Origin of the sequence: Acidovorax temperans, assembly GCF_028596105.1 — a bacterium.
Classification (GTDB): Bacteria; Pseudomonadota; Gammaproteobacteria; order Burkholderiales; family Burkholderiaceae_C; genus Acidovorax; species Acidovorax temperans.
The window spans coordinates 2,433,022-2,544,376 of the sequence record NZ_CP117193.1 but is presented as its reverse complement, the minus strand read 5'-3'; the positions used below and the strand labels follow the sequence as shown (position 1 = coordinate 2,544,376).

Below are 111,355 nucleotides of genomic sequence, written 5' to 3'. Positions count from 1 at the left end.
TGGAAACCAGTTTGGTGGCGGAAGATGGCGTCAGCGCCGCGAGCCTGGCGCTTGCGTTCGAAGAATTGCTGGGCGGCGGCTCCGCGCTGCTCCCTTTGCTGCAACCCCATGCCCAGCGTTTGGCCAGCTTGATCAAAGGGCTGACTCTGCACCCTGTAGCCCAGCTTTTGCTCACCGCCGCGCAGACCGCGCGGCCTGAACACTACGCTCATGCTGTGGCCGCAATGGCTCTGAACGGGGCTCTGATGGCTGCAGGAGGTGGAGACGACGCCGCGGTGCGCCTGGCGTTGCTCTGCGGTCTGTTGCACGATGTGGGCGAGATGTACATCGGCCCGGAGCACGGCGAAGCCGAGGCCGACCGGGATCTGGACTTTGCCAGTTACCAGCAGCTGGTGGTGCATCCGCATGTGGGGTCGCTGCTCTTGGCGCAGTTGACCAACTATCCCGCCGACGTGGCCAGGGCTGTGGCAGAGCATCACGAGCGGCTGGACCAGTCGGGCTACCCCAATGCGTTGGCTGGGGGGCAGATGTCCACGCAGGGCCGTCTGTTGGCGGTGACGGAGGCCACCCTCCACGCGCTGCGCAGCCCCTACAGCCACCTGCTGCACGCCAGTGTGGCGTTGCGTGCGGTTCCCGGAGAATTCGATTTGGTCTGGGTCGGAAAAATCACCCAGGCGGCCAGCGCACAGCCACCCCAATCGGCAGTGATGGAGCCTGAAGACATTCAGCAGCGACTGGCTGCCTTGAGTGAGGTGCTGGCGTCAGCAGAAAGCCGGGTGAGTGCTTTGGCAGCGCAGGCCCAGTTGCCTGCGTTGCAGCAGGCGCTGGAGCTTGCAGAATTTTTGTTGGGACGACTGCGCACCGGCTGGAACGAGAGCGGTTTGTGGAACCCATCGGCCCTGCTCAGCGCAGATGCGGCGGAGGTGGAGGCACTGGAAGACGAGCTCTACTTTCGCTTGCGAGGCGTGCAGCGCGCCGCTTTGCTGCGTGCGGGCACGCTTCCAGCACCGCAGGCGCAGCAGTTGCAAGACCTGTGCGACTCGCTGGCCATGGGGGGCTAGCTACCACGCAGCGCAGACCAGCGAAATCACCGAGCTGCGCTGGCTGGTGCAACAAGTGATGGATGAGCTGGCCTTGCGCCATGGGGCTGCGCCGCAGGTGCACCTGAAGTGTTGTCGCCAAAAGGGTGGGGCGGACGAGGGACAAAGCCTGCCGCTGCTCACGCTGGATCGTTCGCGCACCAGGCTACTGCGCAACTTGCTGGACAACGCTTCGCGCCAGAGCGACCCTGCTGGCCAACCCTTGCAGCTGCGCTGCACATCGCCAATGCTGGCCGGGGCCTGCTGGTCGAGGCGGTGTTGCCTGGCACCGCTTTCTGACGGGCGCAGCGGGCGGTGTGCCGCAGTGATGCGTAGGCGGCCCATTTTCTGCAGGCCCAGGTTGCACTTATATGGTGCAAGTTGATATCTACGTTTGTTAGAGATTTACGTAAAAAGTGCCGCTAACGCACGCTGAATAAGCGCTGCAAGCTATCAAATAAATAGCATTGCTGATTCGTGGTCTGGGGGCATGGCCCTCTGTTTGGGCTGGCCTCGTTCTTGCTGTTCTGTTCGCTCCCACTTGGCCGTGGTTCGTTGGTGATTACCCTGTATAGACAGGTGTTTCCGCAATGTCATCATGGCGCGGTGTTGCTGGGGTGTCCTGGCCACGCGTGGGCGACGACGAATTCTTTTTTCGAACAGGAGCAGATGATGACTGGATCGGTTGTAAAGATGGCAACGCTGGCTGCGGCCGCTGCTTGTGTCCTGGCTGTGGCCACGCCCGCGCAGGCGCAAAACACCAAGATCGTGTTGGGCATGTCCGGCTGGACAGGTTTCGCACCGCTCACGCTGGCCGACAAGGCGGGCATCTTCAAGAAGAACGGCCTGGATGTGGAGATCAAGATGATCCCGCAGAAGGACCGCCACCTGGCCCTTGCCTCCAAGTCCATCCAGTGCGCTGCCACCACCGTGGAGACCCATGTGGCCTGGAATGCCAATGGCGTGCCCATCGTGCAGATCTTCCAGATGGACAAGTCCTACGGCGCCGACGGCATCGCGGTGCGCGGCAACATCAACAGCTTTGCAGACCTCAATGGCAAGACCATCGGCGTGGATGCGCCCGGCACCGCCCCTTATTTCGGCCTGGCCTGGATGCTGAGCAAGAACGGCATGAGCCTCAAGGATGTGAAGACCACCACGCTGTCGCCCCAGGCGGCCGCGCAGGCCTTTGTGGCTGGGCAGAACGACGCTGCCATGACGTACGAGCCGTATCTCTCCACCGTGCGCGACAACCCTGCGTCGGGCAAGATTTTGGCCACCACTCTCGACTACCCCATGGTGATGGACACCGTGGGTTGCGACCCCACCTGGCTCAAGGCCAATGGCAAGGCCGCGCAGGCGCTCACCAACTCGTACTTTCAGGCGCTCGACATGATCAAGGCCGACCCGGCCAAGTCCAACGAGATCATGGGCGCTGCGGTCAAGCAGACGGGCGAGCAGTTCGCCAAGTCCTCGTCCTTCCTGCGCTGGCAGGACAAGGCCGCCAACCAGAAGTTCTTTGCGGGCGAGTTGCAGGCCTTTATGAAAGACGCCACAGCCATCCTGCTGGAGGCCGGCATCATCCGCAAGGCCCCTGAAGACCTGAACGTCACCTTCGACGCCAGCTTCATCAAGTGAATAGACGGAAGAAGAGCGCTCCATGTCCGCCGTGCAACCCCTGTCCGTTACCGAGCCAAAAAAACAGCCAAAGGCCACCGTGCGCCGCCGCTCACTCGCCCCGCTGGAGCCTGTGAGCAGCCGATCCCGCTGGATGCTGGGGCTGGCCTTTTTCGCCCTGTTTGTGGCGGTGTGGGCGTTCTTCACCCTGAGCGGCTTCGTGTCGCCCACCTTCCTGGCCAGCCCCGTCACCATGGTGAAAGAAGGCTGGCTGCTGTTCACCGAGTACGGCTTCATCAAAGACATCGGCATGACCATCTGGCGCGTGGTCGGCGGCTTCGTCCTGGCTGCGGTCATTGCTGTGCCGCTGGGCATTGCGATGGGCGCGTACAAAGGCATCGAGGCGTTCTTCGAGCCCTTCATCTCGTTCTGCCGCTACCTGCCTGCGTCGGCATTCATTCCACTGCTGATCCTGTGGGCGGGTATTGGCGAGGCGCAGAAAATCCTCGTCATCTTCATCGGCTCGGTCTTCCAGATCACGCTGATGGTGGCCGTCACCGTGGGCGGTGCGCGGCGCGACTTGGTGGAAGCTGCATACACATTGGGTGCGGGCCACAAGGGCATCGTCACACGGGTGCTGATCCCCGGCGCAGCGCCCGAGATCGCCGAGACCCTGCGCCTGGTGCTGGGCTGGGCCTGGACCTATGTGATCGTGGCCGAGCTGATCGGCTCGTCCAGCGGCATCGGCCACATGATCACCGACAGCCAGTCGCTGCTCAACACCGGCCAGATCATCTTCGGCATCATCATCATCGGCCTCATCGGGCTGGTGTCCGACTTCGCCTTCAAGGCGCTCAACCACCGTCTGTTTGCCTGGAGTTTTGTACGATGAGCAGCGTATCCATTCAAGCCGTCTCGCGCATCTTTGAAGGGCACAAGGGCCAGCGCACGCAGGCCCTGCTGCCCGTCGATTTTGAAGTGCGTGACAACGACTTTGTCACCATCCTTGGCCCCTCGGGCTGCGGCAAGTCCACGCTGCTGCGCATCGTCGCGGGCCTGGACCACGCCACCAGCGGCCGGGTGCTGCTGGACGGCGTGCCAGTGGAAGGCCCGGGCGCAGACCGGGGCATGGTGTTCCAGAGCTACACGCTGTTCCCCTGGCTCACCATCGAGCAGAACATTCGCTTTGGCCTGCGCGAGCGGGGTATGCCCGAGGCGCAGCAAAAAGAGCGCGCCGCGTACTTCATCGCCAAGGTAGGCCTGCGCGGCTTCGAGCAGCACTTTCCCAAGCAGCTGTCGGGTGGCATGCAGCAGCGCACCGCCATCGCGCGCGCCCTGGCCAACGACCCCAAGATTTTGCTGATGGACGAGCCCTTTGGCGCGCTGGACAACCAGACCCGCGTGCTCATGCAAGAGCTGCTGCTGGGCATCTGGGAGGCCGAGCGCAAGACGGTGCTGTTCGTGACCCACGACATCGACGAAGCCATCTTCATGGCCAACCGCGTGGCCGTGTTCAGCGCCCGGCCCGGCCGCATCAAGACCGAGCTGGCGGTGGACTTGCCGCACCCGCGCCACTACACGATCAAGACCAGCCCCGAGTTCATGGACCTCAAAGCGCGCCTCACCGAAGAGATCCGCGCCGAATCCATGGCGGCGGACCTGCACTGATCTGAACCTGAACCCACCCGGCATCCACCCATGAGCGCACGTCCATCCCGCCGCACCACCGCCGCTGCACCGCGCAGCGCCACGCCTGCCAAGGCCGTGGCCGTGGCCGTGGCCTCTGCGGCTGCGCCCGCGCAGGCCATGGCGCTGTACGAGCAGGTCAAGGACCACATTGCGCGCAAGATCCAGGAAGGCATCTGGCGCGCGGGCGACCGCCTGCCGTCCGAGAGCGAACTGGTCACCCAGTTCGGCATCTCGCGCATGACGGTGAACCGCGCACTGCGCGAGCTGGTGGAGCAGGGGCGCATCGTGCGCGTGGCCGGTGTGGGCAGCTTCGTGGCCGAAGACAAGCCCCAATCCACGCTGCTGCAGATTGCCAACCTGGCGAGCGAGATCCGCCAGCGCGGGCACGACTATCGCTGCGATGTGCTGACGGTGGAGCGCACCTCTGCCACGCTGGAGGTGGCCGCCGCTCTGGACCTGCGCACGGGCGAGTCGGTGTTCCACTCGCTGTGCATCCACCGCGAAGACGGCCTGCCCGTGCAACTGGAAGACCGCCACGTCAACCCACGCCAGGTGCCCCAGTTCGCCGCGCAGGACTTCACGCAACTGCAGCCCTCCGAATACCTGGTGCGCAACGTGCCCTTCGACCAGATCGAGCATGTGGTCGATGCCGTCATGCCCACCGCCGAGCAGGCCGCGCTGCTGGAGATGTCTCCGCAGGAGCCCTGCCTGTTGCTCACCCGCCGTACCTGGTCGCGCGGCGTGCCGATCACCGTGGTGCGCTGCCTGCACCCCGCCACCCGCTACCGCCTGGGCAGCCGTTTCCGCGCCGACGGCAACCCCGTCGCTGGTTAAAAGTTTTTGCCAAAAGCACAGAATTTTTTTGCTTGTACCTACTTGTATATACAGGACCAACGCCATGACACACAACGCATCGCCCATCACCCTGCACCCCGGCCGCGTCACGCTGGCCGAGCTGCGCCGCATCCACGCCGGCCCCGTGCAGCTGGTGCTGGATGCTTCGGCCCGCGCGGGTTTGCAAAAGTCCCTGGCCACGGTGCAGCGCATCGTTGATGAAGACCAGGTGGTCTATGGCATCAACACCGGCTTTGGCAAGCTGGCCAGCACCAAGATTGCGCACGACCGCCTGGCTGAACTGCAGCGCAACCTGGTGCTGTCGCACAGCGTGGGCACGGGCGACCCGCTGCCTGATGACGTGGTGCGCCTCATCCTCGCGACCAAGTCCGTGAGCCTGGCGCGCGGCCACTCGGGCGTGCGGCCCGAGCTGGTGGATGCGCTGCTGGCCCTGGCCAACGCCAACGTGCTGCCGGTGATCCCGGCCAAGGGCTCGGTGGGGGCATCCGGCGACTTGGCGCCGCTGGCGCACATGGCCTGCGTGCTGATTGGGGAAGGTCAGGCCAAGGTAGATGGCAAGGTGGTGCCCGGTGCCGAGGCCATGCGTTCCATCGGCATGCAACCGTTTGTGCTGGGCCCCAAGGAAGGGCTGGCGCTGCTCAACGGCACGCAGGTGTCCACCTCGCTGGCGCTGGCCGGGTTGTTCGGCGCCGAGAGCGTGTTTGCTGCCGCGCTGGTCGCAGGCTGCCTGTCGCTCGAAGCCATCAAGGGCTCGGTCAAGCCGTTTGACGCGCGCATCCATGAGGCACGCGGCCAGGCCGGGCAGATCGCAGTGGCCGCCGCTGTGCGCGCGCTGCTGGACGGCAGCGCCATCGACCCCTCGCACCCCAACTGTGGCCGCGTGCAAGACCCTTATTCGATCCGCTGCGTGCCGCAGGTGATGGGTGCGTGCCTGGATAACCTGCACCACGCGGCGCGCGTGTTGACCATCGAGGCCAATGCCGCGTCGGACAACCCTCTGGTGTTCGACAACGGCGATGTGATTTCCGGCGGCAACTTCCACGCCGAGCCCGTGGCCTTTGTGGCCGACATCATCGCGCTGGCCGTGGCCGAGATCGGTGCCATTTCCGAGCGCCGCCTGTCGCTGCTGCTGGACCCAGGCCTCTCGGGCTTGCCCGCGTTCCTGATCCGCGACAGCGGCGTCAACTCTGGCTTCATGATCGCCCAGGTCACCGCCGCCGCATTGGCGGCCGAGAACCAGTGCCTCGCCAACCCCAGCAGCGTGACCAGCCTGCCCACATCGGCCAACCAGGAGGACCATGTCTCCATGGCCACTTACGGTGCACGCCGCCTGGGCGACATGGTGCGCAATGCGGCGGTGATGGTCGGCATCGAAGCCATGGCCGCCGCACAAGGCATGGAGTTCGACCGCTCGCTCAAGAGTTCACCCCTCATCGAAGCGCAATTCGCCGCCATCCGCGAGCGCGTGGCCTACCTGGAGCAGGACCGTTACCTCGCTCCCGACATCGAAGCCATGCGCGCCTGGGCCCAGCAGTCCACATGGCCCGCAGCGCTCACGCAATGCCTGCCCAGCTTCGCCTGATTTTTTCCACGCACACCCACTGATTCACAGGAGCCCACCATGAATGCCAACGACGCCATCATCGCCGCCGCCTCCAACACTGACCCCCGCCACGACGCCAGCCGCGTGATCCGCGCGCCGCGCGGCAGCCAGCTGACCTGCAAGAGCTGGCTCACCGAAGCGGCCTACCGCATGATCCAGAACAATCTCGACCCCGAGGTGGCCGAGCGCCCGCAAGACCTGGTGGTGTACGGCGGCATCGGCCGCGCCGCGCGCAATTGGGAATGCTTTGACCAGATCCTCGCCTCGCTCAAGGACTTGAACGACGACGAAACCCTGCTCATCCAGTCCGGTAAGCCCGTGGGCGTGTTTAAGACCCACGCCAACGCGCCTCGCGTGCTGCTGGCCAACTCCAACCTGGTGCCCAAATGGGCCAACTGGGAGCACTTCAGCGAGCTGGACCAGAAGGGCCTGTTCATGTACGGCCAGATGACGGCGGGCAGCTGGATCTACATCGGCACGCAGGGCATCGTCCAGGGCACGTACGAAACCTTTGCCGAGGCAGGCCGCAAGCACTTTGGCGGATCGCTCGAAGGGCGCTGGATCTTGACCGCAGGCCTGGGCGGAATGGGCGGCGCGCAGCCGCTGGCCGCTACCTTTGCGGGCGCGGTGTCGCTCAACATTGAGTGCCAGCAAAGCAGCATCGACTTCCGCCTGCGCACGCGCTACGTGGACAAGCAGGCGCGTGACATTGACCACGCGTTGGAGCTGATCCAGCAGCACACGGCGGCCAAAGAGGCCGTATCGATTGCACTGCTGGGCAATGCTGCCGAAATCCTGCCCGAGCTGGTGCGCCGCGCCAAGGCCGGTGGCTTGAAGCCCGACCTGGTCACCGACCAGACCTCGGCCCACGACCTCGTCAACGGCTACCTGCCCGCAGGCTGGACGGTGGCCCAGTGGCGCGCCGCGCAGCAGGACGTGACGCAGCACGAGGTGCTGAAGAAAGCTGCCGCCCAATCGTGCGCCGTGCATGTGCAGGCCATGCTTGACTTCCAATCGATGGGTATCCCCACGGTGGACTACGGCAACAACATCCGCCAGGTGGCGTTTGACGAAGGCGTGAAGAACGCCTTCGATTTCCCCGGCTTCGTGCCTGCGTACATTCGTCCGCTGTTTTGCGAAGGCAAGGGCCCGTTCCGCTGGGTGGCCCTGTCGGGCGACCCGGAGGACATCCGCAAGACCGACGCCAAGATCAAGGAACTGTTCCCCGAAAACAAGCACGTGCACCGCTGGCTCGACATGGCGGGCGAACGCATCGCGTTCCAGGGCCTGCCCGCGCGCATCTGCTGGCTGGGCCTGGGCGAGCGCCACATCGCGGGCCTGGCCTTCAACGAGATGGTGAAGAACGGCGAACTGAAGGCCCCCATCGTGATCGGCCGAGACCACCTGGACACCGGCAGCGTGGCCAGCCCCAACCGCGAGACCGAAGGCATGAAGGACGGCACCGACGCCGTGAGCGACTGGCCGCTGCTCAACGCGCTGCTCAACACCGCAGGCGGCGCCACCTGGGTCAGCCTGCACCACGGCGGGGGCGTCGGCATGGGTTACTCGCAGCACTCGGGCATGGTCATCGTGGCGGACGGCACGGATGCGGCAGCTGCACGCCTGGCCAATGTGCTGGTCAACGACTGCGGCAGCGGCGTGATGCGCCATGCCGATGCAGGCTACGAATTGGCCGTGGAAACGGCCAAGAAGCAAGGCCTGAAGCTGCCGATGATCAAGTAAGCCCGCCAATACTCGCGGGGTCTATCTATCTGTCTCTACGGTTGATCTGGAGGTGAGGTGTCATGCCCGATGTTTCGTCTGGGATTTCGCAGCAACGGTGGCAGGCACGCCTGCGCGGGAGGTTGAGTGACCAACAGGTCGCCGACTTCGTCCGTGACGGCGCCATCTGCATCAAGCAGCTGCTCACGCCCGATGAAGTCGCTCTGCTGCGCGATGGCATCGACGCCAACTTGGCCGCGCCCAGCCCGCGCGCCAAGGTGGCCAGCCGGCCGGATGACCCAGGCCGGTTCTTCGAGGACTTCTGCAACTGGCAGGACATTCCGCAGTTTGGCCGCTTTGTGCGCGACACGCCGCTGGCCCTGGCCGCGCAGCGCCTGATGCAGTCGCGCACCGTGCGGCTGTACCACGACCATGTGCTGGTCAAAGAGCCGGGCACGCGCCAGAAGACGCCTTGGCACCAGGACCAGCCGTACTACAACATCGAAGGCATGCAGAACGTGAGCATGTGGATACCGGTGGACCCGGTGTCCCGCGCTGCGACGCTCGAATTTGTGGCCGGCTCGCACAAGGGCCCCTGGCTCATGCCGCGCACCTTCATGGACAACCAGGCCAAGTGGTTCCCCGAAGGCAGCCTGCAGGACCTGCCCAACGTTGAGGCCGACCGTGCTGCATTCCCCATCGTGGGCTGGGAGATCGAGCCCGGCGACGTGGTGTGCTTTCACATGCTCACGCTGCATGCGGCGGGTGGAGTAGAGGGCACTAACCGCCGCCGGGTGTTCTCGGTGCGCTTTCTGGGCGACGACACGCGCCATGCGCCCCGGCCATGGAAGACATCGCCCGAGTTTCCCGGCCTGGCCGATGAGCTGCCCGCCGGGGCTGAGATGGATCACCCGCTGTTCCCTCTGCTGGTGGATGGCAACGATGCGCCGCAGGGTGAACGCGCATGAAGCAGTTTCTGGACCTGGCCTCCACGCCCCCGGTGCCTTGGAAAAACGGCGGCGGCAGCACGCGCGAGCTGGCTTGCTGGCCACCCGGCGCGGGCATGGACAGCTTTGCCTGGCGCGTGAGCGTGGCCACCATCGCCCGCCCGGGGCCGTTCTCAGCCTTTCCGGGCGTGGACCGGCAGATCATGCTGCTGGAGGGCGACGGCGTACAGCTGCAAGCCGCAGCAGGACAATGGCAGCACGCGCTGACGCAGCGGTGGGAGCCGTTTGCGTTCTCCGGCGAGGAGCCGGTGGACTGCCGCATGCTCGGCGGTGTTTCCACCGACTTCAACCTGATGCTGCGCCGGGGAGAGTGGAGCGGGAGCCTGCAGGTGCTGCGCGATGTATCGCCGCCCGCTGAGGGGGCTGCAGCGGGCCTGTGCATGGTGCTGCAGGGCGCCTGGCGATATGAGGACAGCGATGGCCGCCCAGCGCGGATGTTGGCAGCGGGGCAGGGCCTGTGGTGGGTGAACGAAGGGGGCGAAGCTGCGCCGTCAATCACCCCCGTGCGCCGCGCCGAAGGCGCCATGTCTGCCGATGACGCACCGGTGCTGGCCTGGGTGGCCTTGCACAGGGGCTCCACACCATAATTTCAATCAGATGGGCTGCAAGCGATAGTGGAATATGCGCAAGTAGCTATATAAAAGATAGCAAATTGATCCATGAACACAGCAGCAGGTAGCAACCCTCAGAGCGCGGTCCCGCCAACATCTTCCGCGCCCAGTGCCGATGGCGTGTGGACCCACCTGCGGCCCGTGGCCGCGTTGTGGTCGGCGGACGTGCCGGTGCCCGAAGGCGCGCTGGCGTGTGTGGTGGTGCAGGGCGGCGCTGTGCAGTGGGTGGGCCCGCAGGCCCAGGTGCCCGCAGCGTTTGCCGGCTTGCCCCGCTTTGATGGCAAGGGCGCCGTCACCACACCCGGCCTGGTCGATTGCCATACCCACCTGGTGTACGGCGGGCAGCGTGCCAACGAGTTTGCGATGCGGCTCGCAGGCGCCACGTATGAAGAGGTGGCCAAGGCGGGCGGGGGCATTGTGTCGTCGGTGCGCGCCACACGCGAGGCCAGCGAAGACGAGCTTTTTGCCCAGGCCGTGCCGCGCCTGCAGGCCCTGCTGGCCGAGGGCGTATGTGCCGTCGAGATCAAATCGGGCTACGGCCTGTCGCTGGAACATGAGCGCAAACAGCTGCGCGTGGCCCGCCGTCTGGGCGAGGCGTTTGGCGTGACGGTGCGCGCCACCTTTTTGGGCGCGCACGCGTTGCCGCCCGAGTACGCAGGCCGCAGCCAAGCCTATGTCGATCTAGTCTGCAAGGAGATGCTGCCCGCGCTTGCCGCCGAGGGCCTGGTGGATGCGGTGGATGTGTTCTGCGAACGAATCGCCTTCACGCTGGCCGAGACAAGCCAAGTCTTCCAGGCCGCGCAAAAGCTGGGCATTCCCGTCAAGCTGCATGCCGAGCAGCTGTCGGACATGGGCGGAGCGGCGCTAGCCGCGCGCTACGGTGCGCTGTCGTGCGACCACATCGAGCACCTGTCGGCCGAAGGCATCGCTGCGATGAAGGCTGCTGGCACCGTGGCCGTCCTGCTGCCCGGCGCCTACTACACGCTGCGTGACACGCACCTGCCACCCATCGCGCAGTTGCGCGCGGCCGGTGTGCCTATGGCAGTCTCTACCGACCACAACCCTGGCACCTCGCCCGCGCTCAGCCTGCTGCTCATGGCCAACATGGCCTGCACGCTGTTCCGCCTGACGGTGCCCGAGGCGCTGGCCGGCATCACCACCCACGCCGCGCGCGCGCTGGGACTGCAAGAAACGCACGGCCTGATCGCATCCGGCAGGCCCGCCAACTTCGTGCTGTGGCCCGTGGGCGAGGCGGCCGAGCTGGCCTACTGGCTGGGCCAGAAGCCCACCTGCACCATCGTGCGGCAAGGGCGCATTCACGGAGTCATGCCATGACGCAACAACTGTTCGCCGCCGATGCACTGCTGCCCACGGGCTGGGCGCGCAATGTGCTGATCACCTGGGATCGGGCAGGGCGCATCACCGCCGTCACGCCCGGTGCGCAGCGGCCTGAGGGCGCAGCCATGGCGGCGGGCCCGGTGATCCCCGGCATGCCCAACCTGCACTCGCACGCCTTCCAGCGCGCGTTTGCGGGCCTGACCGAGTACCGGGGTGAAAGCCAGGACAGCTTTTGGAGCTGGCGCAACCTGATGTACCGCTTTGCGGCGCGTATCACGCCCGAGTCACTCGAAGCCATTGCCACCTGGCTGTATCTAGAGATGCTGGAGGCGGGCTACACCAGCGTGTGCGAGTTCCACTACGTGCACCACGACCAGGGCGGCACGCCCTATGCCGACGACGCCACGCTCTCGCTCGCGCTGCTGCGTGCGGCGCAGCGTGCGGGCATCGCCATCACGCTACTGCCCGTGCTGTACCAAACTAGCGGCTTTGGCGCCAAGCCACCCCGGGCGGACCAGGCCCGCTTTATCCGCAGCGCCGACAGCATGCTCTCATTATTGGAGCGCCTTGCGCCCGCTGCACAAGCGCAAGGGGCTGTTTTGGGCTTGGCCCCGCACTCGCTGCGTGCCGTGCCGCCGGACAGCCTCACCGCTGCGGTGCAGGGCCTCACAGCGCTGAACCCCCAGGCGCCCATCCACATCCACATTGCCGAGCAGACGCAGGAGGTGGATGACTGCATCGCCTGGAGCGGCCAGCGCCCCGTGCAGTGGCTGCTGAACCACGCCCCCGTGGATGAACGCTGGTGCCTGGTGCACGCCACGCACATGACGGCGGATGAGTACGCTGGCGCGGCGCGCACGGGCGCTGTGGCTGGCATTTGCCCCACCACCGAAGCCAACCTGGGCGATGGCATTTTCGACATGCCGCTGTGGCTGCAACATGGCGGGCGCTGGGGCGTGGGCTCGGACAGCCATGCCTGCGTGAACGCGGCAGAAGAGCTACTGATGCTGGAATACGGCCAGCGCCTGTCGCGCCGCCAGCGCAATGTGCTGGCAAGCAGCGGTCAGCCGGAGGTGGCCACGGCCATGACCCTGCAAGCCGTGCAGGGCGGGGCGCAGGCATCGGGGCGCTTGGTGCCCGGTGCCGCAGCGGGCATCGCTGTGGGCCAGTCGGCGGATTGGGTCGTGCTCGATACCCAGCATGTGGCCCTGCGCGGCCTACCCGCGCCCGCCACGCTGTCGGCCCATGTGTTTGCCAGCCACCGCACCTCGGCCATCGACAGTGTGTGGGTGGGCGGTGCATGCCGTGTGGCGCAAGGCCGCCATGCGCTGCATGACTCCGCCGCCAGCGCTTTTGCTGCAGCGCGTGCGAGCACCATTGCTACCGACTGACGCCGAACCTTTCTGATCCGATCTCCATGACTGCCATGTCCGCCATGACTGCCACTGCCCCCCCACCGTTCGTGTTCCACCAGGGCACGCAGCCCCTGTTGGTGTCCATGCCCCACGCGGGCACCTATGTGCCGCCGGCACTGGCCGCACGCTTCACTCCCGAGGCCCGCCAGGTACCAGACACCGACTGGCACATGGAGCGCCTGTACGCCTTTGCCAAAGAGATGGGGGCAGCCCTCCTCGTGGCCACTCATTCGCGCTATGTGGTCGATTTGAATCGCCCGCCCGATGGCGCCAGCCTCTACCCCGGCCAGAGTGTCACGGGCCTGTGCCCGGTCGATACGTTTGACGACACGCCTATTTACACGGCGGGTGATGTGCCCGATCACGCAGAAGTGGCTGCGCGCCGCGACGCCATCTGGGCGCCGTACCACGCGCAGCTGCGCGCCGAGCTGGACCGCATCCGCGCCCAGCATGGCGTGGCCGTGCTGTGGGACGCGCACTCCATCCGTTCGGTGTTGCCGCGTTTTTTTGAGGGCAAGCTGCCCGACCTGAATCTGGGCACGGCCGATGGCGCAAGCTGTGACCCGGCGCTGGCGCAAGAACTGCTGCAGATTGCCAAGGCCGCAGAGGGCTACACCGCCGTACTCAATGGCCGCTTCAAGGGCGGCCACATCACCCGCCATTACGGTCAGCCGGGGCTGGGCGTGCATGCGGTGCAACTGGAGATGACGCAATGCAGCTACATGCAGGAATACCCACCGTTTGACTACCTGCCAGACCGTGCCGCGCAAGTGCAACCACATCTGCAGCGCATGCTGGCGGCCGCCCTGGACTTTGCGCGGGCAAACTGCACTTGAGTGGGTGAGCCAAGAAGTGAGCCTGCGGCCGAAGAGGTGGTCGCCTGGCCTGCTTGACTTGCGTCAGTTTTCGGATGGGCGTGTGACTGAGATTGTGTCCGAGGTGTTACCATTGACTCATCAACCCCTTCGCCCCGAAGGGAGCGGTGGTTGCACCACCCATGCGGAGGGAGCCGCACACCATGCAAGATGCGGCTTATTACTACATGCCTTTATTCAGCCCCGGCGCCTCTGTCCTGATGGGAACGAAGCGCGAAACAGTCAGCTACGTCTTGATCCGACGTTGTGCCCTGATGGTGTACCTGCAAGGGCACGACAATCCGGTGCGTCCCGAGTCTCTCCAACTCGAACCCACCGCGTTTCACCTCACGCGTAGACCAGAAAAAGAGTGACGCAGTCACTAAAACAAAACAGGCGCCTCGGCGCCTGTTTTGCTTGGGAAGGGCTTCTAGCTACGGTGCGCCATGGCTTCGCCTAGCCTAATCGGGCGTGCTGGAGCCCACGCAGGGTTGAAACGCATGGGGCCCTTGGGGAAGAGCATCACCACGGTGGAGCCCAGCAAGAAGCGCCCCATTTCCTGTCCTTGCTGCAGACTGACCTGGCCCGGGGCGTAGTCCCATTGGCGCAGTTGGCCGGTGCGCGGCGGGTTCACCAAACCGTGCCATACCGTGGCCATGCTGCCTACGATGGTTGCGCCCACCAGCACCATCACAAAGGGGCCTTGGTCAGATTCGAAGAAACACACTACACGTTCGTTGCGAGCGAACAGCCCAGGCACGCCCCGCGCCGTAGTGGGGTTGACCGAGAACAGATCGCCCGGTGCGTGCACCATGTGCGTGAGCTTGCCTGCGCAGGGCATGTGGATGCGGTGGTAATCGCGGGGGCTGAGGTACAGGGTGGCGAAGTAGCCATCGTCAAAAACTGCGGCCCTGGCTGCATCGCCACCCACCAATGCGGTGGTTGAATACGAATGTCCCTTGGCCTGAAAGACTTGGTCCCGCTCTATGCGGCCAAACTGACTGATGGCGCCATCCACGGGGCAGATCCAGTCGGCGTCCGCCAACGGGCGCGCTCCCGGTTTGAGTGCGCGTGTGAAGAAATCATTGAACGTGGCGTAAGCCGCCGGGTCGGGATTTTCCGCCTCGGCCATGTTCACCTGATAACGGGCAATGAAGCGCTCAATGGCTGCGGTGGTCCAGCGCCCGGCCCGCGCCCGTGCGAAACGACCTGCGGTAGAGGTCAAAGCCTGTTTGGGCAAAAGGTACTGAGGCAGGACGGCAAGGCGGTCAGACAAGGGCGCTTCCTTCATTGGGGGCAGTGCGACGCATTCTAAGCGGGTGGTTTCAGCACAAAAAATTGGGCGCATTACTCGCCGCCTGCGCCACTGCTTTTGGCCCTCATGCTTGCGATCAAGCGCATCCTGCGACCTTTGGGGTGTTGGCTGAGTTGTGGAGGCAGTGGCTTGCACGGGTGGGTGCTCTTGTGGGGAAGATGTGGCACGTAGGCAAAAAACATTGGTCGCGCTACAATCAACGGGCTCATGCACAGCGCCAAGCCTGTTCATCGAAGCCGTCTCATCCAGGCCACTTTTCTTTCTGATCTGCGCCCCGGGTGCAGCGACTCCCCCAGCCCGCAAAGCACCGTGCTCAGCGTTTCTCGGTCACCACCGAGGAACTGCCAAGCAAACATCTTGTGTGCCGGGCGCACGTACAAAATTTGTTTTTGAGATCATTAGATAGAAACACATGGCTAAAGAAGAACTCATTGAAATGCAAGGCTCCGTTACCGAAGTTTTGCCGGACTCGCGCTTTCGCGTAACCCTGGACAATGGGCACCAACTGATTGCTTACACCGGTGGCAAGATGCGCAAGCACCATATCCGCATCTTGGCGGGCGACAAGGTTTCTTTGGAGATGTCTCCCTACGACCTGACCAAGGGCCGCATCACCTTCCGCCATTTGGCAGGCCGTGGCCCCGGCCCCGCAGGCGGTTCCCGCTGATCTGTAGGTTTTTGGGTAAAAATTTCAAGCTATAATTTTTAGTTCTTTCAAAGCTTCATCTCTGAAACTTTGAACTGGCTTCTCGTAGTGGGCAGGTTTTGAAAAGTTCAAAAATCTGCCTTTAAAGCCAGAACCCGTTAAAAAACAGGTTAGAATACGAGCTGTCGGAGCGTAGCGCAGCCTGGTAGCGCATCTGCTTTGGGAGCAGAGGGTCGCGAGTTCGAATCCCGCCGCTCCGACCATTGTTCAAGGCCCTGCAACTGTGTTGCAGGGCCTTTTTACATTGGGCTTTTGGGGTTATGTGCTTCAGCACCTACCGTCGTTCGATAAGCATGTGGCTTCGCTCACTCGCTTTTTGTTGAATGCAGCTACGCTTGCGTTTTCAGCCAATGCCGTTGGTGCGCACTGAACGCGTCCGCCCTTGTTTGTCGCATGTTCCCACACTCGTCTATCCTGTCCCCAGGTTCACCCCGTTACGCCGCCATTGATGCCCTGCGCGGTGCAGCCATGGTGTGGATGACGGCGTTCCACTTTGGTTTTGATCTGGCCCATTTTGGGCTGTGGAACCAAAACTTTCGTCTGGACCCTTTCTGGACGCTTCAGCGTACGGCCATCGTGAGCCTCTTCCTGTTTTGCGCAGGCTTTTCACAAGCCGCTTCTGTGCAACATGGGCAAGACTGGACGCGTTTTTGGAAGCGGTGGGCGCAAATCGCTGGTTGTGCGGTGCTGGTCAGTGGCGGCTCATACGCCATGTTCCCAAACAGCTTCATTTACTTTGGTGTGCTGCATGGCATGGCGGTGATGTTGATCGTGGCCCGCCTGACCGCCGGATGGGGCCCCTGGCTGTGGTTGGCTGGTGGGTTTGCCCTGGGTCTGCCCACGCTAGCTGCGTATGCGTTGAGCCACGGCTGGGAGGCTTGGGCCCCTTGGCTGAACGGCCGTCCTTTGAACTGGCTGGGTTTGGTCAGTCGCAAGCCATTCACCCAGGACTACGTGCCAGTGTTCCCTTGGCTGGGCGTCATGTGGTGGGGCTTGGCTTGCGGGCAATGGGTGCTGGCCCGGCACCTGCATTGGATGCAGCGGCCTATGGTGGGGCTGTTCGCGCCTTTGGCCGTGTTGGGGCGGTGGAGCCTGAGCTACTACATGCTGCACCAACCCGTGTTGATCGGGGGGCTGATGGCGTGGTTGTGGTTTGCTGGGCGTTGAGCACGCCATGCACCGTCTTGGATGAATCGCTTTGTTTGTCCCAATGACGAAGCGAAACGATGCGGAGCTATCGGAAGATCCACACGGCGAATCTTGATGTCTTGAAATCTCGTGTACGAGCGGCGTGCCCATAAAAAAAACGCGGCCTTGGCCGCGTTTTTGAGCAAAGCGCTCCTTTGGGGAGCAGTGCTTTTTACTCTACCTTTGCCTTGGCGCGCAGGTCTTCCTGGAACTTCACCAGCTTTTGCTGTTGCAATTGCTGAGCCACTTGGGGCTTCACGTCTTCCAGCTTGGGCAACTCTGCTTGGCGCACATCCACCAGGCGGATCACGTGCCAGCCAAATTGGCTCTTCACGGGCGTTTCAGTGGTCTTGCCCTTTTCGAGCTTCAACAGGGCTTCGGTGAACTCGTTCACGTAGCTGGCTGGATTGGCCCAGTCCAGGTCACCACCCTTGGCGGCAGAGCCGGGGTCCTTGGATTGTTTCTTGGCCAGGTCTTCAAACTTGGCACCCTTCTTCAGCGAAGCGATGATGGCCTTGGCGTCAGCTTCTTTTTCGACCAGGATGTGGCTGGCCTTGTATTCCTTGCCACCGTTGGCTGCCACGAATTTGTCGTATTCAGCCTGGATTTCAGCGTCGGTCACGGGGTTGTTCTTTTGGTAGTCATTGAACAACTCGCGGATCAGGATGGTCTGGCGCGCCAGTTCCATTTGCACCTTGAAGTCTGCCGAGCCTTCCAGGCCACGCTTTTGCGCTTCCTGCATGAAGATTTCGCGGGCAATCACTTCTTCCTTGATCTGGCCTTCGACGTCGGGGGTCACAGGGCGACCGGAGCGTTCCACTTGCTGGCGCAGCACTTCAGCGCGTTCCTTGGGAACGGCCTTACCGTTGACGATGGCGATGTTCTGAGCGGAAGCGGGCAGGGCCATCGTGCCCAGCACGGCAGCGGCCACGAGGCCGGACAGGAGCTGTTTCTTCATGCGAAATCCAAAAATGAGAAGTTGTTTGCGGCTGAGCGCCGGTCATCACCAAAAACTGCAGACCGCCTCAGAGAATTTCAATGGCGAGTGCGTGGACGCCCTGGTCAATAAATTCCTGCAGCGCATCATACACAAGGCGGTGCTGGGCCACGCGCGACCTGCCTGTAAAGAAAGGTGACGCGATGCGCACCCGAAAGTGGGTGCCAAAGTCGGTTCCGTTGGAGCCCGCGTGGCCTGCATGCGCGGCGCTTTCGTCGATCACCTCCAGTGCGGTGGTGGACAGGGTCTGCGCCAGCTGGCGGTGCATTTGTTCTGCAATCGAGGACATGGTGGGAATCGGTAGGGGGGATTCTCAACGGGCGGGTTCGTCGCCCTTGATATGGGGCGCGATGTAAAGACCTTGACCCACCAGGAACACGAGCGGGAAGGCATAGCCCCACAGCTTGAAATCGACCCAGAATTCGGTGCTGAAGTTCATCACCACATAGGCGTTGACCGCCGACATGAAGGCGCAATAGGCAATCCATGCCTGGTTCAGGCGCATCCAAACACCGTCGGGCAGGGTCAGCTGGCTGCCCAGCAGCATTTGCAGGATGTTTTTCTTCATGCCCCAAACAGCGATGGCCAGGGCCAGGGCCATGGCGCCGTACAGCACCGTGGGCTTCCATTTGATGAAGCGGTCGTCTTGCAACACCAGGGTGAGCGTGCCAAACAGCAGGATCAGCACCAGCGTGATCTTGTGCATGGCCTGCAGCTTGCGGTCAATGGCGTAGATCAGCCCCATCTGCAGCACGGTGGCGGCCATCAGCACGCCTGTGGCGGTGTAGATGTTGAACATCTTGTACGCGCCAAAAAACAGCAGGATGGGGAAAAAGTCGATCAATATTTTCATGGGGGCGAGGCCGCACGCAGGTGCGGCTTGTCAGGAAGCGTCGGGTTCAAAGTCCAGTGACGCGGAGTTCATGCAATAGCGCAGCCCAGTGGGCGCGGGGCCGTCTTCGAAAACATGGCCCAGGTGAGCCCCGCATTGTGCACACACTGTCTCGGTGCGCACCATGCCGTGGCTGCGGTCCACCACTTCGTGAATGGCGCCAGGAAGGGCCTGTGCAAAGCTGGGCCAGCCGCAGCCCGCGTCAAACTTGGTGTCAGAGTCAAACAGCTTGGAGCCGCAGCAAATGCAGTGGTAGCTGCCATCAGCCCAGTGGGCCTCGTATTTGCCGGTGAAGGGGCGTTCGGTGGCCGCGTGGCGCGTGACTTGCAGAGCCACGGGCTCTGCGCCTTTGCTGCGCAGGATTTCTTGCCATTCGGCTTCAGATTTTTGGATCGGAAAGTTCATGATGAGCAACTGATGGAGATGGAGGATGCCCAGTCGGGCGGAAAGTCGGCATACGCCTCATGGCCAGGGTGCTCGTCAAAAGGGCGCTCCAGCAGGCGCTGCAGGGTGGCGAGTTCCGAGAAATCACCACCTTTGGCTGCGCGTATGGCTTGTTCACCCAGGTGATTGCGCAGCACGAACTTGGGATTGCTATTGAGCATCAAATCGGCTGCTAGCGCTTTATCCTCAAGCGCAAGCAGCTCTGAATATGATAGCAGCCAGGCGTCGAAAGCCGCTCGGTCGGCAAACAGGTCACGAACGGGTTCAAACTGCCCCTCGGCCACGGCATGGGACAGGCGGCGCCAAAAAATGGTGTAGTCCACGGCGTTTTGAGCCAGCAACTGCAGCAGTGGTTCCACCAGCGCTTCGCTGGAATCCTGTGCCTGCGTCAACCCCAGTTTTTTGTGCATCCGCGCCATGAAGGCGTCGGGGAATACCGTCTTGTACGACTCCAGCGCGGCCAGTGCGGTGTCTTGGTCTTCGATCAGCGGCAGCAGCGCCTGCGCCAGGCAAAACAGGTTCCAGTACGCAATGTTGGGCTGACGGTTGTAGGCGTAGCGGCCATGGTGGTCGCTGTGGTTGCAGATGTGGCCGGGCACGAACGCATCGAGAAACTGAAACGGCCCATAGTCCAGCGTGAGGCCCAGGATGCTCATGTTGTCGGTGTTCATCACCCCGTGGCAAAAACCTACGGCCTGCCACTGGGCCATGAGCTGTGCGGTGCGCTCACTCACGCTGTGCAGCAGTGCTGCGTAGGGGTTGCCGCCCCAGGGGCTGGTGGCCTCGGGGCTGCGGCATTCGGGGTAATAGCGGCCGATGACGTAGTTGGCCAGGGTGCGCAGCTGCTCTTCCTGGTCGTTGGCCGCAAAGTGCTCAAAGTGGCCAAAGCGCACAAAGCTCGGGGCCACGCGGGTGACGACGGCGGCGGTTTCCAGCTCCTCACGCCGCACCAGCCCAGGCGAGCCCGTGATGCACAGAGCCCGCGATGTGGGAATGCCCAAGCCGTGCATGGCCTCGCTGCACAAGAATTCGCGGATGCTGGAGCGCAGAACAGCCCGCCCATCGCCCATGCGGGAATAGGGCGTGCGGCCAGCGCCCTTGAGTTGGATTTCGTGCCCGCCAGCCAATTCGCCCAGCAAAATGGCCCTGCCGTCGCCCAGCTGACCCGCCCATACGCCGAACTGGTGGCCGCTGTACACGCTGGCCAGCGGGGTAGAGCCTGCCAGCACCTGGTTGCCTGTGAGCGCCTGCAGGGCTTCTTCACTTTGATGCCACCCCTCGGGCAGCCCCAGCAGCTGCGCCACCGAATGGCTGGTTCCCACCCAGTGGGGGGATGGCAGGGGAGTGGGGCGCAGCTCGGTGTAGAAGTCGCTTCCCAGCGCGGCAAAGCCTTTTTGCCATGGCAAAGACAGAGAAGGCGCAAAGGGGCTGGGGGTGGAAAAACGCATGCGGCATTGTCTCGCAGCCGTCAAATTCCCCCATTTTCCGGGGCCATGCCAAGGGTGATGGCTGGGCGTACAGCAAGGGATTTCACGAGCCCCTTTGCGACACAACGGAGGGTCTGCGCGCAGTACGATGGCTGCTTTATCCACCACAACATCTTAGGAGCATCCCTTTCAAGGTCTTGTCCCCGCAGCCTGTTTGAGGACACGAGCGGTGGACAGCTGCTTGCGAGCCACAGCGCCAGCCACGTATCCCCCAGGCTTTCCCTTCTTGGGGCCGCGCTTGGCCGTGGCAACACTGCGCGGGTTGACCGTCCTTGCCAGGCGCAGCAGATGCTGCGCAACCTCCCCGCCTGACGCCTCGCACCACGATTGCCACACCTCAGATGGCAGCGCGATGAGCATGCCCTGGTAGTCGCTGGCCACATGCACGCCCAGGTGATAGGTCGAGACATCCAGACCAGGCGCTCGCTCGCAGTGCGCCCGCTCCACGCAGCGCTTGAGTAGCGCCAACACGTTGAACGCCAGCACTGCTGCAGCAAACCCCAACAGCGCCGCACGCGGGTGGCCCAAGGTCCGGATCTCGCTGTGCAGCACCGATTCGAGCCGTCCGAACAAGCCCTCGATGCGCCAGCGCTTGCGGTACAACTGCGCAATGGTGGCCGCGTCGATGCTCGCCGGCAGGTTGCTCCACAAGGCAATGCTTTGGTCACCCGCTTCGGTGGGCGCCTGCAACTGGATCTCGATGCGGCGCCAGGACGGCGGGGCGAGCACCGTCTCCTGGGTGGCCGCCAGCTCAATGGCTTGCTCACGCACCTGCCCTGTCTCTGTTGGCACGGCTTCGCTCCAGGGGCCGGTATTGTCCAACTTCGGGTGCCTGGCGTGCTCACGCACGATAAAGCCCGCTTGGCGCTGTTGCCAGCCCTGCAGCAGGGTGCGGGTGCAGAAGTGGCGGTCGGCAATCCACACCTGGCCCTGCTGGGCCTGCTGCAGCAAGGTGGCCGCGCCTACGCGCTCGCTCTCGTGCGCGTCCTCGCAGGCCAGGATGTCCGTGACCAGGGCGCTGTCGGGGTCGTAGACCACCAGCGTGTGGCCCGGCATGGCCGCTCCCCGGTGCGAGCGCAGTGGCGCCAGGCGTTTGTCACTGGCTGGCAAATGGTTGCCATCGAGAATGCGCAGTTGCCAGCCCTGTAGGCTGGGCTGGCTGCCTACCGCAGCAACCACCGGCTGCAGGCGCGCCGCGCTGCCTTGCACCAGTGCCCGCAGCACCTGGGGCTCTGTGCGCTTGACCTTGTCGTACAGCGCCGCCAGCGTGACGGGCAACTGCGCCATCTTCTTGGCCGCCGCGTGCAGCGAGGGGCGCAGCCCCAGGCTCACCAGCATCATCAGCTCCACCACGCTGGAGAACAGCAACTCGCGTGGATATTGGCGTTGGCGGCTGGTCTGGAACACTTCATCCACCCAGCACGCCGGCAAGGCATGCTCCAACGCCACCCGGGTCATCACGCTCACCGGCGCATGGCTCTCAAACCTCTCCAAGACTTCTTTCCACATCCGCAGTTCTCCCTCTGTGGGGCGAAGGTTACTGCTGCGGGAGCAGGGACAACACCTTGAAAGGGATGCATCTTAGGAGCCAACATGCTGGGTTTGATGCAGAGCCAACCGCTGCTTATTTCGTCGATGATCGAGTTTGCCGAGCGCCACCACGGTGATGCAGAAATCGTCTCTCGCCGGGTGGAAGGCGATATCCACCGTTACACCTACCGCGACCTGGCGGCCCGCGCCCGCCGGCTGGCCAACGCACTGGATGCCCAGCAGTTGCAATTCAGCGACCGTGTGGCGACCCTGGCCTGGAATGGCTACCGCCACATGGAGATGTACTTTGGCGTGAGTGGCTCGGGCCGCGTGCTGCACACCATCAACCCCCGCTTGCACCCTGACCAGATTGCCTGGATCGTCAACCACGCCGAAGACCAGGTGCTGTGCTTTGACATGACCTTCCTGCCGCTGGTGCAGGCGGTGCACGCCAAGTGTCCCACCGTGAAGCAATGGGTGGCACTGTGCGATGCCGACAAGCTGCCTGCTGATTCGGGCATTCCAGGGTTGCTGAGCTACGAGGCCTGGATTGGCGCGCAATCGGCGGATTACAGCTGGCCCGAGTTTGATGAAAACTCTGCATCGAGCATGTGCTACACCAGCGGCACCACAGGCAACCCCAAGGCCGCGCTGTACAGCCACCGCTCCACCACGCTGCACGCCTACGCTGCGGCGCTGCCCGATGTGATGTGCCTGTCGGCGCGCGACTCGGTGCTGCCCGTGGTGCCCATGTTCCACGTCAACGCATGGGGGATTCCTTACTCTGCGGCCCTGACGGGGTGCAAGGTTGTTTTCCCCGGCCCCGCCCTCGATGGCAAGTCGGTCTACGAACTGATCGAAGCCGAGCAGGTGACCTACGCAGCAGGCGTGCCCACCGTGTGGCAGATGTTGCTGGGCCACATGAAGCCCGCCGGGCTGACGTTCTCGTCGCTCAAGCGCACGGTGATTGGTGGCTCGGCCTGCCCGCCGGCCATGATCACGGCCTTCCAGGAAGGCTATGGCGTCACGGTGCTGCACGCCTGGGGCATGACCGAGATGAGCCCTCTGGGCACGCTGTGCACCCTGAAGAACAAGCACCTTTCCCTGCCCAAGGAAGAGCAGATGAAGATCGTGCAAAAGCAGGGCCGCGCCATTTATGGCGTGGACATGAAGATCGTGGGCGGCGATGGGGAAGAACTGCCTTGGGATGGCAAGACCTACGGCGATTTGCTGGTCAAGGGCCCGTGGATTGTGGGCAGCTATTTCAAGGGCGAGGGCGGTGACCCGCTTATCAAGGATTCGCGTGGCCGGGGTTGGTTCCCCACGGGTGACGTGGCCACGATTGATGCCGATGGCTTCATGCAGATCACTGATCGCAGCAAGGACGTGATCAAGTCTGGCGGCGAGTGGATCAGCTCCATCGACATTGAAAACATCGCCATGGCGCACCCCTCCATCCAGATGGCAGCCTGCGTGGGCATGCCCCACCCCAAGTGGGACGAGCGCCCCATCGTGGCGGTGGTCAAGCGCCCCGGCACCGAGGTGACCCGAGAGGAACTGCTCGCGTTCTACGAAGGCAAGACAGCCAAGTGGCAGATCCCCGATGACGTAGTGTTTGTGGATGCCATCCCGATCGGTGCCACCGGCAAGATGCTCAAGACCAAGCTGCGCGAGCTGCTCAAGGACTACCGTCTGCCAGGACTTTGAAGCTTGCGTGACATGGGGTTTTTCCTTGGTCAGTCGCGTGCGCGATAGCTGCTAGGGGCAATCCCTGAGGGATCAGGGATTGCAACAAGGTACGCTGAGCCTTGTCCGATTCACAAGGAGACAAAACCATGAAATTTGCTATCAAGACCGTAGCGGCTTCCGTCCTTTTGATGAGCGCTAGCGCAGTTTTTGCCCAACAGGGGCAGACCGTCAAAATTGCCTGGCTTGACCCTCTCTCGGGCTTGATGGCAGCCGTGGGAACCAACCAGCTCAAGAGCTTCCAGTTCCTTGCAGAAGAGTTCAACAAAAAGAACCCTGCCGGCGTCAAATTTGAAATCATTGGCATCGACAACAAGCTCAGTCCCCAAGAGACCACGAGCGCCTTGCGCTCGGCCATGGACCAGGGTGCACGCTATGTGGTGCAAGGCAACGGCTCCGGCCCGGCTCTTGCCATCATGGATGCGCTGGAAAAGCACAACGCCCGCAACCCCGGCAAGGAAGTGCTGTTTCTGAACTACGCTGCGGTGGACCCAGATCTCACCAACAGCAAGTGCAGTTACTGGCACTTCCGCCTGGATGCCGACACTTCCATGAAGATGGAAGCCCTCACGACCTACATGAAGGACCTGCCCGAGGTTAAAAAGGTCTACCTGATCAACCAGAACTATTCGCACGGTCAGCAGGTGTCCAAGTACGCCAAAGAGATGATGGCCCGCAAGCGCCCTGATGTGCAGTTCGTGGGTGATGACCTGCACCCGCTGGCACAGGTGCGCGACTTTGCCCCCTACATCGCCAAGATCAAGGCTTCTGGCGCAGACAGTGTGATCACCGGCAACTGGGGCTCTGACCTGGCCCTGCTGATCAAGGCCGCCAACGATGCTGGCCTGAACAACGTCAACTTCTACACCTACTACGGCTCCGTCACGGGTAGCCCCACCGCCATGGGTGCCGCTGCTGCAGGCCGCGTGTACATGGTGGCCTATGCTCACATGAACTTGCCTGGCCCGCTGAACAAGATCGTGGTGGACTACAAGAAAAAGTTCAACGACGACATGTATACCGGCTCCATCTACCACGCGTACACCATGCTTTCCGAAGCGTTTGTGAAGGCCAAGTCCACCGACCCCGTCAAGGTGGCGGCTGTGATGGAAGGTATGAAGTTCAACAGCTTCAACGGTGAAGTGGAAATGCGCAAGACGGACCACCAGCTGCAGCAAGGCCTGTTCATCTCCAAGTGGGAAAAGGCCGGCGGCAAGTACCCCATCGACTCGGAGAACACCGGCCACACCTTCGTGCCCGTGAAGTACTACGAACCCTATGTGGCCAGCACGCCCACGTCGTGCCAGATGAAGCGCCCTTGAGTTCGGCCGCTTAGCTTCGAGGCCCGACGTACTCGGGCCTTTTTTTTACCCAGCATTGAAAAATTCCCATGAATCTTGAGTTTTTCGTGATCTCTTTGCTGAACGGCGTCAGCTACGGGCTGCTGCTGTTCATGCTGAGCTCAGGCCTCACGCTGATCTTCAGCATGATGGGTGTGCTCAACTTTGCGCACACCAGCTTCTACATGCTAGGTGCCTACTTTGCGTACACCATCTCAGGGGTCGTGGGTTTCTGGCCAGCGCTTGTCTTGGCCCCGCTGGTCGTGTTTGCGCTGGGTGCCGGGTTTGAGCGCTACTGCCTGCGCAGGGTGCACAAGTTCGGCCACGTGCCAGAGTTGCTGGTCACCTTTGGCCTGTCGTACCTGATTCTAGAAGTGGTACAGCTGGTATGGGGCCGCTCTACGGTGCCTTATGGCCTGCCTGAGCAACTGCAGGGCCCGCTGTTCACGCTGTATGGCACGCAGTTCCCCAAGTCGCGCTCGTTCGTGATGCTGGTGGCGCTGTTGATGCTGCTGTCGGTGTGGCTGCTGCTCACCCGCACACGCATTGGGCTGGTGATTCAGGCCGCGCTGAAATACCCCGAGATGGTAGAAGCCCTGGGCCACAACGTGCCGCGGGTGTTCATGCTGGTGTTTGGCGGCGGTGCGGCGCTGGCCGGGTTGGCGGGCGTGATTGGCGGCAACACCTATGTCACAGAACCGGCCATGGCGGCTTCTGTAGGCTCCATCATCTTCGTGGTGGTGGTGGTGGGCGGCATGGGTTCGCTGGCCGGGGCGTTTCTCGCTTCGCTGCTCATCGGCATCGTGCAGACCTTTGCTGTGGCGCTGGACTACTCGCTGATCCACGCGTTCAAGATGATCGGCGTGGCCGTCACCGAGCAGACTTTTGGCTACCCCCTGCTCAGGCTCACCATCTCGCAGGTCGCGCCCATCTTGCCGTACCTGTTCCTGGTTCTGATCCTGATCTTCCGCCCCAAGGGCCTGCTGGGTACCCGGGAGGACTGACCCCATGACTTCATCCACCACATCATCGGCAGCTGGCCCTGTGTCGTATTACCGGTTCAAGCCCTGGAACATCGGGCGCATCGTGATCTGGTCGCTGTTCGCGATTGCGCTGATCGTCGCGCCCATGCTGTTTCGCAGCAGCCTGGCGCTGACCATGCTCTCGCAAATCGGCTACCTCATCATCATCTGCCTGTCCTACAACATGCTGCTGGGGCAGGGGGGCATGCTCAGCTTTGGGCATGCGGTTTATACCGGGCTGGGCTCCTTCATCGCCATCCACGCCATGAACATGGCCACCAAGGGCTCGGCGGGCATTCCGCTGGTGCTCATTCCACTGGTGGGCGGCCTGGCTGGGGCGTTCTTTGCCATCCTTCTGGGCTTTGTGACCACCAAGAAGTCTGGCACCACCTTCGCCATGATCACGCTGGGCGTGGGCGAGCTGGTGGCCGCCATGGCGCTGATGTTCCCTGAGTTCTTCGGGGGCGAGGGCGGCATCACCACCGACCGTGTGTACGGCACGCCCTTCTTCGGCATCACCTTCGGCCCGGCCATCCAGGTGTATTACCTGATCGCTGCGTACTGCTTTGTGTGCACTGCAGCCATGTTTGCGTTCACCGGCACCCCGCTGGGCCGCATCTTGAATGCGGTGCGCGACAACCCCGAGCGTGTGGAGTTCATCGGCTACAACACCCAGCGCGTGCGCTACTTTGCGTTCATCATCGCGGGCTTTTTTGCGGGCATTGGCGGCGGCTTGGCCACCATCAACTTTGAAATCATCACCGGGGCTGACAGCCTGAGCGTGTTGCGTTCCGGGGGCTACCTGCTGTTCACCTTCCTGGGCGGGGCCACGTTCTTCTTTGGGCCCATCATTGGTGCGGTGCTGCTGGTGCTGGCTTCGGTGCTGCTGTCCGAGCTGTCCAAGGCCTGGCTCTTGTACCTGGGGCTGGTGTTCCTGTTCATGGTGATGTACGCGCCTGGCGGCATCGCCAGCCTGATCATGATGAACCTGCGCCTGGCCAAGTACGGCAAGCTGCGGCCCTTGTGGGTTTCGTACCTGGGCTTGGCTGGCACGGGCCTGGTGGGTGTGCTGGGTGCAGCCTGCATGGTGGAGATGACCTACCACCTGCAACTCAACGCAGCTGTGGGGCCCGAGATGAACTTCCTGGGTGCCACCATCAACGCCAAGAGCCTGACCAGCTGGTTTGGCGCGGGCTTTGTGCTGCTGACAGGAGGCGGGTTGTTTGAGCTGTGCCGGCGGCAGTTTGCCAGGCAGTGGAGTTCCATACAGGAAGAGATCGAGCATGAAATCAAGCGCGGGGAGGCTTTGTAACCATGGCGGCTGACAACGCAACCTACGCGCTGGAACTGCGCGACTTGCGCAAGAGTTTTGGCAAGACAGAAATCATCCGCGGCGCCAATCTGGCCGTGGCTCCTGGAGAGCGGGTGGCCATCATTGGCCCCAATGGCGCGGGCAAGTCCACGCTGTTCAACCTCATCAGCGGGCGCTTCGCACCCACCAGCGGCGATGTGATCTTGAACGGCCAGCGCATCAACGGCATGGCCCCGTACGAGATCAACCGCAGGGGCCTGTCGCGCAGCTTCCAGATCACCAACATCTTCCCCAAGCTGTCGGTGTTTGAGAACCTGCGCTGCAGCGTGCTGTGGAGCATGGGCTACAAGTACACCTTCCTGCGCTTTCTCTCGAACCTGGACGATGCCAACGAGCGCGCCAAAGAGCTGATGGAGATGATCAAGCTCGACAAGAAGCGTGACACCCTGGCCATGAATTTGACCTATGCCGAACAGCGTGCGCTGGAAATCGGTATCACCATCGCAGGTGGTGCCAACGTGATCTTGCTGGACGAGCCCACCGCTGGCATGAGCAAGAGCGAAACCACGCGCTTCATTCACCTCATCAAGGAAGTGACCGTGGGCCGCACACTGCTGACCGTGGAGCACGACATGGGCGTGGTGTTTGGCCTGGCCGACAAGATCGCCGTGGTGGTGTACGGCGAGGTGATTGCATTCGATACGCCTGCCAACGTGCGCGCCAACCAGCGCGTGCAAGAGGCCTACCTCGGCTCCTCCGTAGCGGATGCGCAGGGAGCGGGACACTGACCTATGCTGAAAATTGACAACCTCCACGCCTACTACGGCAAAAGCCATGTGCTCCATGGCGTGAGCTTTGATGTGCAACCCGGTGAAATCGTGGCGCTGCTCGGGCGCAACGGTTCAGGCCGGTCCACCACCGCCAAGGCCATCATGGGGATGGTGGATTGGGAAGGCTCCATCAACTGGAAAGGGCAGGAGCTCCGCGGCAAGAAGGCCTATGAGATCGCCCATCTGGGCCTGGGCTACGTGCCCGAAAGCCGCGATGTGTTCCCCAACCTGACGGTGCACCAAAACCTGATGCTGGGGCAAAAGGGCAACGGCAAAAATAGCCGCTGGTCGTTTGACGACATGTACCAGATGTTCCCGCGCCTCAAGGAACGCCAGCACACGGAAGCGGGCGTGATGTCGGGGGGCGAGCAGCAGATGCTCACGCTGTGCCGCACCCTGATGGGAGACCCCGACCTCATCATCATTGACGAGCCGACGGAGGGCCTCGCGCCCAAGATCGTTGAGCTGGTGGGCGAGTATCTGCAGGCCCTCAAGGCCCGGGGAATCTCGGTGCTGCTCATCGAGCAAAAGCTCACCATCGCCATGACCATTTCAGACCGCGCCCTGGTGATGGGCCATGGCGCCATCGTGTTCCAGGGCACGCCCGACAGCCTGCGGGCCGACAACTACATCCGCAAGGAGTGGCTGGAAGTTTGATGCCAGGATTTCAAGTGTGATTGCGAGTGACTCCAAGCCCTGTTTCCACAACGGGGTTTTTTTTTGGATGGGGGCGCCGCAGTGCGGTGTTTCCCTTGTTTTGTCCCAAGCGGGACAAACAGACACGCTCTGTCACTGGCAAAGTCACCCTCAGCCACTACAATAAAATCGCACGACCGTTCTTTTTTACTTTGCAAGGGACAACAGCATGACCGCTGAATACAAAGTCCACGGCTCCATCGCCGTGATCACCATGTCGAACCCGCCCGTCAACGGGCTTGGTCTTGCCACCCGGCAAGGCATTGTGGACGGTTTGCAGCGGGCCAATGCCGATGCTGCCGTCAAGGCCATCGTCATCACGGGCGCTGGCGGTGCCTTCTCCGGCGGGGCTGACATCAAGGAATTCGGTACCGACAAGTCGATGCAGGAACCCAACCTGCACTCCGTCATCAACGCGGTGGAGAACTCTGGCAAGCCCGTGGTGGCTGCCATTCACACGGTGTGCATGGGCGGGGGGCTGGAGCTGGCCCTGGGCTGCCACTACCGCGTGGGCGCCCCTGGTTGCCAGGTGGCCCTGCCCGAAGTGAAGCTGGGCATCCTGCCCGGTGCCGGCGGCACGCAACGCCTGCCCCGCGTGGTGGGTGTGGAAGCCGCGCTCAACATGATCGTGAGCGGCGAGCCCGTGAAGAGCGAAATGATCGGCGCGGTGCCCGGCCAGAAGCTGTTCGACAAGATGGCTGCATCGCCCGAAGCCCTGGCTGAAGAAGCCCTTGCTTTTGCGGCCAGCATTGCCGATGTGCGCCCACTGCCCCTGGTGCGCAACCTGCCTTGCAAGCACCCCGAAGGCGACGCGTACTTCCAGTTTGCGCGCAACATGGTCAAAGGCATGGCCAAGAATTTCCCTGCGCCCGCCAAGTGCGTGGACGCCGTGGAAGCTGCCACCAAGCGCAAGTTTGCCGATGGCCTGGCGTACGAGCGCGAGCTGTTCATCAACCTGATGTGGACGCCTGAATCGCGCGCACTGCGCCACCTGTTCTTTGCAGAGCGTGCTGCCAGCAAGATTCCAGACGTGCCTTCTGACACCCCCAAGCGCGACATTCAAAAAGTGGGCGTGATCGGTGCAGGCACCATGGGTGGCGGCATCAGCATGAACTTCCTGAACGCAGGCATTCCCGTCACCATTCTGGAAACCAAGCAGGAAGCCCTGGACCGTGGCGTTGCCACGATCAAGAAGAACTATGAAGCCCAGGTCAAGAAGGGCAAGCTCAAGGAAGACAAGTACGCACAGCGCATGGCGTTGCTGAGCACCACGCTGAGCTATGACGACCTGAAAGACTGCGACCTCATCATCGAAGCCGTGTTTGAAGAGATGGGCGTGAAGGAAGCTGTGTTCAAGCAGCTCGACGCTGTGGCCAAGCCCGGCGCCATCCTGGCTTCCAACACGTCCACACTCGATGTGGACAAGATCGCTGCGTTCACCAAGCGTCCGCAGGACGTGGTGGGCATGCACTTCTTCAGCCCCGCCAACGTGATGAAGCTGCTGGAAGTGGTGCGTGGCAAGGAAACTGCCAAGGATGTGCTGGCCACCGTGATGGCTGTGGCCAAGAAGATCAAGAAGACCGCCGTGGTTTCGGGCGTGTGCGATGGCTTCATCGGCAACCGCATGATCGAGCGCTACAGCCAGCAAGCCGGCTTCCTGCTCGACGAAGGCTGCACGCCCCAGCAGGTGGACAAGGCCATCGAGAAGTTCGGCTTTGCCATGGGCCCCTTCCGCATGGGCGACCTGGCAGGCAACGACATTGGCTGGGCGATTCGCAAGCGCCGTGCGGTAGAGCAGCCCGACATGAAGTACAGCAAGACGGCAGACCTGCTGTGCGAGATGGGCCGCTTCGGCCAGAAGACTGGCGCAGGCTGGTACGACTACCAGGCCGGCAAGCGCGATGCGATTCCGAGCGATGTGGTCAACAAGATGATCGAAGAGCACCGCAAGACGCTGAGCGTTCCTCCGCGCAAGGTGTCCGACGAGGAAATCGTGCAGCGCCTGGTGTTCGCGCTGGTGAACGAAGGCGCCAAGATTCTGGAGGAGGGCATTGCCAGCAAGTCCGGCGACATCGACATGGTGTACGTGACGGGCTACGGCTTCCCCATCCACCGTGGTGGCCCCATGCACTACGCCAGCGAAGTCGGCCTGTTCAACGTGGTGCTAGCCATGAACCGCTTTGCCCAGAACCCCATGGACGACGCCAGCGCCTGGGCGCCCGCACCGCTCCTGGTCAAGCTGGCCGCTGAAGGCAAGGCCTTCCAGTAAGCAGCCGCTTGCACCGCATTACCGAATAAAGGAATTCACATGACATCCGCAGTGATTGTTTCCACCGCCCGCACGCCGCTTGCCAAAAGCTGGAAGGGCTCTTTCAACATGACCCACGGCGCCACGCTGGGTGGCCACGCCGTGCAGCACGCTGTGCTGCGTGCAGGCATCGACGGCGCCGACGTGGACGACGTCATCATGGGTTGCGCCACGCCTGAGGGGGCCACGGGCAGCAACATCGCGCGCCAGATTGCGCTGAAAGCGGGCCTGCCCATCACGGCATCGGGCGTTACCGTCAACCGCTTTTGCTCGTCGGGCCTGCAGACCATTGCCATGGCAGCGCAACGCATCATCGCTGGCGAGGCCGATGTGTTCGTGGCCGGTGGCGTCGAAAGCATCTCCTGCGTGCAGCAAGAGATGAACCTGCACATGATCCAGGACCTGGCCTTGGCCAAGCAAAAGCCCGAGATCTACTGGAGCATGCTGCAGACCGCCGAGCAAGTGGCCAAGCGCTACAACATCGGCCGCGAAGCCATGGACGAATATGGCGCCGCCAGCCAGCAAAAGGCTTGCGCAGCCCAGGCCGCTGGCCTGTTCGATGCCGAAATCGCCCCCATCACCGTGACGGCCGGTGTGGCCGACAAGACGCTGGGCCTGATCACCAAGCAAGTCACGGTGAGCAAGGATGAAGGCACGCGCGAAGGCACGACGGTGGAGGCCATCAGCGGCCTGCGCTCGGCGCTGCCCGGTGGCCTGATTTCGGCCGGCAATGCCAGCCAGTTCTCTGATGGCGCCGGTGCCTGCGTGGTCACCAGCGAAGAGTACGCCAGCAAGAAGGGCCTGAAGCCTCTGGGCCGTTTCCTCGGCTTTGCGGTGGCCGGCTGCGAGCCTGACGAAATGGGCATTGGCCCCGTGTTCGCCGTGCCCAAGGTGCTCAAGAAGCTGGGCCTGACGGTGCAGGACATCGACCTGTGGGAGCTGAACGAGGCTTTTGCCGTGCAGGTGCTGTACTGCCGCGACAAGCTGGGCATCCCGGCGGACCGCCTGAACGTGAACGGCGGCGCCATCGCCCTGGGCCACCCCTATGGTGTGTCGGGCCAGCGCCTCACGGGCCATGCGCTGATCGAAGGCAAGCGCCGCGGGGCAAAGAAAGTCTGCGTGACCATGTGCATTGGCGGCGGCATGGGCGCGGCGGGCGTGTTTGAAGTGTTGTAGTTGCTGACGACGGGTTGAAGCGAACACGCCCTGCGCAGGCCGGACGCCAGCCTTCCACAGTCGGGGGTGGAACGGCCTGCCAACGGGCGGCTTCAAGTTGACAACGCAGCTTCGTCGCGCTGTGTCGCGCAGAGGAGATGCCAAGGGTGCGCGCCGCTCGACCGCATGAAGGCCACGTCCAATCTTGCTCGTTCTCAGAGCGCAGTCCGCAAATGGGGTTAACCCCGATGTAGGCGCCGGTTGCTTTGATGAAAATCAAACCTTTGGCCTGCATATGGGCCTGCCGGAGTTGCTGTTTATGAGTCAACTTGTTGCGCCTGATGAAGTTCCCCGCTGGATACCCGGCCAGCTGACGCTTGACAGCGTGCCGGTCGGTTGGGATCAGGTGACGCTCAAGGGCTATCAGTACACGTCCCTTGACGTTGAAATTCCCTCCATGCGCGACTACATGCTCGTGCGTTACAAGTGCGATGACGCGGTCATGAGCCGGCGCGCAGGTGGCGCTTGGCGCAGCGAGCGGGTGGGGCGGGGCGTGTGTTCGCTGCTGACGCGCGGCGAGTCGTCTCAGTGGAAGTGGGACCGCCCGATTGACGTCACGCACATCTACCTGGCGCACACCGAGCTGTGCCGTGTCGCCGAAGAAGTTTTTGAGCGAAGCGTGAGTGATGTGGGCATGGAAGACTGCGTGCGTGCCCAGGACGACATCCTGCCCGGCCTAATGTCCGCCTTCGAGTCCGAGTTGGAAAGCGGCGGGCTTGGCGGCGGGCTGTACCGGTCGTCGCTGGTGAATCAGCTTTGCGTTCATCTGCTTCGCCGCTATGCCAAGGCCGGCGTGCGCGAGGTGCCGCTGGCCGGCCGCATGGCAGATTGGCAGCGGCGGCGCCTTGTGCAGTATGTCGAGGACAACCTGGATCGCAACCTCAAGCTCGATGAGATGGCGCGCGAGGCGGGCGTGAGTGTGTCCGGGCTGATCCGCAAGTTCCATGCAGAGTTTGGCTGCGCACCGCACGCCTATGTTTTGCGCCAGCGCCTGGAGCGCGCCCGGCGCCTGCTCAGCCGTCCGGTGGCTGTGCCGCTGAAGTGCATTGCCATGGACTGCGGCTTCTCCGACCAGAGCCATCTGGTGCGCCACTTCAAGCGGGCTTTCAAGCAAGCGCCCGTGGAGTACCGCAGCACGGTGAACGCGGCGGCGCTGCGCGCGACCGAAAATTTCATCAACTGAGCGGCCTGCTGGTCAAACCCGACGATGGACGAGGTCAGGGTCCTCATCCATGTGGCACGCGCCAAGCGGGGCCTGGGGGCGATCTGTTGATCCGGCGGGATTTATTCGCCAACCCCGTTCGGGCTGAGCCCTTCGACAAGCACAGGTTGAACGGGGTTATGTCTCAGCAATAAACCGTGCAATATCAATAATTGACGAGTACCAATGTCAGCTGCCCGTTCGCGACACGCCCGCGCCGCCATGGGGTGCTGCTGGCGGGCAATGGCAGCCTGCGCTTCAGTGAGACTGCCCATTTTTGTGGATTGGCAGTCTTTGCGCCTTAATTGAGTTGCGACACGAACTTGGTGGTCAGGTAGCCGTCGAAGGTTTCACTGCCGCCCTCGCTGCCATAGCCGCTTTCCTTGATGCCGCCAAACGGTGTCTCGGCCAGCGCAAGCCCGATGTGGTTGATGGACACCATGCCGGCTTCCAGCCCGCGCGAGATCTGGTGCGCGTTCTTCAGTGACGTGGTGAAGGCATACGACGCCAGGCCAAAGGGCAGGCTGTTGGCGCGCGAAAGCACTTCTTCCACGGTCTTGAATCGCACCATGCCGGCCATCGGGCCGAAGGGCTCTTCGGTCATGAAGCGCGAGTCGTCGGGCAGGTCGGCCAGCACCGTGGGGGCGAAGAAGTTGCCGTCGCCTTGCAGCCGATGGCCGCCCGTTACGATCTTGGCGCCGCGCTGGCGGGCGTCTTCCACGAAACCCTCCATGGCAGCGACGCGGCGCGGTTGCGCCAACGGCCCCATGCGGTTGGTTTCAACCAGCCCGTCTCCGACCGCCAGTGCCTGTGCCCGCTGCGCAAATCGTTCGACGAAACGGTCATACACGCCGTCCTGCACATAAAAGCGCGTGGGGGAGATGCACACCTGTCCCGCGTTGCGGAACTTGAAGCCCGACAGCACGTCTGCCGCGCGGTCGATGTCCGCATCGTCACACACGATCACGGGCGCGTGGCCGCCCAGCTCCATGGTGCTGCGCTTCATGTTCGCACCGGCCAGCGCTGCCAGCTGCTGCCCCACAGGTGTGGAGCCCGTGAAGGAAATCTTACGCACGATGGGAGAGCGGATCAGGTAGTCCGAGATCATTCCGGAATCGCCCGACACCACATTCAGCACGCCCGGCGGCAAGCCGGCGTCATGAAACAGCTGGGCAATTGCCAGCACCGAGGCCGGTGTGTCGCTGGAACCTTTGAGGATGACAGTGCACCCCGCGCCAATGGCCGCGACCACCTTGCGAAAGGCTTGGCTGAACGGGAAGTTCCAGGGCGAGAAGGCCACGCACACGCCGATGGGTTCACGCAGCACCGTCTGCTGCACGCTGGCATCGCGGGGTGGAATGAGGCGGCCATAGATGCGCCGGCATTCCTCGGCATGCCACTCGGCGTGCTCGGCGCAGACCGCCACTTCGCCCACGCCCTCGGCCAGGGGCTTGCCCTGCTCCAGGGTGAGATTGCGGCCGATTTGCGGCGCACGTTCGCGAATCAATCCTGCGACGGCTTTCAGCACCTGCGCGCGCTGCATCGCCGTGCTGCTGCGCCACGACGCGAAGGCGCGCTGTGCCGCTGCCAGCGCCATGTCCAGGTCGGCCTGGGTGGCATGCGGCAGCTGGCCGATCACCTGGTTGTTGGCGGGGTTCAGTACATCCTGCTCGCGGCGGCCTTCGCCGCGCAGCATTTGTCCGTCAATGTAGAGGCTGAGTTGGGGATACATGGTGTGCTCTTTCAGAAACTCATGGGATCAGTCATGGGATCAGTACGGCACGCCCGATCACCTTGCCGTGGTGCAGGTCGTCAATGGCCTGGTTCACCTGGGCCATCGGGCGGCGCGACACCGGAATCGACTTCATGCCGCTGCGCTTGACCAGTTCCACCAGCTCTCGCAGTTCGGACAGGGTGCCGACGTAGCTGCCCTCGATGCACAGCGGGCGCAGCGGGATGGTCGCCAGCGAGATGGTCAGGTCACCACCCATAAGCCCGCAGATGACGATGTGTCCGCCGCGGCGGGCACTTTGCATCGCCAGCGAGACAGTCGGGGCCGAGCCCACCAGGTCCAGAATCTGGCCGGCACCGCCTTCGGTCGCCGCGATGATCTGGCTGGCCGCATCGGCCGCCTTGCCGTCGATCACCGACAGCGCGCCAGCGGCCAATGCGGCTTCGCGCTTGGCAGGGTCGATGTCCACCACGATGGCGCCTTTGCCTCCCAGGGCCTTGAGCACCTCGATGGCCATCAGGCCCAGGCCGCCGGCACCGATGATGACGACGGGCTCATGGTGGATGCCGTCGCCCAGCTTCTTGATGGCGCTGTAGGTCGTCACGCCCGCGCAGGCCAGAGGCGCTGCCTCGGCCTCGTCCAGGCCGTCGATGTTGACCAGGTAGCGCGGGTGGGGAACGATCACGTAGTCGGCAAAACCACCGGGGCGTGCCACGCCAAGGGCGCGGCCCTTCAGGCAGAGATTCTCGTCGCCGCGCAGGCAGGTGGGGCATTCACCGCAACCGATCCAGGGATGGATCAGGAAGCGGCCACCCACCTTGACCTCACCAGCGTCCGCACCGGCCGATACCACCTCGCCACAGATTTCGTGGCTGAGGATGATGGGCGGCTTGATGCCCCGGTCCGCCAGGTTCAGCCGCTTGCCGCCTCCCAGGTCGTAAAAGCCCTCCCAGATGTGCAGGTCCGTGTGGCAAAGGCCAGCGGCCTTCACCCGCACAAGCACCTCGGTTTCCACGGGCTGCGGAGTCTCACGCTCGACGAGTTCAAGCGGCTTTGAATGGTGCATCACGCAATAACAGCGCATGGTGTGTGTTTCCTTGAGTATCTGGATTTCAAAAAATGGCAGACGCTACATCGCAGCGGCCATCGCCTAATGGCAGCTTGCTATAACTGAGCCATCCAATTCTTCAGGCGGCCGTCGGTGCCCGGCGGCCGCCTGCGCGATCAATACAGCTTCAGCAGGCGCAGGTTGATCTGGTTGTTGGCCTTGAAGCCTTCGCGCACATGGATGTCGCGGCCATAGGTGGCGATCAACTGCAGGTCGGGCTGCATGAACCACGCGGTGCCCACGTTGAACTTGGTGGTGGACTGGCGGTTGTTCTGGTCCACGCCGCCCACCTTGGTCTCGCCACCGAAGGTGTGGAACAGGGCAGCGCGCAGGTCCAGCGTCGGGCTGAGCTGGTAGCGCAAATGGGTCTGCAGCTGGTACAGCGGCTTTTGCTTCATCTCGGTTCTGCCGCCCGCGCCGTTGTTGAAGTCGTCGTTCTTGCCAAAGAGCGTCACGTCACCGGCGTAGTCCCAGTGGATGCCGGGCGCCAGTTGCACGATGCCGCCAGCCTGCAGCGCAAACTTGTAGCGGTTTTCGCCCAGGCCCAAAGACTGGTTGCGGTCATACGAGCCGGTCGGCAGCCACAGGTAAGGCGTGATGGCGAAGTGGTTCTTGTCACCGGGTTTGGTGAACCAGATTGCGGACGCGAGGATCAGGTCGCCCACGCTGCTTTTCGAGCCCAGGCCCGCAATGTCGTCCTTGGCGCTGAGCCGGCCAAAGGGCAGCAGAAACTGCGGGTCGATGATGAGGCCGCCCACTTCCATGAAGCGCACACCGCGCAAGATGCCCACGGTGGAGTCCAGCTGCGGGTTGATCGCCTGCCGGTTGCCCTGGCTGTATAGCTTGTCGCGCGTGGTGTGCTGGCCATAGACCACCAGCGCGGTGGTGCCGGCCGGCAGCGGTGTGTAGTCACCGGCGTCAAGTTCGATGGCGCTGGCCGTGCCGGCCTGCGCGAGGGCAGCCAGTGCGGTGGCCAGGGGTGCCAGTCGCTTGAAAAATTGCTTCATTGGTTTGTCTCCTGATGGGGGTCTTGTGCTTGCAGCGACGCCCCGGACTACCCGCTCGCGGCTTGAGTCCGGCGCGTTGCGGTTGACGATCAATTGGCCGTGTAGCCGCCGTCAACGACCAGTTCTGCGCCATGCACGAACGATGATTCGTCCGAGGCCAGGAACAGCACGGCCTGTGACACCTCGATCGGTTGCGCGGGGCGCTTGAGCAGCGTGGGGCCGAGCAGTGCCGGGCGGATGACCGGGTCGTCCAGCATGGCCTTGGTCATCTGGGTCTCAATCACGCCGGGGTGCACCGAGTTGACGCGGATATTGAACGGTGCCAGATCCACGGCGCAAGACTTGGTGAACAGGCGGACCGCGCCCTTGGAGGCTTCATAGGCGCTGGCACCGGGGGCACCGACCAGGCCGTAAATCGACGACACGTTGACGATGGTGCCGCCGCCGGCCTTTTGCATCAGCGGCACCGCCGCACGGGTGCCGATGAACAGGCCGCGCACGTTCACATCGAAGACGCGATCCCACTCGTCGTTGGTCGTGTCTTGCATGGGCTTGAGGATCAGAATGCCGGCGTTGTTCACCAGCACATCCAGACGGCCTGCACGCTCTGTGATTTGCGCCAGCGCGGCGTTCCATTGGGCTTCTTGTGTCACATCCAGCTGCAAAAAGTCGGCCTTGCCACCGTTTTTGCGGATGCTGTCCACGGTGGCTTGCCCTTCGGCTGCGTTCACGTCGGCCACGAACACCCAGGCGCCTTGCGCTGCCAGCAGCTCGCTGTGCGAGCGGCCCATGCCCATGGCACCGCCGGTCACCAAAATCACTTTGTTTTCTACGCGTTTCATGTTGTCTCCTTGGTTGGTTTTTTAAAAAATGCGCATTTACTGGAATACGAAACCCTCGTAGCCCTTGTTTTGCACTGCAGACAGCTCTTGCCGGTAAGCGCCGAGGCCGGCCATGTAGAAATACACGGTGTTGGTTTTGCCCGGGATGTTGGCGCCAAAAATCCAGGAGTCGGCCTTGGGGAACAGCGTCATGTGGGCGATGTCGTGGCAGGTTTTGGTCCAACCGGCTTCGGCCTCGGTGGTGGCTTCCACGGTTTTCAGATCCTTGGCGTTCACATCCTTGATCAGCGCGGCAATCCACTCGACCTGGCTCTCAATCGCCGGCGGCAGGTTGGTGAACGGGCCGTTGGGGCCCAGCACCATGAACATGTTGGGGAAGTTGGCATTGGCCACGCCCATGTAGCTGCTGGGGCCCGATTTCCATTGCTCTTGAATCGTCAGGCCATTGCGGCCACGGATGTCGATCTTGGTGTAGTTGCCATCCACCGCATCAAAGCCGGTGGCAAAAATCAGCATGTCCAGTTCGTGCTCCACGCCATCGGTGGTTTTCACGCCCTTGGGGGTGATTTCGACAATCGGGTTGGCCTTGACATCGACCAGATCGACATTGGGCCGGTTGTAGGTGGCGTAGTAGCCGCTGTCGCACAAAGGGCGCTTGGCGTACAGGTCTTGCGGCATGAGCTTGCGCGCCGTCTCGGGGTCCTTGACGATTTCGGCAATCTTGCCGCGGATGAAGTCTTGCGCCGCCTTGTTGGCGCGCTCATCGGTGGCGATGTCGCAGAAGGTTTCGAACATGAAGCGGAAACCGCCGCCGTTGTCCCAGGCTTTCTGGAACACGGCCTGGCGCTCTTCTTCCGACACGCTCATGGCCGACACGGTGCTCTCCTTGAAGCCAAAGGCCACCACCGAGCCCTTCACCTGCTCCCAGATCTCGTCGTAGTTCTTCTTCACCTCTGCCACGTATTCGGGCGTGACCGGGCCGTTGCCCACGGGCACGCTGTACTGGGGCGAGCGTTGGAACACCGTCAGATGGCCCACCTTGGGCGCAATGGCGGTGATGACCTGGGTGCCGGTGGAGCCCGTGCCAATCACGCCCACGCGCTTGCCGTCGTATTGCACGCCTTCGGGCCAGTTGCCGGTGTGCAGCCACTCGCCCTGGAAGGTGTCCAGGCCCTTGATCTTGGGGACGTTGGTGGCCGACAGCAGGCCCAGCGCGGTCACCAAAAACTTGGCGGTGTAGGCCTCGCCGGTGTCGGTTTTCACTTCCCACAGGTTGGTGGTTTCGTTGAAGTGCGCGGCCGTGACGCCGGTGTTCAGCTGAATGTCGGGGCGCAGGTTGTAGCGGTCGGCCACATGCTCCAGATACGACAGGATTTGCGGCTGCGTCACATAGCGCGTGGTGATGTGCATCTCCTGCAGCAGCTCTTTATCCCACGAATAGCAGTAAACAAAGGTCTCGGTGTCCGACAGCGCGCCGGGGTAGCGGTTCCAGTACCAGGTGCCGCCCACGCCGCCGGCCTTGTCGAAGACGCGCACTTTCAGGCCCTGCTCGTCGCGCAGCTTTTTCAGCATGTACATGCCGCCAAAGCCGGCGCCGATGACGATTGCGTCCAGATGTTTGGTGTTTTTCATGGTGAGTCTCTCTAAGTTGCGGCCACAGCTGCGCCTGGCGGCGACGTAGTGGCCTGCGTTGTTGCAATGAGGAAAATTTCCCCAAGGCTCCTCGGCCTCGGGGTCTTGGCTAACTGGAGCTCAGGCGCCCTTGAACCACTGGGCAATGCGCCGCAGCTCGTCGTCGGCCTCGGGGGCGCGACCCGCCAGGAACGGGAAGACGTGCTGCATGCCGTCCACCACCGATAGCGTGACGTTCACGCCCGCCGCCTTGGCGATGCGCTCCAGGTCTTGCGCGTTGTCCAGCAGGGTTTCGGCACTGCCGGCGTTGATGTACAGGCGCGGAAAGCCCGTGTAGTCGGCCTTCAGCGGATTGGCCAGCGGGTCGGTGCGTGAGCCCTTCTCGCCCAGGAACATGCCCGACATGCCCTCCAGAACGGCCTTGCTGACCAGGGCGTCGGTGGCCGCGTTGGTCTGCAGCGTCTTGCCGACATGCTCCATGTCGAGCCAGGGCGAAAAGGCAATCACCGCGCCCGGCAGCGCCACGCCGTCCTGGCGCAGCTTCAGCACCGTGGAGATGGCCAGGTTGCCGCCCGCCGAGTCGCCGCTGGTGACGATGTCGGCTGCTTTGAAGCCACGCGCCAGCAGTTCTTTGTAGACAGCCGTCGAATCCTCGATCTGGGCCGGATACGGATGCTCGGGCGCCCGGCGGTAGTCGATCACCACCGCGGTCGCGCCCAGATGCTTGGCCAGGTGACCGGCCAGCTTGCGATGGCTGGCGGCCGAGCCCACGGCAAAGCCGCCGCCGTGCGTGTACAGGATGACCTTCTTGGTGTCTGCGCCATGGGGCAGGGCCCAGATGGCTTCCACGCCGGCGAGCACGTCCGACTTGTAGGTCACGCCTTCAGGCTCGAGCGTGGGTTGATGCCACTCGTCGAACAGGCTGCGCAGGTCGGCGAGGGTCATCGCGGGGTTGGCGGCCATGCGGTCTGACCAGGACTGGTACAGCGCGCGCAGAAAATCGGATTGGGGTGAAGTACCCATGCATGTCTCCTTCGGTTGTGGTGAGCAGCGACTGATTATTCGGAGGCATTGCCCTCCCGTATTGAAGGTCCTGCGCACGCGCGTTGTAGAAAATGCGCAGTGACGGATGGTTCTACGGGTAAACCCCCGGGATTTACGGAGCCAATGGCATTCCATTGCCACAGCAGGGGTGTGGCCGCAGTAATGTGCGGGAGCGGTCGGCCTGGGTCACCCTCCTCGCCGCGTCGCGCAACGGACATGCCCGACGGGATGTGCACACCCATAATTTCCCGCATGACGACCCTGCGCTCCACCCTCGATTTCCTGCTTTACAACTGGCTGCAAGCCGAAACGCTGAACACACGCGAGCGCTTTGCCGACCATTCGCGCGAGACGTTTGACGCGGTGCTCGACACCTGCGAGCGCATCGCGCGCGAGAAGTACGCGCCGTTCAACCGCACGGTGGACACGCACGAGCCGCATTTCGATGGTGAACGCGTCACGCTGCCGCAGGCCACCAAGGATGCGTATGACGCCTACGCCGCCTCGGGCATGCTCAGCGCGGCGCAGGACTACGACATCGGCGGTATGCAGTTGCCCTACACGGTGGACGCGGCGGCCAATGCCTTTTTTGCCGTGGCGTCGATCAGCATCAGCTCCAGCCTGCTGAGCGTGGGCAATGCCAACCTGCTGATGGTGCATGGCACCGATCTGCAGAAGAAGGTGTTTGCACTCAATGAGTTTTCGGGGCGCTTCTCGGGCACCATGTGCCTGAGCGAGCCGCAGGCGGGCTCCAGCTTGAGCGACGTGGCCACGCGCGCTGTGCCAGATGGTGAAGCGTTTGAAAGTGACCCGCTGGGCCCGCGCTACCGGCTTACGGGCCACAAGATGTGGATTTCATCGGGCGAGCACGAGCTGTCGGAGAACATCGTGCACCTCGTGCTGGCGAAGATTCCGGGGGCGGACGGCAAGCTGGTGCCGGGCACGCGCGGCATTTCGCTGTTCATCGTGCCCAAGAATCTGGTGGATACCGAAGGCAACCTGACCGGCGTGCGCAACGACGTGGCGCTGGCCGGCCTCAACCACAAGCTGGGCTGGCGCGGCACCACCAACACGCTGCTCAACTTTGGCGAGGGCAAATACCCGGTGGCGGGCAGGGCAGGGGCCGTGGGCTACCTGGTGGGCGAGGCCGGCCGTGGCCTGGCGTGCATGTTCCACATGATGAACGAGGCGCGCATCGGCATCGGCATGGCGGCCACCATGCTGGGCCTGGCGGGCTATTACGCCAGCCTGGACTACGCCAAAAACCGCCCGCAGGGCCGCCTGGTGGGGGCGAGTGGCAAGGACGCTGCGCAGCCCCAGGTGCGCATCATCGAGCACGCCGACGTCAAGCGCATGCTGCTGGCGCAAAAGAGCTACGGCGAGGGTGCGCTCGCGCTCAACCTGTTCTGCGCCCGCCTGGTGGACGAGCAGCACACCGGCGAGCCTGACGCCGCCGACGAGGCGCGCCTGCTGCTCGAAGTGCTCACCCCCATCGCCAAGAGCTGGCCCAGCGAGTTTTGCCTGGAGGCCAATTCGCTGGCCATCCAGATCCACGGCGGCTACGGCTACACGCGCGACTTCCCGGTGGAGCAGTACTGGCGCGACAACCGCCTGAACATGATCCACGAAGGCACGCACGGCATCCAGGCCATGGACCTGCTGGGCCGCAAGGTGTTGATGGAAGGTGGCAAGGGCCTGGCCTTGCTGGCAGGCCGCATCAACGGCACCGTGCAGCGCGCCCTGCAGGTGCCGCGCCTGGCCGCACATGCCAACGCATTGGCTGGCGCCTTGCAGCAGGTGGGTGCCGCCACCAAGGCTGCGTGGGCCACGGGCGAGCCCGGTGACGCCTTGGCAAATGCCGTGCCCTACATGCAGGCATTCGGCCACACGGTGCTGGCATGGGTGTGGCTGGACCTGGCCCTGGCAACGTTGGCCAAAGACGCTGCCGTGGCACAACCGGCCAGCGTGGGCCGCATGGGTGCCATGCAGTTTTTCTTCCACTACGAGCTGCCCAAGATTGGTGCCTGGCTGCAGGTGGTCAGTACCCGCGACGCCACCTGCGCACAGATGCCGGAAGACGCGTTCTGAGGCGCCCAGCACCGCGCGCGGGAAGCCCCCGCGCGCAGGATCGCGCAGGCGACACGGTTGTGCCGCCTGCATCACCACAATGTGCGGCACACACCGCAAAGGCAGCTGCCACAGCGGTGCGGCGCCAAGCCCTCAGGCAGTAGCGCTGCCCAACCCCGATTGCAAACACAAGGAGACACCACATGACCCATCGCACCATCCAGCAACTCTTCGACCTCAAGGGCAAGACCGCCCTGGTCACCGGCGGCTCGCGCGGCCTGGGCCTGCAACTGGCCCACGCGCTGGGCGAAGCCGGTGCCAAGGTGCTGCTCAGCTCACGCAAGGCGTCTGACCTGGAAGAGGCCGTTGCCGAGCTGAAAGCCGCTGGCATTGATGCGCAATGGATTGCCGCTGACTGCGCCAACGAGGCCGACATCCGCAGCCTGGCCGACGAAGCCATTCGCCGCCTGGGTGGCCATGTGGACATCCTCGTCAACAACGCAGGCGCCGCCTGGGGCTCGCCCGCCGAAGACCACCCTGTGGACGCCTGGGACAAGGTGATGAACCTGAACGTGCGTGGCTATTTCATCCTGAGCCAGCACATCGCCAAGCACAGCATGATTGCCCGCAAGCAGGGCAGCATCATCAACGTGGCTTCCATCGCCGGTCTGGGTGGCAACCCCAGCGGCATGAACACCATTGCCTACAACACCTCCAAGGGCGCGGTGATCAACTTCACCCGCGCGCTGGCGGCCGAATGGGGCAAGTACAACATCCGAGTGAACGCCATCTGCCCCGGCTTCTTCCCCAGCAAGATGACGGTGGGCACGCTCAAGGCCCTGGGCGAGGAAAAACTCAAGGCGGGCGCACCACTGGGCCGCCTGGGCGACGACGAAGACCTGAAGGGTCTGTGCGTGCTGTATGCGTCGGATGCGGGCAAGCACATCACCGGCCAGTGGCTGGCGGTCGATGGGGGCGTGAGCGTAGTGACGGGCGGTTGAACTAGAGTACAACTCCCTGCGCGGCTTTGCCGCTTTTCCCCTTCTCTCGGCTTTCCCGGGAAGGGGAGCCCACCAGCGCGGCGGGACGGTCCCTGGCCTGAATCGCGCGTCTCTTAGTTTGCCTACCGAGGAATTGTTTTGAAAAGTTTCGGCGTTGAAATCCCCTTTGTCACCCACCTGGGCTTCACCCTGCACCGCATGGAAGGTGGTGAGTCAGAGTTGCACTACGAGGCCAAGCCCGAGCATTTCAATTCCTTTGACGTGACGCACGGCGGTGCGTCGATGACCCTGCTGGACGTGGCCATGGCCACGGCCGCGCGCAGCGAAACGCCGGACATGGGCGTGGTCACCATCGAGATGAAGACCAGCTTCATGCAGCCCGCCAAGGGCCCGCTGGTGGCCAAGGGTCGGTTGATTCACCGCACGGCCACGCTGGCTTTCACCGAAGGCTCGGTGTATGACGCGGCAGGGCGCATCTGCAGCCATGCCACTGGCACGTTCAAGTACGTCAAGCGCCTGCCGGTAGACGGGCGCAACATCAACCAGCTCAAGTCTGTCTCGACGGACTGAAGCGACGAAGTGCAAATCAGCACTTCAAGTATTTTTGGCCTCTGGCACTTGCAGATAAAGCGCTGGCAGCTATTGAAACCATAGCAAAAGGATTTTCCATGCCCATCAATCAGCAGATCCTCCTCGACAACCGCCCCCAGGGCGAAGCCGTGGCCAGCAACTTCAAGCTGGTGTCGGCAGAGACCCCTGCGCTGGCCGATGGCCAGGTGCTGGTGCGCCACCACTACCTGAGTCTGGACCCCTACATGCGCGGCCGCATGAACGAGAGCAAGAGCTACGCCGCATCGCAGCCCCTGGGCGAAGTGATGATTGGCGGCACGGTGGGCGAGGTGGTGGAAAGCCGCAACGCCAAGTACGCCGTGGGCGACAAGGTGGTGGGCATGGGCGGCTGGCAGGAGTACAGCGTGGTGGATGCCAATGCCCCTGGTGCGCTGCGCAAGGTCGATACAACCCATGTGCCGCTGTCGCACTACCTGGGCGCCGTCGGCATGCCCGGCGTGACGGCCTGGTATGGCCTGGTCAAGATCATTGCCCCCAAAGAAGGTGACACCGTGGTGGTGAGCGCTGCGACCGGCGCAGTAGGCAGTGCGTTTGCTGCACTGGCCAAAGCCCGCGGCTGCCGCGTGGTGGGTATTGCCGGTGGTGCGGACAAGTGCAAGTACGCCACCGAAGAGCTGGGTTTTGACGCCTGCATTGACTACAAGGTGCATGGCGACGTGAAAGCCATGTCCAAGGCACTCAAGGAAGCCTGCCCCAACGGCATCGACGGCTACTTTGAGAACGTGGGCGGCTGGATCATGGACGCCGTGATGCTGCGCATGAACGCCTTCAGCCGCATCGCCCTGTGCGGCATGATCGCTGGCTACGACGGCACACCGCTGCCCATGGCCAACCCTGCGCTCATGCTGATTAACCGTATGAAGGTCGAGGGCTTCATCGTGAGTGAACACATGGAAGTGTGGCCCGATGCGCTGAAGGAGCTGGGCACGCTGGTCGGCACCGGCAAGCTGCGTCCGCGCGAAACCATTGCCCAGGGCATCGCTGCCGCACCAGAGGCGTTCCTGGGACTGCTCAAGGGCAAGAACTTCGGCAAGCAACTGGTGAAGCTGGTCTGATGGCATTGAAGTGGACCTGGGCCCGCTTTGACGACCTGGGCGTGCATGCCCTGCACGATGCGCTGGCCCTGCGCTGCAAGGTCTTCATCCTGGAGCAGGGCCCGTACCAGGACCCCGACGGCGCTGATAAGCAGTCCTATCACCTGCTGGGCTACGACGAGGCGGGCGTGCTACAGGCCTGCCTGCGCGTGGTGGACCCGGGCGTGAACTACCCCGAGCCCTCCATTGGCCGCGTGGTCACCGCCAAGGAAGCGCGTGGCAACGGCACCGGCCGTCTGCTGGTGGCCGAAGGGCTGGCCCGCTGCCAGCAGGTGTGGCCGGGCAGGGCGGTGCGCATCAGTGCGCAGGCGCACCTGCAGCGCTTTTACGGCAGCTTTGGGTTTGTGGCGGTGTCGGACGAATACCTCGAAGATGACATCCCCCACATCGAAATGCTGTGGACCCCACCCGTGGTGCAGGGCTGAACGGGCGCGCCGCGCGTGTGCCCCAGCTTGTTACGCCGCAGTGCACACGCAAGTGCTTTTGGTTGAAAACGCTGTACAGGAGATTTCGCCATGTCTGCCCTGATTCTTCACCACTACCCCTCATCGCCCTTCGCGCAAAAAATCCGCTCGGTGCTGGGGTTCAAACAACTGGCGTGGAAGTCCGTCATCATTCCCAGCATCAGCCCCAAACCTGATCTGGTGGCACTGACGGGCGGCTACCGCAAAACCCCCGTTCTGCAGGTGGGGGCGGATATTTATTGCGACACCGCCCTGATCTGCGACGTGCTGGAGCACATCCAGCCTGAACCGGTGCTGTACCCGCCGCACCTCAAGGGTGTGTCGCGCGTGTTTGCGCAGTGGGCTGACAGCACGTTGTTCTGGGCCTCCATGGCCTACAACCTGCAGCCCAAAGGCGCTGAGATGCTGTTTGCCAGCCTGCCGCCCGCTGCTGCCCAGGCGTTTGCAGAAGATCGCAAGGCCATGAGTGCAGGCATGGTGCGCCAGCGCCCGCAAGACGCTACGGCCGCCTACCGCTCGTACCTGCGGCGCATTGCGCACATGGTGGAAGAGCACGACTTCCTCTTCGGCACCGAGCCCTGCGTGGCCGACTTTGCTGCCTACCACCCGCTGTGGTTCACCCGTCGCGTGGTGCCGTTGATGGACAGCATCTTTGACGCCACTCCCGCCGTGCTGGAGTGGATGGACCGCATTGAGGCACTGGGGCAGGGGCGCATCGAAAAATTCAGCGCGGCAGACGCAATCACCGTGGCGGCAGGGGCTGAACCCATGCCGCTGCTGGGCGATATTTTTCAGGACGAGCACGGCATTGCGCTGGGCAGCCAGGTGCAAATTGCTGCCGAGAGCTTCGGCACCGAAGTGACCGAAGGCGAGCTGATGGCCGCCACCCGCACCCGCTACACCCTGCGCCGCAACGACCCGCGCGCAGGCACGGTGCATGTGCACTTTCCGCGCATCGGATACGTGCTGAAGAAGGCTGCCGGCTGAAGCACGGCGCGGGCCGTGCCCTTCACAGAATATCCAACAACAAACTCAAGGAGATAAAAACATGATCGACAACTTTGCTGGCAAGACGGCGGTGCTGACCGGCGCAGGCTCGGGCTTTGGACTGGAATGTGCCCGCATTGGCGCGCGCCTGGGCATGAACCTGGTGCTGGTGGATGTGCAGCAAGACGCGCTGGACGCCGCCGCTGCCGAGATGCAGGCCGCAGGCAGTCAGGTGCTGGCCCGCAAGGTCGATGTGTCGAACGCCGCCCAGATGGAACAACTGGCCGCCGATGTGCAGCAGCGCTTTGGCGCCCCCCATCTGGTGTTCAACAATGCCGGTGTGGGCGCGGGCGGCCTGGTGTGGGAGAACTCGGTCAAGGACTGGGAATGGGTGCTGGGCGTGAACCTGTGGGGCGTGGTGCATGGCGTGCGCCTGTTCACCCCCATGATGCTGGCGGCTGCCAAGGCCGACCCCGCCTGGCGTGGCCACATCATCAACACGGCCAGCATGGCAGGCCTGCTGAACGCGCCCAACATGGGCATTTACAACGTGAGTAAGCACGCCGTGGTGTCGCTGTCTGAAACGCTGTACCAGGACCTGTCGCTCGTTACCGACCAGATCGGCGCCAGCGTGCTGTGCCCGTACTTTGTGCCCACCGGCATCAGCCAGAGCCACCGCAACCGCCCGCAGGACCTGCCCTCTGAAAAGCCCACCAAGAGCCAGCTCATCGGCCAGGCCATGAGCGACAAGGCCGTGGGCAGCGGCAAGGTTACGGCAGCCGAGGTGGCGCAGAAAGTGTTCGACGCGGCAGCGCAAGGCCAGTTCTACATCTACAGCCATCCTCAGGCGCTGGCTTCGGTGCAGACGCGCATGGAAGATGTGCTGCAGGTGCGCAACCCCACTGACCCCTTTGCCGGCAAGCCTGAATTGGGCGCCAAGCTGCGCGCGGCTTTGCGTAGCGAAGACTGAGCACCGGCAGTGCTGGCCGAGCGTTTAAGGTCAAATAGGCCGCTAGCGCCTGATTTATAAGCGCATGCAGCTATTGTTTGTATAGCAATGCATGAGCCATCCTTGCGGCCCAGCCCCGCGCTGGGCCATGCCTTGTTCGACACGGCCGTGGGCCGCTGTGCGCTGGCGTGGAGCGCCGCAGGCGTGCGCGCGGTGCAGTTGCCCGAGCAGGACGACGCGGCCACGGTGGCGCGGTTGCTGCGCGCCAGCGGCACTTGTCAAACAGCCACTCCGCCACCCGATGCTGCCGCTGCCATCCAAGGCATACAGGCGCTGCTGCAGGGGCACAAGCTGGACTTGCGCGAGGTGGTGCTGGACATGACCCAGGTGTCAGACTTTCACCAGCGCGTGTACGCTATCACTCGTGCTATACCGCCCGGCCAGGTGCGCACCTACGGCGACATCGCAGAGCAACTGGGCAGCAAAGGCCTGGCACGCGCCGTGGGCCAGGCGCTGGGCCTGAACCCGTTTGCGCCCGTGGTGCCTTGCCACCGGGTGCTGGGGGCGGGGTTTCAGGCGGGCGGCTTCTCTGCCACCGGCGGCACGGCCACCAAGCTGCGCATGCTGCACATCGAAGGGGCTTGCTGGGGCGACACCCAAGCGCTGCCTGGCTTTTGAAAATTGCCGCGACAGGCACGCCCAAAGAAAAAGCCCGATGGCGCAAGGCACATCGGGCTTTCAATATTTTTGGAGCGGGTGAAGGGAACATCATCGTGTTCCCAACTCGTTGATTGATAACGAGTTTTCCGCACTCGGCGAACCGAGATGGACATAATTATGGACTGAAAACCACGCTTGGTCAACGCGCGCTCCGAGCAAGTCCAGTGCGAGCCATGGACAGCCAGCAATAGCCAATGTACCCGAGCGCTCAACGTCACGAGGCCGGTTCATCTCCCTTTGGCAGGAACTCCTCGCGGGCGCGCTGCAGAAACCGCTTCATGGGCTCAGAGGGTTCGGCGCTGCGGCGCAGCAGGTAGGTGGACAGCATGGGCGGCGTGCCGGCCAAGGGGCGAACGGTTATGTCGGGGCGGTTCAGGGTCTGCACCTGCGAGGCAATGGCGAAACCTAGGCCATAACCGGCACCGACCAGAGTCAGCATCACGCCTAGGCTCGTCACCTGATCTACCAGCTTGAGCGGCTTGGACGCACCTTGAAGCACCGCCTGGATCTGGTGGTGGCAGCCCGATCCCGCGTCCGGATGGCACAGTACCAACGGAAACTTCAAGGCTTCATCCAATGGCACTTCCGCGTGCGCCAACAAGGGGTGGCGCACGGGCACGATCACCGACAGAGGATCGGTCCACACGGGCTCGGCGACAAGGCCTTCGCTCACCGCGTCCGACAGCGCAAAACCGATGTCCAGCAGATCGTTGTGCAGGCCCTTGAGCTGCTGCGCGAAAGGCAGCTCGAAGACGCGAATCTCCAGTTCGGGCTCTTCCTCGCGGCTGCGCGCCAGCAAGGTGGCAATGTGGGGCTGCGCCAAGCTGTCGCAGATGGCGATGCGCAGATAACCCTGATAGCCCTGCGCCGCCGCCTTTGCGGCACTCACCGCCTGCTCCACGGTGGCCAGCACGCGCCGGCACTCACCGAGGAACACTTGACCGGCCCAGGTCAGTCGCGTCTGGTGCGCGCTGCGGTCGAACAACTGCACGCCGAGCGTGGCTTCGAGATTTCGCATTGCGCGCGACACAGGCGATTGTTCTACGCCAAGGCGCTCGGCCGCTCGCGCGAAATGCAGTTCTTCCGCGACCGCAACGAAATAGCGCAGTAGTCTGAGTTCCAATGCGGCCTCCTGTTTGCCTCGTTCCTGGCCTGCGTCCACCTCATGCGGATTGCGCCTCGCTTTCTCCTTCGATGATTGGCAAGAGGCTCCGGCGTTGCATGCTTGCCTATTCGGATAGGCAGATCGCATCCGAAAATTACGGAGGTTGAGGCGGAACGCTACCTGGCCGAAGACCTGAGAACCTCAATCGCCGCGACGCTGCACTACCGCCTGATCCACAGGTTCAGTTCAATCAATTCCCGGGTTGCAGCTCCACACGCACCTCGCGCGATTTGCCGGCCCGTTCCACTGACAAGACCACCACATCGCCGACCTTCCTGTCGTCTAGCCGCGCGAGCAGCTTGGCCACATCGTCCGTCGCCTTGCCATCAACACCGGTGATGCGGTCGCCGGGCACGATGCCTTGCGGCGTGACTTCGACACCCGCGAGCCCGGCCTTGTGCGCTGCCGAACCAGGGGTGACACGCAGCACGAACACGCCCTTGCTTCCCGTCAGTGCCAGCAGGCGCTGATTGAGCTGTTCGTCCACTTCAATGCCCAGCGCCGGACGGATGTACTTACCGGTCTTGATGAGTTGCGGGACTACGCGCATGACGGTGTCCACCGGCACGGCGAAACCAATCCCGGCCGAGGCGCCGGAGGGGCTATAGATCGCCGTGTTGATGCCGATGAGCCTTCCTGCCGAATCGAGCAGCGGCCCACCGGAGTTGCCAGGGTTGATGGCGGCGTCGGTCTGAACCAGGTGATCGATGGCCGGGCCGCCCGCTTCTCCGGGTAACGAGCGGTCGAGCGCGGAGACGATGCCGGTGGTGAGCGTCCAGTCCAGGCCGAAGGGGTTGCCGATAGCGAACACCTTCTGACCCACCTTGAGGTCGGCACTGGTGCCGACCGGCACGGCCGGCGGGCGCTTGAAACCGACGCCGATCTTGAGCACGGCGATGTCGTGCGCTGGGCTCGTCCCCACCAGTGCGGCCTGGTAGTCGCGGCCGTCGGCCAGTTTGACGGTGGCTTCGGACGCGCCCTGGATGACGTGGAAGTTAGTGACGACGTGGCCGGCGTCGTCCCAGATGAAGCCCGAGCCAGTGCCGCGCGGCACGGAGAAGACGTTGCGCGTCCAGACATCGCGTACCAATTGTGCGGTAGTGATGTAGACCACCGAGGCGCGCGATTTCTCGAACAGTTCGATGGTGGCTTTCTCGTCCGCCGCCAGATCGCCACGCGCCGTCACGGTGCGATCTGCCGCCTCGCGCGGACTGAACCAGGCCTCGATGGCGGGCAGGAACTGCCACAGCAGCATGAGCGCGGCAATGCAGGCGGTGATGAAGAGCCAGCGCCGGACGAAGTGGTCCGGCGCGGGACGTGGGTACGGGTCGGGGTAGGCCATGAGAAGTCTCCTGTTGATAGGCAATCAGCGCCACAGCCCGCTCGGGCGCCAGCGCGGTGGGCGCGGCGTCACAGCGGATTCCGGCAAGAAATGGGGCGCGTGGAGTGGCAACGCTGATGCTGGCCCAGGCGCCAACGTCAGTAGGCGTGAGATGCGTTCTTGCGTGGCCGGATGCGTGCGCAACCAGGAGGGTTCGGGATTGCCCCGTCCCGGCCACAACCAGGCACGCCATGAGCGGCTGACCCGCTCGATTTTCGGCAGCGCGGACGCCAGCCCCTGCGGGTCGCCAGTCAGTTCCGCAGCGAGGCGGTCAGCGTCGAACTCACGCACGCGAGACAAGCCGAGCTGTGCGAACAGGGCCAGCTGGGGCGATGCGGCCAATAACCATAAACCAGGCCAATAGACCTCCGCCGCGCCAACCAGCAGCGCGGGCAGGCTCAGCAGGATCGCGATCTGTCCCATAAGGGCCAGCAGGCTCGTGAGGCGACTGACGGAATCCGCCAGCCCCATGACGCGCAGATCCTCATTGGCGATGGGCGCGATCTCGTGCGCGAGCACACCCGCCAGCTCGCGTGGGCTCAGGCGGCGCAGCAGGCCATCGGTGAGGGCGATCGATGCCTCCTGCTTCGATCCGGTGGCGAAGGGGTTGACGACGACACTGGGCACGTAGTGCGGCACCGGCGTTGCGGGCAAACCGGCACGGGCGGACAGCTCGTGCAACAGGGGCCAAATTTCCGGGGCTTCGTGCGTGTGCAGCGCCCGGGCGCGGTATAGGCGCAAGGTCAAGGCGGATGCGGCTGCCGGTTCCAGCAGCAGCGTGCCTGCAACGGCAAACAGCGCGAGCCACAGGCCGCTTTTCCCGAACAGCAGGCTTCCTGCGGCGCCTGCGATCCCGACCAGGGTCAGGACCAACAGCCCGGTCTGCAGGCGGTTGAGCCAGCGGTGTTGCAACAGCGCCGTGCGCGGATCACTGGGATGATGACGGGTCATGCTCAGAGGTCGCGGCGGCGCGGTCGCCGCGCTCGCGCAGCAGCCAGTAGGTCGCACCCAGAGCCAGCGTGGCGCCTGCCAGCGCGGCTATCTTTGCGGGGCTCGCCTCGGGGTCGAGGATCACGAACTTGCGCGCCAGCGCGATCAGGCCGATGAGGATCACGGTCTTGACCTGGATGATGCTGTCCTGACGCAGCGCCACGCGCACGATGGAATGCTTGAACTCCATCGCGATCAAGAGCGTCATGATCATGCCGAACACTCTCTGGAATACCTTGTGATCCAGGGGATTGAAGACATCGAGAACCAGCAGCGTGAAGACGATGGAGATGACCTGGAACAGCGACACCACGATGATGATTGCAATCACCGCCGACAGCACGAGCGCGACGACCTGCTCGAAGCGCTCGTATAAACTCATGATGGCCCATTGGTCACGGAAGACCTGAAATGGGTTAAAGCGTGTTGATTTCATAACGATGAACTCCCCGGAAAACGGCTGCTGTCGAGACGGCGGCGCATTGCGCTGATGTGTCCTTCAATCAGCTCGGTCGACATGCCAAGCGTCGACATCACCTGTTCCGCCAGCCCAATAGCTGCGGCAAAGGATTGATGGTACACGCGCACGTTGGGCATGGCGCGAAATGCATCGGCCGCGGTCGTACTTCTGCATGACACCCACAAGGTCAGCGCCGGACGGCGCTCGGCAATCGCCTGGGCGATGCGCAACGCTTGCTGGGCATGGGCGAACGTGAGCACCACCAGACGCGCTTGCGCCAACCCGGCAGCCAGCAGGGTATCGGGCCGACTCGCATCGCCATGGAACACCGGCACGCCGGCGGCACGCTCGGCCTCGACCTTCTGCGCGTCCGCCTCCAGCAGCAGATGCGCCACGCCGGCGTGGCGAAGAATCTCGCTGACTGTCAGGCCAAGCTCGCCCGCGCCGCAGATGATGACGTGGTCTCGAAATCGCGCTGTCTGCGCGGTGATCTCAACTTCTTCAGCCTGGGGTGGCTGAATGACGCCGCCGGTGCGGCTCAAGAACCGGGCAAGTACATCGTGATGGCGGATCAGCAGCGGTGCCAAGGCCATGCTGAGCACCAGCGCGACCAGCATGGGTTGTACGACGGTCGCGGGAATCAGATGCTGCTGCAAGACCATGCCCAACAACAGCAGGGCGAACTCGCCGCCATGCCCCAACGCTATGCCCGTGCGCCAGGCATCGAGGGCGGACAGGCGCGTCGCCCGCAAGGCCAGGGTGTTGAGCCCGATCTTGACCGGTACCAGCACTGCCAGCCACGCGAACACCGCCAGTGGTGCCGAAAGAATCTGCGCTCCGTCCAACTGCAGGCCGATGGTCACGAAGAACACCCCCGACAACACATCGCGAAACGGTTTGAGGTGGCTTTCCATGTGGTGACGGAAGTCGCTCTCGCCCAGCACCATGCCGGCCAAAAACGCACCCAGGGCGGCGGATACGCCGACCGCGTGTGCAGCAGCGGCGGCAGCCACCACCACACACAAGGAAACCAGCACGAAGGATTCTTCGTGGCCCTGCCGCGCCACCCAGCCCAGCAGGCCATGCAACAGACGACGGGAGGCGAAGGCCGCTGCCGCAAACAACATCAGCACGCCCAACACTTCGAGCAGCACGCTCTCGATCTTCGGCGACTCGCCGCGCGCCCAGATCGCCAGCAGGGCCAGCAGGGGCACGCTGGCCAGGTCCTGAAAGACCAGCACGCCGATGGCGCTGCGGCCGTGGCGGGTGGTGAGCTCGCCTTGGTCGGCCAGCTGTCGGCTGACCAGCGCCGTGGACGACATGGCCGCCGCAGTGCCGAGCAGCGCAGCGCTCTGAGCTGGCTGCCCCAAACCCATCAGCATCAGGGTCAGAGGTGCGGCCACAACGACCATCTGCAAACTGCCAGCCACCAGTACGGTCTTGCGAGTGAGCCAAAAGTGCCCGAGGGAGAATTCCAGTCCGACCATGAACAGCAGCAGCGCCACTCCCAGCTCGGACAGAAAATCAAGCGCTTTTCCCGGCGCGATCACGCCGGTGACTGAGGGGCCCAGTAAGGCGCCGACGGCGAGGTAACCCAGCAAGGCGGGCACTCTGAGCGCAGCCGTCACCACAGCCGCCAGACTGCACGCCGCCAGCAGACTCAGCGTAACGCCCAGCAGGCCCTGCATCGGTCAGCGCCCAAGCTGTGCCGATACCCAGCGCACGATGTCCTGCACGCCCATGGCGCCGGCCTGACGGGCGATCTCACGTCCCCCCTGGAACAGGGCGAGCGTCGGAATGCTGCGGATGCCGAACTGCGCGGCCAGGTGGGGTTCTGCCTCGGTATTGACCTTGGCCAGCCTGACCCTGGGTTCGAGCTGGCGCGCCGCTTGCTGGAACTGCGGGGCCATCATCTTGCACGGCCCGCACCAAGGTGCCCAGAAATCGACCAACAGTGGCAGGTCGCTGCGCTCCACGTGGCGCGAGAACGTCGCCGTGGTCAACTCGATGGGTTCGCCCGTGAACAAGGGCTGCTGGCAGCGGCCGCAGTTGGGATGTTCCGATAGCTTCGCAGTCGGTACGCGGTTGATGGACTGGCAATGCGGACAGACGAGGTGAAGATCATTCTTCATGGTTCGCCTCCTTGGACCACAGTGAGGCTGCCGCGCTTCGGGTCACAGACAATGCCGACCAATCAACGCCTTGGAGCCAATCGTTCCCGTCTTTGCTTACTCCGGCCTCTTCCAAATGAGCAGCGATAAACGCTTCGGCCTGCATCAGCCACCTTTGGACAGTATCTTCCTTACTAGGAATCAGCAGGATTTCAGAGACGCTGCTGGCATCCAGCCCGTCCACACGGATAAGCAGAAAAATGCGCCGCCACAAACGCGGCATGTCCTTCAGCAGGTCGAATACAAAAGCGAACTCGCTCGACCAATCAACTAGCTCCTCCTGTTCCGCGATCGTTGCGGCATCGGGATGCTGACTGTCAGCGATGATATCGGCCAGCCTGAGTGTGTCATCGGGCTGATAAAATTCGAAGACTTCCTCTTCCACCATGGCCTCGGCGACGTCCTGGGCATCCGCTTCGACCGGCGCGTCCAGAGAAACGAATTCGCCAAATTGCCGGCTGTTTGCCACTTCGTGATCCAGGACGGCGAACAGATGCTTCAGAAGACCGATGTAAGCCGCTTTTTCTTCCGGCACGGATTGCCATCCAACCTCAGCTTGGACAATCGCTTCATCCACCACGTCGCGCAGCGTCGGATAATCGCGCGGTAAATCGCCGACGGCACGCAGATAAGCCAGCTCACGCCTTGCGACAGCTTCAAGTTTCGACAGTAGAGGCATTCGGGTCACTTTGGCCTCATGGGCGGCTGACGCGGGTTTTGCGGCAATTCGCACCTTGAGCTCGCGCAAGCGCTCGCGTCGTGCTTTGCGCTTGATTTGGTCCTGAGCATGCAGCCGGTCAAAATGCTTCTTGGCCTGACGGAACAACGACTGTGCGAGCATCTGCGCGAGGGGCGTCAGCTCGTCATGTGATGCAGTAACGCTGACAATCTTTTTGCCGGGCAGGTGCATATAGCCACTGGCCAGAAATTGCCGCTTGGTCTTGTCGCGATCAAGGACGATTTGAAGTCGCACTGAATCTTTAGTGTGTTTGTCGAGCAATGGCTTGAGGGCGTGCTCGATCACATTTCCCAAAGCTCTCTGCCAAGGTTCATGAAACTCTTTGTCGATAGCTCGATAGCTATATTGCATCTGCATGTATGACTCCTTCGATGTCATTTCTATGGAGGCACGAACCGAAAATGCTCATATCCATAGAATTTAGTTTGACCCGCTCTTATCCCTGGCGCGTTTTGCGAAGACGCCAACTCAAGAACAAAAGCGTGACACCATAGACTGCCGCATAGAAGCCCAACAGCCAGCCTGCGGCCAGGAATGACTCGACCGGACGGGAAAAAAATATCCACAAGACGATAGCGCCAAGGACAATCGAGAGCAGTCCACTGAAGGCAAGCCAGATTTCACCCTTGATTTCTTGACGCAGCCGAACGGCGGCGGATATCTCCAGCACACCGGTGAAAATCGCCCAGAAGCCCACGCTAGCCCATAAAAAAGAAGCCAAGACTATCGTGGCGACCCAAGGAGCAACCAGGACGACGACGCCCGTAAGTATGCCGACAATGCCGCTGAACAGCAGCCAGCCCCAGCGCTCTTTTTTCTGGATATGGCGCACCGCTGCAACCAAGTTGAACGCGCCATTGACCAAGGAAAATGCGCCGAACATGATGGTCATGGCCAACAGAGCCGATTGTGGCATCCAGAACGCAAGGGCTGCAAAAATCAATGCCAAGACACCGCGCAGCACAAAAAGCCACCAATTTTGGCTCAGCGAACACAGTGCTTTGGTGGGGTCATCCGCATTGGAATTAGCGATGGTGTCTGTGTTCATGCAATATCTCCTAAAGATCTAATGGGGTGAAAAAGCAAACACTCCTGAGCCAAGAGAGGGGCGCGACGCGCCCCTCTTACGCCCTATCCAGCGGTTTCAGAACAACTTGGACAGCTTTGCCTTGATTTCATCGAGCCAGCCTTTTCCGCCGCCTCCCCCAGCCGTCTTTTGCTTGACTTTCTTGAGTTCAGCATACAGGGGCTCAAAGTCCTTCTTCTTTCCATAGCCCAGCAGTTCTGCCATTTCCAACTGCTGCCGCGCTTCGTTCAATAATGTCTCCAGGCGCTCATTGGACGCTTCGCTCCGCTGACCATCTTCTACCAAGGTCTCGGCGCGCTTCAGGAGCAGCTTGGCGCGCAGGGCGGGCAGCGGATGCACGCTGCGCGTCTCGACCAGCGTGCTGAGCGCTGCCTGCAGCGCGGCTTTGGCTTCTTCAATCTTGCCCTGATCGATCAGCGGCACGACTGACTTCACAGCTGCGGGATAGGACGCCAGAGGGATGTTGGCGACCGCGATCACGATTTCACTGGCCAGCAAAGCCAGCACGTGACGTGCCTGTTGCACCTCGCCATGTTTGAGGGCATCCAGCGCCTCGTTCGTCATCGCCTCAATGGTTTCCGTGTTGGCGAACAAGTCGTGCACGATGGTGCGCACATCAACGGGGGCCAGGGCGAGCGTGGGTTCGCGCGCGACGATCAGCTCCAGCTTTCCCGTCACTTCGGCCAGCGTTGCCAATGCGCGTGCAGCGTCCTTGCCGTCAAGTGCGGCCAGCGCTGATTTGGTCAGCGCCAAGGCCGAGACGGCCTCATCGAGGACTTGTTTACGTTTGTCTGCCGCCTGCGAGTCCGTTTCCTTCTGAACCTCAGGCTGTACCTCCGTGACGACTTCAGCCTTGGCCTCTGGACTGACAGGAAGGCTGCTTACCGCGGCCTGTTCGTTTATTTCTTTGTTCGTCGCATTGGGATTCGATGTTTGCTCATTCATGGTGATATGCCTCGTGTGAGTTAGTGAAAATAGGCGAATCTATTGGGGCTGACTGCGAACATCGCGAGACTGACCGACCGAACAGTCGGCCCCTTCATCACCTCAAAACAGCTTTTGGATGCGCGTCTTCAACTCGTCGAACCATCCCTTGCCGCTTTTGCCACCAGCCGACTTTTGCTCAATGGACTTCACCTGATCGAAGATGGGTTTGAAATCCGCCTTCTTGCCATAACCCAGGATCTGCGCCATCTCGATCTCCGTGCGCACGGACGACAGCAAGGTGCTGAGCTCCTCGTTCTGCTTGGCATCGCGCTTGTCGGTCTCGGCCAGCTTTTCAGCTTTTGCCATCGCGGCTTCAGCCCGTAGCACGGGCAGAGGAAAGGCGACCGAGGTCACCACCAGCGTGTTCAGTGCTCGGGCGAGTTCCGCCTTGGCGTCGTCGATCTTGCCGCTGTCGATGAGCCGTGCGGCCGACTTGATCGCTGCCGGGTACGTTGCCATCGGCAGGTTGTCGGTTTCGATCACGATTTCGCTGGCCAGATTGGCGACGATGGGCCGGGCCTTTTGCAGCTCGCCATCACCCAACAACTCCCGAGACAACTTGACCGCTTTCTTCACCGATTCCACGTTGGCGTGGATATCGTGGGTGATGACGCGTACATCGACCGGCGCCAAAGCAAGTTTGGCGTCGCGTGCCAATACCAGTTCCAGCTTTCCGCTGGCCAGTTCCAGCGCAGCGAGCGCCTCCTTGGTCTTCTTTGCATCAAGGAGTGTCAAAGCCTCCTGGGTCTTGGTGAGCGCCGTGATGGCGTCCTGAGTGAGCTCAGCACGCTTTTTTTCGGCTTCCCGGGCGGCCTTGTCATCTACCTGTGGCTGCGCCGCCTTGGAAGCGGCAGAGGGTGCTGCAGCACCTGGGCTAGAACCTGCCGCCGATTGGGCCTGAGCCGGTCCGCTCAGTCCGACGACGACCGCCAGGGCAAGTGCGGAGAAGGTGTATTGTGGCTGTTTGATATTCATGATCTTGGGCTCCTAATTAAAGTTAGTTGACTGAGATTTCAATCTGTTTCGGTTTGGCTTGCTCGGCCTTGACAAGCCGCACTTCCAGCACGCCGTCTTTCATGGAAGCCGTCACCTTGGTCGGATCAACGTTGTCAGGCAAGACAAAGCTGCGCACAAAGCGGCCATACGCACGTTCGATGCGGTGGAACTTCTTGCCCTGCTCCTCTTTTTCCAGTTTGCGCTCGCCGCTGATGGTGAGCACGCCGTTTTCCGCGCTGACGCGCACGGCATCCTTGGGGACCTCCGGCAGATCCAGCTTGAGGAGGAATGCGTTCTCATCCTCGCTGATGTCCACCATTGGTGCCCAGTCCGCCGTGGTCATGGCTTCGTTGCCGGTACGGGCGCCCTGTCGCTGGGGTGTCCCTCCCAACATCGTCGCCAGGCGGTTTTGCAATTCTTCCAGTTCCCGGAAGGGGTCCCACGGAGTCAATGCAGACATATCGGTTCTCCTTGAACAATGCCGGCGACTTGGATGACGCACCGAACAGAGCCGCCGGCTTACTCTGAATGGCACCTACTACTGTTTTCAGTTCCGAACAAGTCCTTGAGTCAATTGACGGATATCGCTTTCGTCGAGCGTTTCCCGCGCCAGCAGTTCGCGCGCACAACGCTCCAGCACCGCGCGGTTGGTGTCGAGGATCCGGTAGGCGCGCTCGAACACGCCCATCACGATGTCGCGGATGGCCTGATCGATGCGCGCCTGGGTCGATTCGGCCACCCGGCAGCCGCCTTGGGCCAGTTCCGGTGTATCGAGAAAGCGGGGCCGCTGCGCCTCGAAGGCGATGTAGCCCAGTCCTTCGTCCATGCCAAAGCGGGTGATCATGTCGCGGGCAATGTCGGTGGCCCGTGCGAGGTCATCGGCAGCCCCGGTGGACAGCTCGCCGAACACGAGCTTCTCGGCCGCACGACCGCCCAGCAGCACGGCGATCTTGTGCTCCAGGTCGGCACGTGTCATCAGAAATCGGTCTTCGGTGGGCCGCTGCAGGGTGTAGCCGAGTGCACCGATGCCACGCGGAACGATTGAAATCTTGTGTACCGGATCGGTGCCGGGCAGCGCCAGCGCCACCAGCGCATGCCCCATCTCGTGATAGGCCACGGTTTCCCGCTCCTTGGGATTGAGCACTCGGTTCTTCTTCTCCAGGCCCGCCACGATGCGCTCGATGGCGGCGGTGAAATCCTGCAACTCCACGGCGGACGCTTTGCGCCGGGTCGCGGCCAGCGCGGCCTCGTTGACCAGGTTCGCGAGGTCTGCACCCGAAAAGCCCGTGGTCAGCGCAGCCACCTGTTCGAGATCGATATCCTGAGCCAGCGTCACCTTCTTGACGTGGACTTTCAGGATGTCCAGCCGTCCCTTCTTGTCGGGCCGGTCCACCAGCACCTGACGGTCGAAGCGACCGGCGCGCAGCAGCGCCTGGTCGAGGATTTCGGGGCGGTTGGTGGCGGCGAGGATGATCAGCCCGACCGAGCTGTCGAAGCCGTCCATCTCCGTGAGCAGCTGGTTGAGGGTCTGCTCGCGCTCGTCGTGGCCGCCGATGGGGCCGCCGACGCCGCGCGCGCGGCCCAGCGCATCGAGCTCGTCGATGAAGATGATGGCCGGCGCCTGCCCGCGGGCCTGCTCGAACAGGTCGCGCACGCGCGCTGCACCCACGCCGACGAACATCTCGACGAACTCCGAGCCTGAGATGGAAAAGAACGGTACCCCGGCCTCGCCCGCCACGGCCTTGGCCAGCAGGGTCTTGCCCGTGCCGGGCGGGCCAACCAGCAACACACCTTTCGGGATGCGCGCCCCGAGCCGTCCATACTCCTGCGGATTCTTGAGGAAATCGACGATCTCAACCAACTCCGCCTTGGCTTCATCGACGCCAGCGACATCGGCAAAGGTCACGCCAGTGTTCTTCTCCATGAACACCTTGGCGCGGCTCTTGCCGATGCTCAGGAAGCCACCCATGCCCTGCTTCTCGGCGAAGCGGCGGAACAGGAAGAACCAGACGCCGAAGAAGGCCACCGCCGGCAGAATCCAGGAGAGCACATCACGTAGCCAGGTGCTTTCCACCACCCGCGCATAGGGCACGTCGTACTTGGACAGCCGCTCGGCCAGGTCGGGTTCGACACGGGTGGCCACGATGGTGGTCTTGCCCCGGCTGTCCGGCGATTTCAGGCGCCCGGTGACGGTGCGGTCCGACACCAGCACTTCGGCGACGCGCCCCTCGGCCAGCGCCTTCTCGAATTCGCTGTAGGGCACGGGCTCGACGGTCTTGGCCGCCTGCCAGTAGTTCTGCAGCGTCAGCAGCAACAGGCCGGCGACGATCCAGTAGCCAATGTTCCATTGATCTTTCTTTTCCATGGGCAATGTTCCTCGCAAGTCGTGTCGCTAGAGAATGGGGGTGAACAGACGGGCCACCCCGTCGCGCAAGCGGATGGCCAGCGGGCGGGCGCGCAACGCCTTCGCCGATATCTCGCCCGACGCATCACGAGCGGCATCAAAAAGGGATTCCAGCCGCGTAGACAGCGCGGTGTCGTACACCTCCACATTGAACTCGAAGTTGAGGCGCAGGCTGCGCGCATCCCAATTGGCCGAACCCAGGCAGCACCACTGGCCGTCTATCAGCATCAGCTTGCTGTGGTCGAACGGGCCAGGCCGTTCGAAGATGCGTACACCGTGCTCCAGCACCTGCCAGTAGTGGGCGCGCGCGGCCCATTGCACCGTGGGATGGTCGCCGTTTGCGGGCGTCAGCACCTCGACGCGCACGCCGCGCAACGCGGCCGTGCTCAGCGCCGCGATCATCGGCTGATCGGGCACGAAGTAAGGTGTCCAGATGCGCACCGAATGCTTCGCCGCGCTCAAAGCGCCCATGAAGGTCCAGCGCATCCTGTCCAGGGCCTCATCGGGACCGGCCTCGATGCCGCGCGCCCAAGAGGTTCCTTGCTCATCAGCCGTTGCGGGCGGTTCGCCCCAGAAACCCTTGCTGAGCCGCTCGCCCGTGGTATCGCACCAATCATCGGTGAAGCACCGCATCAGATGCGCAACCACCGGCCCGCTCAGACGAAAGTGCAAATCGTGACAGGCCTGGCCCGGCGCATCGGGCCGCCAATACGGACCGAAGATGTTCATGCCGCCGGTGAAACCCGTCTCGCCATCGATCACCAGCAGCTTGCGGTGATTGCGCAGATGCGCGGCATGCAGGCGCGCGGGAATCAACGTCGGGTTGAACGTCGCCGCCGGAACGCCGGCGCGCTGCAAGGCGCGGTAGGCGCTGCGGGGCGTCCAGCGGGCATACACGTCGTCGATCAGCACCCGCACTTGCACGCCGCGCTCATGAGCCCGGCGCAGCGCATCGACGAACTGCGCCCCGATGCCTTGGCTGTCGAAGATGTACGAAGCCAGCGCGACGCTGTGCCGCGCCGACTCGATGGCAGCGAGCATGGCCGGGTAGGCCTGCTCGCCATCGACAAGCGGCTCGATGCGGTTGCCGCTGGTCAGCGACTGGCCGGTGGCGCGTCCCACCAGGTGCGCCAGACCGGCAAGCGGCGGCGATACAGCCTCGGGCATGGTGGGCGAGAGGTCCTGCTGAACAGCAGGATCTGCCCCCGGGAAGAGCCGCCGCGCGCGCCGCTGGTAACGGTTGATGCCGAACAGCCCATACAGCAGCGAACCGCCCAGCGGCAACAAGGCGATCAGCAGTACCCACAGCGTGGCCGATCGAGGGTCACGCTTGTAGATGACCGCGTGCCCCGCCGTGGGGACAGCGACCGCCAGCGACACGAGGGTGGCTGCCCATGTCAGCCCGTTGGGGTCGGACACGACAGCCTCCCATCGCTCAAGATTCGCCGCCCGCCGGCTTCTTCTTGCGCGCAGGCTTGCTCTCGTCGCTAGGCGGCGTCTCGGCCACGTTCGCGGCATCGGGCTTTTCAGGCTCGACCGGCTTCACTGGTGGCTCCTTACGCTCGAAAACCACCCGCTCGGCCTTGTCATCCCAGCGAGCGCTGGCGTGATCGCCCTTGCCGATACTGCCACCCAGCATCTCGCGCGCCAGCGCGGTCTCCAGCTCGCTGCGAATCAGCCGCTTGAGCTCACGCGCGCCGAACTCGGGCTTGTAGCCTTCCTCCGCGAAGTGATCGATCAAGGTCTGATCGAAGGTCAGCGTCACGCCTTGGCTGGCGGCGTTGCGGGCCACACGATCGAGCTGCAGGCCGACGATATGGCGGATCTCTTCCTTGCCCAGCGCGTGGAAGACGATGATTTCGTCGATGCGGTTGAGGAACTCGGGGCGGAAGTGTCCGCGCAGCACGTCCATCACCTCGGCCTTGGTCTTCTCGTATTCCTCGCCGGCGGCGCCGCGGGCCTTCAGCCGACGCTGGATGATGTCCGAGCCCAAGTTCGAGGTGGCGATGATGATGGTATTGGTGAAATCCACCACCCGGCCCTTGCCGTCGGTGAGCCGCCCGTCATCGAATACCTGCAGCAGGATGTTGTAGACGTCGGGGTGCGCTTTTTCGATCTCATCGAGCAACAACACGCTGTAGGGTTTGCGCCGCACTTTCTCGGTGAGCTGCCCCCCCTCGTCATAGCCCACATAGCCCGGAGGCGCGCCCACCAGGCGTGCCACGGTATGGCGTTCACCGTACTCGGACATGTCGATGCGCAGCAGCGCACCTTCATCGCCATAGATCGACTCGGCCAGCGCCTTGGCGAGTTCGGTCTTGCCCACGCCGGTCGGTCCGAGGAACAGGAAAGTAGCAACCGGCTTGCTGCCCTCGCGCAGCCCCGCCCGCGACAACCGGACGGCATCGGCCACCGCGCGCACCGCTTCGTCCTGGCCCACCAGGCGCTCGTGCAGCCGCTGCTCCAGATGCAGCAGCTTCTCGCGTTCTTCCACCGTCAGCTCGTTGACCGGAATGCCGGTCAGGCGCGAGACGATCTGCGCGACATGCTCGGCTTTGACTTCGGCGCTGCCCGAGGCGCGCTCGCGTTCCCATTCCTCGACAAGCTTCTTGAGTTCAGTCTCCTTGGCCTCGATGCGCTTGCCCAGCTCGGCGGCCTTGTCGTACTGCTTGCGCGAGGCCATATAGTCCTGCTCACGCCGCAACTGGTGCAGTTCGGACTCCAGCTCCTGCACCGCCACCGGGCGGGCCGTGGCCGACAGCTTCACGCGTGCGGCAGCCTGGTCGAGCAGGTCGATGGCCTTGTCAGGCAAAAAGCGCGCGGTGATGTAGCGGTCCGACAACTCGGCGGCGGCGATGATCGCATCCTCGGTGATGCTGACCTTGTGGTGCGCCTCGAAGGTGTCGCGCAGGCCGCGCAGGATCATCATGGTCTGCGCCACGGTCGGCTCGGGCACCATCACCGGCTGGAAGCGGCGCTCCAGCGCAGCATCCTTTTCGATGTACTTCTGATACTCGTTGAGCGTGGTGGCGCCGATCAGGTTCAGTTCGCCGCGCGCCATCATCGGCTTGAACACGTTGGCCACGTCCAGCCCGCCTTCGCCGCCACCCTGGCCTGCACCGACGATGGTGTGCACTTCATCGATGAAGAGAATCATCTCGCCCTGGTGCTCGGTCACTTCCTTGAGCACCTTCTGCACGCGCTCCTCGAACTCGCCGCGGTACTTGGCGCCTGCCACCATGGCATTGATGTTGAGTTCCACCAGGCGCTTGTCGCGCAGCGTCTCGGGCACTTCGCCAGCGACCATCCGCTGCGCCAGCCCTTCGACGATGGCGGTCTTGCCGACGCCGGGCTCGCCGATCAGCACCGGGTTGTTCTTCTTGCGCCGGGCCAGCACTTCGATGGTCGTCTCGATCTCCTGCGCGCGGCCGATGACCGGATCGAGCTTGCCCTCGCGCGCCATCTTGGTGAGGTCGCGCGAATACTTGTCGAGTTCCGGCGTGTTGGTCGGCGTCTCGGCGCGGCCATCCTCGGCCCCTTTGCCGACCACCTTGCTTACCTGCTGGCGCAGCGCTTGCGGCGTGAGGCCGTAACGGCGCAGCAGGTTGGCCGCCAAACCTTCGCCTTCCTCGGCGAGCCCGATCAGGAAATGCTCCGGCCCGACATAGGAGTGGCTGAGTTCGTTGGAGGCGACGAAAGCACGGCTGAGCGCGTCCTTGACCCGGGGCGACACGCCGATCTCGCCCTCGAACGGCTTGTCGCCACGCTTGGCTTCGGATTCGATCTGCCGCTTGAGGTCATCGACCTTGATCTTGAACTGCCCCAGGATGGTCTTGACCACGTCGCTGTCGGATAGCGCCAGCAGCAGATGTTCGGTATCCACCTCGGAGCGGCCAAATTCGGCAGCGTGTTTGGCGGCCTCCTGCAGCAGGGCTTCCGACTGTTCGCTGATACGGCTGGCGAGCCCACTGCCGCGCCGGCGCGTTGTACCCGTAGCAGCCGGGGCGGGTTCGCCGAACGAGGCATCGACCACCTCGTCGGTATCGGCCGCCATGGACGGCGAATCGTCACCGATGCGGAAGAAGTCGCTGCCGAGGAAGTCTTCGAACAAGCCGCTGCGCGAGCCAAACAAGGCTTCCAGCGGCGAGACGGTGCGCTTTTGCTGGCGCACCAGTTGGCGATAGTGATCGTCACACAACAGCATGGTGCTGTGGCGACCATTGAGATTGGCTTCCACCCGCACCGTGGCGGGCTGGCCGCAGACTTGGCATTGTTTTCTGGCCATACTGATGCTCCTGTAAAGATTGATCTGACGAGGCACCGCCGATCACGGCGCCTCATCCTTTTGTGGTTTTGAGAAAAGCGAGCCGACCAGCGTCAGCCGTTGATCGGGATCGAGCGGCCCTGCTTGGGCGCACTGGCCTCGCGCTTTTCCATCGTGATCGTGAGCACGCCGTTCTTGAAAGCGGCCTTGATCGTGTCCTGGTTGGCATCGGCCGGCAGGTTCAGAGCGCGCTGAAAGCTGCCGTAGGAGCGCTCCACCCGATGGAAACCGCCGTCTTTCGTTTCCTGCTCCTGACGCTTTTCACCGCGCACCAGCAGCACGTCGTTGTCGAGCGTGATCTGGATGTCTTTTTCCTCGATGCCGGGTACTTCCAGGGCGATCTTGTACTGCTTGTCGGTCTCCTGGATGTCCAGCGCCGGCTTCAGCATGCCCGGCCAGTCCGACGGCCAGCGTGGCATGGCCAGCGTCGGGAAACCGAAGCCTCGAAACGCGTCGTCGAACAGGCGGTCGATCTCGCGATGCAATTGCAGGATGGGACTGACGGGCCCACCCGCCACCGGCAGGTCATTGCGCTGCACCGGGAGCGAGGCAGTGCTCTGTTGTTCTTCCTGCTCCTTCTTGAACCAGTTCCAGGGAGCCAATTTCTTGAAATCAATGTCCATGTCACACCTCCAGAAGAAAAATTGAAGACTCTCGCTCACTCCGTTTGCCTGCGGCGACGGACAGCGCGCCCAGACGACACGGAGTGTTCCGCTGACTTTGGCTGCTCATCTGTGCGTATCACCTCCTTCTTTCTGCCTGCTTGGATCTGATCATTGATCCATCGATCGATTTCACTTTGACGAAACCGCCACGTCCCGCCGACCTTGAAGGCCGGAATCTCCCCGTGCGAGGCGAGCCGGTAAAGCGTCCGCTTGCCGACTTTCAAGTAGGCAGCCAACTCGTCGAGTGTGAAGATCGCCTGCTGGCGCGCTGTCATACCACCCCCACAAGTTCCGTCGTCACGCGGCCTCGCCTGAGGAAGTTCTTGCAAGACTTTGCAAGATATTGCGCCTAACATGCCGAAAGTCAAGAGTCAACATCCAGCGATCTGCTGGCCGATTGATGTGACTCAATCGTAAGCAGCCAGGAAACAAATGTTGGCTGCCACCGCGATGGTGCTCCCCAAGTCATCAATCTGCAGCCATGTGAAAGGGGAAGTCCATGAACGAGATTGCCCGAGTCGGGGTGGATCTGGCCAAGCGGGTTATCTAGGTGCATGCGGTGGATGCGCGCGTGGTGGTTGCCAAGGCGCTGGCCGCTGACAAGTTTGCGGCCTGGTGCGCGGAGCTGCCTCCCGGCTGCCTGGTGGCCCTGGAGGCCTGCGGCGGTGCGCATCACTGGGCACGCAAGCTGCGCGGCTATGGGCTGGATGCGCGGCTGATTGCAGGCCACTTCGTCACGCCCTACCGCATGGCCGGCAAGGGACGCAAGAACGGTGCGGCCGATGCCGCAGCGATCTGCGAGGCGGCAACCCGCCCGCACATGCGCTTCGTGCCGGTGAAGCCGCCGGCGCAGACGCTGCTGGCCAGCCATCAGCTACGCAAACCTCCCGATTCACTCACGCAGCTTATTCCTGCTTGCCTAGGGACGACCATGTAAGCGGCAGATGGTCGGAGTCCTTTGCGACCAGCACCTACGCGAGCAGCCCGGAGGTGGGGATGCCCTTGGCGATGATCTCCGCCGGGACCGGCGCCTGGGTCAGCGTTCGGCACCTATGCGCAGGTCCACTTGCCGCGGATGTGGCACTCGACCGTGAACACGCCCGGCGTGTAGTCCAGCTTCTCGCTGATGCGCTTGAGCGCACAGCCGCACGCGCAGCGGGTGTTCTCGGGCTCGTGGTGGCAGTCCACGCGCGGCAGGTCCGCCGGCAAGGCGGTGCGCTTAGGCATCGCGCCAGGCGTAGCCGGCGGCTTCTTCTTGCCCAGCAGTTCCTAGAGCTGCGCCTCAGCCGCGGCAAGGTCGGCGTCCAGAGCCTCGTCGAACAGCGCGCGTTGTTCGGCATCGAGCTGCTCGCTCTTCTTGCCGAACTTCAGGCGTCGCAGCTGGGCGATCTCGAACGAGAGCTTCGCCGTAGGCGCTGACATGGGCGAAAAGCATCCGAGCATCACCCCCCAGGATGGCTCTCATCTCGATACAGAGGTGAATCCTCCGCACTATTCGGCTCCCTACGATGATATGGACTGATCACATCGGTAGGGAGAAAGCATGAACTTACGCCATCTTCGCTGCTTCATCGCCGTAGCCGAGGAACTGCACTTCGGCCGGGCTGCTCGACGGCTGCACATCGAACAGTCTCCACTGTCGCGCACGATCCGCCAGATGGAGGCGGATTTAGGGGTGCCGCTGCTCAACCGCTTGCCACGCAGTGTTCGTCTCACACCGGCGGGACAGGTCTTCCTCGAAGAAGCCCGGCGCGTACTGCTGGCCTTCGAGCAAGCGCAGACCAAGGCACGCGCCGCAGCGAACCAGCGGAACACGCTGCGCATCGCACTATCTGGTGACATGGGGCAGGCCCGCTTGTCGGCGTTGCTTGCGCTTTGCCGCGAGGAGGCACCACAGGTCGGCATTCGGATATTTGAAACGCCACTGGCGCAGTTGGTGACTGGACTGCGCAACGACTTGTATGACGCAGGTTTTGCATTGGCTGGTGAAATGGACGCCGGCATCGTCGCCATGCCGGTGTGGCGAGACCCGCTGGTGGTGGCTTTGCCCGCCAGGCATCCGCTGCTGGCTTTCAAGGAAGTGCCGCTGGAGGAAGTGGCGAGCTATCCGCTGGTGCTGTGCGATCCCCAGGTCTGCGAAGGTTGCAGCCGGCAGCGCGAACGGCTGCTCCGCACGGTGGATGCGCAGCCGACGGTAGCCGAGTACGTCAAGACCCATTCCCTGATGCTGGCCCTCGTGGCCGCCGGCTACGGCGTGGGCTTTTCGAGCGCGGCGCATCTGGCGGGTTGCCATCAGGCCGATGTCGTCGTGCGGCCGCTGGCCGACGAGACCGCTTCGCTGACGACCTATCTACTGCGACCCGAAGGCGAAATCATGGAGCCGCTGCGGCAGTTCATCGACCGCGTGGAGCGTGTCGGACGCCCGCAAGGCACCGATCAACGCCCGATGTGACGCGGGGATTTTGGACGGTACGATTCCCTTTCGGTCTGGACCTTGACCCGCATTGCATCGGCGGCCGACCTTTTGCGTCACGGGCATGGATGGCGAATCGGGCCTATCCACCCGGCATCAAGCAAGGCACCTTCAAGCTGTCGAGGTCACAGCAGTGACGCAGAACGCATGAGCCCTTGCTGGATGCAAACCGGCTCAGCCGGAAGTCGCATTGGCGCTTTACCCCGCCCGTATTCCTACGAAAACTTTGCCCTGGTTTTCCGGTAAAGCGCGGCATCCCTTCCTGATCGAACTTGGATGCGCGGCTTTTCAGACCGTTGCGCCGGTAACAAGATTTTTCGCAGGTGCATTATGGTTGAGGCGTGGCGGGCACCGCAAGGAGGTTTGCCCCCTGCGTAACGCTCGGCGACATCGCCGCACCCAACGTCCACCACGATGCCGACCGGCTCGCGCTTCATCGGGTTCTTTGGGCAATCGCTGCGCCCATGTGGGCCGCGCGCGCTTGCCATGTGTCGATCCGACGATGGGAAGAGCGCGATATGCCGAAATCGAGCAGCCACGCCTTTGGCGCAAAGACGTACTACCGACCGATCGAGGCGGCCGTCCGCTGGTGCGGTCTCCTGCGCTTCGAGCAGCGTATTCTGGAAGCGCTGGAGCAGCGTGCCATGCCGGAGCCCGGCGAATTCCCGCGCTGGCCGCTGCTGCGCCTGTATGCCGAGCGCATCTTCGACGCGCTGACGCATGGCGAATTGCCCGGTGGCAAGGCCGGCATCGTGCTGGACTCGCAGCGGCCGGCGCTCGACGACCCCGAGTTGACCGTGCGCCACGTGGACTTGAAAGCGTGGATGTCGCAGTTCTACCCCGGCGATCGGCCGGGGTTTTTGTTTGACGGCATCGAACGCGCGGTGCATCCGGCGGTGAGCGTGGACACGCTCAACATTCTGCTGGCCGATCGCGAAGCAGCGAAGTCGCAACTTGCCGAACTTGCCCTGGTGCATGAAACGCTGCGCACCGCGCACGAAGCACTGGCGAAGGAACATGCCACGCGCGCGGCCAACGACGAACAGGCGCGCGAGCCTGGCCTGCGCAGCGAGACGACTTACCTCAACATCATCGGCGGACTGCTGACGCTGCTGCTGGGCAATTCGCCGTCAGGCGCGGCCTATTCGTCGTTCCGCAGCATGGATGCCGTGGTCAGCGCGCTGATCGCACACCATGAGGGGCGGCCGGGTCTCAGCGAGCGGACGCTGTGGAGCAAGCTCGCGCAGGCGCGGCGCCACCTGGAGGCGTCGCGCTGACGACGCGGCCAGCATGATGCCGATGCGGCGCACTGCAATTGCAGTCGCGGCTTCTGCAATTGCAGTGATTTCGGCGACCGCGGTGTATTGAATACGAGGCACTTTCCGAACAGCGCCAGTGAGCGTCAAGGAGTGTCTCTCATGTCTTCGCAGATCACCGCGCCGGCCGCGCAGACCGAGCATCGCATCCTGCGCCGCGCCGAAGTCGAGGCCAAGACCGGCTTCAAGCGCGCGCATATCTACAGCCTGATGAAGGAAGGCAAGTTTCCCAAGGCGCTGCGCCTGGGCGTGCGCGCCGTGGGCTGGGACTCGATGGAGGTCGAGCAGTGGATTGCCGATCGCCTCAACGAGCGCGCCTGACGCTTTTCCTCGGTACATGCCATTCAACCGGGAGAAGCCCATGCAGGTGGTGTCCATCATTTCGACCAAGGGCGGCGTGGGCAAGACGACCACCGCCGCGAACCTGGGCGGCTTCGCGGCCGACGCCGGGCTGCGCGTGCTGCTGCTGGACCTGGACGTGCAGCCCACGCTGTCGAGCTACTTCACGCTGGCCGAACGCGCGCCGGCCGGCATCTACGAGATGCTGGCGTACAACGAGCAGCGCGCCGAGCAACTGGTGTCGCGCACCGCCATCGTCGGCTTGGACCTGGTGCTGTCGAACGACGACCGGGGCGAGCTGAACACGCTGCTGTTGCACGCACCGGACGGCAGATTGCGGCTGCGCCACCTGCTGCCGACGCTGGCGCCGCGCTACGACCTGCTGCTGATCGACACCCAGGGCGCGCGCAGCGTCCTGCTGGAAATGGCGGTGCTGGCCTCGGACCTGGCGCTGTCCCCGGTGACGCCGGAAATCCTCGCGGCCCGCGAGCTGCGCCGCGGCACCTTGCAGCTCATCGAGGACATCGCACCGTACCGTCATCTGGGCATCGAGCCGCCACCGCTGCACCTGCTCATCAACCGCGTGCATCCGGTGTCATCGAACGCGCGGCTGATCCAGCAGGCATTGCGACAGGTGTTCCAGGGTCACGTCGGCGTGCGTGTGCTGGATACCGACGTGCCGGCGATCGAGGCGTATCCACGTGCGGCGACGCGCGGCCTGCCGGTGCATCGGGTGGAGTACCGCCAGCCGGCGGGCCGCTCGGCACCGGCTGCGCTGGACACCATGCGCGCCCTCGCTGGCGAGCTGTTCCCCGAGTGGAAAGAGCGCTTCGCGCTCGTCACCGGCCGAGGGAACGCGGGAGGGGCCGGCCATGGCCAGCGCGCATGAACTGGCGCGCGGCCACAAGCGGCTGCGAGCGCTGATCGAGTTCGCCCTGGGTGAGGGCTGGAAGGTGGTGCGCACCCGAGGCGGACACCTTCTGTTCACGAAGCTGGGCTGCGCGCCGATCTACACCAGCTCGACGGCGAGCGACCACCGTGCGGAGCGCAATGCCCTTGCGCAGCTTCGCCGCGCCGACCGCCAGGCGCAGGTAGCCGAGGCATCGCCGCAGGAGCGCGGCCATGGCTGACATGACGCCGGATGACATGGCCGCCAAGCTGCTGGCCTCGGGCTTCGAGCGCAGCGGCCCTTCGGCCGCAGCCTTGACCGACCCGATCGCCGACACGCCGATGGTGGTGACGCTGGACCAGTTGCGCCCGTATGACCACGACCCGCGCGTGACGCGCAACCCGGCCTACGAAGACATCAAGGCCTCCATCCGCGAGCGCGGGCTGGATGCGTCACCCGCGATCACGCGCCGGCCCGGCGAGCTGCACTACATCATCCGCAACGGCGGCAACACGCGCCTGGCGATCTTGCGCGAGTTGTGGAGCGAGACGAAGGACGAACGCTTCTTCCGCATCCCCTGCCTGTTCCGTCCCTGGCCGCAGCGCGGCGAGGTAGTGATGCTGACCGGCCACCTGGCCGAGAACGAGCTGCGCGGGGGCTTGAGCTTCATTGAGAGAGCCCTGGGTGTGGAGAAGGCGCGCGAGTTCTACGAGCAGGAAATGGGACGGGACAGCGGCCAGCCACTGTCGCAGAGCGAGCTGGCACGCCGGCTCACGGCCGATGGCTTTCCGCTGCCGCAGTCGCACATCAGCCGCATGCAGGACGCGGTTCACTACCTGCTGCCGGCGATTCCGAACTTGCTGTACGGCGGGCTCGGCCGGCACCAGGTCGAACGGCTGGCGGTGTTGCGCAAGGCCTGCGAACGCACTTGGGAACGCCGTGCGCTGGGCCGCAGTCTGTTGGTGGACTTCGCCACGCTGTTCCAGGACGTGCTCGCGCAGTTCGACGCGCAGCCCGACAACTTCTCGCCGCAGCGCGTGCAGGACGAGCTGGTCGGCCAGATGGTCGAACTGCTGGAAGCGGACTACGACACGCTGGCCCTGGAGATCGACGACACGGAGAGCCGACAGCGCGCGCTGACCAGTGATCCAGCGCCGCCAGCGGCACGACCTGCGGCGCCGACCGCACCTGCGCCCGAGCCGCAGCGGTCTTCGTCGCCGCCATCGACGCCGGCTCCGTCAGTGCAGCCAGCAGCACCTTCTCCTTCCACATCGTCGGGCGTCGGTCTGGTTGTACCCGCCGTCGGCACCGAAGGTATGCATCAGGACGGGCAACGCGACGAGCGCCTGCAAGGCCACATCGTCTCCCCTGCACCGACCACCGAGCGCCTGCAATCCATACAGCGCATGGTCGCCGACCAGATGGGCGACAAGCTGCCCGACTTCGATGTCGACGCGCTGCGCGCCATTCCCGTACAGGCAGGCGGGCTCTATCCAATCTCGGACGTCTGGTACATCGAGCCCGGCCTGGACGTGCCGGATCGGCTGCGCGTGCACATTGCGCAGTTCGCGCGCGAGATCGCCGAAGAGGCCGGCGTGGCCGAGCAGGTCGAGTCCAGCGACGGCGGCATCGGCTTTGCCTGCGTCGCGCCGCCGGCAGCGCGCGCGATGCCACCGTTCGCGCGGGCCGTGCTGACGCTGCTGCAGGCGCTGTGCGCCGCCCGTGTCGCAGCCGGGCTCGACCGCGCCCGGCTCGCCGATGATCTGGCGCCCTTGCTGTACGGCTCAGGCGCCTATCCGCGCCTGAGCGATGCCGGGCTGGTAAAGCTGTTTCGGCTGCTGCGCCTGGCACGGCGGCTTGTGGATCTGGAATCCGGTGCGGGCGCCAGCGCCGCGCCCGGCCATGGCGCCTGAGCGGAGACCAGCCATGTCCGCACCGCACCCGCTCAACCAGGCCGTGATCGCGCAGGCGCTGCACGACCTGCGCAACGGGCAACTGCGACGCTGCAAGGCCATGGGCTTCGGCGAGGAAGAACTCGATGCGCTGAAGCATCCCGAACTCGTGAGCATGCTGGTCAATGCCACCGTCTCGTGGTGCTCGGTGTCGGTGAACCGCGAAGTGCTCAAGCGATTGCTGAGCCAGGTGCACGACGTGGAGCGGGAGATTGCCACGGTCGACCGCATGCTGCGCCTGGGCGCCAGCACGGAGATGGTCAGCCGCTTCTACGGCTTGACGCACCAGGAGGTCGCGTTGCGGCGCGACATCCTCGGCCTGCCCAAGCGCAAGGGGCGGCATCCGGTGCTGGATGAAGCACAAGACACCGCCCTGTGGAAGCAGTGGAAGGCCGGCGTCACGGAGCGCGGCATCGCGCTGGACGACGAGGTGGCGATGCTGGCGCTGACCATGGACCTGGCCGAGACCTTAAACCTGCCGATGTCGGTGATCTGGTCGGCGATACGCAACTGGATCGACCAGGGGCTGGTGTAGGCCATGGCGACCGGCGGCGCACCCCGGCGCGATGGCCCCGTGGCGCTGTCGGCACTGTTCGACGACGCGCTGCGGGAACTGGTGCCACCGGCACCACCGGCACCACCGGCACCGCCTGCGCAGCGCGGCGCTGCTCCTGCGGCGCCGGCCGCGCCGGCCAGCGACGGCTTCCTCTACAGCGGCAACCGGCATGAGAGCGTGCCGCGCGCGCTGTTCCTCGACCGACGCCTGACGCCGCTGGAGCGCAACGCCTGGCAGGTGTTCCGCCTGCAGCTCCAGAGCGACGGCGTGACGGCGTTCCCGACCTACGACCAGCTCCGGCCTTATCTCGCCTCGATGCCTTGCGCGGCGCAGGCCTCGCATGAGACCGTGGCGCGCGCCCTGACGCTGCTGCGGCTGACGCGCTGGCTGAGCCTGGTGCGACGGCGCCGCGACCCGAAGACTGGGCGCATCCTCGGCAACCTCTACGTGCTGCACGACGAACCGCTGACGCCCTTCGAGGCGATGCAGCTCGACCCCGACTACCTCGGCCTGGTCAGCCAGGCGCTGACCCATGCCGCCAAGGCGGTGCAGATCGTCGGCATGAACACTCTGCGCGAGATCGCCGAAGACCCGATGCTCAACGGCCGCACGCTGCCCACGCGGCTGCAGGTGCTGGCACAGCGCATGGCCCGCAACGAATGGGCGGATGCGAGTTATCCACAAGCGCCTGTGGATCACGAATCCGAAGAAGGCCAGGACGGCCTGCTTCGGAATCTCGATGGCCCGTCTTCGGATTCCGAAGCAGGGCTGAAACCCGCGCCAGACGGCTCACTTCGGAATCCGAAGGAGGACCGTACTGTACGTATGGATCGTATAAATCAAGTACGTACAGTACCGCGCGCGAAGGCGTTGCAGCACCTGCGCCTGCCCGAGCGCCTGCTGCGCTTGAAGGACGAGCAGCAGAGCGGTGCGATGGTGGCCTTGCAGCAGGTGGACGAGTCGCTGCGGCAGGCAGTGCTGGACGAATGGGATGCGCGCTGCCGCATCAGCGCGGTGCGCAACCCGGCCGGCTACCTGTTCGGCATCATCCAGAAGGCGATCCGTGGCGAGTTCAAAGCCTGGGCCGGCGAAGGCGGTTCGCCATCGACGACGCCTGCGCCGCCGCCACGGCCACCCGCACCGGCTCCTTCTGCATCGCCACCACCCGCACCGAATGGCCCCGGCCGTGAGGCAGCGCGGGCTTACCTGGCAAAACTGCGTTCGACGTTGGGCGACTCCTGAACAGCTATCCCCAGGGGATAGCTGGGACACGAAGCCTTCCAGCCATGGGCTTCGGTTTTGTCATGCATCGCATGGTCGCAGCCCGGCGCGGACCTATCCCCAGGGGATAGACGGAACACGCGGCCTTCCCGAACGACAACCGGGAGCGCACCCGCTGCGGTTTGTTGACTGACGCCCTTCCGGGCGATACCGATGCTGGCGGCTCGTTCCCTTACCGCGAGTCGTCACCATGGCCAACGAATCCCAGCAGCCCCTGCAGTTGAATCTCGGATCGCTGCGCAGCGCGATGTCGCTGACGCTGCACACCCACCACGCTTCACGCATTTGGCATGGGCGAGCGCCCGCCGAGGGGCGGCCCGGCATCATCGGCCTCAACGGCTACATCAGCGTGATGAACAAGATGAAGCGCGGCGCTGAGCAGGACGACCCCTACTCGGATTTCTGGATGCTGCGCATCGAGGACAAGCTGACGCAGACCAAGGCCAGCTTGCAGGCGCTGCGCGAGCAGGTGGACCAGGCGCTGGCCGACGTGCCGCCCGCGCTGACGCTGGGCGAGAACATGAACGTGCAGCCGGTGAAGCTGCCGCTGTTCGTCAATGCGCAGCTCGGCTTCATGGCGGTGTACCTGCTGGCCGACTACGACGACCTGGCGCGCAAACTGATCCTCGCGCATCACACCGCGCTGATCGACCGCAGCACGCTGGAGCGCTGGCTCAACGACGGTGCGCATGCGCTGCGCAGCCTGTTCTCGCTGGCACAGCAGTACCGCTACTCCGGCGCGACGCGCGACGACTTCGCCTCGAAGAACGCGGTGGCGCGGGCGGCGCTGGAGAAGTTCGGCGAGCTGCCGCAGGACGTGCTCGAAGGCACGCGCCGCTCGCGCTTTGCGCCACCGATCGCGCGGCGGGCGGGCAAGCCTGGCGCAGCCGCTGAGGCCGCGCCCGTCGCTGGCGCAGCCGATGTGGCGGGCGACGACCACGACCAGGACGGTGAAGGCGCGAAGGCATGACGGCATCTTCTTCCACCGGCCAACTGGCGCGCTTCCTGTCGCTGGAACAGGCGGACTTCCAACGCCTGGAACACGCGGGCTACCTAAAAGGCCTTTTACAGCCTTTTAAGGGTAAGGGGAGTCTGGAGGCCTGGGCCAACCAGTGCACGGCGCTGCGCGACGACTTGATCAGGCTGGCGCAGCGGCGCGTTCTGCAACAGGCTCGGGCCTATCCCTTCTCGCTGCTCGACGTGCAACTGGCCCAGCAGACCACGGGCGCAGGCACGACGTTCCTGCGCTGGCGCAACCACGACCGTTCCTCGATGGGGGTCGCGCTGTGGGAATCGCTGCTCGACCGTCCGGGGACGCCGGCCTCGCTGATCGATGACCTCTACGCGATGGAGCTGCAGCGCATCGCGCTGAACATGCAGATCAGCCTCCTTCACACGCTGGGCCGTCAAGCCCAGGAGTGCGCCAGCAAGGCCGCGCAGGCCGAAGCGGCTTACCTGCGGCGTGTCCACAGGCATGCCGCGTCCGTTCCATCTACCACCCCCAAGGAGTCACCATGAGCACGCACTTCGTCGGCGAGGGCAACATCGGTTCTGCGCCGGACTACCGCGAATTCCACAACGGCAACGACGAGCCGCGCCGGCTGTTGCGCCTGAACGTCTACTTCGACAACCCGATCCCGAAGAAGGACGGCGAGTTCGAGGACCGCGGCGGCTTCTGGGCGCCGGTGGAGCTGTGGCATCGCGACGCCGACCACTGGAAAGACCTGTACCAGAAAGGCATGCGCGTGCTGGTGGAAGGCCGGACCGTGAAGGACGAGTGGGAGGACGCCGACGACAACGAGCGCACGACCTTCAAGATCGAGGCTCGGCGCGTGGGCATCCTGCCGTACCGCCTCCAGGCCGTGACCCTCAGCGCCAGGACGCTGGAACCCGAGGCGGCAGTACCGCCGCCGAAGGAAACCAAGGGGACCAAGGCGCCGAAGGAAACCAAGGCCAAGGGCTGATTCCCCGCAGGGGGCGGCTGTAGCAACCGTCAGACGCCCGCCATGCACCAGCTATCCCCAGGGGATAGCTCCAGGGTGTTCCACCGAGTTCCAGCCGCCCTCCCGAAACGACGCTCCCGCTGCGCCAGCCGTTGCAGTGCCGCGCATGCCGCTGCGGCAACGCATCGCCTGCCGATCACAAAGCGGTGTCTGCGCCGATCGGCTTCCTTGCTGCCGTCATCCGCTGGCCCGGCCAAGCTGGGGCCATCCGATGAACCGCACACTTCCAAGGAGGCTTCATGCGCGTGTTCCTGTGCGAGAAGCCGTCCCAGGGCAAGGACATCGCCCGTGTGCTGGGCGCCGGCCAACGCGGCAACGGCTGCTACAGCGGTGCCGGTGTCGTCGTGACCTGGTGCATCGGTCATCTGGTCGAGGCGGTTCCGCCGGAAGGCTACGGCGAGCAGTACAAGCGCTGGGCCATCGAACAACTGCCCATTCTTCCCGAGCGCTGGCGTGTCGAGCCCAAGGCGGCGACCGCTGCGCAGTTCAAGGTCGTGCAGCAGCTCGTCGCCAAGGCGGGCGAGCTGGTGATCGCGACCGACGCTGATCGCGAAGGGGAGATGATCGCCCGCGAGATCATCGAGCTGTGCGGCTACCGCGGCCCGATCCAGCGGCTGTGGCTGTCGGCGCTCAACGATGCGTCGATCCGCAAGGCGCTGGGTGCACTCAAGCCATCCGCCGAGACGCTGCCGCTGTACTTCTCCGCGCTCGCCCGATCGCGTGCTGACTGGCTGATCGGGATGAACCTGAGCCGCCTGTTCACGCTGCTGGGCCGCCAGGCCGGCTACAACGGCGTGCTGTCGGTCGGGCGCGTGCAGACGCCGACGCTCAAGCTGGTCGTGGACCGTGATCGTGAGATCGCACGCTTCGTCTCGGTGCCGTTCTGGGCCATCGAAGTAGCGCTGTCGCATGCAGGCCAGTCCTTCGTCGCAAGCTGGACGCCGCCACAGGGCAGCACCGACGACGCCGGCCGCTGCCTGCAGCAGCCGGTGGCGCAGCAGGCCGCCGTGCGCCTGCGCGCGGCCGGCGCCGCCCAGGTGCTTTCGGTGGAGACCGAGCGCGTGCGCGAAGGCCCGCCGCTGCCGTTCGACCTCGGCACCTTGCAGGAGGTGTGTTCCAAGCAATTGGGCCTCGACGTGCAGGAGACGCTGGACATTGCCCAGGCGCTGTACGAGACGCACAAGGCGACGACGTATCCGCGCTCGGATTCGGGCTACCTGCCCGAGAGCATGCTGGCCGACGTGCCGGCCGTCCTCGACAGCTTGGTCAAAACCGATCCCGGCCTACGGCCACTGATCGACCGCCTGGATCGCCAGCAGCGTTCGCGGGCCTGGAACGACAGCAAGGTCACGGCGCACCACGGCATCATTCCGACGCTGGAGCCGGCCAACCTCTCGGCGATGAGCGAGAAGGAGCTGGCCGTCTACCGGCTGATCCGCGCCCACTACCTCGCGCAGTTCCTGCCGCATCACGAGTTCGACCGGACGGTGGCGCAGCTCACGTGCGGCGGGCAGTCGCTGGTGGCGGTCGGCAAGCAGATCGCGGTGGCCGGATGGCGCCAGGTACTGGCGGTGCCGGAGCCCGAGGACGGTGACAGCGAGGACGCGCAGCGCGGCCAGGTGCTACCGGCGCTGCGTGCTGGAGCAGCCTGCCAGGTCGGCCAGGTCGAACTGAAGGCGTTGAAGACGCTGCCACCCAAGCCCTACACGCAGGGCGAGTTAGTCAAAGCCATGAAGGGCGTTGCCAAGCTCGTGACCGACCCGCGCCTGAAGCAGAAGCTCAAGGACACCACGGGCATCGGGACCGAGGCCACGCGCGCCAACATCATCAGCGGGCTGTTGGCCCGCGGTTATCTGTTGAAGAAAGGCCGGGCCATCCGCGCGTCGGATGCCGCCTTCGGGGTCGATTTGTTTTCGTTGTCAAAAGTGACGGTAGGAGATCGAGCACTGGCGTAGGGGTGGTCTGATAAGCCCTTGATTTCATTGGTTTTCCTGTTCACTTTTTCAGGCGTATTGTGTCTGCCCCAATCACCGGAGACACAAGATGCAAAGCTGGCACACAACCTACCTTGGCCTGCGAGAGCTGCCAAGGGAAATCAGCACCTTCGAGCTTCAGTCGTTTTTCACGTACAGCCGTACTGAGCGCGAGCTCATCAACGCCCGCCGAAGCAACGCCCACAAGCTGGGTCTGGCACTGCACATAGGTTTCTTGCGCTTGAGCGGGCGCCTGCTGAATTCGGTGCGCATCGTTCCGACAACCCTGTGGCGCCATCTGGGTGACGAAATCGGCATCACTGCTGTTGAACTGGCATCCCTGCGAGCCCTGTATGTTCGCGGTCGAACCCTCTTTGACCATCAACAACTGGCCTGTGATGTCCTGGGGTTTCATTGGATGACGGAGCACCAACGTCGCGCCCTGGTACGCACCCTGCGCGATGAGGTGGCCCGCTGCGCCGATCGGGATCAATTGCTCGTATTCGCTCGGCGCTGGTTGTATCAAAGCAAGATCCTGATCCTGCGCGACCGTGACATCCGTGTCCTGGTCACAGCGGCGCTGGGACAACTCGAAGAAGAAACAGCCAAAACGATTGCGGCATCTGTGCTGCCCGAACAACTGGTGCGCTGGCGGGATGCCATGGCCGCATTGCGCCCGGATGGGCAAACCCAGCAGAGCTGGTTGTGGTCGGCACCGGCCAAACACTCAACCAAACAAATTGGCGAGGTGTTCGAGCGAATCGAACTGCTGTACGCCCTGAATGTCCACAAACACCTGGACGACCTGTCCGGTCTCATTGTGCGGCGCTATGCACGCCGCCTGGCTTCAAGGCCTCCCTCGGTGGGGGCCAGGATCAAAGAACCCGCTCGCACAGTGGAGGTTGGCTGCTTTTTACGGCACTGCCTGTTTACCAGCACAGACCAAGCTATCTTGATGGTTCAGCGGCGCGTTGCCGATCTTTGGCGCACGGTCGCAGCAGGTGTCACGGAGACGGTCAATTGGGCTGACCTGTACAAGACATTGCTGGCAGAGCTGGCTGGTTTGGTCGCCCAGGGTGAACTTCAAGACGCGGAGTTGCGGGCTCGAATTGTTGCCCTGCTCAGTGCCAGCCAGCAAGGCAAACCACCCAGCCGGGCCTCGGTGGTGCGTGAGCGTTTGTTTGACGCCATACGTCCCGTGCGCTCTTTGCTGGCCGAAATCACCAAGCTGCCCTGGCAGGCCAATAGCGAGCACCCGGTGACCACAGCCTTGGCCCAATTGACGAAACTGTACGCGGGCAAACTTCGCGAACTACCTGCTGATGTCAGCGCCCCTCGCTTGGGTTCGGTCTGGAGCGGCGCGATTGCGGGTGCCGACCGGGAGCGCGCGTTTCGGGCCTTGGAGGTGGCCACCCTGTTTTCATTGCGACGTGCCGTGCGCAACGGTTCGGTGTGGATTGAGCACAGCCTGAGCTTTCGTGGCCGCGCACGCCTGTTCTTCACTGATGCGCGCTGGCAGGAAGAAGCCAAACGGCACTATGCCCGACTGTCACTGCCAGCCAATGCATCCACACTTTTGAAGCCGTTGCTGGCCAAGGTACGCGCCGGCGTGGAGGCAGTGGCCGTCGCCGCGCGCAGCGGTGTGCTGCGCGTGGACGAAGAACTCCACCTTTCAGTATTGCCGGCAGAGGATGAAGATCCAGAGGTGATTAAGTTGAGGGCCAAACTTGACCTGAGGATCGGTGAGGTGCAACTCCCAGAAGTGATCCTGGCCGTTGACGCTCAGGTACGTTTCAGCTGGATCATGCTTGGCCGCGAGCCACGTTCGACAGAAGAGCTGCTGATGGTCTACGCCGGCATCATGGCCCACGGCACCAGTCTGACGGCGGCCGAATGCGCCCGTATGATTCCGCAGTTGTCTGCCACCAGCATCCGTCAGGCCATGCGTTGGGCCGGGGACGAGCGTCGCTTGAGTCAAGCCTGCCACGCGGTGCTGGAGTTCATGCAACGGCACCCCATTGCAGCGACATGGGGTCGCACGGACCTGGCGTCGTCCGACATGATGAGCATGGAAACCACCCAACGGGTGTGGCAGGCCCGACAGGATCCAAGACGCAACACGTCCTCGATTGGCATCTACTCCCATGTGCGTGACCGATGGGGGATCTTCTACGCGCAGCCTTTTGTGCTCAATGAGCGCCAGGCAGGGGTCGCCATTGAGGGTGTCGTGCGCCAAGAATCCATCGAGACCAGCCAGTTGGCGGTGGACACCCACGGCTACACCGACTTTGCCATGGCGTTGGCCCGGCTACTGGGGTTCGATCTATGCCCACGACTGAAGGAATTGAAGCAGCGTCATCTGTACGTGCCGCGTGGCACGATCATTCCACCGGAGATCGCAGCAGTTTGCGAGGCTACCGTCGATACCGCTTTGATTGAGAAGCACTGGGACACCTTGGTCCATTTGGCAGCCTCGGTGATGAGCGGCAACGCCAGCGCAGTTGCAGCGCTGGCCAGATTTGGATCGGCGGCGCGGGGAGACCCCATCTACGAAGCGGGTGTTCAGTTGGGGCGCTTGCTGCGAACTGCGTTCCTGGCCGACTACTTTGTCAAAGACGCCTTCAGGAATGAGCTGCGTCGGGTACTCAACCGGGGTGAGGCGGTCAATGCCTTGAAGCGGGCGATTTATACCGGCAGAGTGAGCCCGGCTCAGGCCAAGCGGGCCGAGGAAATGCAGGCGGTGGCTGACGCCTTGAGTCTGTTGGCCAACATCATCATGGCCTGGAACACAACCCAGATGCAGGCCGTTCTGGACCGCTGGGCCAACCGGCGTCAGGTCATCCCGGCGGAGCTCACGGGGAAAATTGCGCCGACGCGGCTGCAAGGTATCAATTTGAGGGGCGTATTCCGCTTTCCAGTGGAGCGTTATGCCAGTGAAATCCTGCCGTCACAGACCACGCCGAAAACCGGGACCGGCGGTTGAAACCGAGCACGCTTTTGCGCCCTCAAACGGCGATCAAAAAAATCAACAGGAAACCCAATGAAATCAATGGCTTGGCAGGCCACCCCTACGCCAGTGCTCGATCTCCTACCGTCACTTTTGACAACGAAAACAAATCGACCCCCCTTCACACTGATCGATGCCGTGCCGGTGGCCATCGCCGACCCGGGCACCACGGCGGTGTGGGAGCAGGCGCTGGACATGATCGAGGCCGGCCAGATGACGCTGGACACCTTCATCGCCAAGCAATCGAGCTGGGTCGCCCAACTCGTGCAGCAGTACCGCGGCGCCACGCTTGCCATCAATTTGCCGCCCGCGCCGAGCTGCCCGCAGTGCGGCGCACCTATGCGCCAGCGCAGCGGCAAGAGCGGCGCGTTCTGGTCTTGCAGCCGTTACCCGGACTGCAAGGGCACGCAGCCGGTCGAAGATGCCGCGGCAGGCAAGCGCGGCGCATCCAGTCGTGCATCCGGCCCACCGCGTCGGCTCCCCAGGGCGAACTGACGCCCAAGTCTCCCTCTGCCACGCCGGCTGCTGCCGACGGCGGGGCAAACCTCCCGCGCTCCGCGGGACTCCCCAGCGCGCGTTCCCTTCTGCAACGGTGTGCGCGTCCTGCACAGGCCAATCACGGCTTGCAGGGCGAGAAGGTCATTGCTCCGTCGAATCGCGCTCGCCGCGGTTCCGCTGATCGAGGTGCTTCCGTTCATCCGCGAGCAGTCTCCTGACATCTTGACCCGCAAGGCTGCGAGGTGTGAGGAGACCGCTTGCGGTCAACGGTAGTCGGTGCCGGTGCCCGCCGGCGAAAGAACGGGCTCCCTTTGTGTGTGGATACACGCCAGAGGATGCCGGCCCCAGCCACGAAACGGGCCGGGTGCGATTGCTGACGCAGCGAATGGCTTTGACGACGGCCTGGCCTGCAACAGCCCACAGGTGGATTGCTTCCTCTCCAGCCGAAGGTCCGAGTGACCTTCGGCGCTTGTTCCATCTACAGGCGCATTCCCGATCCGGCGCTCGGTGTCAAATTGCGCTTTGCCGCACTCGCTGCGACAACGCCTCTGCGCTTTCCTTGCGCTCGCTGTATCGATCCACCAGGTACGGCGCCACGTCGCGGGTCAGCAGCGTGAACTTCATCAGTTCTTCCATCACGTCCACCACGCGGTCATAGTAGGCTGATGGTTTCATGCGCCCGGCCTCGTCGAACTCCTGATATGCCTTGGCGACCGAGGACTGGTTCGGGATGGTCAGCATCCGCATCCAGCGGCCGAGCACGCGCATCTGGTTCACCGCATTGAACGACTGCGAGCCGCCCGACACCTGCATCACCGCCAGCGTCTTGCCTTGGGTCGGGCGCACCGCGCCGGACGACAACGGAATCCAGTCGATCTGCGTTTTCATCAGACCCGTCATTGCGCCGTGGCGCTCCGGCGAACTCCACACCATGCCTTCGGCCCACTGTGCCAGTTCGCGCAGTTCCTTGACCTTGGGGTGATCCTCGCTGGCGTCGTCCACCAGTGGCAGGCCCGACGGATTGAACATGCGCGTCTCACCACCCAGCGCCCGCAGAATGCGAGCCGCTTCTTCGGCTGCCAGGCGACTGAACGAGCGTTCGCGCAGTGAGCCGTAGAGCAGTAGGAAGCGCGGCGCCCGCGGCACCCTTGTTGGAGCGAATAGCCGCTCCGCGTCGGGCTGCTGGAACAGCGCCGCGTCGAGGTTCGGCAAGTCGAGGCGCGATTCAGACACGACGCCCCTCTGCATCCACCACCGGCTCGCCGTCTTCCTTGTTGAACGCGCCACGCTGCGGCTGCGGCAGCAGGTCGAGCACGGCTTCCGATGGCCGGCACAGGCGCGTGCCCAGCGGCGTGACCACGATGGGCCGGTTGATGAGGATGGGATGCTGGAGCATGAAGTCGATCAGTTGCTCGTCGCTCCATTTCGGGTCGCTCAAGTTCAGTTCGGCATAGGGCGTGCCTTTCTCGCGCAGTACCGCGCGCACTGGCACGCCCATCGCCGCGATCAGCGCCTTGAGCGTGGCGCGGTCGGGCGGCGTTTTCAGGTATTCGATGACGGTTGGTTCTTCGCCACTGTTGCGGATCAGGCCCAGCACGTTGCGCGACGTGCCGCAGGCGGGGTTGTGGTAAATCGTGATGTGGCTCATGTCGAGGTGCCTTGATTCGAGAGAAGAACTGCCTGCTGACGCAGGTGCGTGATCGCGTAGCGGAACAGGATCGCGCCGGCCGCACTGATGCCGGCCAGGGCCAGCAGCGTGCCGGGATAGCCGTTGCCGGCGGCATACAGCAGCGAGGCGACAAAGGGGCCGGCGGCCACGGCGATCTGCACGGGCGTCGCCATCGCGCCGCTGATGGCGCCGTAGGCGGCGCGTCCATACAACTCAGCGGGTAAGGCGCCGCGCACGATCGTCATGACGCCGTTCCCGATGCCGTACAACGCTGCGAACACGACATACATCGGCAGCCATTGCCCGGAGCCGAATAGCAGGAGCAGCGACAGCGGTAGCAAGCTGATCGCAGCCATGCCGACCTGGCGCGTGCTGGCCCGTTTGCCGACCGTGGTTTCGAGCACGCGGCCGAGCACCTGCATCGGCCCGACCAGTGCACCGATCCAGGCCGCGTGCGCCGCAGAGATCCCATGCGCCTGCAAGACCGGAATCATGTGCAGCGACATCGCCGCGAACACCAGCGCATTGAGCGTGATGGCCGCCGTGACCAGATAGAAAACCGGCTCGCGCATGACTGCCGCGAGGCTGCGGGATGCGTTGTCCGTGCGCGCCGGTGTTGCGCCGTGTGCGACGGTGCTCGCCTTGGGCAAGCTGGCATGGATGGGCAGGCAGATCAGTAGGTTCGCGGCGGCATAGATCAGCCACGTCTCGCGCCAGCCAAGGTGCTGCAACAGGAGCTGCGTCAGCGGCCAGAACACCGTGCTGGCGAACCCGCCGAACAGCGTCAGGTGCGTGATCGCCCGTCGATAGTCGCTGCCGAAAACCTGCGTGATGACGGCGAACGCCGGCTGGTACAGGGTCGCACTCATGGCGACGCCGAGGCCGGCCCACACGAGGTACAGCCCCACCGCGCCCTGTACCCGTGACAGGCAGGCGAGCATGACGGCTGCGAGCAATGCTCCGCCGCCCATCAGGAGGCGTCCGCCGATGCGGTCGATGATGCTGCCGGCCGAAGTGGACAGCAGTCCGGAGATCAGCAGCGCCACCGAGTAGGCGCCGACGATGACGGGCTTGGACAGGCCGAGTTCGTCCTGCATCGGCTGCATCAGCACGCCGTAGGCGTAGAACATCGACCCCCACGCGACGATCTGCGTCAGGCCGAGGGACGGAATCAGCCAGCCGCGTGGGCGTGGGATCGTGCTGCCCATGATCACGCTTGGTGCTCGTACCAGCCGCGCGAGCGGTTGACCACGCGCACCACCAGCAGCATCACCGGCACCTCGATCAGCACGCCGACCACGGTGGCCAGCGCGGCGCCGGAGTGAAATCCAAACAGGCTGATGGCAGCGGCCACGGCCAGCTCAAAGAAGTTGCTGGCGCCGATCAGCGCCGAGGGGCAAGCGATATTGTGCTTCTCGCCCACTTTGCGGTTGAGCCAGTACGCCAGCCCGGAATTGAAAAACACCTGGATCAGGATCGGCACCGCCAGCATGGCGATCACCAGCGGCTGCCGGAGGATGGCCTCACCCTGGAAGGCGAACAACAGCACCAGCGTCAGCAGCAGCGCGGCGATCGACAGCGGGCCGATGCGCTCCAGCATCCGGTCGAACGCGGCCTGGCCTCGGCGCAGCAACGCCCGGCGCCAGAGCTGCGCGAGGATGACCGGGATCACGATGTAAAGCGCGACCGATACCAGCAGCGTGGCCCACGGCACCGTGATCGACGACAGGCCCAGCAGCAAGCCGACGATGGGCGCGAAGGCGAACACCATGATGGTGTCGTTCAAGGCCACCTGCGAGAGCGTGAACACCGGGTCGCCGCCGGTCAGCCGGCTCCAGACGAACACCATTGCCGTGCAGGGCGCGGCGGCCAGCAGGATCAGGCCGGCGACGTAGCTGTCGAGCTGGTCGGCCGGCAGCCAGTCGGCGAACACATGGCGGATGAACAGCCAGGCCAGCAGCGCCATCGAGAACGGCTTGACCGCCCAATTGATGAACAAGGTCACGCCGATGCCGCGCCAGTGTTGCTTGACCTGGCCTAGTGCGCCGAAGTCCACCTTCAGCAGCATCGGAACGATCATGATCCAGATCAGCCCGCCCACCGGCAGGTTGACCTGGGCCACCTCCATGCGGCCGATGGCCTGGAAGATGCCCGGCGCCATCTGGCCGAGCGCGATGCCGACGACGATGCACAACAGCACCCATACGCTCAGGTAGCGCTCGAAGACGCTGATGGGGGGGAGATTGCTTCGATTCATGACGCTTTCCATCTTGCCAAAGCCTGCAGGCGCTCTACGCCGACCGGCTCCTCTGTCAAGAGAGGCACGACGGCATAGCGCTGGGCATGCCGCATGGCCACGGCGTCGATTTCCCGCAGTTCGTTGCGTGCACGCAGACGCAGTAGCGGGGAATGCGGGTGCGCGGCCGCCACGCTGTTGTTGACAACCCAGGCCCACGGCTCGATGCCTGCGCGGCGCAGATCGGTTTGCAGATTGGCTGCTTCCAGCACGGGCGTGGTTTCGGCGAGGGTGACGATGAGCACCTTGGTCTGCTTGGGGTTTTGCAACTGCATCATCGGTGTCGTGAAGTGAACGCCTGTCTCGCCCATCTGCCGGGCGATGTCGCGGTGGTATGCGCCGGTGGCGTCGAGTAGCAGCAAGGTGTGGCCCGTGGGCGCGGTGTCCATCACCACGAACTTCCTGCTCCCTTCGCGGATGGCGCGGGAGAACGCCTGGAATACCGCGATTTCCTCGGTGCAGGGCGAACGCAGGTCTTCTTCCAGCAGAGCGCGGCCTTCGGCATCGAGCTGCGCGCCCTTGGTGTCCATCACATGCTGGCGATAACGCGCCGTAGCCTCCTGCGGGTCGATGCGACTGAGCATCAGGTTAGGCAGTGAACCTTCCAGCGTATCGGCCAGATGCGCAGCCGGGTCGGAGGTGGTCAGGTGCACTGGCAGCCCCCGGCCCGCCAACTCCACGGCGATGGCGGCGGCCAGCGTGGTCTTGCCCACGCCGCCCTTGCCCATCACCATGACCAGCCCGTGCCCATCGGCGGCGATTTCATCGACCAGGACGGACAAGTCCGATGCATTGATCTGATCGGGCAGCTCGATGGCATCGACGCTATACGTGGCGTCGGTATCGACCAGCAGGTGGCGCAGGGCATCGAGGCCCACGAGATTGAACGGCTTGAGCGCGATTTGATCCCGAGGCAACGCCTGGAGTGCCTGCGGAATGGCGGCAAGTGTGGCCTGCTCTCTTTCGTAGATGGCAGCGGCAAGCGTATCGTTCTCGGCCCCGCCGGCAGGGAATACGCCGTTGATGACCAAGTGTTGCTGCGACAGGCCGATAGCGGCCAGTTCTTCATGGGTGCGTGCTGCCTCGCGCAGTGTGGGGCGTTGCGCACGGGCAACCAGCACTAGGCGAGTGCGCAAGGGATCGGCCAATGCTTCTACCGCAGCCTTGTACTGGCTGCGCTGTTTTTCCAGACCCGCCAGCGGCCCCAGGCACGACGCATCGCCTTTGCCTGCTTCCAGAAAGCCGCTCCATGCGCCAGGCAGTTGCAGCAGTCGGATGGTGTGCCCGGTAGGAGCCGTGTCGAAAATGACATGTTCGTAGTCCTGCGTTAACGCCGTATCGGTCAGCAAGGCCGTGAACTCGTCAAAGGCGGCGATTTCCGTGGTGCAGGCACCCGATAGGGATTCTTCGATGCCATCCACTACCGCATCGGGCAACACGCCTCGCACCGGGCCGACAATGCGGTCACGGTAGGCTTGCGCCGCCGTCTGCGGGTCGATTTCCAGTGCCCAGAGGCTCGGCACGGCGGCAATCGCCGTGATGCGGTTGCCGATGCGCTCGTCGAAAACCTGCCCCACGTTGGAAGCCGGGTCGGTGCTGACGAGCAGCACGCGCTTGCCCTGGGCCGCCAGTTGCACGGCCGTCGCGCAGGCGATGGATGTCTTGCCGACGCCCCCTTTGCCGGTAAAGAAAAGGAAGCGGGGCGGCTGGGTCAGGAAGTGCATGGATATCCTCGTTCAGCAGCAGCGGCTGCCAGAACAGCAAGCGCCTTGGGCTGGGATGGCTTCGGATGCCTCGATGCCAGCCCAGCGGGTCAATTCGCGGCGGTTGGGATAACGGCCGGCCAAGGCCACCACACCATCGACCAGAACCAGGGGCAGCGCCTCTTGGCCCGAACGCTCCAGAAATCCCTTCACGGTCGGGTTTTCAGCGAAAGCGAGGGGTTGCTGTGCCAGGTTGAAGCGTTCGACCTGGGCACCGTTTTGCTTGGCCCAATCCACATCGGCGGCAAAACTCACCAGGTTTTGATCCACTTCAACGCCGCATACGCCGGTGCTGCAGCACAGCGCCGGGTCGAAAATTTGGATGCTTGGCATGAGGTGTCCTTCCAAATATCAATCTTGATGCTGTGAGGGTCTTCACTGCTGACCGATGTTCCGCAGCTCGCGTTGCAGCGACATGGCATCCAGGCGCTGCAGCGGCAGCGACAGGAATAGCTCAATGCGCCGGCGCAGCGTCAGCGCCGCATCCGTGAACGCCTTGCGCTGCTGTTCCTCTGTACCTTCGACGGCCGCAGGGTCGGGCACACCCCAATGCGCCGACATCGGGCGTCCGGGCCAGATGGGACACACCTCGCCGGCGGCGTTGTCGCAGACGGTGAAGATGAAATCGAACTCCGGTGCACCGGGCGCAACAAACTCGTCCCAGCTCTTGCTGCGGTAGCCGGCGGTCGGCATGTGCAAACGTTCGAGCGTGGCGAGCGCCAGCGGGTGGACCGCACCCTTGGGGTGACTGCCCGCCGAGTAGGCGCGGACGCGGCCTTTGCCCAATTCGTTGAGGATGCCTTCGGCCAGGATGGATCGGGCCGAATTGCCCGTGCAGATGAACAGAGCGTTGTAGGTTTTTTCCGTGGTCATAAGTGCCTCGTATCAGTTGCAGGAATTCGAGCGCGGCATGGCCGAGCAGCAGGCTGCGGCGGCACCAGGTGCGGGCGCCGCTTCGTTGAAGACAGGGATGTTGCCCAGCGTGTGGAAATGCTCCCAGGCCACGCCTTGCGGGTCGGTGATCCAGTGCTTCTCGCTGCGCGCATAGCAGCAGGTCGTGGTGCCTTCGTCGAGCAGCGCCATGTCGGCGGCCTGCGCGCGGGCCTTCAGAGCGGCGAGTTCGTCGGCGTCGTCGGTCTGGATGCCCAGGTGGTCGATGCCCGGCTTGCTGCCGCGCGTGGAGATGGCGAAGTTGACCGGCGGGTCTTCAAGCATCCATTTCGCGTAGTCGGCCTCGGTGCGTGCTGGCAGCGCGGCGAACAGTTGGGAATAGAAGCCGATGCTGCGGTTCAGGTCATCGACATGCAGGTGGACGTGAAAGCGTTTCATGGAGGTTCCTTTCAGCAGGAGGTGCAGGCACGGGTGGATTCGTTGGCCTCGCACACGGCGCCTTGGCAGCAGTGCTCGGTCAGGTAGCCGAGCAGCCCGGTCATGTGGGCGAAGTCGGCGCGGTAGATCAGGTTGCGGCCCTGTTGCTCGATGGTGACCAGGCCGGCATGGGCCAGCTCCTTCAGGTGGAAGGACAGCGTGTTGCGGGCCACGTCGAGCTGGTCGGCCAGGACGCTGGGCGTGAGCCCTTCGGGGCCGGCAACGACCAGGGCGCGGAACACCCGGAGGCGCTGAGTGTGAGCCAGGGCGCCCAGGGCGGAAATGGCTTGGGTCTCGTTCATTATTCGATGATACAACATTTATTGAATCATTGGGCAATACCTGGCAGCAGCAATCAGGGACGAGGCGGGAACCGATTCCCCCGTGACGCAGAACGCGCCCCAGCGTGATGCTTTGCGGCACGTGTTGCTGACCTGATCAGCACATGCCAGCAGCCTGGGTCTTTCGGCTGCCGCGGGAATCCTCTCGTGCGACCCACCAGTCCGCTTCGCATCGACCACCGCGGACGGGCGTTTCACAACGCCGATGTCGTTCATGTTCAACCCTTCGGGAGTCTTCCGCTCCCGTCAGGGCGTGGTGCTCCCGGTCTTTCAACCACCAGGAGAAAACCATGTCCCTTTCGTTCGCATCGGCGCCCATGAGCGCTGAACAGGCCCGCGCCGAATCCATCGGCTACCAGGCCCTGGCCTTCGTCGGCAAGCGCCTGCCCCTGCAGGTGCTTTGCAGCGCAGCCGGCCACTACATCGGCACCGCCGATGCGGACGGCCCGGTCTCGCGCGAGTCGGTCAGCTACTTCCGCTCACTCAACGCCGCCGACCACGCCCTGAAAACGGGCCGCTGGCAGCAGCGCCTTAACCCGTGATGTCCAACCACCCGGAGCCCATGCCATGAATCGTGCCCTGCCTCAAGAGGTACTTGATCAGATCGAGCTGGAACACCAGCACTTCGCCGCCGCGCCCCAAGCCTTCTTCGAGGCATGGAAGCGCGGCGTCAACATTGCCGGAGCCGAATGGTTCGGCGACGGCACCCGCGAAGGCCTGCAGCGTGCCGCCACCAAGTGGGATCTGCGGCCGAAGCTGCTGATGCTCAACGATGCCCTCGGCGTCCTGAGCAGCGGCCAGCGGATGTTCCTGTCCGCGATGGTGAGCTTCTACAACGCCCGCGAAGGCGGCGCGATGCTCAAGCGTTGCGGCTTCGAGGGTCTGTCCGACCTGGGCGGCCTCGATCTCGAACGGCGCAAGGTCATCGCCGACCTGACGCTGAACTACAACGGCTGGTGAGCCGCGCTGCGGCCTGCCGACGTTCTTCTTTTCTTCCTACCCCATGAGGGACATGCGTCCCGTCAGGGGCCATGTCCCTCCTTCCACCCGGAGCCCGTGCGGCCTCGGGATGTCCCTGCGGATGCTGTCGTCCGCCAGGGGCGAGGGCTCCGCGCCTTCCATCGCAAGGAGCCCTTCATGGCCAACAACTACCAAGACGCCACCGGCGTTCTCATTCTCGACCGGGTGACGCCGGTCATCTCCGCGCTGTTCGGCGCCTTTCACCTCGATGGGAGCTATCCCGGCAACGGGAAGGCTTACATCGCTCGCCTCACCGAGATCAACGATCCGCAATGGAGCGACGTGCTCGACGGTTTGATGGCGCTGGCCGCTCGGCTTGACCTGCCCGCACCGGACGACGCCGAAGGCGAGGATGGTGAAGACCGTGACACCGAACTGTCGATGCCGGCCCTTATCGACCTGATCGCCCCGCACTTCGGCGCCGACCAGAACCAAGACCTCGCCAATCTCATCGAGCACCACCCTTTTGAGGGCAGTGCAGACCTCGACGCGCTGTTCCTGATCGCCACGTGCTTCGACGACGGCCATCACCTGGTCGCCATCCAACTCGAAGGATGCTGGCGTTGCAGCCGTTCACGGCTGTTCGAGTTCGGCGGGCATGGTTGCTTCATCAGCCGCGAGCTGACGGTATCGAGCGAATCCACGCATGCACTGCAACTCGGCGCGGAACTGCGCACGGCCATCCTGGCCGGCGATCTTGCGGCGGCGTCCAACCGAATCGCCAACGAGACGCTGGCGCTGCTGGCGGCCATCACGGACGACCAGGTTCGCGCACGCCTGCGCAGGTCCGTCGCCGACCGACTGCTCACCGACCCGTCCTTAACCGCCGCCGACTGACCGGCTGCCACTTCATCCACCCGCTGGGGTTCAATCCCAGCAGGGGATTGCCTCGGCCATCCTCTGCTGGAGAAATCCCATGTCCTACTCGAACAACAATCCCTTTATCCGCGGCTACGATGGCCTGTCGGTCGAGCGGCTGCTCGCCATCTCCTACGATGACGACTGCCCGTTGACCTACCTGCCGCTGCATCCCTCGCAGTCGAATCTGCCGGACAGCCAGATCGAACGGCGAACCTGCATCTTCTCTGACGACTTCGTGCTGATCACCGAGGACCAGGCGGTCCCCGACGAACTGCAGGCGCAATGCCGCAGCCACGGCCTCGCCCGGAACGTGGTCTACGCCGTCATGGCCGAAGAGGCGGGCAAGCCGCTGCACGTGGGCGATACCTACTCCGAGGAAGCGGCCCGCGAAGTCGTGCAGCGCCTGCGCTTCGAGACCGGCTACTACAGCCGGTGCTGGGAAATCAGCAGCGCGCACCTCGATGCTGAGGCGCATCGCTTCCTCGCCGAGCTGGCGGACATCGCCACGCCGACGCTGTTCCTGTTCGTCGCCTTCCGCATCCCGTACAGCCAGGCCATTGGGTTGAAGCTGATCGCCACGCCCTGGACCGATGAGAACCTGCGCGCCGTCGAAGGCATCACGGCCAAGCGGCTGATGCAGGAGCACCGCAAGAAGGGCATGCCGGAATCCCTCGTGCACGTGCTGCACCTGGCCGCGCTCGCCGACGTGCGCATGCTGGCCTTCGATGCCGATGCGCAGGTGCTGGACGGACTGCCGATCTACGACGACTGACACCACCTTTCGAGCCTCCACGCGGGGCTCGTTTCTTTTTGGGGAAGTCGGTGGCGGCGCAGTGCCGATTCCCTCGCGACGCTGGCCTGCGTCTGCCGCACGCTGATTGCATGTTCGCTGGCGTTGCCGGCAAGCATGCCCAGGCAGTCGAGACCTTCGAGACTGCGGTGCGGTTCGCCGTGCTGGTTGTTTTTCCTTCCCCGGGCGCATGTCGCGTCCATCCACCTCACCCCCAAGGGATACACCTCCCTTGCGGGCGGGAGTTCCTTGGATTGCCACAAGGAGTTTCCCAATGGATACCCAAGCCATCCGCGCACAGATGCCGACGCTGGTTCGCGGCCACGTGCCTTCCAACGTCCGCAGCTTCAAGTTCAACATCTTCGACGGCCAGCCCAAGGTTTCGACGCTGGGCTTCCACATCGATCCCAAACCCTTCGAGGGCAAGGTCATCGCCACCACCGACGAGGCCATCGTCGTCAAGACGGGGCGGGCCGAGTTCGCGGTGCTCGACAAGAAGCTCGTCACCGAGGTGCCCGACGAAGGCGCCAAGGTGCAGGTCGAGCCCTATGTGCGGCGCCGTTTTGACGGCCTGCGCGCGGACACGCCCGAGGAAAGCACCGAGTTCACCGCTGGCGGCCAGCCTTACACGGTGAAGCGGCTCATCCTGGGTTCCGCGCCGGCCAAGCTGCCGATCCCCGCGCCGCAGTGCCCGGAGTTGCAGGAACTGGTCCATCAACTGGAGCAGTTGCCCGCACCCGATGGTTTTCGGCGCGTCACCCACCTGCTGGTGGATGCCGGAGCGCGGGACTTCATGGTGGTCGATCCGAGCCCCAGCAACATCATCGCCACGCCGCCGGCCATCGGCTTCACGGTCGCTTCGGCGAAGTTCCAGGGGCAGGTCACGGTGCTGTACGAGCGCGGCCTCGACCTCTACGCGGTGGAACTGCGCCGCGACGGCGAGCTGGTCGAACGGGTCGATGAAGTGTTCTTCGACACGCTGGGCCAGACGCTGGAGCGGCTGATCGACGACGGCACCTGGCGCCTCATCCGCGTGCAGCGCCTGTCGGGCCACAAGCCGGTTTCGCACTGACCCCTCCGCGTCCCTATGCGGCTTCCCGTCCGCGCGGCGGGAAGCCTTCTTCTTGCATCCGCTGGAGACCAAATCCATGACTATTCGATTCAAGGGCGCCGATCTGCGGCCCGTGCTGACCGAGGCGCTGGCCAACCAGTGCCGCGTCATCCTGGTCAAGGACCAGGGCGTCTATTTCATGGCCGAGCGCGGCGAGCGTCGGCCCGATGGGCGACGCAAGACCATCGCCTACGCCGTTGGCTGCAACCCGAACGCCGATCCGTTCGACGACTGGTGGGAACTGGCGCGCGCCGAGTTCGGCGGCGACGACTTCGGCGAGTTCTTCGATTTGCACGACGGCGTGTTCGCGCGGCTTCTGCACGGCGAGGACGACCTCGAAGTCTCGGCCACCGCTACACACCTGTCGTTGCAGGTGGTGCCGCAGGCACAGTCCGGCCACTGACCGCCCGCCCTCCAAGCCTCCTCACGGGGGCTTCTTCCTTTGTGCCACGGCCGCAGCCGCGCGCACGCGCTTGTCTCCAGCCCCGATCGGGGCCGCCCACCGGCATCCGCCGGTGCCACCGACTGGAGACAGCCCGTATGCGCGACCCGTTCCGAATCGAATCCCCCGCCTGCATCAGTTTCAGCGGCGGGCGCACCAGCGCGTACATGCTCTGGCGCGTGCTGCAGGCCAATGGCGGCTTGCCGGCCGACACGGTGGTCTGCTTCGCCAACACCGGCAAGGAGGTCGAAGCCACGCTGCGCTTTGTGCGCGGCTGCGCCAAGCATTGGCAGGTGCCTATCCACTGGCTTGAATACCGGCCGACAGAACCGGGCTTCGCGGTGGTGGACTTCGATACTGCCAGCCGCGAGGGGGAACCTTTCGAGGCGCTGATCCGCAAGCGGCAGTACCTGCCGAATCCCGTGGCTCGTGGCTGCACCAGTGCCCTGAAGATCAGGACGATGCACCGCTTCCTGCGGCGGCAGGGCTGGACCGATTGGGACCAGTTCATCGGCATCCGCGCGGACGAACAGCGGCGCGTCGCCAAGATCAGGGCGCGCGGCCACTCCACCGAATCCAGCCACGAGACGATGTGCATGCCGCTGGCCGACGCCGGCGTGACCGTGCACGACGTGTCTGCCTTCTGGCAGGCGCAGCCCTTCGACCTGGAGCTGCTGACCGTCAACGGCCGCACGCTCGAAGGCAACTGCGACCTGTGTTTCCTGAAGCCCCGCGGCCAGCGCCTGGCGCTCATCAAGGCCAGGCCGGAGGCCGCGGTGTGGTGGATACGCATGGAGTCGCTGAACCTCGCCAGCCGCCCGAGCGGCGCGCGCTTCCGCAACGATGGCCCGAGCTACGCCGACCTGGCGCGCTTCGCGGCCGACCAAGGAGACCTGTTCGATGCCGCCGAAGAGGCTATCGCCTGCTTCTGCGGCGATTGAGGTGCAGGACGGGTCGCCAATGCGGACATCCGCCGATACCGATTGCCGCTCGCACAGACGCGCACCTGGCGCCACGCTTCCCGCATGTTCCGCTGACACCCGTCAGCAGCATGCCCAGGTAGCCACGATCTTCAAGGCTACGGCGCGGTTCCGACCGCGTTGATCACACCAGTTCGCTCCGGCATCCCAGCGCGAACGGCCATCGGTTCTCCCGATGGTGATGCCACCCAAGCTGTTCCTCAACCCACGCGGGGGTTCCACACCTTCCCCGCCTTGGGTCGGGTGTGTCTCCGCCTCTTTGTTCTCAGGAGATTCACCATGACCACTTCCACCGAAAAGTCCTTCTTCGACCTGCACATCACCGGCCTCGGGTATCTCAATCGCATCCGCGAAGTGAAGCCCAAGAAAGGCGATGCGTTCCTGGCCTGCGACATCGCAGCGCTCAACGGCCCCAGCGATGACGTTGCCTACGTGCGTTTCGACACGCGCGTCTCGGGCTCCGAAGCGCAGCACCTGGTGCGCCGCTGCATCCAAGCGGTCGATGCCGAGAAGAAGGTGATGATCGGCTTCCGCCTGGGCGACCTGTGGACCGACACCTTCACCTACTCCAAGGGCAAGCGTGCCGGCGAGCAGGGGGTGAGCCTCAAGGCCCGCCTGCTGTTCGTCAGTTGGATCAAGGTCGATGGCAAGCTCGTCTACAAGGCCGAGCCCAAGCCGACCGATGCCGACGACCGCGACGTGCGCAACACAGATGTCCCCGCGACGTCCACCGCGCCGCAAGCCGCTGCGCCCGAGCCTTCCAGGCCCGCCGCCGAAGCTGCCGATGAAGCCACTGCCGATGCTCCCGCATTGGAAGTTGCCGAGTCGTTCTGATCCGCAAGGCCCCGTCCCCTGGGGCCTTGTCTTCTTCTCACTCGCGTGCGCATGCGACCGTCGCCATGACGGCCGTGTGCGTGATCGCAGCTTCGTCCGCAGGAGTTCTTCATGATCACCATTCCCGGCCAATTGGCCATCAAGACCATCCACGGCCGCAACGGCGACTTCAACGTCGGCCGCCTCGCGACCTCCATCGGCGAGTTCGTCGTGAAGAACGCCGAACTCGACCAGTACGCCGAAGGCAAGTACGAGGGCGATTTCGCCATCGCCGAGATTCGCCCATCCACGTACACCGCCAACGGCCGCATGGTCATCGAGATTCGCGCCCTCCTGGGCGGGATGACCTTGTCCAACATCGATGCCCTGAGCCGCGACGACGCCCGCCGGCTGAGTCCACAGGAAGTCGATCCGATCGACGAGGAAGCGCAGACCGCCGCACCGACGCCAACGACCGCCCCCAAGGCGGCCGGCAGGAAGAAGGTGCGCAGCCCACGCGACCCGCTGGTCGATACCACGCCGTTCGGCAGCGAACCGGCGGCTGCGTCTGCCGAGGCTTCGGCCGATGCAGACGATGGCGGCGACGCGGCGCTGTTCGGCGCGCTCTGGCCGCTGGGCGATGTCGTCAAGCTCGATGCCACCGTGGATCGGCGTGTGCTGCGTCAGCAGCGCGACCGCCTCGGTGATCTCGGCTACGAGTTCGCACCGCTGTCCCAGGACTGGCACCTCGCCAGGGTCTGATTCCCACCGCCGCCTTGCGCGGCATTCCACCACCCACCGGGGTTCCTCCCCGGTGGGGCGGGGCTCCGGTCTCTTTTTCCCAAGGAGATCGTCATGCAACTTGCATCCCGCTTCGCTCATCGCTCCCCGGTGCTGCGCTCAAGTCACCCGCTGTCGGATGATCAGATTCGCACCGTGGCCCCCTCCATCTTCGCGGACACCCCGCACGAAAGCCGCTCCGAACGGTACAGCTACATCCCCACGGCGGCTGTGCTGACCGAACTGCGCAAGGAAGGATTCCAGCCGTTCATGGTGTGCCAGACCCGCGTGCGACACGAGGATCGCCGCGACTACACCAAGCACATGCTGCGCCTTCGCCACGCAAGCCAGATCAACGGCGCCGAGGCGAATGAAATCATCCTGCTCAATTCGCACGATGGCACCAGCAGCTACCAGATGCTGGCGGGCATGTTCCGCTTCGTCTGCCAGAACGGGCTGGTGTGCGGCGACACGTTCGCCGACGTGCGCGTACCTCACAAGGGCAACGTCACCGATCACGTGATCGAAGGCGCCTACGAGGTGCTGCATGGCTTCGAGCGCGTGCAGGACTCGCGCGACGCCATGCGTGTCATCACGCTCGACGACGGCGAGGCCGAAGTCTTCGCCAGATCGGCGCTGACCCTCAAGTACGACGATTCGGGCAAGGCCCTGCCCATCACGGAGACCCAGATCCTGCGGCCCCGTCGCTTCGACGACAACCGCGCCGATCTGTGGTCAGTCTTCAACCGAGTGCAGGAGAACCTGGTCAAAGGCGGCCTGGCCGGCCGTGCCGCCAACGGGCGCCAGCAACGCACGCGCCCCGTTCAAGGCATCGACCAGAATGTCCGGCTCAACCGGGCACTCTGGCTGCTCTCGGATGGCCTGCGTCAGCTCAAAGCCTGACCCACAAGCGGATCGTGTCCATGCGGCATGGTCCGCTTTTTCTTTGGTGGGTGAGTCTCAGGCAAACAGGGGCGCGCTGCGCGGCGGATTTTCGCTGCCGTAAGCCCCCGCCTTGGCGCAGGCTACGCCCATGTCCGTCGGCGTTGCCGACAACATGCCCAGGTAGCCCAGACCTTCAAGGCTACGGTGCGTTGCGACGCACGGTCTGAATTTTCTCCACGACGCTCACCGCGTTTTCTTCCATCCCCCTGGGGCAGTGACTGCCCTCGCCGGTGGTGCTGTCTCCGCTCACTTCGAGGACATCACCATGCCTGCACCTTCTTCCCCCAAGACGCTCTATCGCATCGACGAATGCCCCGACCTGATGGCCGATGGCTGCGTCGGTGACGAGAACGGCAACCTGGTTTTCATCTCCCTCTGGGCGCGCGATACCGCCGTCCAGGAATTCCTGGCCCGCCTCACCCTGGGCCGGGACGAACAGGGACTGGATCAGTTCCACGTCATCACCGAGCAGGGCGCGAGCATCCCGGTCTTCGTCGGCAACGTCGAGAACCTGGAAAAGCGCAGCGCACGCGCCTACCGGCGCACGCTGTTCGGCTCGCTGACCAACATCTGGCTGTTCGATCGCCGCTGCGTCAAGCCCGACAAGGCCAACGCCAGCGCGCTGGCGCTCCTGCCTCGTGATTCCACGCACCGGCTCGACCGGCTGTGGAAGCTGGTGCGGGATACCTGCCCGCTGCCGCTTCTCGATCCCTGGCGCGAACCCGTGCTGGAGCTGATGCAGGCGAAGTCGATGCTGACGCGCCTGCCGTTCGCCCTCGGACCTCTGGAAGGTCATCGGCTCGCCATCGACGTGCCGGTGCTGACCCAGGTGCTCGGTGGCCTGATCCGCAGCGGCGCGCTCGTCGCCGGCACGCCCGCCAGCCGCATCCCCTCGGCACGACCGCTCGAAGCGGTGGCTTGAGGTTTCTTCACCGGACATGCACGCGCACATGTCCGCATCCCTTCGTCTTCAATGCCAGGAGATTCCCATGGCCCTCATGTTCCCGCGGCTCGCCCGCAACTTCGTCAAGAACGGGTACTTCCCCACGGATGAACCCACGCTCGAAAGAGCACTCGCCGCGCTGGCACCCGCCGAATCCTCGAACGGGCCACTGTGCATCATCGATCCCTGCGCCGGCGAAGGCGTGGCGATCGCCGAAGCCGCGCACGCCCTCGGGCGCGAGCAGGTCCAGGCCTTTGCCGTTGAGTACGAGGCCGAGCGTGCACGCCATGCCCGGCAACTGGTCGATCGCTGCATCCACGGCGACCTGATGGACACGCTGATCAGCCGACAGAGTTTCGGCCTGCTGTGGCTCAACCCGCCGTATGGCGACCTGACCAAGGACGCCAACGGCAACGTCGGCTACCAGGGCCAGGGCCGCGCCAGGCTGGAAAAGCTGTTCTATCAGAAGGCGCTGCCGCTGCTGCAATACGGCGGCGTGCTGATCTACATCGTGCCGCACTACGTGCTCGATGCCGAGCTGGTCGGATGGCTGACCCGGCACTTCGCCGATCTGCGCATCTACCGCGCGGTGGAAGCGCAGTTCAAGCAGGTGGTGATCTTCGGCCGCCGTGTTCGTCAGCGCGACCAGGCATCGGATTCGGTCAAGGCCATGCGCGCGCTGCTGCTGCAGATCGGGCAAGGCGACGCCGAAGCGGAGGAGCTGCCGGTCGAATGGCCGTTCCTGCCGTACACGGTGCCTGCCAGCCCGGCCGAGCCGGAGCACTTCTACCGCGTGACGATGGAGCCCGAGCAGTTCGCCGAGGAAGTCGGCCGGTTGCAAGGGCTCTGGCCGACGCTCGACACGCACCTGGGCGCCGCGCAGCAGTCGCTGCGGCCTCCGGCGCGGGCCTTGTCGCACTGGCATCTCGCCTTGGCGCTCGCTGCTGGCGCGATCTCCGGCGTGGTGAAGTCCAAGACGGGCCGCGTGCTCGTCGTCAAGGGCGACACCCACAAGGAGAAGACACTGCAGACGGAATACACCGAACGCGACGACGGCTCCGTGGCCGAGACGCGCATCCTGACCGACAAGTTCGTGCCGGTCATCCGTGCCTGGGACATGACACCAGGCTCGCCGACCTGCGGCGAGGTGTTGACCATCCGCTGATCGCTGTTCCCTGACGGTTCGCCGTCGATCTGTTCTTCCACTGCGGCTTCGCGCCGTTCTTCTCTTCCCACCCCGGGGCATGCCATCGCCCCGCAGGGGAGGTGCATGCCCCATCTTCATTGGAGCATCACCATGTCCCTCGATACCGACGTTGTTCCCGCCGCCGAAGGCACGCCCATCCAGGGCGACCTGCTCGAAGCGGCTGCTTCTTCCCTGGCGATGAGCCTCCAGGATTTCGTTGCCGAATTCGGCGACGAGCTGCTGGATTCGCTCAACCGCGCCAATCCACCCGTCTACACCGGCCAGGCCCGGCCGCACCGCCAGATCGTGCTGGCCAGTCTCAAGCGCAAGCTGTTCCAGGCGCAGGCCGAGGTGGTGCATGCCGTCATCGAACTGCTGGCCGACCGTGGCGAACGCGCCGCGATCGTCAATGGCGAGATGGGCTGCGGCAAGACGACCGTCGGTATCGCCACGGCCGCCGTGCTGCACGCCGAAGGCTACCGCCGCACTCTGGTGCTGTCGCCGCCCCACCTGGTCTACAAGTGGCGCCGCGAAATCCAGGAGACGGTGGCCGGTGCCAAGGTCTGGGTGCTCAATGGCCCGGACACGCTGGTCAAGCTCATCAAGCTGCGCGAGCAGTTGGGCGTGCCGGCGCGCGGCCAGGAGTTCTTCGTGCTCGGGCGCGTGCGGATGCGCATGGGTTTCCACTGGAAGCCCGTCTTCAACGTGCGGCGCACGCGGCACGGCGAAGTAGGCGCATGCCCGGACTGCGGCCAGATCATCACCAACCTCGACGGCGAGCCGATCAACCCGGTCGAACTCGAAGCCGAGGACTACCGCCGCCGGTGCAGCCATTGCGCCGCACCGCTGTGGACGCTGATGCGACCGAGGAGCCTGTCCGCCAGCGACCAGTCCACGGCCGTCTTCAAAGCCTTGCAGCGCATCCCGACCATCGGGGAAGTCACCGCGCAGAAGCTGATGCGCAAGTTCGGCGACTCCTTCCTGGCGTCCATGCTCGGCGACAACATCCACGAGTTCATCAACCTCATGGATGGGAACGGCGAGCTGGTCTTCTCGGATCGTCAAGCGCACCGCATGGAGCGGGCGATGGCGAACATGGAGTTCGGCTTCGGCGAGGGAGGCTACCAGCCGTCCGAGTTCATCAAGCGCTACCTGCCGCAAGGCACGTTCGACCTGCTCATCGCCGACGAGGCGCACGAGTACAAGAACGGCGGCAGCGCCCAGGGCCAGGCCATGGGCGTGTTGGCGGCCAAGGCACGCAAGACGCTGCTGCTCACCGGCACGCTGATGGGCGGCTACGGCGACGACCTTTTCCACCTGCTGTTCCGAGCCCTGCCGGGGCGAATGATCGAAGATGGCTACCGCCCGACCAAGAGCGGCAGCATGACCTCGGCCGCGATGGCGTTCATGCGCGATCACGGCGTCCTCAAGGACATCTATTCCGAGAGCACCGGCACGGCGCACAAGACGGCCAAGGGCAACAAGGTCTCGGTGCGCACGGTCAAGGCGCCGGGCTTCGGCCCGAAGGGCGTGCTGCGTTGCGTGCTGCCGTTCACGGTCTTCCTCAAGTTGAAGGACATCGGCGGCAATGTGCTGCCGCCCTACGACGAGGAGTTCCGCGAGGTGGCGATGGACACGGCGCAAGCCGCGGCCTATCGCGATCTGTCGGGTCGGCTGACCACAGCGCTGAAACAGGCGCTGGCGAAGCGCGACACGACGCTGCTCGGCGTGGTCCTCAACGTGCTGCTGGCCTGGCCGGATTGCTGCTTCCGGTCGGAGACGGTGGTGCACCCGCGCACGCGCCAGACCTTGGCCTTCGTTCCGGCTCAGTTCAACGAGCTGGAGGTGATGCCCAAGGAGCGCGAGCTGATCGAGATCTGCAAGCAGGAGAAGGCTGCGGGTCGCAAGACGCTGGTCTATTCGGTCTACACCGGCACGCGCGACACCACGTCGCGCCTGAAGGTGCTGCTGGAGCAGGAAGGCTTCAAGGTGGCAGTGCTGCGCGCAAGCGTGGATGCCTCCCGCCGCGAGGACTGGATCGCCGAGCAGTTGGATCGCGGCATCGACGTGCTCATCACCAACCCGGAGTTGGTCAAGACCGGGCTGGACTTGTTGGAGTTTCCGACGATCGTGTTCATGCAGTCGGGCTACAACGTCTATAGCCTGCAGCAGGCGGCCCGGCGCTCGTGGCGCATCGGCCAGAAGCAGCCGGTTCGCGTGATCTACCTCGGCTACGCGGCTTCCTCGCAGATGACCTGCCTGGGGCTGATGGCCCGAAAGATCATGGTCTCGCAAAGCACGTCGGGAGACGTGCCCGAATCGGGACTGGATGTGCTGAACCAGGACGGTGATTCCGTCGAGGTGGCACTGGCCCGGCAGCTCGTCGCGGCCTGATCCACCCACCCATGCCGGCGGCCCATCGGGGCGCCGGCTTCTTTTTTTGCCGCGCCATGAATCGGGCGCATGCCAGTTCCCTTTGTTTGCTGCCCGAACGCTCTGTGGCGGCGATGGTGAGGGCTCCGTGTTCCAGGGAACTGCACCATGCCATCACTCACCTGCGTCGCCCATCGCCTAGTTGTGCCCGCCTTGCTCACCGGCTGCGTGCTCATCACCGGCTGCGCCGCCACGGGCGCGGCGAATGCCCCGACGGCCACTGCCGTGCCGCCCGAGTCGGTCTTGTCGGCCAGGGTCATCTACCCGGAACCCGAGCCGACCCTGATCCCGGTCGCCCGCTACGGGCGCTACACGCTGGTCGAGCTGGTGCCGGAACCGCCGCAGCGCGACCTGACGCGACAGGTGATCGAGGTTTCGATTCCGCCGACCTTCGATGCGAACGTCGGCGATGCCCTGCGGCACGTGCTGCTGCGCACCGGCTACCGGCTCTGCGACACGACGGAAGCCGCGGCGCTGTACGCGCTGCCGCTGCCGGCGGCGCATCTGCGGCTCGGGCCGCTGCCGCTGCGCGACGCCTTGCTGGCACTCGCCGGCCCGGCCTGGGAACTGTCCGTCGATGACGCTTCGCGCGCGGTGTGCTTCACGCGCGTGACGGCAGCGCGCTCCGCTGGCCGCGTTTCAGCCGTCCCCGCACCCGGCATGACGGAAGCCGAACCCGCGCAGCCCCAGGAGGCCCAGCCATGAACATCCCCCAACTTCCCGCCGAAGGCGCCGACCGCGCGCGCTGGCTGAAGATCGCCGCGGCCGCCTGGCTGCTGCTCGTGAGCGTGCTGGCCGTGGTCAACAGCGTGGGACTGTCGCGCCTGAGCGAGCAAAGCCAGGCCAGTGCCCAGGATGCCCACGTGCAGGCACTCAACACGCGCGTCGCCGAACTCGAACAGCAGTCCGCTGCCTCGAAGAGCCAGCCCAAGCCCGTCGCCCAACCGGACTTCGAGGCCGCCCGCAAGGCGCTCGACGAACGGCTGTCGCAAGTCGAGCAGGCCCAAGCCGCGGACAGCCGTGCCGGCGACCTGCAGGCGCTGCAGGCCCGCGTGGGCGACATCGAGGCCCGCCTGAAGAAAGCCGCTGCGCCTGCCGCGACGCCCCGGCGCACCGCCGAGGCGGTCAAGCCCAAGGCGCCGGAGCCGCCGTTCAGCGTGGCAGGCCTGGAACTGCGCGGCGGCGAGCGCTTCCTGTCGATCGCGGCGCCGGGTGTGGCCGCAGTGCGCGAATTGCGACTGCTGCGCGAAGGCGATGCCATCGGTGCCTGGCAATTGCAGGCCATCGAGGCGCACGCCGCCGTGTTCCGCGTGGACGGCCAGACGCAGCGCATCGCGCTGCCGTAGGAGCCGGCCATGAAGCCAGCCGCGATCGGTCTTGCCGCCATCCTCGCCGTCGTCGCGGGTGCTGCCTCGGCACAGTCCGCGCCGATTGCGTCCTCGCGCACGGTTCCCGCCCAGGTTCAGAACAGCGCCGACGCCGCGCTGGACGAGCGCTTGGCACGCGATTGGGGTCTGCGGCCGGAGGAATGGGCGCGCTACCGGCAACTGATGCAGGGGCCGCTGGGCGTCTATTCCCCGAACCTCGATCCGCTCACGGCCCTGGGCATCGAAGCGCGCAGCGACGAGGAACGAAACCGCTACGCGGAGCTGCAGGTGCAGGCGGAATCGAAGCGCGTGGGCAAGACGCTGGCCTACCAGCGGGCTTACGACGCCGCCTGGAAGCGGCTCTATCCGGGCCAGCAGCGCGTGGACATGCCGGGTGCGAAGGCGGCGGGCGCCGGAAATCGGGGTTCGGGCCGGCTGGCGGTATTCGTGAAGGCCGAGTGCCCGCCGTGCGAGCAGCGCGCGCGCCAGTTGCAGGCGGCCGGCACCGCCTTCGATCTCTACATGGTCGGCAGCCGCCAGGACGACGCCCGCATCCGCCAGTGGGCGACCCAGGCCGGCATCGACCCCGGCCGCGTGCGGGCGCGCACGATCACGCTCAATCACGACGCCGGGCGCTGGCTGTCACTCGGCCTGCCCGGCGATCTGCCCGCCGTGGTGCGCGAGGTCAACGGCCAATGGCAGCGGCAATAGCGCTCCGTGCCGGCAGTGTCGCACTGGCCCTCGGGCTCTGCGCCTGCGCGAGCTTCGCCCTGGCCCAGGAGGTGCCGCCTCCCGCCTACCAGCTCGCCGCGCAGCAGGCGGGCGTGCCGTCGCCGGTGCTGTATGCGGTCGCGCTGCAGGAGAGCGGTGCCCGGTTGCGCGGCCGCCTGATCCCCTGGCCGTGGACGCTCAACGTCGCCGGGCGGGCCGAACGCTACGCCACACGCGCCGAGGCCTGCGCAGGCATACGCCGGGCGCTGGCCCGGACGCTGGCCAACCGCATCGACGCCGGCCTCGGCCAGGTCAACCTCGGCTACCACGCGCAGCGCTACGACCACCCCTGCGACCTGCTCGACCCGTACCGCAACCTCGCCATCGCCGCGGAAATCCTGCAGGAACAGCACACGCCGGGCGAGGACTGGCTGGTCGCCATCGGCCGCTACCACCGTCCCGCGGGTGGCGCGCCCGCCGCCCGTTACCGCCGCAGCGTCCACCAGCACCTGACCCGCGTGCTAGGGCCGGGCGCCTCCATTCCCTCAGCCCGGAGCCCCATGCCATGAATCGCATCCTCCTTGCCGCGATGGCGGCACTGCTGGCCACCACCGCCGACGCTCAGAACCGCAGCGCCGCAAACAAGGCCGTCTCCCCGCCGCTGATCGTGGTCGAGGACAAGGGCGGCGCCTCCGCGCTGCCGTACTACCGGGCCTTGAACCCGCAGGATGCGCAGCCAGGTCAACCGACGATGCCGCAGCCGGCGCCGCGCATCGGTGGCCCTGCGGATGCCGAGGCGGCCATGCTGCCGGTGCGCTCGGCGCGGCTGTCGCCCGGCGACGAACCGCGTCGCGTGATCCGCGCGCCGGGCCTGACGCCGTTGTTCCTGGTCGGCGACGACGACCGCTCGCGCGCCTGGCTCAAGCAGCGGCGCGTGGAGCTGCAGGCGCAGCGCGCCGTGGGCCTGGTGGTCAATGTCGCGACACCCGAGGCACTGGCCGCGCTGCGCCGCCTCGCGCCGGGTCTGGTGCTGTCCCCGGCCTCGGGCGACGACCTGGCGCACCGCCTGGGCATCAAGCACTACCCGGTGCTGATCACCGCCACCGGCATCGAGCCCTAACGCGGTAGAGCCAGGTGAAGCGCCCACCATGGCCCAATCCCAAGCCGTCGAAGTCTTGCTGCGGCCAGCGGTGGAGCTTTACACCGTCGCGGTCTGTGCGGGCGCCGCGTTTCTGTGCCTGGTGGCCCCGTGGTCGCTCGCGCTGAGCCCCTTGCTCGGCCTGGGCAGCGCGCTGGCCTTCCTGACCCTCGGCGCGCTGCGTTTCCACGACGCCTGGGCGATCCTGCGCTACCGGCGCAACATCCGCCGCCTGCCGCGCTACGTGATGACCAGCCGCGATGTGCCGGTCAGCCAGCAGCGGCTGTTCGTCGGCCGGGGTTTCCGCTGGGACCAGCGCCACACGCACCGGCTGATGCAGACCTACCGGCCGGAGTTCCGCCGCTACGTCGAACCGACGGCGATCTACCGGGCGGCACGGCACTTCGAGCAGCGCCTGGAGTTCGCGCCGTACCCCCTGTCCAAGCTGGCGAAGGCCCTGGCCTGGGACAGCCCGCTCAACCCGGCGAGGCCTCTGCCGCCAGTCGGTGGTCTGCCGCGCCTGCACGGCATCGAGCCACACGAGGTCGACGTCACCCTGCCGCTGGGCGAGCGCGTCGGCCATTCGCTGGTGCTCGGCACCACCCGCGTCGGCAAGACCCGCCTGGCCGAACTGTTCATCACCCAGGACATCCGCCGCAAGGTGGGCGGCCAGCACGAGGTCGTGATCGTCTTCGACCCCAAGGGCGACGCCGATCTGCTCAAGCGCATGTACGTGGAAGCCAAACGCGCCGGGCGCGAAGGCGAGTTCTACGTCTTCCATTTGGGCTGGCCGGACGTCAGCGCCCGCTACAACGCCGTGGGGCGGTTCGGGCGCATCAGCGAAGTCGCCACGCGCATCGCGGGCCAGCTCTCCGGTGAAGGCAACAGCGCCGCGTTCCGCGAGTTCGCCTGGCGCTTCGTCAACATCATCGCCCGTGCCTTGGTCGAGCTGGGGCAGCGGCCCGACTACCTGCTGATCCAGCGCCACGTCATCAACATCGACGCGCTGTTCATCGAGTACGCCCAGCACTACTTCGCCAGGAGCGAGCCCAAGGCCTGGGAGATCATCGTCCAGCTCGAAGCCAAGCTGAACGACAAGAACATCCCGCGCAACATGATCGGACGGGAGAAGCGCGTCGTCGCGCTGGAGCAGTACCTGTCGCAGGTGCGCATCTACGACCCGGTGCTCGACGGGCTGCGCAGCGCCGTGCGCTACGACAGGACGTACTTCGACAAGATCGTGGCGTCGCTCCTGCCGCTGCTGGAGAAGCTGACCACCGGCAAGATCGCGCAGTTGCTGGCGCCGAACTACTCGGACCTGGGCGACCCGCGGCCGATCTTCGACTGGATGCAGATCATCCGGAAGCGGGCCGTGGTCTATGTCGGGCTGGATGCGTTGTCGGACGCGGAGGTCGCGGCCGCAGTGGGAAATTCCATGTTCAGCGATCTCGTCTCGGTCGCCGGGCACATCTACAAGTTCGGTATCGACGATGGCCTGCCGGGCGCGTCGGCAGGCGTGAAGGTGCCGATCAACGTACATGCCGACGAGTTCAACGAGCTGATGGGCGACGAGTTCATCCCGATGGTCAACAAGGGCGGCGGCGCCGGGGTGCAGGTCACGGCCTATACGCAAACCATGAGCGACATCGAGGCCCGCATCGGCAACCGCGCCAAGGCCGGCCAGGTCATCGGGAACTTCAACAACCTGTTCATGCTGCGCGTGCGCGAGACCATCACGGCCGAGCTGCTGACGCGGCAACTGCCCAAGGTCGAGGTCTACACGACGACAGTGATGAGCGGCGCCACCGACAGTTCCGACCCGACCGGCAACACCGCGTTCACGTCGAACACGCAGGACCGCATCAGCAGCAACAGCGTGCCGCTGATCGAACCGGCGCACGTCGTCGGCCTGCCCAAGGGGCAGTGCTTCGCGCTGATCGAGGGCGGCCACCTGTGGAAGGTGCGCATGCCCTTGCCGGCGCCCGACCTCGACGAGGCCATGCCGAAGGATCTGCAGGAACTGGCCGGGTACATGCGGCAGCACTACGTCGAGGCCGGCGACTGGTGGGACAGCAAGGGGCTTCCCGGCCTGCAGGATCAGGCGCTGCCCGACGAGCTGCTGGCGGACTTCAAGCAGATGGCGAGCATGGATGAAGGGGCCGCGGCATGAGCGACCCCGCCGTCGCCGTCCAGCGCCAGCAGGTCCGCCAGCAGGGCCTGATCGCCAGCCTGGTCACGCTGCCGTTCCGGCTGTTCGGCGTGCTGTGCGGCTCACTGCTGCTGTGCATCGTGATCGAGTGCATCGGCATGCACTTCCTTTGGCCCGAACAGGGCTGGCGCCACGCGCAGGGCATGCTGAACTACGAGCTGTCACAGGTCTCGGAGCATTTCACGCGCAGCGTGCTGGTGCAGGAACCGGGGCGTAGTGCACGGCAGCTCGTCGAGTGGGCCTACCAAGGGCTGTTCGTGAAGACGGGGCTGCTGGACTGGATACGCGATGCCGCCTCGCAATCCCGCGCCGGCGCCCGCAGCCAGGTGCAGGACTTCCGCTACTACCTCGGACAGGTCTACGTGCACGTGGAGAGCTACCTGATCGCCTCGGCCTACACCGTGCTGGTGTTCCTCGTGCGGCTGCTGGTGCTGATCCTGATCCTGCCGCTGTTCCTGATGGCTGCTTTCGTCGGCCTGGTCGATGGGCTGGTGCGCAGGGACGTGCGCGGCTTCGGCGCCGGGCGCGAATCGGGCTTCGTCTACCACCGGGCCAGGGCCAGCCTGATGCCGCTGGCGGTGCTGCCCTGGGTCACGTACCTCGCGCTGCCGGTCAGCGTGCATCCGCTGCTGATCCTGCTGCCCAGCGCGGCGCTGCTGGGCGTTGCCGTGGCCATCTCCGCGGCCACCTTCAAGAAGTACCTGTAGGCGCGTCGTTCCTTGCGCTGCCGGAAAGCGGTGGCGGGCCGGTTCCGATTGATTGCGGCGCCGGAAGACCGGGCGTTCGAGCATGAGCCATCCGCATCCCCGGAGAACGGCTCGATGGAAACCTCCCGCAGTCCTGCGCATGTCCGGCGCCACGCCATCGCCGCGCTATTGGCCGCGCTCCTGCTCGCCGCTGCGGGGCTTCAGCCGGCCGTCGCCGCCGATGCAGCCGACAACGCCGCAGAGCGCGAGATGCTCGCCGCGGTGACGCGCCAGCTCGAACTGCTGGACCGCCTCGCCGAACGCGGAGCCACCACCGCACCGCAGGAGCGGTCCCGCTACCACTTCGACTACGCCCGGCTGCGCGCCGACCTGCAGCGCATGCGCGCAGGCGTGCGGGACTACCTCGTTCCCCAGCGCGCCCAGCCGCGCGATCCCGTGCCGCTGGCCGGCGACTACACGCGCAGCGGTGCGGCCAGCGACAAGGAGGCGCCGTCGCCATGACGCCTTCCGCCGATCAGGTCGCCGCCTTCCAGGCCAACGGCGGGTTCGCGCCCGCGGCCGTCTCCACCGTCGTGCTCGGTTTCGTCTTCGCCGTCCTGCTGCTGTGGGGCGTGTGGGCGATGCGCACCGCCTATGTCGGCTGGGCCGAGCACCACCTGACCCAACGCCAGTTCCTCGGCGTCATCGTGCGCTTCGTCGCGATGTACCTGGTGCTGGGCTTCTTCCTCCTGTCCTGACCACCATGAAAGGGTGTATCGCCATGAACGCTTCGCTGATTCCTCGTCGCCCCTCTGCGCGCATCGCAGCCATGCTTGCCTCGCTGGGCCTCGCTGCCACGCCGCTCGTCTCGCTGGCGGCCCTGCCCACCTTGGAAGACCCGTCGCGCGGCACCGGCAGCGGCATCATGCAGACGCTGCAGAACTACGGCTACGACATCGTGTTGCTGATCGCGCTGCTCGTGGTCGCCTCGATGTTCGTCGGCGTCTGCTACCACGCCTACACGCGCTACGCGGAGATCCACACCGGCCGCGCCACCTGGGGCCAGTTCGGCCTGACGGTGGCGGTCGGCGCGATCCTCCTGGTCGTCGGCGTCTGGCTGCTGACCAAAGCCACCGGCGTGCTGTAAGGGCCGGCAACCATGGCTGGCGCCCTGGAGAGCCCGCCGCGCGACGGGCTCGTGACCTTTATGCCGCATCGCCTCAACCGCCATCCGGTGGTCGTGCGCGGGCTCACGGCCGACGAGCTGTGGGTCTGCGCCGGCCTGTCGGGCGCGGTCGGGTTCGTGGCCGGCGTGCCGCTGGCCTGGCTGACCCACAGCATTGCGATGGTGCCCACGCTGGTCGTTGCCGGCATCGGCATCGGCGTCTTCGTGGGCGGCGGTCTGTTGCGGCGGTGGAAGCGCGGCCGGCCCGACACCTGGCTGTACCGCCAGCTCCAGTGGCGGCTCGCGCTGCGCTATCCCGCGCTGGCGGCCCACGCGGGCGGCGGCCAGCTCATCACCCGCTCGGGCTGGTGGACCACGCGCCGCCAGCGGTCCGGCCTAGCCGCTCACCGAGGTACAGCATGAGCCGCTTCAAGAACGAGGTCATGCACCTGCAGGCGCATGTGAAGACGCTGCGCCTGTTCGCCGCCGCGCTGTTTGTCGTGGCACTGCTGCTCGGGTTCGGATGGTGGAGCGCACCCAAGAGCCTGACCATCCACGTACCGCCCGACCTGCGCTCAGGCAGCACCCGCAAGTGGTGGGATGTGCCGCCGGAGAGCGTCTACGCCTTCACCTTCTACATCTGGCAGCAGGCCCAACGCTGGCCGACCAACGGCGAGCAGGACTACCCGCGCAACCTGCATGGGCTGTCGGCCTACTTCACACCGAGCTGCCGGGCCTTCCTGCAACAGGACTACGAGTTCCGGCGCAGCAACGGCGAGTTGCGCCAGCGCGTGCGCGGCATCTATGAGATTCCCGGCCGCGGCTACGGCGACGATCCCGCCGCGCGCGTGCGCGCCGTGTCGGCGAACGACTGGATCGTCACGCTGGACGTGAGCGCCGACGAGTATCTGGGCGCAGAGCAGGTCAAGCGCGCGCTCGTGCGCTACGCGCTGAAGGTCGTGCGCATGGACATCGATCCCGAGCGCAATCCCTTCGGCCTGGTGCTGGACTGCTATGCGCGTGCGCCCGAGCGCATCGAAACTCCGCCGCCCCCGGCGTCAGCCGGCAAGCCCGCCAGCCCCGGCGCCAATCTGCAGGGAGACACCCCATGAAGCGCTGCTTCCTTCCGGCCCTGGCCGGTGTTCTGTTTTGCCTGGGTTTCGTGCCCGCGGGCCATGCCGTTGAAATCCTGCGCTGGGAGCGCCTGCCGCTGGCCGTGCCGCTGGTGGTCGGCCAGGAGCGCGTGGTATTCATCGAGCGCAACGTGCGCATCGGCGTGCCGGCCGGCGTCGGCGAGCAGTTGCGCGTGCAGAGCACGGGCGGAGCGATCTACCTGCGCGCCAGCGCGCCCGTCCCGCCCACGCGGCTGCAACTACAGGACGTGGA

108 protein-coding genes, 1 tRNA gene and 4 pseudogenes (2 of these 113 running past the window's edge) are annotated in these 111,355 nt (G+C 64.4%); 74 read left to right on the top strand and 39 right to left on the bottom strand.

Annotated features, from left to right (window positions below; all coding sequences use genetic code 11):
* The 13 genes from PQV96_RS12025 to PQV96_RS11965 all read left to right on the top strand — a co-directional run.
* Positions 1 to 1,061: the 3' portion of an HD-GYP domain-containing protein gene (locus PQV96_RS12025; protein WP_170207418.1), read on the top strand. It extends 208 nt beyond the left edge of the window; the window shows 1,061 of its 1,269 coding nt (coding positions 209–1,269); its start codon lies beyond the left edge, outside the window; it ends in the stop codon at positions 1,059 to 1,061.
* Positions 1,062 to 1,751: 690 nt separating this feature from the next.
* Positions 1,752 to 2,717: an ABC transporter substrate-binding protein gene (locus PQV96_RS12020; protein WP_207373014.1), complete on the top strand. Its 966-nt coding sequence runs from the start codon at positions 1,752 to 1,754 to the stop codon at positions 2,715 to 2,717.
* Positions 2,718 to 2,739: 22 nt separating this feature from the next.
* Positions 2,740 to 3,588 carry an ABC transporter permease gene (locus PQV96_RS12015; RefSeq protein WP_207373013.1) on the top strand — a complete coding sequence of 283 codons (849 nt, stop codon included), beginning with the start codon at positions 2,740 to 2,742 and terminating at the stop codon, positions 3,586 to 3,588.
* Positions 3,585 to 4,364, top strand: a complete 780-nt coding sequence (locus PQV96_RS12010) for an ABC transporter ATP-binding protein (RefSeq protein WP_094290960.1) — start codon at positions 3,585 to 3,587, stop codon at positions 4,362 to 4,364. The genes PQV96_RS12015 and PQV96_RS12010 overlap by 4 nt, the downstream gene beginning before the upstream one ends.
* Before the next feature lie 30 nt (positions 4,365 to 4,394).
* Entirely contained in the window at positions 4,395 to 5,219 is an 825-nt protein-coding gene (hutC, locus tag PQV96_RS12005) for a histidine utilization repressor (protein WP_142084551.1), read from the top strand.
* Positions 5,220 to 5,283: 64 nt separating this feature from the next.
* Positions 5,284 to 6,822 carry a histidine ammonia-lyase gene (gene hutH / locus PQV96_RS12000; RefSeq protein WP_207373011.1) on the top strand — a complete coding sequence of 513 codons (1,539 nt, stop codon included), beginning with the start codon at positions 5,284 to 5,286 and terminating at the stop codon, positions 6,820 to 6,822.
* Positions 6,823 to 6,861: 39 nt separating this feature from the next.
* On the top strand, positions 6,862 to 8,586 hold the full coding sequence (gene hutU, locus PQV96_RS11995; protein WP_207373010.1) for a urocanate hydratase: 1,725 nt from the start codon (positions 6,862 to 6,864) through the stop codon (positions 8,584 to 8,586).
* A gap of 62 nt (positions 8,587 to 8,648) precedes the next feature.
* Positions 8,649 to 9,533, top strand: a complete 885-nt coding sequence (locus tag PQV96_RS11990) for a phytanoyl-CoA dioxygenase family protein (RefSeq protein ID WP_207373009.1) — start codon at positions 8,649 to 8,651, stop codon at positions 9,531 to 9,533.
* Positions 9,530 to 10,159, top strand: coding sequence for a HutD/Ves family protein (locus PQV96_RS11985; protein WP_207373008.1), 630 nt, complete (start codon positions 9,530 to 9,532; stop codon positions 10,157 to 10,159). Before PQV96_RS11990 ends, PQV96_RS11985 begins: the two co-directional genes overlap by 4 nt.
* Before the next feature lie 72 nt (positions 10,160 to 10,231).
* Positions 10,232 to 11,518 carry an imidazolonepropionase gene (gene hutI / locus PQV96_RS11980; protein WP_207373007.1) on the top strand — a complete coding sequence of 429 codons (1,287 nt, stop codon included), beginning with the start codon at positions 10,232 to 10,234 and terminating at the stop codon, positions 11,516 to 11,518.
* A complete protein-coding gene (locus PQV96_RS11975) occupies positions 11,515 to 12,912 on the top strand; it encodes a formimidoylglutamate deiminase (protein WP_207373006.1) in 1,398 nt (465 codons plus the stop codon). The genes hutI and PQV96_RS11975 overlap by 4 nt, the downstream gene beginning before the upstream one ends.
* Positions 12,913 to 12,956: 44 nt before the next feature.
* Positions 12,957 to 13,772, top strand: a complete 816-nt coding sequence (gene hutG / locus PQV96_RS11970; protein WP_207373083.1) for an N-formylglutamate deformylase — start codon at positions 12,957 to 12,959, stop codon at positions 13,770 to 13,772.
* A gap of 182 nt (positions 13,773 to 13,954) precedes the next feature.
* Positions 13,955 to 14,164, top strand: coding sequence for a hypothetical protein (locus tag PQV96_RS11965; protein ID WP_066696065.1), 210 nt, complete (start codon positions 13,955 to 13,957; stop codon positions 14,162 to 14,164).
* 56 nt (positions 14,165 to 14,220) lie between these two features.
* Here PQV96_RS11965 and asd read toward each other — a convergent pair whose 3' ends face one another.
* Complete coding sequence (gene asd, locus PQV96_RS11960; RefSeq protein ID WP_142084533.1) at positions 14,221 to 15,066, bottom strand: archaetidylserine decarboxylase; 846 nt, start codon at positions 15,064 to 15,066, stop codon at positions 14,221 to 14,223.
* Between the two features lie 451 nt (positions 15,067 to 15,517).
* Here asd and infA point away from each other — a divergent pair, with 451 nt between their 5' ends.
* From infA to PQV96_RS11945, 3 genes are all read left to right on the top strand, one after another.
* Positions 15,518 to 15,772 (top strand): translation initiation factor IF-1, encoded by a 255-nt coding sequence (gene infA / locus PQV96_RS11955; protein ID WP_044398417.1) that lies wholly within the window; start codon positions 15,518 to 15,520, stop codon positions 15,770 to 15,772.
* A gap of 165 nt (positions 15,773 to 15,937) precedes the next feature.
* A tRNA-Pro gene (locus PQV96_RS11950) sits at positions 15,938 to 16,014 on the top strand.
* A gap of 190 nt (positions 16,015 to 16,204) precedes the next feature.
* Complete coding sequence (locus tag PQV96_RS11945) at positions 16,205 to 16,978, top strand: heparan-alpha-glucosaminide N-acetyltransferase (RefSeq protein WP_273623058.1); 774 nt, start codon at positions 16,205 to 16,207, stop codon at positions 16,976 to 16,978.
* A gap of 193 nt (positions 16,979 to 17,171) precedes the next feature.
* Here PQV96_RS11945 and PQV96_RS11940 read toward each other — a convergent pair whose 3' ends face one another.
* The 6 genes from PQV96_RS11940 to PQV96_RS11915 form a co-directional block, all read right to left on the bottom strand.
* Complete coding sequence (locus PQV96_RS11940) at positions 17,172 to 17,957, bottom strand: foldase protein PrsA (RefSeq protein ID WP_066695886.1); 786 nt, start codon at positions 17,955 to 17,957, stop codon at positions 17,172 to 17,174.
* Between the two features lie 67 nt (positions 17,958 to 18,024).
* Positions 18,025 to 18,285 (bottom strand): BolA family protein, encoded by a 261-nt coding sequence (locus PQV96_RS11935; RefSeq protein ID WP_273623056.1) that lies wholly within the window; start codon positions 18,283 to 18,285, stop codon positions 18,025 to 18,027.
* A gap of 24 nt (positions 18,286 to 18,309) precedes the next feature.
* The gene (locus PQV96_RS11930; protein WP_044398425.1) at positions 18,310 to 18,849 is read right to left on the bottom strand and encodes a septation protein A; all 540 of its coding nucleotides are present in this window, start codon (positions 18,847 to 18,849) and stop codon (positions 18,310 to 18,312) included.
* 30 nt (positions 18,850 to 18,879) lie between these two features.
* Positions 18,880 to 19,293: a peptide-methionine (R)-S-oxide reductase MsrB gene (msrB, locus tag PQV96_RS11925; protein WP_273623055.1), complete on the bottom strand. Its 414-nt coding sequence runs from the start codon at positions 19,291 to 19,293 to the stop codon at positions 18,880 to 18,882.
* Positions 19,290 to 20,780, bottom strand: coding sequence for a protein adenylyltransferase SelO (locus tag PQV96_RS11920; protein ID WP_273623054.1), 1,491 nt, complete (start codon positions 20,778 to 20,780; stop codon positions 19,290 to 19,292). The genes msrB and PQV96_RS11920 overlap by 4 nt, the downstream gene beginning before the upstream one ends.
* A gap of 168 nt (positions 20,781 to 20,948) precedes the next feature.
* Complete coding sequence (locus tag PQV96_RS11915) at positions 20,949 to 22,277, bottom strand: IS4 family transposase (RefSeq protein WP_207375710.1); 1,329 nt, start codon at positions 22,275 to 22,277, stop codon at positions 20,949 to 20,951.
* Positions 22,278 to 22,412: 135 nt separating this feature from the next.
* On the opposite strand from PQV96_RS11915, the gene PQV96_RS11910 reads away from it, so the two are divergent.
* The 9 genes from PQV96_RS11910 (at position 22,413) to PQV96_RS11870 (ending at position 34,001) form a co-directional block, all read left to right on the top strand.
* A complete protein-coding gene (locus PQV96_RS11910) occupies positions 22,413 to 24,056 on the top strand; it encodes a 3-(methylthio)propionyl-CoA ligase (RefSeq protein ID WP_273623053.1) in 1,644 nt (547 codons plus the stop codon).
* Positions 24,057 to 24,184: 128 nt separating this feature from the next.
* Complete coding sequence (locus PQV96_RS11905; RefSeq protein WP_207372999.1) at positions 24,185 to 25,417, top strand: branched-chain amino acid ABC transporter substrate-binding protein; 1,233 nt, start codon at positions 24,185 to 24,187, stop codon at positions 25,415 to 25,417.
* A 68-nt stretch (positions 25,418 to 25,485) separates the two neighbouring features.
* Positions 25,486 to 26,439, top strand: a complete 954-nt coding sequence (locus PQV96_RS11900; protein ID WP_207372998.1) for a branched-chain amino acid ABC transporter permease — start codon at positions 25,486 to 25,488, stop codon at positions 26,437 to 26,439.
* A gap of 4 nt (positions 26,440 to 26,443) precedes the next feature.
* The gene (locus tag PQV96_RS11895) at positions 26,444 to 27,769 is read left to right on the top strand and encodes a branched-chain amino acid ABC transporter permease (RefSeq protein ID WP_207372997.1); all 1,326 of its coding nucleotides are present in this window, start codon (positions 26,444 to 26,446) and stop codon (positions 27,767 to 27,769) included.
* A gap of 2 nt (positions 27,770 to 27,771) precedes the next feature.
* Entirely contained in the window at positions 27,772 to 28,557 is a 786-nt protein-coding gene (locus PQV96_RS11890) for an ABC transporter ATP-binding protein (protein WP_207372996.1), read from the top strand.
* Positions 28,558 to 28,560: 3 nt separating this feature from the next.
* Complete coding sequence (locus tag PQV96_RS11885; protein WP_066695903.1) at positions 28,561 to 29,256, top strand: ABC transporter ATP-binding protein; 696 nt, start codon at positions 28,561 to 28,563, stop codon at positions 29,254 to 29,256.
* Positions 29,257 to 29,464: 208 nt separating this feature from the next.
* The gene (locus PQV96_RS11880; RefSeq protein ID WP_273623052.1) at positions 29,465 to 31,564 is read left to right on the top strand and encodes a 3-hydroxyacyl-CoA dehydrogenase NAD-binding domain-containing protein; all 2,100 of its coding nucleotides are present in this window, start codon (positions 29,465 to 29,467) and stop codon (positions 31,562 to 31,564) included.
* A 39-nt stretch (positions 31,565 to 31,603) separates the two neighbouring features.
* Entirely contained in the window at positions 31,604 to 32,779 is a 1,176-nt protein-coding gene (locus PQV96_RS11875; protein ID WP_273623051.1) for an acetyl-CoA C-acyltransferase, read from the top strand.
* 274 nt (positions 32,780 to 33,053) lie between these two features.
* Positions 33,054 to 34,001, top strand: coding sequence for a helix-turn-helix domain-containing protein (locus PQV96_RS11870; protein WP_273623050.1), 948 nt, complete (start codon positions 33,054 to 33,056; stop codon positions 33,999 to 34,001).
* A 319-nt stretch (positions 34,002 to 34,320) separates the two neighbouring features.
* Here the strand turns inward: PQV96_RS11870 and PQV96_RS11865 are convergent, their stop codons facing one another.
* The 6 genes from PQV96_RS11865 to PQV96_RS11840 form a co-directional block, all read right to left on the bottom strand.
* Positions 34,321 to 35,751 (bottom strand): NAD-dependent succinate-semialdehyde dehydrogenase, encoded by a 1,431-nt coding sequence (locus PQV96_RS11865; protein ID WP_067399871.1) that lies wholly within the window; start codon positions 35,749 to 35,751, stop codon positions 34,321 to 34,323.
* Positions 35,752 to 35,782: 31 nt separating this feature from the next.
* Complete coding sequence (locus PQV96_RS11860; RefSeq protein WP_067399868.1) at positions 35,783 to 36,835, bottom strand: alcohol dehydrogenase; 1,053 nt, start codon at positions 36,833 to 36,835, stop codon at positions 35,783 to 35,785.
* A gap of 140 nt (positions 36,836 to 36,975) precedes the next feature.
* Positions 36,976 to 37,866, bottom strand: a complete 891-nt coding sequence (locus tag PQV96_RS11855) for a transporter (RefSeq protein WP_067399865.1) — start codon at positions 37,864 to 37,866, stop codon at positions 36,976 to 36,978.
* Between the two features lie 89 nt (positions 37,867 to 37,955).
* Positions 37,956 to 38,708 (bottom strand): glucose 1-dehydrogenase, encoded by a 753-nt coding sequence (locus PQV96_RS11850; protein ID WP_067399863.1) that lies wholly within the window; start codon positions 38,706 to 38,708, stop codon positions 37,956 to 37,958.
* A gap of 36 nt (positions 38,709 to 38,744) precedes the next feature.
* On the bottom strand, positions 38,745 to 40,340 hold the full coding sequence (locus tag PQV96_RS11845; RefSeq protein ID WP_087778440.1) for a flavin-containing monooxygenase: 1,596 nt from the start codon (positions 40,338 to 40,340) through the stop codon (positions 38,745 to 38,747).
* Positions 40,341 to 40,460: 120 nt separating this feature from the next.
* Positions 40,461 to 41,363 carry an alpha/beta hydrolase gene (locus PQV96_RS11840; protein WP_067399857.1) on the bottom strand — a complete coding sequence of 301 codons (903 nt, stop codon included), beginning with the start codon at positions 41,361 to 41,363 and terminating at the stop codon, positions 40,461 to 40,463.
* A 273-nt stretch (positions 41,364 to 41,636) separates the two neighbouring features.
* Between PQV96_RS11840 and PQV96_RS11835 the strand changes: the two genes are divergently transcribed.
* The 8 genes from PQV96_RS11835 to PQV96_RS11800 all read left to right on the top strand — a co-directional run bounded on the left by PQV96_RS11835 (position 41,637) and on the right by PQV96_RS11800 (position 49,254).
* On the top strand, positions 41,637 to 43,472 hold the full coding sequence (locus tag PQV96_RS11835; protein ID WP_273623049.1) for an acyl-CoA dehydrogenase family protein: 1,836 nt from the start codon (positions 41,637 to 41,639) through the stop codon (positions 43,470 to 43,472).
* Between the two features lie 182 nt (positions 43,473 to 43,654).
* Complete coding sequence (locus PQV96_RS11830; RefSeq protein ID WP_044398452.1) at positions 43,655 to 44,452, top strand: SDR family oxidoreductase; 798 nt, start codon at positions 43,655 to 43,657, stop codon at positions 44,450 to 44,452.
* 138 nt (positions 44,453 to 44,590) lie between these two features.
* Positions 44,591 to 45,022: a PaaI family thioesterase gene (locus tag PQV96_RS11825; RefSeq protein WP_044398454.1), complete on the top strand. Its 432-nt coding sequence runs from the start codon at positions 44,591 to 44,593 to the stop codon at positions 45,020 to 45,022.
* A 98-nt stretch (positions 45,023 to 45,120) separates the two neighbouring features.
* Entirely contained in the window at positions 45,121 to 46,137 is a 1,017-nt protein-coding gene (locus PQV96_RS11820) for an NADP-dependent oxidoreductase (RefSeq protein WP_273623048.1), read from the top strand.
* Positions 46,137 to 46,601, top strand: a complete 465-nt coding sequence (locus tag PQV96_RS11815; protein ID WP_273623047.1) for a GNAT family N-acetyltransferase — start codon at positions 46,137 to 46,139, stop codon at positions 46,599 to 46,601. The genes PQV96_RS11820 and PQV96_RS11815 overlap by 1 nt, the downstream gene beginning before the upstream one ends.
* Before the next feature lie 90 nt (positions 46,602 to 46,691).
* On the top strand, positions 46,692 to 47,627 hold the full coding sequence (locus tag PQV96_RS11810) for a glutathione S-transferase family protein (RefSeq protein WP_273623046.1): 936 nt from the start codon (positions 46,692 to 46,694) through the stop codon (positions 47,625 to 47,627).
* Positions 47,628 to 47,688: 61 nt separating this feature from the next.
* On the top strand, positions 47,689 to 48,597 hold the full coding sequence (locus PQV96_RS11805) for an SDR family oxidoreductase (RefSeq protein ID WP_066695935.1): 909 nt from the start codon (positions 47,689 to 47,691) through the stop codon (positions 48,595 to 48,597).
* Positions 48,598 to 48,684: 87 nt separating this feature from the next.
* Positions 48,685 to 49,254 carry a methylated-DNA--[protein]-cysteine S-methyltransferase gene (locus PQV96_RS11800; protein ID WP_420482145.1) on the top strand — a complete coding sequence of 190 codons (570 nt, stop codon included), beginning with the start codon at positions 48,685 to 48,687 and terminating at the stop codon, positions 49,252 to 49,254.
* A 256-nt stretch (positions 49,255 to 49,510) separates the two neighbouring features.
* Here PQV96_RS11800 and PQV96_RS11795 read toward each other — a convergent pair whose 3' ends face one another.
* The 16 genes from PQV96_RS11795 to PQV96_RS11720 all read right to left on the bottom strand — a co-directional run bounded on the left by PQV96_RS11795 (position 49,511) and on the right by PQV96_RS11720 (position 66,940).
* The gene (locus PQV96_RS11795) at positions 49,511 to 50,419 is read right to left on the bottom strand and encodes a LysR family transcriptional regulator (RefSeq protein WP_003141085.1); all 909 of its coding nucleotides are present in this window, start codon (positions 50,417 to 50,419) and stop codon (positions 49,511 to 49,513) included.
* Between the two features lie 232 nt (positions 50,420 to 50,651).
* A complete protein-coding gene (locus PQV96_RS11790) occupies positions 50,652 to 51,803 on the bottom strand; it encodes a S1C family serine protease (RefSeq protein WP_273623044.1) in 1,152 nt (383 codons plus the stop codon).
* 24 nt (positions 51,804 to 51,827) lie between these two features.
* Positions 51,828 to 52,793: a zinc metalloprotease HtpX gene (locus PQV96_RS11785; RefSeq protein ID WP_273623043.1), complete on the bottom strand. Its 966-nt coding sequence runs from the start codon at positions 52,791 to 52,793 to the stop codon at positions 51,828 to 51,830.
* Complete coding sequence (gene psiE-GI / locus PQV96_RS11780; protein ID WP_273623042.1) at positions 52,771 to 53,268, bottom strand: heat resistance protein PsiE-GI; 498 nt, start codon at positions 53,266 to 53,268, stop codon at positions 52,771 to 52,773. Before psiE-GI ends, PQV96_RS11785 begins: the two co-directional genes overlap by 23 nt.
* Positions 53,265 to 54,980 (bottom strand): heat resistance system K+/H+ antiporter KefB-GI, encoded by a 1,716-nt coding sequence (gene kefB-GI / locus PQV96_RS11775; protein WP_273623041.1) that lies wholly within the window; start codon positions 54,978 to 54,980, stop codon positions 53,265 to 53,267. Before kefB-GI ends, psiE-GI begins: the two co-directional genes overlap by 4 nt.
* Positions 54,981 to 54,983: 3 nt before the next feature.
* Positions 54,984 to 55,424: a heat resistance system thioredoxin Trx-GI gene (trx-GI, locus tag PQV96_RS11770; protein ID WP_066695959.1), complete on the bottom strand. Its 441-nt coding sequence runs from the start codon at positions 55,422 to 55,424 to the stop codon at positions 54,984 to 54,986.
* Positions 55,414 to 56,559, bottom strand: coding sequence for an RNA polymerase sigma factor (locus tag PQV96_RS11765; protein ID WP_273623040.1), 1,146 nt, complete (start codon positions 56,557 to 56,559; stop codon positions 55,414 to 55,416). Before PQV96_RS11765 ends, trx-GI begins: the two co-directional genes overlap by 11 nt.
* Positions 56,560 to 56,638: 79 nt before the next feature.
* Positions 56,639 to 57,250, bottom strand: a complete 612-nt coding sequence (hdeD-GI, locus tag PQV96_RS11760) for a heat resistance membrane protein HdeD-GI (protein WP_016451631.1) — start codon at positions 57,248 to 57,250, stop codon at positions 56,639 to 56,641.
* A gap of 96 nt (positions 57,251 to 57,346) precedes the next feature.
* Positions 57,347 to 58,234 carry a heat resistance protein YfdX2 gene (gene yfdX2, locus PQV96_RS11755; protein ID WP_012761378.1) on the bottom strand — a complete coding sequence of 296 codons (888 nt, stop codon included), beginning with the start codon at positions 58,232 to 58,234 and terminating at the stop codon, positions 57,347 to 57,349.
* Between the two features lie 102 nt (positions 58,235 to 58,336).
* Complete coding sequence (gene yfdX1 / locus PQV96_RS11750) at positions 58,337 to 59,251, bottom strand: heat resistance protein YfdX1 (protein ID WP_273623039.1); 915 nt, start codon at positions 59,249 to 59,251, stop codon at positions 58,337 to 58,339.
* 22 nt (positions 59,252 to 59,273) lie between these two features.
* Positions 59,274 to 59,732, bottom strand: coding sequence for a small heat shock protein sHSP20-GI (gene hsp20-GI, locus PQV96_RS11745; protein WP_033871660.1), 459 nt, complete (start codon positions 59,730 to 59,732; stop codon positions 59,274 to 59,276).
* Between the two features lie 87 nt (positions 59,733 to 59,819).
* Positions 59,820 to 61,637: an ATP-dependent zinc metalloprotease FtsH gene (gene ftsH, locus PQV96_RS11740; protein WP_273623038.1), complete on the bottom strand. Its 1,818-nt coding sequence runs from the start codon at positions 61,635 to 61,637 to the stop codon at positions 59,820 to 59,822.
* Between the two features lie 27 nt (positions 61,638 to 61,664).
* Positions 61,665 to 63,095, bottom strand: a complete 1,431-nt coding sequence (gene cls / locus PQV96_RS11735; RefSeq protein WP_273623037.1) for a cardiolipin synthase — start codon at positions 63,093 to 63,095, stop codon at positions 61,665 to 61,667.
* Between the two features lie 16 nt (positions 63,096 to 63,111).
* Positions 63,112 to 65,961 (bottom strand): heat shock survival AAA family ATPase ClpK, encoded by a 2,850-nt coding sequence (gene clpK / locus PQV96_RS11730; protein ID WP_273623036.1) that lies wholly within the window; start codon positions 65,959 to 65,961, stop codon positions 63,112 to 63,114.
* 92 nt (positions 65,962 to 66,053) lie between these two features.
* Positions 66,054 to 66,623, bottom strand: a complete 570-nt coding sequence (locus tag PQV96_RS11725; RefSeq protein WP_267178702.1) for an Hsp20/alpha crystallin family protein — start codon at positions 66,621 to 66,623, stop codon at positions 66,054 to 66,056.
* A 35-nt stretch (positions 66,624 to 66,658) separates the two neighbouring features.
* Positions 66,659 to 66,940 (bottom strand): helix-turn-helix domain-containing protein, encoded by a 282-nt coding sequence (locus tag PQV96_RS11720; protein WP_012761384.1) that lies wholly within the window; start codon positions 66,938 to 66,940, stop codon positions 66,659 to 66,661.
* Positions 66,941 to 67,224: 284 nt separating this feature from the next.
* On the opposite strand from PQV96_RS11720, the pseudogene PQV96_RS11715 reads away from it, so the two are divergent.
* Positions 67,225 to 67,518: pseudogene (locus tag PQV96_RS11715) on the top strand (IS110 family transposase); the annotation flags it as partial.
* A gap of 121 nt (positions 67,519 to 67,639) precedes the next feature.
* Here the strand turns inward: PQV96_RS11715 and PQV96_RS11710 are convergent.
* Positions 67,640 to 68,069, bottom strand: a pseudogene (locus PQV96_RS11710) (transposase domain-containing protein); the annotation flags it as partial.
* A 139-nt stretch (positions 68,070 to 68,208) separates the two neighbouring features.
* On the opposite strand from PQV96_RS11710, the gene PQV96_RS11705 reads away from it, so the two are divergent.
* The 14 genes and pseudogenes from PQV96_RS11705 to PQV96_RS11640 form a co-directional block, all read left to right on the top strand.
* On the top strand, positions 68,209 to 69,117 hold the full coding sequence (locus PQV96_RS11705; protein WP_012761385.1) for a LysR family transcriptional regulator: 909 nt from the start codon (positions 68,209 to 68,211) through the stop codon (positions 69,115 to 69,117).
* A 539-nt stretch (positions 69,118 to 69,656) separates the two neighbouring features.
* A complete protein-coding gene (locus PQV96_RS11700) occupies positions 69,657 to 70,415 on the top strand; it encodes a hypothetical protein (protein WP_003454930.1) in 759 nt (252 codons plus the stop codon).
* Between the two features lie 141 nt (positions 70,416 to 70,556).
* Positions 70,557 to 70,775 carry an AlpA family transcriptional regulator gene (locus tag PQV96_RS11695; RefSeq protein WP_012761386.1) on the top strand — a complete coding sequence of 73 codons (219 nt, stop codon included), beginning with the start codon at positions 70,557 to 70,559 and terminating at the stop codon, positions 70,773 to 70,775.
* 40 nt (positions 70,776 to 70,815) lie between these two features.
* Entirely contained in the window at positions 70,816 to 71,682 is an 867-nt protein-coding gene (locus tag PQV96_RS11690; RefSeq protein WP_012761387.1) for a ParA family protein, read from the top strand.
* The gene (locus PQV96_RS11685) at positions 71,666 to 71,923 is read left to right on the top strand and encodes a hypothetical protein (protein WP_012761388.1); all 258 of its coding nucleotides are present in this window, start codon (positions 71,666 to 71,668) and stop codon (positions 71,921 to 71,923) included. The genes PQV96_RS11690 and PQV96_RS11685 overlap by 17 nt, the downstream gene beginning before the upstream one ends.
* Complete coding sequence (locus PQV96_RS11680; RefSeq protein WP_012761389.1) at positions 71,916 to 73,595, top strand: ParB family protein; 1,680 nt, start codon at positions 71,916 to 71,918, stop codon at positions 73,593 to 73,595. The genes PQV96_RS11685 and PQV96_RS11680 overlap by 8 nt, the downstream gene beginning before the upstream one ends.
* A gap of 13 nt (positions 73,596 to 73,608) precedes the next feature.
* Positions 73,609 to 74,169, top strand: coding sequence for a DUF2857 domain-containing protein (locus PQV96_RS11675; protein WP_012761390.1), 561 nt, complete (start codon positions 73,609 to 73,611; stop codon positions 74,167 to 74,169).
* A gap of 3 nt (positions 74,170 to 74,172) precedes the next feature.
* Positions 74,173 to 75,432 (top strand): STY4528 family pathogenicity island replication protein, encoded by a 1,260-nt coding sequence (locus tag PQV96_RS11670; RefSeq protein WP_012761391.1) that lies wholly within the window; start codon positions 74,173 to 74,175, stop codon positions 75,430 to 75,432.
* A gap of 229 nt (positions 75,433 to 75,661) precedes the next feature.
* Positions 75,662 to 76,441: a PFL_4669 family integrating conjugative element protein gene (locus PQV96_RS11665; RefSeq protein WP_012761392.1), complete on the top strand. Its 780-nt coding sequence runs from the start codon at positions 75,662 to 75,664 to the stop codon at positions 76,439 to 76,441.
* A complete protein-coding gene (locus PQV96_RS11660; RefSeq protein WP_012761393.1) occupies positions 76,438 to 76,989 on the top strand; it encodes a DUF3158 family protein in 552 nt (183 codons plus the stop codon). Before PQV96_RS11665 ends, PQV96_RS11660 begins: the two co-directional genes overlap by 4 nt.
* Positions 76,986 to 77,435, top strand: a complete 450-nt coding sequence (locus PQV96_RS11655) for a single-stranded DNA-binding protein (protein WP_012761394.1) — start codon at positions 76,986 to 76,988, stop codon at positions 77,433 to 77,435. Before PQV96_RS11660 ends, PQV96_RS11655 begins: the two co-directional genes overlap by 4 nt.
* 278 nt (positions 77,436 to 77,713) lie before the next feature.
* Positions 77,714 to 79,372 (top strand): annotated as a pseudogene (locus PQV96_RS11650) (DNA topoisomerase III); the annotation flags it as partial.
* Between the two features lie 145 nt (positions 79,373 to 79,517).
* A complete protein-coding gene (locus tag PQV96_RS11645; protein WP_012478196.1) occupies positions 79,518 to 82,430 on the top strand; it encodes a Tn3 family transposase in 2,913 nt (970 codons plus the stop codon).
* Positions 82,418 to 82,949 (top strand): annotated as a pseudogene (locus PQV96_RS11640) (topoisomerase DNA-binding C4 zinc finger domain-containing protein); the annotation flags it as partial. The gene PQV96_RS11645 and the pseudogene PQV96_RS11640, both read left to right, overlap by 13 nt.
* Positions 82,950 to 83,462: 513 nt before the next feature.
* Here PQV96_RS11640 and arsH read toward each other — a convergent pair.
* Genes arsH through PQV96_RS11595 form a run of 9 tightly spaced genes read right to left on the bottom strand, consistent with a single transcriptional unit; the run spans position 83,463 to position 90,350 of the window.
* Positions 83,463 to 84,185, bottom strand: coding sequence for an arsenical resistance protein ArsH (arsH, locus tag PQV96_RS11635; protein WP_041668453.1), 723 nt, complete (start codon positions 84,183 to 84,185; stop codon positions 83,463 to 83,465).
* Positions 84,178 to 84,600: an arsenate reductase (glutaredoxin) gene (arsC, locus tag PQV96_RS11630; protein WP_012761396.1), complete on the bottom strand. Its 423-nt coding sequence runs from the start codon at positions 84,598 to 84,600 to the stop codon at positions 84,178 to 84,180. Before arsC ends, arsH begins: the two co-directional genes overlap by 8 nt.
* On the bottom strand, positions 84,597 to 85,829 hold the full coding sequence (locus PQV96_RS11625) for an MFS transporter (RefSeq protein WP_012761397.1): 1,233 nt from the start codon (positions 85,827 to 85,829) through the stop codon (positions 84,597 to 84,599). The genes arsC and PQV96_RS11625 overlap by 4 nt, the downstream gene beginning before the upstream one ends.
* Positions 85,830 to 85,831: 2 nt before the next feature.
* A complete protein-coding gene (gene arsB, locus PQV96_RS11620) occupies positions 85,832 to 86,878 on the bottom strand; it encodes an ACR3 family arsenite efflux transporter (protein WP_012761398.1) in 1,047 nt (348 codons plus the stop codon).
* Positions 86,875 to 88,641, bottom strand: a complete 1,767-nt coding sequence (gene arsA / locus PQV96_RS11615) for an arsenical pump-driving ATPase (protein ID WP_065857044.1) — start codon at positions 88,639 to 88,641, stop codon at positions 86,875 to 86,877. Before arsA ends, arsB begins: the two co-directional genes overlap by 4 nt.
* Before the next feature lie 12 nt (positions 88,642 to 88,653).
* Entirely contained in the window at positions 88,654 to 89,013 is a 360-nt protein-coding gene (gene arsD / locus PQV96_RS11610; protein ID WP_012761400.1) for an arsenite efflux transporter metallochaperone ArsD, read from the bottom strand.
* A 42-nt stretch (positions 89,014 to 89,055) separates the two neighbouring features.
* Complete coding sequence (locus PQV96_RS11605; RefSeq protein WP_012761401.1) at positions 89,056 to 89,553, bottom strand: arsenate reductase ArsC; 498 nt, start codon at positions 89,551 to 89,553, stop codon at positions 89,056 to 89,058.
* 12 nt (positions 89,554 to 89,565) lie between these two features.
* Positions 89,566 to 90,009 (bottom strand): ArsI/CadI family heavy metal resistance metalloenzyme, encoded by a 444-nt coding sequence (locus tag PQV96_RS11600; RefSeq protein ID WP_012761402.1) that lies wholly within the window; start codon positions 90,007 to 90,009, stop codon positions 89,566 to 89,568.
* 11 nt (positions 90,010 to 90,020) lie between these two features.
* A complete protein-coding gene (locus PQV96_RS11595; protein ID WP_012761403.1) occupies positions 90,021 to 90,350 on the bottom strand; it encodes an ArsR/SmtB family transcription factor in 330 nt (109 codons plus the stop codon).
* Between the two features lie 329 nt (positions 90,351 to 90,679).
* Here PQV96_RS11595 and PQV96_RS11590 point away from each other — a divergent pair, with 329 nt between their 5' ends.
* From PQV96_RS11590 to PQV96_RS11465, 26 genes are all read left to right on the top strand, one after another.
* Positions 90,680 to 90,931: a hypothetical protein gene (locus PQV96_RS11590; RefSeq protein ID WP_012761404.1), complete on the top strand. Its 252-nt coding sequence runs from the start codon at positions 90,680 to 90,682 to the stop codon at positions 90,929 to 90,931.
* Positions 90,932 to 90,956: 25 nt separating this feature from the next.
* The gene (locus tag PQV96_RS11585) at positions 90,957 to 91,349 is read left to right on the top strand and encodes a hypothetical protein (RefSeq protein WP_012761405.1); all 393 of its coding nucleotides are present in this window, start codon (positions 90,957 to 90,959) and stop codon (positions 91,347 to 91,349) included.
* 177 nt (positions 91,350 to 91,526) lie between these two features.
* Entirely contained in the window at positions 91,527 to 92,246 is a 720-nt protein-coding gene (locus tag PQV96_RS11580) for a hypothetical protein (RefSeq protein ID WP_012761406.1), read from the top strand.
* 79 nt (positions 92,247 to 92,325) lie between these two features.
* The gene (locus PQV96_RS11575) at positions 92,326 to 93,042 is read left to right on the top strand and encodes a DUF5983 family protein (protein WP_012761407.1); all 717 of its coding nucleotides are present in this window, start codon (positions 92,326 to 92,328) and stop codon (positions 93,040 to 93,042) included.
* A 292-nt stretch (positions 93,043 to 93,334) separates the two neighbouring features.
* Positions 93,335 to 94,132 (top strand): hypothetical protein, encoded by a 798-nt coding sequence (locus PQV96_RS11570; protein ID WP_012761408.1) that lies wholly within the window; start codon positions 93,335 to 93,337, stop codon positions 94,130 to 94,132.
* 76 nt (positions 94,133 to 94,208) lie between these two features.
* A complete protein-coding gene (locus PQV96_RS11565; protein WP_012761409.1) occupies positions 94,209 to 94,574 on the top strand; it encodes a DUF3085 domain-containing protein in 366 nt (121 codons plus the stop codon).
* 137 nt (positions 94,575 to 94,711) lie between these two features.
* A complete protein-coding gene (locus tag PQV96_RS11560) occupies positions 94,712 to 95,554 on the top strand; it encodes a phosphoadenosine phosphosulfate reductase domain-containing protein (RefSeq protein ID WP_012761410.1) in 843 nt (280 codons plus the stop codon).
* Positions 95,555 to 95,872: 318 nt separating this feature from the next.
* Entirely contained in the window at positions 95,873 to 96,427 is a 555-nt protein-coding gene (locus tag PQV96_RS11555; RefSeq protein WP_012761411.1) for an STY4534 family ICE replication protein, read from the top strand.
* 111 nt (positions 96,428 to 96,538) lie between these two features.
* Positions 96,539 to 97,168 (top strand): DUF3275 family protein, encoded by a 630-nt coding sequence (locus tag PQV96_RS11550; protein ID WP_012761412.1) that lies wholly within the window; start codon positions 96,539 to 96,541, stop codon positions 97,166 to 97,168.
* Positions 97,169 to 97,261: 93 nt separating this feature from the next.
* Complete coding sequence (locus PQV96_RS11545) at positions 97,262 to 98,089, top strand: DUF932 domain-containing protein (RefSeq protein WP_012761413.1); 828 nt, start codon at positions 97,262 to 97,264, stop codon at positions 98,087 to 98,089.
* 307 nt (positions 98,090 to 98,396) lie between these two features.
* Positions 98,397 to 99,053 carry a hypothetical protein gene (locus PQV96_RS11540; protein WP_012761414.1) on the top strand — a complete coding sequence of 219 codons (657 nt, stop codon included), beginning with the start codon at positions 98,397 to 98,399 and terminating at the stop codon, positions 99,051 to 99,053.
* 67 nt (positions 99,054 to 99,120) lie between these two features.
* The gene (locus PQV96_RS11535) at positions 99,121 to 100,239 is read left to right on the top strand and encodes a DUF6094 domain-containing protein (protein ID WP_012761415.1); all 1,119 of its coding nucleotides are present in this window, start codon (positions 99,121 to 99,123) and stop codon (positions 100,237 to 100,239) included.
* A gap of 132 nt (positions 100,240 to 100,371) precedes the next feature.
* Entirely contained in the window at positions 100,372 to 102,654 is a 2,283-nt protein-coding gene (locus tag PQV96_RS11530; RefSeq protein ID WP_012761416.1) for a DEAD/DEAH box helicase family protein, read from the top strand.
* Positions 102,655 to 102,801: 147 nt separating this feature from the next.
* The gene (gene pilL2 / locus PQV96_RS11525) at positions 102,802 to 103,398 is read left to right on the top strand and encodes a PFGI-1 class ICE element type IV pilus protein PilL2 (protein ID WP_012761417.1); all 597 of its coding nucleotides are present in this window, start codon (positions 102,802 to 102,804) and stop codon (positions 103,396 to 103,398) included.
* Positions 103,395 to 104,039: a hypothetical protein gene (locus PQV96_RS11520; RefSeq protein WP_012761418.1), complete on the top strand. Its 645-nt coding sequence runs from the start codon at positions 103,395 to 103,397 to the stop codon at positions 104,037 to 104,039. Before pilL2 ends, PQV96_RS11520 begins: the two co-directional genes overlap by 4 nt.
* Before the next feature lie 9 nt (positions 104,040 to 104,048).
* The gene (locus tag PQV96_RS11515; RefSeq protein ID WP_012761419.1) at positions 104,049 to 104,771 is read left to right on the top strand and encodes a TIGR03759 family integrating conjugative element protein; all 723 of its coding nucleotides are present in this window, start codon (positions 104,049 to 104,051) and stop codon (positions 104,769 to 104,771) included.
* Entirely contained in the window at positions 104,756 to 105,340 is a 585-nt protein-coding gene (locus tag PQV96_RS11510; RefSeq protein ID WP_012761420.1) for a lysozyme family protein, read from the top strand. Before PQV96_RS11515 ends, PQV96_RS11510 begins: the two co-directional genes overlap by 16 nt.
* Entirely contained in the window at positions 105,337 to 105,891 is a 555-nt protein-coding gene (locus PQV96_RS11505; protein ID WP_012761421.1) for an integrating conjugative element protein, read from the top strand. The genes PQV96_RS11510 and PQV96_RS11505 overlap by 4 nt, the downstream gene beginning before the upstream one ends.
* Before the next feature lie 28 nt (positions 105,892 to 105,919).
* Positions 105,920 to 108,079: a type IV conjugative transfer system coupling protein TraD gene (gene traD, locus PQV96_RS11500; protein WP_012761422.1), complete on the top strand. Its 2,160-nt coding sequence runs from the start codon at positions 105,920 to 105,922 to the stop codon at positions 108,077 to 108,079.
* Complete coding sequence (locus PQV96_RS11495; protein WP_012761423.1) at positions 108,076 to 108,825, top strand: TIGR03747 family integrating conjugative element membrane protein; 750 nt, start codon at positions 108,076 to 108,078, stop codon at positions 108,823 to 108,825. The genes traD and PQV96_RS11495 overlap by 4 nt, the downstream gene beginning before the upstream one ends.
* A gap of 114 nt (positions 108,826 to 108,939) precedes the next feature.
* Positions 108,940 to 109,326: an integrative conjugative element protein, RAQPRD family gene (locus PQV96_RS11490; protein WP_012761424.1), complete on the top strand. Its 387-nt coding sequence runs from the start codon at positions 108,940 to 108,942 to the stop codon at positions 109,324 to 109,326.
* On the top strand, positions 109,323 to 109,562 hold the full coding sequence (locus tag PQV96_RS11485) for a TIGR03758 family integrating conjugative element protein (RefSeq protein ID WP_006409219.1): 240 nt from the start codon (positions 109,323 to 109,325) through the stop codon (positions 109,560 to 109,562). The genes PQV96_RS11490 and PQV96_RS11485 overlap by 4 nt, the downstream gene beginning before the upstream one ends.
* A gap of 23 nt (positions 109,563 to 109,585) precedes the next feature.
* A complete protein-coding gene (locus PQV96_RS11480) occupies positions 109,586 to 109,951 on the top strand; it encodes a TIGR03745 family integrating conjugative element membrane protein (RefSeq protein ID WP_012761425.1) in 366 nt (121 codons plus the stop codon).
* Positions 109,952 to 109,963: 12 nt separating this feature from the next.
* Positions 109,964 to 110,392, top strand: coding sequence for a TIGR03750 family conjugal transfer protein (locus PQV96_RS11475; RefSeq protein WP_012761426.1), 429 nt, complete (start codon positions 109,964 to 109,966; stop codon positions 110,390 to 110,392).
* Entirely contained in the window at positions 110,389 to 111,081 is a 693-nt protein-coding gene (locus PQV96_RS11470; RefSeq protein ID WP_012761427.1) for a PFL_4703 family integrating conjugative element protein, read from the top strand. Before PQV96_RS11475 ends, PQV96_RS11470 begins: the two co-directional genes overlap by 4 nt.
* On the top strand, positions 111,078 to 111,355 hold the beginning of the coding sequence (locus tag PQV96_RS11465; protein ID WP_012761428.1) for a TIGR03749 family integrating conjugative element protein. It continues 640 nt past the right edge of the window; the window shows 278 of its 918 coding nt (coding positions 1–278); its start codon is at positions 111,078 to 111,080; its stop codon lies beyond the right edge, outside the window. The genes PQV96_RS11470 and PQV96_RS11465 overlap by 4 nt, the downstream gene beginning before the upstream one ends.

What these genes read in the sequence shown, in the direction of transcription:
- pilL2 (WP_012761417.1), top strand. Translation starts at nt 102,802, where the DNA reads ATGCCATCACTCACCTGCGTCGCCCATCGCCTAGTTGTGCCCGCCTTG.
- PQV96_RS11845 (WP_087778440.1), bottom strand. Translation starts at nt 40,340, where the DNA reads ATGAAAAACACCAAACATCTGGACGCAATCGTCATCGGCGCCGGCTTT.
- PQV96_RS11655 (WP_012761394.1), top strand. Translation starts at nt 76,986, where the DNA reads ATGAGCACGCACTTCGTCGGCGAGGGCAACATCGGTTCTGCGCCGGAC.
- PQV96_RS11935 (WP_273623056.1), bottom strand. Translation starts at nt 18,285, where the DNA reads ATGTCCTCGATTGCAGAACAAATGCACCGCCAGCTGGCGCAGACCCTG.
- PQV96_RS11880 (WP_273623052.1), top strand. Translation starts at nt 29,465, where the DNA reads ATGACCGCTGAATACAAAGTCCACGGCTCCATCGCCGTGATCACCATG.
- hutI (WP_207373007.1), top strand. Translation starts at nt 10,232, where the DNA reads ATGAACACAGCAGCAGGTAGCAACCCTCAGAGCGCGGTCCCGCCAACA.
- PQV96_RS11540 (WP_012761414.1), top strand. Translation starts at nt 98,397, where the DNA reads ATGCCTGCACCTTCTTCCCCCAAGACGCTCTATCGCATCGACGAATGC.
- PQV96_RS11545 (WP_012761413.1), top strand. Translation starts at nt 97,262, where the DNA reads ATGCAACTTGCATCCCGCTTCGCTCATCGCTCCCCGGTGCTGCGCTCA.
- infA (WP_044398417.1), top strand. Translation starts at nt 15,518, where the DNA reads ATGGCTAAAGAAGAACTCATTGAAATGCAAGGCTCCGTTACCGAAGTT.
- psiE-GI (WP_273623042.1), bottom strand. Translation starts at nt 53,268, where the DNA reads ATGAAATCAACACGCTTTAACCCATTTCAGGTCTTCCGTGACCAATGG.
- hutU (WP_207373010.1), top strand. Translation starts at nt 6,862, where the DNA reads ATGAATGCCAACGACGCCATCATCGCCGCCGCCTCCAACACTGACCCC.
- PQV96_RS11660 (WP_012761393.1), top strand. Translation starts at nt 76,438, where the DNA reads ATGACGGCATCTTCTTCCACCGGCCAACTGGCGCGCTTCCTGTCGCTG.
- PQV96_RS11820 (WP_273623048.1), top strand. Translation starts at nt 45,121, where the DNA reads ATGCCCATCAATCAGCAGATCCTCCTCGACAACCGCCCCCAGGGCGAA.
- PQV96_RS11515 (WP_012761419.1), top strand. Translation starts at nt 104,049, where the DNA reads ATGAAGCCAGCCGCGATCGGTCTTGCCGCCATCCTCGCCGTCGTCGCG.
- PQV96_RS11800 (WP_420482145.1), top strand. Translation starts at nt 48,685, where the DNA reads ATGCATGAGCCATCCTTGCGGCCCAGCCCCGCGCTGGGCCATGCCTTG.
- PQV96_RS11555 (WP_012761411.1), top strand. Translation starts at nt 95,873, where the DNA reads ATGACCACTTCCACCGAAAAGTCCTTCTTCGACCTGCACATCACCGGC.
- kefB-GI (WP_273623041.1), bottom strand. Translation starts at nt 54,980, where the DNA reads ATGCAGGGCCTGCTGGGCGTTACGCTGAGTCTGCTGGCGGCGTGCAGT.
- PQV96_RS11480 (WP_012761425.1), top strand. Translation starts at nt 109,586, where the DNA reads ATGAACGCTTCGCTGATTCCTCGTCGCCCCTCTGCGCGCATCGCAGCC.
- PQV96_RS11510 (WP_012761420.1), top strand. Translation starts at nt 104,756, where the DNA reads ATGGCAGCGGCAATAGCGCTCCGTGCCGGCAGTGTCGCACTGGCCCTC.
- PQV96_RS11885 (WP_066695903.1), top strand. Translation starts at nt 28,561, where the DNA reads ATGCTGAAAATTGACAACCTCCACGCCTACTACGGCAAAAGCCATGTG.
- PQV96_RS11895 (WP_207372997.1), top strand. Translation starts at nt 26,444, where the DNA reads ATGACTTCATCCACCACATCATCGGCAGCTGGCCCTGTGTCGTATTAC.
- PQV96_RS11870 (WP_273623050.1), top strand. Translation starts at nt 33,054, where the DNA reads ATGGGCCTGCCGGAGTTGCTGTTTATGAGTCAACTTGTTGCGCCTGAT.
- PQV96_RS11765 (WP_273623040.1), bottom strand. Translation starts at nt 56,559, where the DNA reads ATGCAGATGCAATATAGCTATCGAGCTATCGACAAAGAGTTTCATGAA.
- PQV96_RS11805 (WP_066695935.1), top strand. Translation starts at nt 47,689, where the DNA reads ATGATCGACAACTTTGCTGGCAAGACGGCGGTGCTGACCGGCGCAGGC.
- clpK (WP_273623036.1), bottom strand. Translation starts at nt 65,961, where the DNA reads ATGGCCAGAAAACAATGCCAAGTCTGCGGCCAGCCCGCCACGGTGCGG.
- arsB (WP_012761398.1), bottom strand. Translation starts at nt 86,878, where the DNA reads ATGAATCGAAGCAATCTCCCCCCCATCAGCGTCTTCGAGCGCTACCTG.
- PQV96_RS11585 (WP_012761405.1), top strand. Translation starts at nt 90,957, where the DNA reads ATGAATCGTGCCCTGCCTCAAGAGGTACTTGATCAGATCGAGCTGGAA.
- PQV96_RS11790 (WP_273623044.1), bottom strand. Translation starts at nt 51,803, where the DNA reads ATGGCCTACCCCGACCCGTACCCACGTCCCGCGCCGGACCACTTCGTC.
- PQV96_RS11560 (WP_012761410.1), top strand. Translation starts at nt 94,712, where the DNA reads ATGCGCGACCCGTTCCGAATCGAATCCCCCGCCTGCATCAGTTTCAGC.
- PQV96_RS12020 (WP_207373014.1), top strand. Translation starts at nt 1,752, where the DNA reads ATGACTGGATCGGTTGTAAAGATGGCAACGCTGGCTGCGGCCGCTGCT.
- PQV96_RS11685 (WP_012761388.1), top strand. Translation starts at nt 71,666, where the DNA reads ATGGCCAGCGCGCATGAACTGGCGCGCGGCCACAAGCGGCTGCGAGCG.
- PQV96_RS11680 (WP_012761389.1), top strand. Translation starts at nt 71,916, where the DNA reads ATGGCTGACATGACGCCGGATGACATGGCCGCCAAGCTGCTGGCCTCG.
- PQV96_RS11695 (WP_012761386.1), top strand. Translation starts at nt 70,557, where the DNA reads ATGTCTTCGCAGATCACCGCGCCGGCCGCGCAGACCGAGCATCGCATC.
- PQV96_RS11835 (WP_273623049.1), top strand. Translation starts at nt 41,637, where the DNA reads ATGACGACCCTGCGCTCCACCCTCGATTTCCTGCTTTACAACTGGCTG.
- PQV96_RS11605 (WP_012761401.1), bottom strand. Translation starts at nt 89,553, where the DNA reads ATGACCACGGAAAAAACCTACAACGCTCTGTTCATCTGCACGGGCAAT.
- PQV96_RS11485 (WP_006409219.1), top strand. Translation starts at nt 109,323, where the DNA reads ATGACGCCTTCCGCCGATCAGGTCGCCGCCTTCCAGGCCAACGGCGGG.
- PQV96_RS11595 (WP_012761403.1), bottom strand. Translation starts at nt 90,350, where the DNA reads ATGAACGAGACCCAAGCCATTTCCGCCCTGGGCGCCCTGGCTCACACT.
- PQV96_RS11690 (WP_012761387.1), top strand. Translation starts at nt 70,816, where the DNA reads ATGCAGGTGGTGTCCATCATTTCGACCAAGGGCGGCGTGGGCAAGACG.
- PQV96_RS11915 (WP_207375710.1), bottom strand. Translation starts at nt 22,277, where the DNA reads ATGACCCGGGTGGCGTTGGAGCATGCCTTGCCGGCGTGCTGGGTGGAT.
- PQV96_RS11815 (WP_273623047.1), top strand. Translation starts at nt 46,137, where the DNA reads ATGGCATTGAAGTGGACCTGGGCCCGCTTTGACGACCTGGGCGTGCAT.
- PQV96_RS11625 (WP_012761397.1), bottom strand. Translation starts at nt 85,829, where the DNA reads ATGGGCAGCACGATCCCACGCCCACGCGGCTGGCTGATTCCGTCCCTC.
- PQV96_RS11990 (WP_207373009.1), top strand. Translation starts at nt 8,649, where the DNA reads ATGCCCGATGTTTCGTCTGGGATTTCGCAGCAACGGTGGCAGGCACGC.
- hsp20-GI (WP_033871660.1), bottom strand. Translation starts at nt 59,732, where the DNA reads ATGTCTGCATTGACTCCGTGGGACCCCTTCCGGGAACTGGAAGAATTG.
- hutG (WP_207373083.1), top strand. Translation starts at nt 12,957, where the DNA reads ATGACTGCCACTGCCCCCCCACCGTTCGTGTTCCACCAGGGCACGCAG.
- PQV96_RS11865 (WP_067399871.1), bottom strand. Translation starts at nt 35,751, where the DNA reads ATGTATCCCCAACTCAGCCTCTACATTGACGGACAAATGCTGCGCGGC.
- PQV96_RS11910 (WP_273623053.1), top strand. Translation starts at nt 22,413, where the DNA reads ATGCTGGGTTTGATGCAGAGCCAACCGCTGCTTATTTCGTCGATGATC.
- PQV96_RS11700 (WP_003454930.1), top strand. Translation starts at nt 69,657, where the DNA reads ATGCCGAAATCGAGCAGCCACGCCTTTGGCGCAAAGACGTACTACCGA.
- PQV96_RS11905 (WP_207372999.1), top strand. Translation starts at nt 24,185, where the DNA reads ATGAAATTTGCTATCAAGACCGTAGCGGCTTCCGTCCTTTTGATGAGC.
- PQV96_RS11705 (WP_012761385.1), top strand. Translation starts at nt 68,209, where the DNA reads ATGAACTTACGCCATCTTCGCTGCTTCATCGCCGTAGCCGAGGAACTG.
- PQV96_RS11840 (WP_067399857.1), bottom strand. Translation starts at nt 41,363, where the DNA reads ATGGGTACTTCACCCCAATCCGATTTTCTGCGCGCGCTGTACCAGTCC.
- PQV96_RS11535 (WP_012761415.1), top strand. Translation starts at nt 99,121, where the DNA reads ATGGCCCTCATGTTCCCGCGGCTCGCCCGCAACTTCGTCAAGAACGGG.
- msrB (WP_273623055.1), bottom strand. Translation starts at nt 19,293, where the DNA reads ATGAACTTTCCGATCCAAAAATCTGAAGCCGAATGGCAAGAAATCCTG.
- PQV96_RS11945 (WP_273623058.1), top strand. Translation starts at nt 16,205, where the DNA reads ATGTTCCCACACTCGTCTATCCTGTCCCCAGGTTCACCCCGTTACGCC.
- PQV96_RS11570 (WP_012761408.1), top strand. Translation starts at nt 93,335, where the DNA reads ATGGATACCCAAGCCATCCGCGCACAGATGCCGACGCTGGTTCGCGGC.
- arsD (WP_012761400.1), bottom strand. Translation starts at nt 89,013, where the DNA reads ATGCCAAGCATCCAAATTTTCGACCCGGCGCTGTGCTGCAGCACCGGC.
- PQV96_RS11580 (WP_012761406.1), top strand. Translation starts at nt 91,527, where the DNA reads ATGGCCAACAACTACCAAGACGCCACCGGCGTTCTCATTCTCGACCGG.
- ftsH (WP_273623038.1), bottom strand. Translation starts at nt 61,637, where the DNA reads ATGGAAAAGAAAGATCAATGGAACATTGGCTACTGGATCGTCGCCGGC.
- PQV96_RS11530 (WP_012761416.1), top strand. Translation starts at nt 100,372, where the DNA reads ATGTCCCTCGATACCGACGTTGTTCCCGCCGCCGAAGGCACGCCCATC.
- PQV96_RS11675 (WP_012761390.1), top strand. Translation starts at nt 73,609, where the DNA reads ATGTCCGCACCGCACCCGCTCAACCAGGCCGTGATCGCGCAGGCGCTG.
- arsC (WP_012761396.1), bottom strand. Translation starts at nt 84,600, where the DNA reads ATGAGCCACATCACGATTTACCACAACCCCGCCTGCGGCACGTCGCGC.
- yfdX2 (WP_012761378.1), bottom strand. Translation starts at nt 58,234, where the DNA reads ATGAATGAGCAAACATCGAATCCCAATGCGACGAACAAAGAAATAAAC.
- traD (WP_012761422.1), top strand. Translation starts at nt 105,920, where the DNA reads ATGGCCCAATCCCAAGCCGTCGAAGTCTTGCTGCGGCCAGCGGTGGAG.
- hdeD-GI (WP_016451631.1), bottom strand. Translation starts at nt 57,250, where the DNA reads ATGAACACAGACACCATCGCTAATTCCAATGCGGATGACCCCACCAAA.
- PQV96_RS11670 (WP_012761391.1), top strand. Translation starts at nt 74,173, where the DNA reads ATGGCGACCGGCGGCGCACCCCGGCGCGATGGCCCCGTGGCGCTGTCG.
- PQV96_RS11985 (WP_207373008.1), top strand. Translation starts at nt 9,530, where the DNA reads ATGAAGCAGTTTCTGGACCTGGCCTCCACGCCCCCGGTGCCTTGGAAA.
- PQV96_RS11520 (WP_012761418.1), top strand. Translation starts at nt 103,395, where the DNA reads ATGAACATCCCCCAACTTCCCGCCGAAGGCGCCGACCGCGCGCGCTGG.
- PQV96_RS11565 (WP_012761409.1), top strand. Translation starts at nt 94,209, where the DNA reads ATGACTATTCGATTCAAGGGCGCCGATCTGCGGCCCGTGCTGACCGAG.
- PQV96_RS11810 (WP_273623046.1), top strand. Translation starts at nt 46,692, where the DNA reads ATGTCTGCCCTGATTCTTCACCACTACCCCTCATCGCCCTTCGCGCAA.
- arsA (WP_065857044.1), bottom strand. Translation starts at nt 88,641, where the DNA reads ATGCACTTCCTGACCCAGCCGCCCCGCTTCCTTTTCTTTACCGGCAAA.
- PQV96_RS11875 (WP_273623051.1), top strand. Translation starts at nt 31,604, where the DNA reads ATGACATCCGCAGTGATTGTTTCCACCGCCCGCACGCCGCTTGCCAAA.
- PQV96_RS11725 (WP_267178702.1), bottom strand. Translation starts at nt 66,623, where the DNA reads ATGGACATTGATTTCAAGAAATTGGCTCCCTGGAACTGGTTCAAGAAG.
- PQV96_RS11665 (WP_012761392.1), top strand. Translation starts at nt 75,662, where the DNA reads ATGGCCAACGAATCCCAGCAGCCCCTGCAGTTGAATCTCGGATCGCTG.
- PQV96_RS11855 (WP_067399865.1), bottom strand. Translation starts at nt 37,866, where the DNA reads ATGAAGCAATTTTTCAAGCGACTGGCACCCCTGGCCACCGCACTGGCT.
- PQV96_RS11475 (WP_012761426.1), top strand. Translation starts at nt 109,964, where the DNA reads ATGGCTGGCGCCCTGGAGAGCCCGCCGCGCGACGGGCTCGTGACCTTT.
- PQV96_RS11550 (WP_012761412.1), top strand. Translation starts at nt 96,539, where the DNA reads ATGATCACCATTCCCGGCCAATTGGCCATCAAGACCATCCACGGCCGC.
- PQV96_RS11495 (WP_012761423.1), top strand. Translation starts at nt 108,076, where the DNA reads ATGAGCGACCCCGCCGTCGCCGTCCAGCGCCAGCAGGTCCGCCAGCAG.
- PQV96_RS11720 (WP_012761384.1), bottom strand. Translation starts at nt 66,940, where the DNA reads ATGACAGCGCGCCAGCAGGCGATCTTCACACTCGACGAGTTGGCTGCC.
- PQV96_RS11930 (WP_044398425.1), bottom strand. Translation starts at nt 18,849, where the DNA reads ATGAAAATATTGATCGACTTTTTCCCCATCCTGCTGTTTTTTGGCGCG.
- PQV96_RS11490 (WP_012761424.1), top strand. Translation starts at nt 108,940, where the DNA reads ATGGAAACCTCCCGCAGTCCTGCGCATGTCCGGCGCCACGCCATCGCC.
- PQV96_RS11890 (WP_207372996.1), top strand. Translation starts at nt 27,772, where the DNA reads ATGGCGGCTGACAACGCAACCTACGCGCTGGAACTGCGCGACTTGCGC.
- PQV96_RS11785 (WP_273623043.1), bottom strand. Translation starts at nt 52,793, where the DNA reads ATGACCCGTCATCATCCCAGTGATCCGCGCACGGCGCTGTTGCAACAC.
- yfdX1 (WP_273623039.1), bottom strand. Translation starts at nt 59,251, where the DNA reads ATGAATATCAAACAGCCACAATACACCTTCTCCGCACTTGCCCTGGCG.
- PQV96_RS11645 (WP_012478196.1), top strand. Translation starts at nt 79,518, where the DNA reads ATGCAAAGCTGGCACACAACCTACCTTGGCCTGCGAGAGCTGCCAAGG.
- PQV96_RS12010 (WP_094290960.1), top strand. Translation starts at nt 3,585, where the DNA reads ATGAGCAGCGTATCCATTCAAGCCGTCTCGCGCATCTTTGAAGGGCAC.
- PQV96_RS11860 (WP_067399868.1), bottom strand. Translation starts at nt 36,835, where the DNA reads ATGCGCTGTTATTGCGTGATGCACCATTCAAAGCCGCTTGAACTCGTC.
- PQV96_RS11900 (WP_207372998.1), top strand. Translation starts at nt 25,486, where the DNA reads ATGAATCTTGAGTTTTTCGTGATCTCTTTGCTGAACGGCGTCAGCTAC.
- PQV96_RS11850 (WP_067399863.1), bottom strand. Translation starts at nt 38,708, where the DNA reads ATGAAACGCGTAGAAAACAAAGTGATTTTGGTGACCGGCGGTGCCATG.
- PQV96_RS11965 (WP_066696065.1), top strand. Translation starts at nt 13,955, where the DNA reads ATGCAAGATGCGGCTTATTACTACATGCCTTTATTCAGCCCCGGCGCC.
- PQV96_RS11600 (WP_012761402.1), bottom strand. Translation starts at nt 90,009, where the DNA reads ATGAAACGCTTTCACGTCCACCTGCATGTCGATGACCTGAACCGCAGC.
- PQV96_RS11505 (WP_012761421.1), top strand. Translation starts at nt 105,337, where the DNA reads ATGAATCGCATCCTCCTTGCCGCGATGGCGGCACTGCTGGCCACCACC.
- PQV96_RS11940 (WP_066695886.1), bottom strand. Translation starts at nt 17,957, where the DNA reads ATGAAGAAACAGCTCCTGTCCGGCCTCGTGGCCGCTGCCGTGCTGGGC.
- PQV96_RS12015 (WP_207373013.1), top strand. Translation starts at nt 2,740, where the DNA reads ATGTCCGCCGTGCAACCCCTGTCCGTTACCGAGCCAAAAAAACAGCCA.
- PQV96_RS11575 (WP_012761407.1), top strand. Translation starts at nt 92,326, where the DNA reads ATGTCCTACTCGAACAACAATCCCTTTATCCGCGGCTACGATGGCCTG.
- hutH (WP_207373011.1), top strand. Translation starts at nt 5,284, where the DNA reads ATGACACACAACGCATCGCCCATCACCCTGCACCCCGGCCGCGTCACG.
- PQV96_RS11590 (WP_012761404.1), top strand. Translation starts at nt 90,680, where the DNA reads ATGTCCCTTTCGTTCGCATCGGCGCCCATGAGCGCTGAACAGGCCCGC.
- PQV96_RS11830 (WP_044398452.1), top strand. Translation starts at nt 43,655, where the DNA reads ATGACCCATCGCACCATCCAGCAACTCTTCGACCTCAAGGGCAAGACC.
- trx-GI (WP_066695959.1), bottom strand. Translation starts at nt 55,424, where the DNA reads ATGAAGAATGATCTTCACCTCGTCTGTCCGCATTGCCAGTCCATCAAC.
- hutC (WP_142084551.1), top strand. Translation starts at nt 4,395, where the DNA reads ATGAGCGCACGTCCATCCCGCCGCACCACCGCCGCTGCACCGCGCAGC.
- PQV96_RS11470 (WP_012761427.1), top strand. Translation starts at nt 110,389, where the DNA reads ATGAGCCGCTTCAAGAACGAGGTCATGCACCTGCAGGCGCATGTGAAG.
- PQV96_RS11920 (WP_273623054.1), bottom strand. Translation starts at nt 20,780, where the DNA reads ATGCGTTTTTCCACCCCCAGCCCCTTTGCGCCTTCTCTGTCTTTGCCA.
- PQV96_RS11975 (WP_207373006.1), top strand. Translation starts at nt 11,515, where the DNA reads ATGACGCAACAACTGTTCGCCGCCGATGCACTGCTGCCCACGGGCTGG.